At 52.3% G+C, this 115,343-nt stretch carries 91 protein-coding genes (2 of these 91 cut by a window edge); 45 read left to right on the top strand and 46 right to left on the bottom strand.

Annotation, left to right across the window (positions count from 1 at the left end):
• The 9 genes from BUB30_RS11260 to panB all read left to right on the top strand — a co-directional run.
• On the top strand, positions 1-926 hold the 3' portion of the coding sequence (locus BUB30_RS11260) for a glycosyltransferase family 4 protein (protein WP_143164863.1). It extends 181 nt beyond the left edge of the window; only the last 926 of its 1,107 coding nucleotides appear in the window; its start codon lies off the left edge, out of view; the stop codon is at positions 924-926.
• A gap of 37 nt (positions 927-963) precedes the next feature.
• A complete protein-coding gene (locus BUB30_RS11255; protein ID WP_073133681.1) occupies positions 964-1,947 on the top strand; it encodes a class I SAM-dependent methyltransferase in 984 nt (327 codons plus the stop codon).
• Positions 1,948-1,965: 18 nt separating this feature from the next.
• A complete protein-coding gene (locus BUB30_RS11250) occupies positions 1,966-2,853 on the top strand; it encodes a glycosyltransferase family 2 protein (protein ID WP_073133679.1) in 888 nt (295 codons plus the stop codon).
• The gene (locus BUB30_RS11245; RefSeq protein WP_073133677.1) at positions 2,850-3,788 is read left to right on the top strand and encodes an NAD-dependent epimerase/dehydratase family protein; all 939 of its coding nucleotides are present in this window, start codon (positions 2,850-2,852) and stop codon (positions 3,786-3,788) included. Before BUB30_RS11250 ends, BUB30_RS11245 begins: the two co-directional genes overlap by 4 nt.
• Positions 3,789-3,798: 10 nt before the next feature.
• The gene (asnB, locus tag BUB30_RS11240; protein ID WP_073133675.1) at positions 3,799-5,673 is read left to right on the top strand and encodes an asparagine synthase (glutamine-hydrolyzing); all 1,875 of its coding nucleotides are present in this window, start codon (positions 3,799-3,801) and stop codon (positions 5,671-5,673) included.
• The gene (locus BUB30_RS11235; RefSeq protein ID WP_073133673.1) at positions 5,670-6,833 is read left to right on the top strand and encodes a glycosyltransferase; all 1,164 of its coding nucleotides are present in this window, start codon (positions 5,670-5,672) and stop codon (positions 6,831-6,833) included. The genes asnB and BUB30_RS11235 overlap by 4 nt, the downstream gene beginning before the upstream one ends.
• A 198-nt stretch (positions 6,834-7,031) precedes the next feature.
• Positions 7,032-7,508, top strand: a complete 477-nt coding sequence (locus BUB30_RS11230; RefSeq protein ID WP_073133671.1) for an Lrp/AsnC family transcriptional regulator — start codon at positions 7,032-7,034, stop codon at positions 7,506-7,508.
• 32 nt (positions 7,509-7,540) lie between these two features.
• Complete coding sequence (locus tag BUB30_RS11225; RefSeq protein ID WP_178377076.1) at positions 7,541-8,047, top strand: phosphoribosyltransferase family protein; 507 nt, start codon at positions 7,541-7,543, stop codon at positions 8,045-8,047.
• Positions 8,048-8,118: 71 nt separating this feature from the next.
• A complete protein-coding gene (gene panB, locus BUB30_RS11220) occupies positions 8,119-8,937 on the top strand; it encodes a 3-methyl-2-oxobutanoate hydroxymethyltransferase (protein ID WP_073133669.1) in 819 nt (272 codons plus the stop codon).
• Here panB and BUB30_RS35790 read toward each other — a convergent pair.
• From BUB30_RS35790 to BUB30_RS11195, 6 genes are all read right to left on the bottom strand, one after another.
• Entirely contained in the window at positions 8,934-9,065 is a 132-nt protein-coding gene (locus tag BUB30_RS35790; RefSeq protein ID WP_262485792.1) for a hypothetical protein, read from the bottom strand. The two genes, panB and BUB30_RS35790, sit on opposite strands and share 4 nt — an antisense overlap.
• A gap of 273 nt (positions 9,066-9,338) precedes the next feature.
• Entirely contained in the window at positions 9,339-10,676 is a 1,338-nt protein-coding gene (locus tag BUB30_RS11215; RefSeq protein ID WP_073133667.1) for a PhoH family protein, read from the bottom strand.
• A 72-nt stretch (positions 10,677-10,748) separates the two neighbouring features.
• Positions 10,749-11,432: an AlbA family DNA-binding domain-containing protein gene (locus BUB30_RS11210; protein ID WP_073133665.1), complete on the bottom strand. Its 684-nt coding sequence runs from the start codon at positions 11,430-11,432 to the stop codon at positions 10,749-10,751.
• Positions 11,433-11,599: 167 nt separating this feature from the next.
• The gene (locus tag BUB30_RS11205) at positions 11,600-11,830 is read right to left on the bottom strand and encodes a hypothetical protein (RefSeq protein ID WP_073133663.1); all 231 of its coding nucleotides are present in this window, start codon (positions 11,828-11,830) and stop codon (positions 11,600-11,602) included.
• A gap of 81 nt (positions 11,831-11,911) precedes the next feature.
• Positions 11,912-13,426, bottom strand: a complete 1,515-nt coding sequence (locus tag BUB30_RS11200) for a magnesium chelatase (RefSeq protein WP_073133661.1) — start codon at positions 13,424-13,426, stop codon at positions 11,912-11,914.
• 56 nt (positions 13,427-13,482) lie between these two features.
• Positions 13,483-14,580 carry a vWA domain-containing protein gene (locus tag BUB30_RS11195; RefSeq protein WP_073133659.1) on the bottom strand — a complete coding sequence of 366 codons (1,098 nt, stop codon included), beginning with the start codon at positions 14,578-14,580 and terminating at the stop codon, positions 13,483-13,485.
• 170 nt (positions 14,581-14,750) lie between these two features.
• Between BUB30_RS11195 and BUB30_RS35785 the strand changes: the two genes are divergently transcribed.
• On the top strand, positions 14,751-14,879 hold the full coding sequence (locus BUB30_RS35785; RefSeq protein ID WP_262485791.1) for a hypothetical protein: 129 nt from the start codon (positions 14,751-14,753) through the stop codon (positions 14,877-14,879).
• A gap of 85 nt (positions 14,880-14,964) precedes the next feature.
• Here the strand turns inward: BUB30_RS35785 and BUB30_RS11190 are convergent, their stop codons facing one another.
• The 3 genes from BUB30_RS11190 to BUB30_RS11180 all read right to left on the bottom strand — a co-directional run bounded on the left by BUB30_RS11190 (position 14,965) and on the right by BUB30_RS11180 (position 19,890).
• Positions 14,965-15,606 (bottom strand): sterol desaturase family protein, encoded by a 642-nt coding sequence (locus tag BUB30_RS11190; protein ID WP_245804065.1) that lies wholly within the window; start codon positions 15,604-15,606, stop codon positions 14,965-14,967.
• Positions 15,607-15,655: 49 nt separating this feature from the next.
• The gene (bshA, locus tag BUB30_RS11185) at positions 15,656-16,798 is read right to left on the bottom strand and encodes an N-acetyl-alpha-D-glucosaminyl L-malate synthase BshA (protein ID WP_073133656.1); all 1,143 of its coding nucleotides are present in this window, start codon (positions 16,796-16,798) and stop codon (positions 15,656-15,658) included.
• Between the two features lie 140 nt (positions 16,799-16,938).
• Positions 16,939-19,890 carry a serine hydrolase domain-containing protein gene (locus tag BUB30_RS11180; protein ID WP_073133654.1) on the bottom strand — a complete coding sequence of 984 codons (2,952 nt, stop codon included), beginning with the start codon at positions 19,888-19,890 and terminating at the stop codon, positions 16,939-16,941.
• 284 nt (positions 19,891-20,174) lie between these two features.
• On the opposite strand from BUB30_RS11180, the gene mutL reads away from it, so the two are divergent.
• The 3 genes from mutL (at position 20,175) to BUB30_RS11165 (ending at position 23,547) form a co-directional block, all read left to right on the top strand.
• Entirely contained in the window at positions 20,175-21,977 is a 1,803-nt protein-coding gene (gene mutL, locus BUB30_RS11175; RefSeq protein ID WP_073133652.1) for a DNA mismatch repair endonuclease MutL, read from the top strand.
• A gap of 66 nt (positions 21,978-22,043) precedes the next feature.
• Complete coding sequence (locus tag BUB30_RS11170) at positions 22,044-22,637, top strand: rhomboid family intramembrane serine protease (protein ID WP_245804064.1); 594 nt, start codon at positions 22,044-22,046, stop codon at positions 22,635-22,637.
• Positions 22,638-22,656: 19 nt separating this feature from the next.
• The gene (locus BUB30_RS11165; RefSeq protein WP_073133650.1) at positions 22,657-23,547 is read left to right on the top strand and encodes a rhomboid family protein; all 891 of its coding nucleotides are present in this window, start codon (positions 22,657-22,659) and stop codon (positions 23,545-23,547) included.
• 3 nt (positions 23,548-23,550) lie between these two features.
• On the opposite strand, the gene BUB30_RS11160 is transcribed toward BUB30_RS11165, so the two are convergent.
• From BUB30_RS11160 to BUB30_RS11145, 4 genes are read right to left on the bottom strand one after another with little or no spacing between them, the layout of a single operon-like run.
• Positions 23,551-24,417, bottom strand: coding sequence for an alpha/beta fold hydrolase (locus tag BUB30_RS11160; RefSeq protein ID WP_073133648.1), 867 nt, complete (start codon positions 24,415-24,417; stop codon positions 23,551-23,553).
• A 37-nt stretch (positions 24,418-24,454) separates the two neighbouring features.
• Positions 24,455-25,135 (bottom strand): carboxypeptidase-like regulatory domain-containing protein, encoded by a 681-nt coding sequence (locus tag BUB30_RS11155; protein ID WP_073133646.1) that lies wholly within the window; start codon positions 25,133-25,135, stop codon positions 24,455-24,457.
• Between the two features lie 59 nt (positions 25,136-25,194).
• Positions 25,195-26,238: a dual-specificity RNA methyltransferase RlmN gene (gene rlmN, locus BUB30_RS11150; RefSeq protein WP_073133644.1), complete on the bottom strand. Its 1,044-nt coding sequence runs from the start codon at positions 26,236-26,238 to the stop codon at positions 25,195-25,197.
• A 56-nt stretch (positions 26,239-26,294) separates the two neighbouring features.
• The gene (locus BUB30_RS11145) at positions 26,295-26,720 is read right to left on the bottom strand and encodes a hypothetical protein (protein WP_073133642.1); all 426 of its coding nucleotides are present in this window, start codon (positions 26,718-26,720) and stop codon (positions 26,295-26,297) included.
• 131 nt (positions 26,721-26,851) lie between these two features.
• Here BUB30_RS11145 and BUB30_RS11140 point away from each other — a divergent pair, with 131 nt between their 5' ends.
• Both BUB30_RS11140 and BUB30_RS11135 read left to right on the top strand, forming a co-directional pair.
• Positions 26,852-27,925, top strand: coding sequence for an N-acetyltransferase DgcN family protein (locus BUB30_RS11140; RefSeq protein ID WP_073133640.1), 1,074 nt, complete (start codon positions 26,852-26,854; stop codon positions 27,923-27,925).
• 96 nt (positions 27,926-28,021) lie between these two features.
• A complete protein-coding gene (locus BUB30_RS11135) occupies positions 28,022-29,089 on the top strand; it encodes a mandelate racemase/muconate lactonizing enzyme family protein (protein WP_073133638.1) in 1,068 nt (355 codons plus the stop codon).
• Between the two features lie 73 nt (positions 29,090-29,162).
• Here the strand turns inward: BUB30_RS11135 and BUB30_RS11130 are convergent, their stop codons facing one another.
• The 5 genes from BUB30_RS11130 to clpB form a co-directional block, all read right to left on the bottom strand.
• The gene (locus tag BUB30_RS11130) at positions 29,163-31,127 is read right to left on the bottom strand and encodes a M56 family metallopeptidase (protein ID WP_073133637.1); all 1,965 of its coding nucleotides are present in this window, start codon (positions 31,125-31,127) and stop codon (positions 29,163-29,165) included.
• Positions 31,124-31,510, bottom strand: a complete 387-nt coding sequence (locus BUB30_RS11125) for a BlaI/MecI/CopY family transcriptional regulator (RefSeq protein ID WP_073133635.1) — start codon at positions 31,508-31,510, stop codon at positions 31,124-31,126. The genes BUB30_RS11130 and BUB30_RS11125 overlap by 4 nt, the downstream gene beginning before the upstream one ends.
• Positions 31,511-31,678: 168 nt before the next feature.
• Positions 31,679-33,757, bottom strand: coding sequence for an IPT/TIG domain-containing protein (locus BUB30_RS11120; protein WP_178377075.1), 2,079 nt, complete (start codon positions 33,755-33,757; stop codon positions 31,679-31,681).
• 202 nt (positions 33,758-33,959) lie between these two features.
• Positions 33,960-34,871 (bottom strand): hypothetical protein, encoded by a 912-nt coding sequence (locus BUB30_RS11115; RefSeq protein WP_073133631.1) that lies wholly within the window; start codon positions 34,869-34,871, stop codon positions 33,960-33,962.
• A 447-nt stretch (positions 34,872-35,318) separates the two neighbouring features.
• Positions 35,319-37,934 carry an ATP-dependent chaperone ClpB gene (clpB, locus tag BUB30_RS11110; protein ID WP_073133629.1) on the bottom strand — a complete coding sequence of 872 codons (2,616 nt, stop codon included), beginning with the start codon at positions 37,932-37,934 and terminating at the stop codon, positions 35,319-35,321.
• A 124-nt stretch (positions 37,935-38,058) separates the two neighbouring features.
• Between clpB and BUB30_RS11105 the strand changes: the two genes are divergently transcribed.
• Positions 38,059-39,888, top strand: a complete 1,830-nt coding sequence (locus BUB30_RS11105; protein ID WP_073133627.1) for a glycosyltransferase — start codon at positions 38,059-38,061, stop codon at positions 39,886-39,888.
• 21 nt (positions 39,889-39,909) lie between these two features.
• Here BUB30_RS11105 and BUB30_RS11100 read toward each other — a convergent pair whose 3' ends face one another.
• Both BUB30_RS11100 and BUB30_RS11095 read right to left on the bottom strand, forming a co-directional pair.
• On the bottom strand, positions 39,910-40,371 hold the full coding sequence (locus BUB30_RS11100; RefSeq protein WP_084138026.1) for an iron chaperone: 462 nt from the start codon (positions 40,369-40,371) through the stop codon (positions 39,910-39,912).
• A 118-nt stretch (positions 40,372-40,489) separates the two neighbouring features.
• On the bottom strand, positions 40,490-41,476 hold the full coding sequence (locus tag BUB30_RS11095) for a GlxA family transcriptional regulator (protein WP_073135070.1): 987 nt from the start codon (positions 41,474-41,476) through the stop codon (positions 40,490-40,492).
• A 492-nt stretch (positions 41,477-41,968) separates the two neighbouring features.
• Between BUB30_RS11095 and BUB30_RS11090 the strand changes: the two genes are divergently transcribed.
• The 6 genes from BUB30_RS11090 to BUB30_RS11065 all read left to right on the top strand — a co-directional run bounded on the left by BUB30_RS11090 (position 41,969) and on the right by BUB30_RS11065 (position 47,136).
• Positions 41,969-42,379 (top strand): VOC family protein, encoded by a 411-nt coding sequence (locus BUB30_RS11090; protein WP_073133626.1) that lies wholly within the window; start codon positions 41,969-41,971, stop codon positions 42,377-42,379.
• Between the two features lie 248 nt (positions 42,380-42,627).
• Positions 42,628-43,206 carry an O-methyltransferase gene (locus tag BUB30_RS11085; RefSeq protein ID WP_073133624.1) on the top strand — a complete coding sequence of 193 codons (579 nt, stop codon included), beginning with the start codon at positions 42,628-42,630 and terminating at the stop codon, positions 43,204-43,206.
• A gap of 137 nt (positions 43,207-43,343) precedes the next feature.
• A complete protein-coding gene (locus tag BUB30_RS11080; protein WP_073133623.1) occupies positions 43,344-44,249 on the top strand; it encodes a sugar phosphate isomerase/epimerase family protein in 906 nt (301 codons plus the stop codon).
• A gap of 11 nt (positions 44,250-44,260) precedes the next feature.
• Positions 44,261-44,656: a Dabb family protein gene (locus BUB30_RS11075; RefSeq protein ID WP_073133621.1), complete on the top strand. Its 396-nt coding sequence runs from the start codon at positions 44,261-44,263 to the stop codon at positions 44,654-44,656.
• Between the two features lie 222 nt (positions 44,657-44,878).
• Complete coding sequence (locus tag BUB30_RS11070; protein ID WP_073133619.1) at positions 44,879-45,904, top strand: energy transducer TonB; 1,026 nt, start codon at positions 44,879-44,881, stop codon at positions 45,902-45,904.
• Between the two features lie 128 nt (positions 45,905-46,032).
• Positions 46,033-47,136 carry an energy transducer TonB gene (locus BUB30_RS11065; protein ID WP_084138024.1) on the top strand — a complete coding sequence of 368 codons (1,104 nt, stop codon included), beginning with the start codon at positions 46,033-46,035 and terminating at the stop codon, positions 47,134-47,136.
• 40 nt (positions 47,137-47,176) lie between these two features.
• Here BUB30_RS11065 and BUB30_RS11060 read toward each other — a convergent pair whose 3' ends face one another.
• A complete protein-coding gene (locus BUB30_RS11060) occupies positions 47,177-47,812 on the bottom strand; it encodes an alpha/beta hydrolase (RefSeq protein WP_073133615.1) in 636 nt (211 codons plus the stop codon).
• A gap of 9 nt (positions 47,813-47,821) precedes the next feature.
• The gene (locus tag BUB30_RS11055) at positions 47,822-48,445 is read right to left on the bottom strand and encodes an NUDIX hydrolase (protein WP_073133613.1); all 624 of its coding nucleotides are present in this window, start codon (positions 48,443-48,445) and stop codon (positions 47,822-47,824) included.
• Between the two features lie 195 nt (positions 48,446-48,640).
• On the opposite strand from BUB30_RS11055, the gene BUB30_RS11050 reads away from it, so the two are divergent.
• Positions 48,641-51,043, top strand: coding sequence for an ABC transporter permease (locus tag BUB30_RS11050; protein WP_073133611.1), 2,403 nt, complete (start codon positions 48,641-48,643; stop codon positions 51,041-51,043).
• 32 nt (positions 51,044-51,075) lie between these two features.
• Here BUB30_RS11050 and BUB30_RS11045 read toward each other — a convergent pair whose 3' ends face one another.
• A complete protein-coding gene (locus BUB30_RS11045; protein ID WP_084138023.1) occupies positions 51,076-51,492 on the bottom strand; it encodes an energy transducer TonB in 417 nt (138 codons plus the stop codon).
• A 175-nt stretch (positions 51,493-51,667) separates the two neighbouring features.
• Positions 51,668-54,148 (bottom strand): ABC transporter permease, encoded by a 2,481-nt coding sequence (locus tag BUB30_RS11040; RefSeq protein WP_073133607.1) that lies wholly within the window; start codon positions 54,146-54,148, stop codon positions 51,668-51,670.
• A gap of 184 nt (positions 54,149-54,332) precedes the next feature.
• On the opposite strand from BUB30_RS11040, the gene BUB30_RS11035 reads away from it, so the two are divergent.
• Complete coding sequence (locus BUB30_RS11035; RefSeq protein WP_073133605.1) at positions 54,333-56,042, top strand: GMC oxidoreductase; 1,710 nt, start codon at positions 54,333-54,335, stop codon at positions 56,040-56,042.
• An 18-nt stretch (positions 56,043-56,060) separates the two neighbouring features.
• Positions 56,061-56,663 carry a gluconate 2-dehydrogenase subunit 3 family protein gene (locus BUB30_RS11030; protein ID WP_073133603.1) on the top strand — a complete coding sequence of 201 codons (603 nt, stop codon included), beginning with the start codon at positions 56,061-56,063 and terminating at the stop codon, positions 56,661-56,663.
• 576 nt (positions 56,664-57,239) lie between these two features.
• Here BUB30_RS11030 and BUB30_RS11025 read toward each other — a convergent pair.
• From BUB30_RS11025 to BUB30_RS11015, 3 genes are all read right to left on the bottom strand, one after another.
• Entirely contained in the window at positions 57,240-58,904 is a 1,665-nt protein-coding gene (locus BUB30_RS11025) for a metallopeptidase TldD-related protein (protein ID WP_073133601.1), read from the bottom strand.
• A gap of 4 nt (positions 58,905-58,908) precedes the next feature.
• Positions 58,909-60,618 carry a metallopeptidase TldD-related protein gene (locus tag BUB30_RS11020; RefSeq protein ID WP_084138022.1) on the bottom strand — a complete coding sequence of 570 codons (1,710 nt, stop codon included), beginning with the start codon at positions 60,616-60,618 and terminating at the stop codon, positions 58,909-58,911.
• 177 nt (positions 60,619-60,795) lie between these two features.
• Entirely contained in the window at positions 60,796-61,659 is an 864-nt protein-coding gene (locus BUB30_RS11015; protein ID WP_073135066.1) for a bifunctional transcriptional activator/DNA repair enzyme AdaA, read from the bottom strand.
• Positions 61,660-61,795: 136 nt separating this feature from the next.
• Here BUB30_RS11015 and BUB30_RS11010 point away from each other — a divergent pair, with 136 nt between their 5' ends.
• The gene (locus BUB30_RS11010) at positions 61,796-62,701 is read left to right on the top strand and encodes an MBL fold metallo-hydrolase (protein WP_073133599.1); all 906 of its coding nucleotides are present in this window, start codon (positions 61,796-61,798) and stop codon (positions 62,699-62,701) included.
• Positions 62,702-62,803: 102 nt separating this feature from the next.
• Here BUB30_RS11010 and BUB30_RS11005 read toward each other — a convergent pair whose 3' ends face one another.
• The gene (locus tag BUB30_RS11005; RefSeq protein WP_073133597.1) at positions 62,804-63,502 is read right to left on the bottom strand and encodes a 2OG-Fe(II) oxygenase; all 699 of its coding nucleotides are present in this window, start codon (positions 63,500-63,502) and stop codon (positions 62,804-62,806) included.
• A gap of 130 nt (positions 63,503-63,632) precedes the next feature.
• On the opposite strand from BUB30_RS11005, the gene BUB30_RS11000 reads away from it, so the two are divergent.
• The 7 genes from BUB30_RS11000 to BUB30_RS10970 all read left to right on the top strand — a co-directional run bounded on the left by BUB30_RS11000 (position 63,633) and on the right by BUB30_RS10970 (position 70,775).
• Positions 63,633-65,219 carry a hypothetical protein gene (locus BUB30_RS11000; protein ID WP_143164861.1) on the top strand — a complete coding sequence of 529 codons (1,587 nt, stop codon included), beginning with the start codon at positions 63,633-63,635 and terminating at the stop codon, positions 65,217-65,219.
• Between the two features lie 116 nt (positions 65,220-65,335).
• Complete coding sequence (locus BUB30_RS10995; RefSeq protein WP_073133593.1) at positions 65,336-66,235, top strand: 3-keto-disaccharide hydrolase; 900 nt, start codon at positions 65,336-65,338, stop codon at positions 66,233-66,235.
• Positions 66,232-67,113, top strand: coding sequence for a DNA-3-methyladenine glycosylase family protein (locus BUB30_RS10990; protein ID WP_073133591.1), 882 nt, complete (start codon positions 66,232-66,234; stop codon positions 67,111-67,113). Before BUB30_RS10995 ends, BUB30_RS10990 begins: the two co-directional genes overlap by 4 nt.
• Before the next feature lie 33 nt (positions 67,114-67,146).
• Positions 67,147-67,578 carry an acyl-CoA thioesterase gene (locus tag BUB30_RS10985; protein WP_073133589.1) on the top strand — a complete coding sequence of 144 codons (432 nt, stop codon included), beginning with the start codon at positions 67,147-67,149 and terminating at the stop codon, positions 67,576-67,578.
• Between the two features lie 5 nt (positions 67,579-67,583).
• A complete protein-coding gene (locus BUB30_RS10980) occupies positions 67,584-67,910 on the top strand; it encodes a nucleotide pyrophosphohydrolase (protein WP_073133587.1) in 327 nt (108 codons plus the stop codon).
• The gene (locus BUB30_RS10975; RefSeq protein ID WP_143164860.1) at positions 67,907-69,547 is read left to right on the top strand and encodes an amidohydrolase; all 1,641 of its coding nucleotides are present in this window, start codon (positions 67,907-67,909) and stop codon (positions 69,545-69,547) included. Before BUB30_RS10980 ends, BUB30_RS10975 begins: the two co-directional genes overlap by 4 nt.
• A 109-nt stretch (positions 69,548-69,656) precedes the next feature.
• Positions 69,657-70,775: an acyltransferase family protein gene (locus BUB30_RS10970; protein ID WP_073133585.1), complete on the top strand. Its 1,119-nt coding sequence runs from the start codon at positions 69,657-69,659 to the stop codon at positions 70,773-70,775.
• A gap of 5 nt (positions 70,776-70,780) precedes the next feature.
• On the opposite strand, the gene BUB30_RS10965 is transcribed toward BUB30_RS10970, so the two are convergent.
• From BUB30_RS10965 to BUB30_RS10950, 4 genes are all read right to left on the bottom strand, one after another.
• A complete protein-coding gene (locus BUB30_RS10965; RefSeq protein WP_073133583.1) occupies positions 70,781-71,494 on the bottom strand; it encodes a 2-phosphosulfolactate phosphatase in 714 nt (237 codons plus the stop codon).
• A 27-nt stretch (positions 71,495-71,521) separates the two neighbouring features.
• Positions 71,522-72,607, bottom strand: a complete 1,086-nt coding sequence (gene gcvT / locus BUB30_RS10960) for a glycine cleavage system aminomethyltransferase GcvT (protein WP_073133581.1) — start codon at positions 72,605-72,607, stop codon at positions 71,522-71,524.
• Positions 72,608-72,661: 54 nt separating this feature from the next.
• Positions 72,662-75,418 carry a T9SS type B sorting domain-containing protein gene (locus BUB30_RS10955; RefSeq protein WP_073133580.1) on the bottom strand — a complete coding sequence of 919 codons (2,757 nt, stop codon included), beginning with the start codon at positions 75,416-75,418 and terminating at the stop codon, positions 72,662-72,664.
• Positions 75,419-75,561: 143 nt separating this feature from the next.
• On the bottom strand, positions 75,562-76,011 hold the full coding sequence (locus BUB30_RS10950) for a hypothetical protein (protein ID WP_073133578.1): 450 nt from the start codon (positions 76,009-76,011) through the stop codon (positions 75,562-75,564).
• A 467-nt stretch (positions 76,012-76,478) separates the two neighbouring features.
• Between BUB30_RS10950 and BUB30_RS10945 the strand changes: the two genes are divergently transcribed.
• The 7 genes from BUB30_RS10945 (at position 76,479) to BUB30_RS10915 (ending at position 87,913) form a co-directional block, all read left to right on the top strand.
• Positions 76,479-77,321 carry a prephenate dehydratase gene (locus BUB30_RS10945; protein WP_073133576.1) on the top strand — a complete coding sequence of 281 codons (843 nt, stop codon included), beginning with the start codon at positions 76,479-76,481 and terminating at the stop codon, positions 77,319-77,321.
• Positions 77,322-77,336: 15 nt separating this feature from the next.
• On the top strand, positions 77,337-78,536 hold the full coding sequence (locus BUB30_RS10940) for a pyridoxal phosphate-dependent aminotransferase (RefSeq protein ID WP_073133575.1): 1,200 nt from the start codon (positions 77,337-77,339) through the stop codon (positions 78,534-78,536).
• A 15-nt stretch (positions 78,537-78,551) separates the two neighbouring features.
• Positions 78,552-79,433, top strand: coding sequence for a prephenate dehydrogenase (locus BUB30_RS35600; RefSeq protein WP_073133573.1), 882 nt, complete (start codon positions 78,552-78,554; stop codon positions 79,431-79,433).
• 12 nt (positions 79,434-79,445) lie between these two features.
• Positions 79,446-80,549: a chorismate mutase gene (locus BUB30_RS35595; protein WP_073133571.1), complete on the top strand. Its 1,104-nt coding sequence runs from the start codon at positions 79,446-79,448 to the stop codon at positions 80,547-80,549.
• Between the two features lie 127 nt (positions 80,550-80,676).
• Positions 80,677-83,913 carry a toxin-antitoxin system YwqK family antitoxin gene (locus BUB30_RS10925; protein WP_073133569.1) on the top strand — a complete coding sequence of 1,079 codons (3,237 nt, stop codon included), beginning with the start codon at positions 80,677-80,679 and terminating at the stop codon, positions 83,911-83,913.
• Positions 83,906-85,837 carry a transglutaminase-like domain-containing protein gene (locus BUB30_RS10920; protein WP_073133567.1) on the top strand — a complete coding sequence of 644 codons (1,932 nt, stop codon included), beginning with the start codon at positions 83,906-83,908 and terminating at the stop codon, positions 85,835-85,837. Before BUB30_RS10925 ends, BUB30_RS10920 begins: the two co-directional genes overlap by 8 nt.
• A gap of 120 nt (positions 85,838-85,957) precedes the next feature.
• Complete coding sequence (locus tag BUB30_RS10915) at positions 85,958-87,913, top strand: DUF3857 domain-containing protein (protein WP_073133565.1); 1,956 nt, start codon at positions 85,958-85,960, stop codon at positions 87,911-87,913.
• Between the two features lie 25 nt (positions 87,914-87,938).
• On the opposite strand, the gene BUB30_RS10910 is transcribed toward BUB30_RS10915, so the two are convergent.
• Complete coding sequence (locus BUB30_RS10910) at positions 87,939-88,664, bottom strand: L,D-transpeptidase family protein (RefSeq protein ID WP_073133563.1); 726 nt, start codon at positions 88,662-88,664, stop codon at positions 87,939-87,941.
• A complete protein-coding gene (locus BUB30_RS10905; RefSeq protein ID WP_073133561.1) occupies positions 88,661-89,725 on the bottom strand; it encodes a mechanosensitive ion channel family protein in 1,065 nt (354 codons plus the stop codon). The genes BUB30_RS10910 and BUB30_RS10905 overlap by 4 nt, the downstream gene beginning before the upstream one ends.
• A gap of 183 nt (positions 89,726-89,908) precedes the next feature.
• On the opposite strand from BUB30_RS10905, the gene BUB30_RS10900 reads away from it, so the two are divergent.
• Positions 89,909-90,703 carry a sensor histidine kinase gene (locus BUB30_RS10900; RefSeq protein ID WP_073133559.1) on the top strand — a complete coding sequence of 265 codons (795 nt, stop codon included), beginning with the start codon at positions 89,909-89,911 and terminating at the stop codon, positions 90,701-90,703.
• Here the strand turns inward: BUB30_RS10900 and BUB30_RS10895 are convergent.
• Positions 90,670-91,290, bottom strand: a complete 621-nt coding sequence (locus tag BUB30_RS10895; protein ID WP_262485800.1) for a response regulator transcription factor — start codon at positions 91,288-91,290, stop codon at positions 90,670-90,672. The genes BUB30_RS10900 and BUB30_RS10895 overlap by 34 nt on opposite strands.
• A gap of 611 nt (positions 91,291-91,901) precedes the next feature.
• Here BUB30_RS10895 and BUB30_RS10890 point away from each other — a divergent pair.
• The 3 genes from BUB30_RS10890 (at position 91,902) to BUB30_RS10880 (ending at position 101,317) form a co-directional block, all read left to right on the top strand.
• Positions 91,902-97,475 (top strand): alpha-2-macroglobulin family protein, encoded by a 5,574-nt coding sequence (locus tag BUB30_RS10890; RefSeq protein ID WP_073133555.1) that lies wholly within the window; start codon positions 91,902-91,904, stop codon positions 97,473-97,475.
• A 63-nt stretch (positions 97,476-97,538) separates the two neighbouring features.
• A complete protein-coding gene (gene pbpC / locus BUB30_RS10885; RefSeq protein WP_073133553.1) occupies positions 97,539-99,905 on the top strand; it encodes a penicillin-binding protein 1C in 2,367 nt (788 codons plus the stop codon).
• 89 nt (positions 99,906-99,994) lie between these two features.
• Complete coding sequence (locus BUB30_RS10880) at positions 99,995-101,317, top strand: OmpA family protein (RefSeq protein WP_073133551.1); 1,323 nt, start codon at positions 99,995-99,997, stop codon at positions 101,315-101,317.
• On the opposite strand, the gene BUB30_RS10875 is transcribed toward BUB30_RS10880, so the two are convergent.
• The 5 genes from BUB30_RS10875 to BUB30_RS10855 form a co-directional block, all read right to left on the bottom strand.
• Entirely contained in the window at positions 101,318-102,844 is a 1,527-nt protein-coding gene (locus BUB30_RS10875; protein ID WP_073133549.1) for a tetratricopeptide repeat protein, read from the bottom strand.
• A gap of 61 nt (positions 102,845-102,905) precedes the next feature.
• Entirely contained in the window at positions 102,906-104,276 is a 1,371-nt protein-coding gene (locus BUB30_RS10870) for a pyridoxal-phosphate dependent enzyme (protein ID WP_073133547.1), read from the bottom strand.
• A gap of 114 nt (positions 104,277-104,390) precedes the next feature.
• Positions 104,391-105,314, bottom strand: coding sequence for an aspartate carbamoyltransferase catalytic subunit (locus BUB30_RS10865; RefSeq protein ID WP_073133545.1), 924 nt, complete (start codon positions 105,312-105,314; stop codon positions 104,391-104,393).
• A gap of 5 nt (positions 105,315-105,319) precedes the next feature.
• Positions 105,320-105,862, bottom strand: a complete 543-nt coding sequence (pyrR, locus tag BUB30_RS10860; protein WP_178377074.1) for a bifunctional pyr operon transcriptional regulator/uracil phosphoribosyltransferase PyrR — start codon at positions 105,860-105,862, stop codon at positions 105,320-105,322.
• A gap of 76 nt (positions 105,863-105,938) precedes the next feature.
• The gene (locus tag BUB30_RS10855) at positions 105,939-107,042 is read right to left on the bottom strand and encodes a TlpA disulfide reductase family protein (RefSeq protein WP_073133541.1); all 1,104 of its coding nucleotides are present in this window, start codon (positions 107,040-107,042) and stop codon (positions 105,939-105,941) included.
• Positions 107,043-107,278: 236 nt separating this feature from the next.
• Here BUB30_RS10855 and BUB30_RS10850 point away from each other — a divergent pair, with 236 nt between their 5' ends.
• Positions 107,279-107,704: a hypothetical protein gene (locus BUB30_RS10850; protein WP_143164859.1), complete on the top strand. Its 426-nt coding sequence runs from the start codon at positions 107,279-107,281 to the stop codon at positions 107,702-107,704.
• A 17-nt stretch (positions 107,705-107,721) separates the two neighbouring features.
• On the opposite strand, the gene BUB30_RS10845 is transcribed toward BUB30_RS10850, so the two are convergent.
• The 6 genes from BUB30_RS10845 to BUB30_RS10820 all read right to left on the bottom strand — a co-directional run.
• Positions 107,722-109,272: a hypothetical protein gene (locus BUB30_RS10845; protein WP_143164858.1), complete on the bottom strand. Its 1,551-nt coding sequence runs from the start codon at positions 109,270-109,272 to the stop codon at positions 107,722-107,724.
• Positions 109,211-110,821 (bottom strand): hypothetical protein, encoded by a 1,611-nt coding sequence (locus tag BUB30_RS10840; RefSeq protein WP_143164857.1) that lies wholly within the window; start codon positions 110,819-110,821, stop codon positions 109,211-109,213. Before BUB30_RS10840 ends, BUB30_RS10845 begins: the two co-directional genes overlap by 62 nt.
• Before the next feature lie 13 nt (positions 110,822-110,834).
• Complete coding sequence (locus BUB30_RS35890; RefSeq protein WP_317044196.1) at positions 110,835-111,479, bottom strand: EVE domain-containing protein; 645 nt, start codon at positions 111,477-111,479, stop codon at positions 110,835-110,837.
• An 82-nt stretch (positions 111,480-111,561) separates the two neighbouring features.
• On the bottom strand, positions 111,562-113,445 hold the full coding sequence (locus BUB30_RS10830; RefSeq protein ID WP_073135062.1) for an amidophosphoribosyltransferase: 1,884 nt from the start codon (positions 113,443-113,445) through the stop codon (positions 111,562-111,564).
• Between the two features lie 115 nt (positions 113,446-113,560).
• Complete coding sequence (locus tag BUB30_RS10825; protein ID WP_073133533.1) at positions 113,561-115,045, bottom strand: NADH-quinone oxidoreductase subunit N; 1,485 nt, start codon at positions 115,043-115,045, stop codon at positions 113,561-113,563.
• A gap of 3 nt (positions 115,046-115,048) precedes the next feature.
• Positions 115,049-115,343, bottom strand: the final stretch of a protein-coding gene (locus BUB30_RS10820) for a complex I subunit 4 family protein (protein WP_073133531.1). It continues 1,319 nt past the right edge of the window; the window shows 295 of its 1,614 coding nt (coding positions 1,320-1,614); the start codon falls outside the window, past its right edge — the gene reads right to left on this strand; it ends in the stop codon at positions 115,049-115,051.

Raw genomic sequence — 115,343 nt, 5'->3', positions numbered from 1 at the left:
ACGGGGCATCGTTCTTCCGGAAGTGGCTGGCCGTGCTGTCGCTCTTGCGAAGGGAACGACCCCACGTCGTGCATGCGCACCTCTGGCGGGCCCAGCTGATGGGGATGACGGCCGCGTGGTTGCTACGCGTTCCGAAGCGAATATTCACCCGTCACCATGCCGCCTTGCACCATGAAGTATACCCCACCGGGTTGAAATGGGATAAGCTGTGCAATCGATTGGCCACCGGCATCGTGGCGATTTCACAAAATGTTCAAAATATCCTCACGCAATGGGAAGGCGCAGCGCCCGCTAAAATACACCTCATACACCACGGCTTCGACCTCGCGTATTTCGCGCAGCCCGACCCGCAGGCAGTGGCCAGCCTAAGGCAAAGGCACGGGGTTCCTCCGCGTCGACCCGTGATCGGCGTCATTGCCCGCTACCTGGAACTGAAAGGTATTCCCTATGTGGTGGAGGCCTTTAAAACTATCCGAAAAGAATTTCCCGAGGCGTTTCTGATCCTGGCCAACGCCCATGGCGTGTATGCGCCCGTGATCAAAAAAAGCCTTGCCGATGTTCCGGCCGAAGCCTACAAAGAGGTTATCTTTGAAAATGACCTGGCGTCATTGTATGCCGTGATGGATATCTTTGTTCACGTGCCCACAGGCCCTCATGTAGAAGCTTTTGGACAAACCTATGTGGAAGCCCTGGCAGCGGGTGTGCCCGCCGTGTTTACGCTGTCGGGCGTAGCGCCGGAGTTTATCGTGGACCGGAAGAACGCCTGCGTGGTAGCGTTCCGGAATGCCGGCGACATCGCTTCGGCGATAAGCAACATTTGGCAAAACGATGCCTTGCGCGAAAACCTGGTCACCGAAGGAAAGCGATCGGTGCAACCGTTCAGCCTGGAGAACATGCTGCACAAACTGGAAACCTTGTATGCCTGATCGCTATGCGTCCATCCTCAATTGACATCAAAACAGCATGACCCCACCGGATATACGGCTCATCAATCCCTCCAACAAAAAGCCCTTGAAGGTTCAGGATGGACAGTTGATTGACGATGATGGAAATTCGTTCCCCCTAAAAGAAGGCGCCTATCGCTTTGTGCAAGACGATAACTACACGGCCAACTTCGGGTTTCAGTGGAATAAATTTCAGAAAACACAGATCGATCGCTTTCAACGCACGGTAGACCAAAGCCGTGAACGTTTTTTTGCCGTGACGAAGTGGGACAAGATCGACCTGACAAATCAAAACATCCTGGAAGTGGGCTCCGGCGCCGGTCGCTTTTCGCAAATCGTACTCAACCACACCAACGCGAATTTGTATAGCGTTGATTATAGCAACGCCGTGGAGGCCAACTTCCGGAACAACGGTCCACATCCTCGTTTCCATCTTTTCCAGGGCAGTGTGTACGATCTGCCGTTCGCCCCCGCGCAGTTCGACAAGGTTTTTTGTTTTGGCGTTTTACAACACACCCCTGACTTCAAGCGCTCGGTGGGTGCGTTGGTGGAGATGGTGAAACCGGGTGGTGAGTTGATCGTGGATTTTTACCCGGTGAAGGGATGGTACACCAAGCTTCACGCCAAGTACCTGTTGAGGCCCTTCACCCGAAACATGAACCACGAAACATTGTTATCACGCATTGAGGCGAATGCCGGGTGGCTCATTTCGGCTTCACGATTTTTCGACACCATAGGTTTAGGTCGGATCGTGAATCGATTCCTGCCGGTGTGTGATATTCGCACCACCATTCCGCGCGAGCTCGACAAAACGGCTTTGCGCGAATGGGTTATTCTTGACACCTTCGATATGTTTTCGCCGGCCCACGATCATCCGCAGCGTTTGGATGTGGTGGGGCAATGGTTCAAATCGTTCGGTCTCACGGAGGTGGAAAAGCTCACGATCCCCTATGGCGACGGCAACACGGTGACGGCCGTTCGCGGGAAGAAGCCGACCACGTAAACTAACTTGAACGACACTATGCCAGATATATTTTTCTCCATCGTCATTCCCACCTATAATCGCGCGGATTATATCCGCAAGACTGTGGAGTCGTTGCTGCGGCAAGACGCTACCGCCTACGAGATCATTGTAGTGGACGATGGCAGCACCGACAACACTGAAGACGTGCTGGCGCATATCAAAAGCGACAAAGTGTCTTATCACAAAAAAGCCAATGCCGAGCGGGGCGCGGCTCGTAACTACGGCGCCCGGCTGGCCAAAGGCACGTACATCAATTTTTTTGACTCCGACGACGTGGCGTATCCCAACCACTTGAGCGAAGCCCACAAGGCAATAGCCAGTCTCCATCAACCCGAGGTGATCCACCTGGGCTACGATGTGAAGGATCCCGAAGGCAAATTGCTGCGGACCGCCAATACGTTCCCCCCGACCATCAATGATGCGTTGATCGATGGGAATCACCTCAGTTGCAACGCCGTGTTTGTGCGACGTGACATCGCCGCCCAATGGCCATTCAGTGAAAACCGCCTGCTGTCGGCATCCGAAGACTATGCTCTCTGGCTCAAGCTGGCCTCGCGGTATGATATTCGATGCTGGAATGTGGTGACGTCCACGGTGGTGAACCACGAGCTGCGCAGTGTGCTGACGATCAACCTCGAAAAGTTTTTGCAGCGCATGGAGATCTTATGCCAGGAGTTAAAAGCCGACGAAGCCTTTCTGAAAAGGTATGGCAGCCGTTGGAACACCTTCCGGTCGTATCGCGACATCTATATTGCCCTTCACCTGGCCATGGCCCGGTATCCGAAAAGAAAAAGTATTGGCTACCTTTGGCAGGCCGCCCTATTGCGACCCCAGGTGATATTGACCCGGCGGTTTATGGCCGCCTTAAAAAATGTTTTAGTATGACAAGAATATTGGTGACCGGCGGCGCCGGAAATATCGGGGCTTCCCTGGTCGAGCGACTCGTGAGCGACCCGGAGAACTACGTGGTGGTCGTCGACAATCTGAGCACTGGAAAATCGCGCAATCTTTCCGCAGCCTCGAAGCACAACAATCACAAATTTATAAAGTGCGATGTGAACGTGCTCGACGACATCATGCCCGTCATGACGGCCTATCGGTTTGACTATGTCTTTCATTATGCTGCTGTCGTCGGCGTTCAGCGTACGCTGGATCATCCCGTTCAAGTGCTCCGCGATATCGATGGCATCAGGCATATTCTCAGTCTCAGCAAGAACACCGGCGTTCAGCGCGTATTCTATTCTTCTTCGTCGGAGGTGTATGGAGAACCTGTAGAGATCCCGCAACACGAAAAGACCACGCCGTTGAACTCACGGCTGCCCTATGCGATCGTGAAGAACTTAGGGGAGGCCTTCTGTCAGTCCTACTTCCAGGAGTACGGGTTGAACTATACGATCTTTCGCTTTTTCAACACCTACGGCCCGCTTCAGAGCAGCGACTTTGTGCTGACAAAATTCATCAAGGCCGCCCTGGCGAACGAGCCCCTCACCATCTATGGCGACGGAAGCCAATCGAGAACCTTCTGTTATATCGACGACAACATGGAACTCACCGTGCGTGCGTTGAAGGAAGGACACTTTATTAACGATGTGGTGAATGTGGGCAACGATGTTGAGATAAGTATTTTGAGTCTGGCCCAGATGGTCATCAGCACCCTGGGCTCAACGTCGTCCGTGGCGCACCTGCCACCGTTGAAGGAAGGCGACATGACGCGTCGCAAACCTGACATTTCAAAAATGAAGCAGGTGCTCGGCCGGGACCTGACGCCATTGGGCGAGGGCATCCGGCGTGTAGCCGATGCTTTGAAATCGCAGCGTTAACCAAAAAGCTATGTGCGGAATTGCCGGTGTGTTAAACAAAAATTCGGGGCATGCTCATGAAATTGAGTCCATGATTGCGCAGCTTCGCCACCGCGGTCCCGATGCACAGTTAGCCTGGTCGTCCGACGACGCCAAGGTGGCGTTAGGTCACACACGTCTCAGTGTGATCGATCTTTCAGAAACGGCCAACCAACCCATGGTGTCCCAGGATGGGCGATACATCATCGTCTTCAACGGCGAGATCTATAATTTCAAATCGATCCGGAGAGAAATTGAAACGAGACACCCGGGGGTTGAATTCAAAACAACTTCCGATACGGAAGTGATCCTGCACGCCTACGCGCTATGGGGCGAGCAGATGATGTCGCGCCTGGGCGGCATGTTTGCGCTCGCCATCTGGGACACGGAAACAAAAACGATGTTCCTGTGTCGAGACAGGGTGGGCAAGAAACCCTTGTTCTACTATCACGACGACAACCATTTTATTTTTGCGTCCGAAATAAAATCATTGCTAAAACATCCGGTCGTGAACGCCGCAAAGCGTCAGTTGGACACGGGCGCGGTGCATCAATTTTTGCACCTGGGCTACATCCCGGAGCCACGGACGATTTTTTCATCGATCAAGAAATTTCCGGCTGGATTCGCCGGCACCGTGAACGCCGGTCTGGCGATGGACATCAAGGCATATTGGACGGTCGAAGCACAATTGCATCCCAAACCCGCAGCGGACGATGCGACAGTAAAACAAAACCTGACGAACATTCTGACAGAAGCCGTGCAACAGCGCCTGATCAGCGATGTGCCGCTGGGGGCATTTCTGAGTGGTGGAACCGATTCGTCGCTGGTCACCGCCCTGGCGTCAAAAAATTCCACCGGCGCCCTGAAGACGTTCAGCATCGGCTTTGCAGAAAGCAAGTATGATGAAAGCGACTACGCACGACGCGTGGCGTCGCATCTGGGGACCGATCACCACGCCTACACACTTTCTGAGCAGGAGGCCGTCGGCATCCTGGAAACATACCTCAAACATTTTGACGAACCCTTTGCCGACACTTCAGCCATACCGACGATGTTGGTGTCCAAGCTGGCGCGAAAAGAAGTGACGGTGGCCCTTACCGGCGATGGAGGCGATGAGCTATTTCAAGGATATGGTGCCTACAATTGGGCCGGGCGTCTAAACAATCCCCTCATCCGGCTCTTTCAAACCCCGCTGGCCTTTGGCCTGAGAAATTTCGGCGACAGCCGGTTGAAACGCATAGCACACATGCTGGAGAAAGTTGACGAAACGCGGATCCGCAGTCATATTTTTTCGCAGGAGCAATATTTCTTTTCGGATCGCGAATTGAAAGAAAATTTATTGCGCCGGCCGGCGTCCTACACGTCGTTTACCTATCATGACCCCCAGGTCGCGAACGTGAAACTCACGGCCCGCGAACAACAGGCCATCTTTGATTTGAAATTTTATTTGAAAGATGACTTGCTTGTCAAAGTCGATCGCGCATCGATGTTTCATGCCCTGGAGTGTCGCTGTCCGCTGCTGGATCACACGGTTGTTGAATTTGCACTCAACTTGCCACTCTCTTTTAAATTGCGCGGCAACGTTCATAAATGGATCTTGAAGGAGGTCTTGGGTGATTATTTGCCGGCCGAATTGGTTTATCGTCCAAAATGGGGTTTCAGCATTCCGCTCGTGAAATGGCTGAAGAACGAACTCCGCTATTTGATAGACGACTACTTGAACAAAACGACCATTGAAACGGCGGGCCTCGTACACTATGAATACGTAAACGCACTGAAAGAAGCTTTCCTGAATGGGAACGACTATCTCTACAACCGTCTCTGGACATTGATCGTCATTCATAAGTGGCTTCGCGAAAACGAATGAGCAACGCCAACGTACTATATCTTTCCTATGATGGCCTCACCGACCCACTCGGCCAATCGCAGGTGTTGCCCTACCTCTGCGGCCTGGCCGACGAATACACCATCACGGTGGTGACGTTCGACAAGGCGGATCAATACGCGAAAAAGAAAAAAGAAATTGAAGCTATTTGCCGTCAATATCAGATCCGGTGGATCTCGTTAAGATATCGACGTCAACCCCCTGTCCTCTCCACGGTGTGGGCATTGATCAAGCTACGCCGCCTGGCCGACCGCTTGCATCGCGAAAAGAAAATCGACATCGTACATTGCCGCAGCTATCTCACGGCGCTGGTGGGATTGGGATTGAAACGCTCGCAGGGTGTGAAATTTATTTTCGATATGCGCGGGTTTTGGGCCGACGAGCGCGTAGAGGGTGGGTTGTGGAAGTTGAGTAACCCGGTGTTCAAATCGATCTATCGTTTCTTCAAACAAAAAGAAAAAGTATTTCTCACGGAAGCCGACCACACCATTTCGCTCACCGAAAATGCCCGGCAGGAAATTCTCTCCTGGAAACTGAACACGGCGCCCATCACCGTCATCCCCACCTGTGTGGACATGACGTTGTTTGATCCGGCGAAAATCACCGCACCCCAAAAACTCGAAAAGCGATCCGCCCTGGGAATTGCGCCCAGCGACTTTGTGCTGCTTTACCTGGGCTCGTGGGGCACATGGTATATGACAAACGAAATGCTGACCTTTTTTACAGGGTTGAAAGCGCAAAAGCCGAACGCCAAATTTCTCATCATCACTCAGGATACAATCGACCTTCATCAATATTCGCACCGCGAAGACGTGATCATCAGACCAGCAGCACGACAAGAAGTTCCTCTTTACATCGGCTTGTCCGACGCGGCGGTTTTCTTTATCCTTCCGTCTTTTTCGAAGAAAGCCTCGTCGGCCACAAAGATGGGTGAGATCATGGCCATGAACATTCCCGTGATCACCAACCCGGGTTGGGGCGATGCTGAACGGATCATCCACCAGGCAGGAGGGTACCTGGCCGATGGACCGTTTCCATTCGAAAGCCTGGCGCCCGTTCAATCAAGGGCCTATTGTGAACAACACCTCAGCCTAAAGCAAGGCGTGCTCACCTATAAGTCGGTTTATGAAAAGCTCGTGTGAAAAGGCATCTTCATGAAAGAACTGGGATGACCCCTGAATCTGGGGAGATATTTTCAAGTGCCTGGTGATCACCGTTTTGGAATTTGGGCGATCTGGGAAGTTTTTTCCCTTTTTAAATCACTTTTCTCAAAGGAAAAGGTAAATTCTGTTAATTTTGGCCAAATTTTATTTGGAGACGAACCCTCGTAAAGACATACTATGAAACCTGTGAAATTAGACGGTACCGATCGCAAGATCCTGGAGATCCTTCAGGCCAACTCGAACATTACCAACGCCCAACTCGCCAAAGAAATAGGCCTGTCGCCCGCCCCTACCCTGGAACGCGTGAACAAGCTGGAGACCAGTGGCGTCATCAAAAGCTATCATGCCGTTATCGATCCGGGAAGCGTGGGCATCGGTGTCAGCACCTTTGTGATGGCCACCCTGAAAGGTCACAATAAAGAAAACATCGAAAAATTCATCAAAGCCATCAAGGGCATCGACGAAGTGGTGGAGTGCCACCACATCACGGGCGCCGGCGACTTTATTCTCAAGATCGTTTGTGCCGACATCGCAGCCTATCAACAGCTGATGCTGGAAAAAGTATCGAACATTGAGGTGGTGGACAGCCTGCAATCCATGGTGATCCTCTCCACCTTCAAAGACAGCAAGTCCATGCCGCTGCCCAACGCCTAGAGGCTTTCCTTTACCATCATCTTTTTTAAACTATGGTGTCAGAGAAAACATTGATCCTGGATGCGCGCCAGGTGCAGGAAAAGATCAAGCGCATGGCGTTTGAGATCTATGAGCACAACTTCAAGGAAAAAAACGTGGTCATCGCCGGCATCGATGGCCAGGGCTACATCCTGGCCCAACTCCTGCTGAAACACCTGCAGGAAATTTCCCCGCTGGAAGCCAAACTCGTCAAAGTGTCGCTCGACAAACTTTCGCCCCTGCAAAGCGAAGTGACGCTGGACTGTGAGCTGAGAGACCTCAAAAAGAAGTGCATCATTCTCGTAGACGATGTGCTCAACACCGGCCGCACGTTTGCCTATGGCATGAAGCCCTTCCTGAACATCGAAGTAAAAAAGATTGAAACGGCCGTATTGGTAAACCGGAGTCACACCTTATTCCCCATCTATCCGCAATACACCGGCTACGAGCTGGCCACCACCATCAAAGATCACGTGGAGGTGAACCTGGGCAAGGAAACCGCCGTGTACTTACTGGATTAACTTTGGTACCGGTTGGGCGTTAAACACGATTTAACGCTCAACCCAAAACCATCCACCACAACCCCGAGACCATGTCTATCCACAAACCTGATATCAAGCGCATCACCACGCACCAATTGCAGGAAATGAAGAACCGCGGCGAGAAGATCGCCATGCTCACGGCCTACGACTACAGCATGGCCAAGATCATCGACGGCGCGGGCATCGACATCGTGCTGGTGGGCGACTCCGCCTCCAACGTGATGGCGGGCTATGAGACTACATTGCCCATCACGCTGGATCAAATGATCTATCACGCCGCGTCGGTGGTACGTGCCGTGAAACGCGCGCTGGTGATCGTGGATCTTCCTTTCGGAACCTACCAGGGAAGTTCAGTGGAAGCCCTTCGCTCGTCCATCCGCATCATGAAAGAATCCGGCGCCCACGGCGTGAAACTCGAAGGGGGCAGCGAAGTGAAAGACTCCATCGAAAGAATACTGAGCGCCGGCATCCCTGTGATGGGCCACCTTGGCCTCACACCCCAATCCATCTACAAATTCGGCACCTATACTGTACGCGCCAAAGAAGAAGCGGAAGCAAAAAAGCTGTTCGACGATGCAAAGCTTCTGCAAGAATGCGGTTGCTTCGGCGTGGTGTTGGAGAAAATCCCGGCCGCCCTTGCCAAGCAGGTTTCGCAATCGCTCGTTATTCCGACCATCGGCATCGGAGCAGGCCCGGATGCGGATGGGCAGGTGTTGGTGATGCAGGATATGTTGGGTATTACAAAAGAGTTCAAGCCTCGTTTTTTGCGGCGTTATGCTGATTTGCATACGGTGATCACGGATGCCGTGGCGAAGTATATCACGGATATTAAAGCGAAGGATTTCCCGAACGAGGACGAGAAATATTAATCCGCCGCCGCCCCACCGCCCTTGTTGGTGTTCTTCACCAACAAGAAACCGGGGTGATAAACATTAATGATGGGGACATCCACGTAGGAAGGGTGATGATCGTGGGCATCAACAATGTTTGGTGGCATCGAGTTTTGTGGGTGAAGAACACCAACAAAGGCGGGGACATCCATCAGGAAGGATGATGATCCGTGACATTAATTTGAAGTTGGGTGGCTGAAAAAATTTTGTTGGTGGGACCCAACAAATTGGGCGATGGGATGTCAATAATGTTGGTGGTGTATTTGTTGATGATGGACATCAATGCGCGTGATGATCGGGCCATCAACAATGTTGGGTGACAATGAAATTTGTTGGTGAAGAACACCAATAAAGGCGATCGAAATATCAACAAAGCAACCCTACAACAACTCGTTCGCCAAATTGGCCAACTCCGAGCGCTCTCCTTTTTCAAGGGTGATGTGCGCATACAACTCGTGGTCCTGCAAGCGATCAATAAGGGTTGACAAGCCGTTACTTTGCGAGTCCAGGTAAGGTGTATCGATCTGGTAGATGTCGCCTGTGAAAATGATCTTGGTGTTTTCGCCGGCGCGGGTGATGATGGTCTTTACTTCGTGTGGGGTGAGGTTTTGGGCTTCGTCCACGATGAAGCAGATGTTGGAGAGGCTTCGGCCGCGGATGTAGGCCAAGGGGGTGATCATGAGTTTTTCCTGGTTCACCATTTCCGTGATGCGCGAATATTCTTTGTCGGTTTCGCTGTATTGGTTTTGGATGAACTTCAGGTTGTCCCACAGCGGCTCCATGTAGGGATTGACTTTCGATTTTATATCGCCCGGCAAATAGCCGATGTCTTTGTTGCTCAGGGGCACGATCGGGCGAGCGAGGTAGATCTGCTTGTACTCTTTCTTCTGTTCCAGTGCAGCGGCCAGCGCCAGCAACGTTTTGCCCGTTCCAGCCACGCCCTGAATGGACACCAGCTTGATCTCCGGCTTCAACGCCGCATGGATGGCGAAGGTCTGCTCGGCATTGCGGGGCTTCACGCCATAGACAGCACGCTTCTCCACATGCTCCAACATTTCGTTGAAGGGATTGTAGTAGGCAAGTGCCGACTTTTTGCCGCTCTTTAAAATATAGTAGTGATTCTTGACCGGTGCGATTTTGCCCAGCAAGTCGCCGGGAGGGCAATAGCCTTTTTCATAGAGGAGGTTGATCATGTTGGAGTCAACATCTTCCAGGATGGTCTTGCCCGTGTAGAGCGAAGAAATATTTTGAACCTTGCCCGTCGTGTAATCTTCCGATTGGAGGCCCAGGGCTTTGGCTTTGAGGCGCAGGTTCACGTCTTTGGAGACGAGGATGATCTTGCGGTCTTTCGCTTCTTTCTGCAACTGCAACGCCGAGTTGAGGATCCGGTGGTCGGCCTTTTCTTCGTTGAAGACCTTGTTGGCGTCGATGGTGCTCTTGGTGTCCATCAACACCTTGAACACACCTTTGCCTTTGCCGTTGATGGGGTTCCAGTTATGAAGCATCTGGCCTTTGGCCAGTTTGTCTATGAGGCGGATGAATTCGCGGGCCTCGAAGTTCTTGGTGTCGTTGCCCTTTTTGAAGTTGTCGAGTTCTTCCAGTACGGTGATGGGGATGCCCACATCATGTTCGTCGAAATTAAGGATGGAGTTGTGTTCGTAGATTATGACCGAAGTATCAAGTACGAAGATCTTTTTTTCCTTTTTGGTTTTCGCCATGCGACACAAAGAACTTGGTTTACGAAATGTAATGAATGGAAATGAAAAGCGTGTAACTTTTGAGAAAAGTTTTTATGAAACTTTCCCGAATGCAATAGAGTAGACATCGCCCCGTTCATGCGGCGACACCCGCAGCACGTCAGCCAAAACCAAGAGCACTAATTTTTTGGAAGCATAGAACCGCTTCAGTCCCGTGAGCACCATGAACTCTTTGAGGGTGATGCGCTTGTGCTCGTCCAGGTATTTGATCAGGAACTGTTCGTGATCGCCATACCGGAACCCGATGTCCTTTTGACGCTGCCGGCGCCGGATGATCTCCCGCACCTCGCGGCTTGCCTTGATGCTCTTGTCGTCCACCCGCACGAACGATTCCTTCGCCTGGTTGTCGCCAAGGAAGTAGTGGGGCCTGCGCTCGCTTTTGGCAATATCATATTGGATCACGGTGCGTTGATTGCCCAGCGGGATAAGTGTTTCGGTGAGCGATAGGGCGGGGCGCACGCGTTTCAGGATCTCCTTAATAACATGCACATCGTCTTCAGTATATTTCAACCCCGGGATCGTGCCATCGTCGCCAATGCCCACCAGCAGTGTGCCGCCTTCGGTGTTGGCGAAGGCAATCATTTCACGGGCGATCTTTTCGGGATTAGAGGCCTTGCGCTTGAACTCCAGCACAGCACCTTCACCTTTCCGGACAAGCTGTTGCAGAAGCTGAACCTGCCGGGGTTGAAAGGATACGGATTCCTGCGGCTTGTTCATGGCTATCTATGCGTATGGGTCTGGCTTCGTTTTGCTTTGATGGGATAAAACGGAATAGAAGCCACGCCGAAAGGCCGTCGGAGGGTATACGGTCAGAACGCTTCAGGCTCTTTGCCCAGGCATTGTGTTATCGATCCATTCACCAGGAGGTATACGATCACTGGATCTCACAGCCACTTCGCATACAACTTCCTGGCCTGACTGTGAAACTTTACCCTGCCCGCCTTCAACTCTTCCAATCCCTTTTCGATTGCGCTCCTTTCTTCCTTTGTGATCTTATCCCACCAATCTAAATTCTTCTGATTCTTCATGAGCATTTTCACCCGGTCAAGTGCAGCCCCTTCCTCCAGGGAGAGGATCCACTGAATGAGTTTTAATTTTTCACCGTCGATGCTCATAAAGAACAGGCTTTCTTAAAAATACAAAATCTGTTAAGAAAATGCATCACGATGACCGTTCACGCGAAAAAAATTCAGGCCTTAAAACTTTCCGCCCAACGCTTCATCGTCATCGTCGTCTTCTTGTCCGGGACGTGGCAGGGTGAACATACTGCTCAACAGGTCCTTGAATTGAAGGCCTGCGGTTAGATTGTGTTTGCTGATCAGACTGTACTCCGCTAAACCATGCAGGGCAAACTCCATCAAAAATAATTTCGATGCCGCATCCTGGCCCTTGTGAAACTCATTCACCAGGTCTAGCAGGCCTGGGATGGACTTCAGCTTTTGTTCGAACTCGGCCTGGCCGCTGTCGTGAAGCAAGTCCACCGTGTTGCCATCACCAAACCAGTTGGCCACTTTTTTATACGGACTCTTCTCTTTTTGTTTTCGGAATTTATCGGGGTCGGGGAAGTAATTCACAAACTGCGTGCGCAAGGCTTTGCCCACCAGGTTCTGCGCCACAATGCCAGGACCTTCCTGCTCACCTTCGTAGACCAGCTCCACTTTTCCCGTAATGGCCGGGACCACACCAATGAAATCGGAAATGCGGATGTTCACATTCTTCTCGTTGTTGAGGATGCTTCTCCGCTCGGCAGCAGCCACGAGGTTTTCATAGGCCGAGATGGTGAGGCGGGCCGACACGCCGCTCTTGGCGTCTACGTATTCGCTCTTGCGCGCCTCGAAGGCGATCTGCTCCACCAGGTCCTTCGCGATCTCGTTGACCGAAACGGTTTGACGTTGGATGTCTTTCAGGCGGGCCTCTTGTTGGGTAATGCGTTTGCCGATGTCGAGTGTCTTCGGATAGTGCGTGATGATCTGGCTGTCGATGCGGTCTTTCAATGGTGTAACGATGCTACCCCGGTTGGTGTAATCTTCCGGGTTGGCCGTGAACACAAACTGAATATCCAAAGGCATGCGGATTTTGAAGCCACGGATCTGGATATCGCCCTCTTGTAAGATATTGAAAAGCGCCACTTGAATGCGGGCTTGCAAGTCAGGCAACTCATTGATCACAAAAATGCTCCGGTTCGAGCGCGGGATCAATCCGAAGTGGATCACGCGTTCGTCAGAATAAGGAAGCTTGAGTGTAGCGGCCTTGATCGGGTCAACATCGCCGATGAGATCGGCAATGGAAACATCGGGCGTGGCCAGTTTTTCTGAGTAGCGTTCGTCGCGATGCATCCAGGCCACCGGGGTGTTGTCGCCCAGCTCTTTCACTTTGTCTTTGCCATAGCGCGAGAACGGTGCCAACGGGTCGTCGTTCAATTCGGAGCCCTCGATGATGGGGACATACTCGTCCAGCAAGTGGACCATGAGCCGGGCCAGGCGTGTCTTGGCTTGTCCACGCAAGCCCAGCAGGTTGATGTCGTGGCCGGCCAGAATGGCGCGTTCGAGATCGGGGATCACGGTTTCTTCATAGCCCCAGATGCCCGCAAATACCGTTTCTTTTTTTCGAAGCCGCGCGATCAGGTTCTCGCGCAATTCTTCTTTGATCGACCGGGGTTTGTAGCCGGCCAGCCTTAGCTGGCCCAGCGTGTTAATCTTTGAATGATCCATTCGTGTGGTTTGATGTTTTTAAAAAATGAAACCGGAAATCGGGAGAAAGTCGCCGGTTATAAATTCTTCCTTCTGTTTCTCTTGAAATCCTCGAACACCAGGTTGCCCAGGCCCTCCAGGTTGCTATAGTAAGCGTTGCCGTTGTTGGCTTTTGTAAAATCACGCACAAAGGCTTTTAGATACGGATCGGTGGCGATCATAAAAGTAGTGACCGGGACTTTTAATTTGCGCAGTTGCCCGGCAAGGTTCAGGGTCTTGTTCAGGATCTTCTGATCCAATCCAAAAGCGTTCTTATAATATTTGATGCCTTGCTTGATACACGTGGGTTTGCCATCCGTGATCATGAAGATCTGTTTGTTGTTGTTTTTTCTTTTCCGCAGGATGTCCATGGCCAACTCAAGGCCGGCCACGGTGTTGGTGTGATACGGTCCCACTTGCAAATAGGGCAGGTCCTTGATCTCGATCTGCCAGGCGTCGTCGCCAAACACGAGAATGTCGAGGGTGTCCTTTGGATATTTTTTGGTGATCAGCTCAGCCAGTGCCATGGCCACTTTTTTGGCGGGGGTGATGCGGTCTTCGCCGTATAAGATCATGGAGTGCGAGATGTCGATCATCAGCACGGTGGAGGTTTGCGTTTTGAACTCGCTTTCCATCACCTCCAGGTCTTGTTCGGTCATGAAGAAGTTGTCCAGGCCGTGGTTGATCTGGGCGTTGCGCAGCGAATCGGTGGCCGAGATCTGTTCGAGGGTATCGCCAAATTCGTAGTCGCGGTGTTCGGTGGTCTGTTCGTCGCCCAGACCGCTGTGGTGTGTATTATGCTCGCCGGATTTCGTCTTTTTCAGCTTCCCGAAGATCTCCTCCAGGGCGGATTGACGTAGGTTTTGTTCACTTTTTGCCTTTAACTTGAATTCCCCTTTGGGGCCCTCGTCGGTGATATAGCCTTCCCGCTTCAAATCCTCGATAAAATTGCCAATTCCGTACTGGTCGTTGGTGAGGCCGTATTGCCGGTCCACCTCCGTGAGCCATTGCAGGGCTTCGGAAACGTTGCCAGAGGTGATGAGGATCAGCTGCATGAATACTTTCAGCAGTTTCTGGAAATCGCTTTTATCCTTGTCGTCAGGGGGAGTGTAATTCGAAAATCGGTATCCAAGCATGGGTTTTGGGCCTATTATATCACACTAAACCATTAATTTGAGAAATCTGTTTCTCCCTCAAAAGTTAATTTCTAAAAACTTTAAGGTCCCATGTAAGGATTTGCCCAAGAATCGAATAGCGATTTTGTCGACGGACGTTAATTTTGATCGACAAACAAACCAATATTCCTATGAGAAAGTCAATAGTTGTATTAATCTTGGCGGCCTCTGTCATGCTGGCCGCTTGTTCGGAGTATACGTGTCCGACCTACTCTAAAGCTCCAGCCAAGACCAACTCGGCGAAGCAGACGCGCCTCTAAAAAGCACTCATTAACCTGAGCTATAAAAAAGCCACCGCGGGAAACCAAGGTGGCTTTTTGCTTTGGTAAAGATGGACGATGGACCTCAGGCCGAGGTTTTCTTATCCTTCATCGTGCCATAGATATAATCCCACAGCGGCGACGACACCCCGAAAATGATATCGCCATTCTTATAATGGTGCATGCTGTGGTTGATCCAAAGCTTGCGGAAAATATTTTTTGGCGGCGGATAAGCATGCACGACATAGTGTATGGAGAGATACGCCGCATAGCCCACGAGAAAACCCGGCAGAAAAGAAAACACGAGGTCACCCAAAACCAACCGGAAAAGCAACAGCAATATGGTGGAAATGGTAACGCTCAGCAGCGGCGGCATGGCCAGCCGGTCTTTGTCTTTTGGAAATTCGTGGTGAACACCGTGCATCACATATTGAGCCTTTTCACGCAACTTGCTATAGGTGGTCATGTGAAACACATGACGATGCACCGTATACTCCACCCACGAAAACGAAACGATGCCCAACAAAAACATCAGTGTGGTTTGCAAGGCCGACAACGTCGTGTGGGTGATGCTCCAATACAAAAGAGCACTGGCAAATGTGGTGAAGATGAGCAAGGGAACAGAGATGTGCGTGCGGGACAATTTTTCAAGAACAGGGCTCTTGAAGAGCTGTTTGCTCCCTTGATTTTTTGGTTTGATCTCAGGTGGCATTACATCTGCTAACATTGCGTCATGGGGTTTAATGACTGATTTCTTTCCTCAAGGTTTTATACGGCTATAACGCCGCTTTTGATGCAGTTTTCTCCATTACCCGTTGATAATAACCTTCATATAGCGGCAAGATCCGGCTGATATCAAATTCCTTGGCGCGTTTCAAGGCATTGTCCTTGAACGTTTGAAGGTTATTCTTATCCAAAATAAACAGTGCCTTACGGGTCATGTCTTCTACATCACCCACCGGGCTCATAAACCCGGTAACGCCCTGAACATTAAGCTCCGGCAAGCCCCCCGTGTCCGACGAGATCACGGGCACTTCGCATGCCATGGCTTCCAACGCGGCCAACCCAAAGCTTTCTTTCTCAGAAGGCATCAGGAAAAGATCCGCTACCGAGAGCACTTCCTCCACCGCCTCCAACTTGCCCAGGAAGCGAACATCCTGGCTGATCTCCAACTCGCGGCACTGGGCTTCGGCCTTGCTGCGTTCTGGACCATCTCCGATCATTAACAATTTAGCAGGAATTTCGGCGTGAATGTTGGCAAATATATTGATCACATCGCCCACACGCTTCACTTTCCGGAAGTTCGATGTGTGCACCACCAGCACCTCGCCGTTGGGGCAAATGGCTTTTTTGAAGTGATCTTTCTTTTGTTTTTTGAATTTCTCCAGGTCAATAAAATTGGGGATCACCTCGATGTCGTTGGTGATCTTGAACGAATGATACGTTTCCCGCCGCAGGTCTTCCGAAACGGCCGTCACGCCGTCGGACTCGTTGATGCTGAAGGTGACCACCGGTTCGTAGGAGGCATCTTTGCCCACCAGGGTGATGTCGGTGCCGTGCAACGTAGTGACCACTGGAATGACGATGCCGTGGGTCTTCAAAATTTGTTTGGCCATGTAGGCAGCCGAAGCGTGCGGGATGGCATAATGTACGTGCAACAAATCCAGCTTCTCGTTCTTCACCACGCTCACCATCTTGCTGGCCAGGGCCAGTTCGTAAGGGGGAAAATCAAAAAGGGGGTAAGAATGAAAATCAACCTCATGATAGAAGAGATTTTCATTCAGAAAATCCAATCGCGGAGGTTGCGAATATGTAATGAAGTGAACTTTATGACCCTCTTGGGCCAGTGCCTTTCCAAGTTCGGTGGCAACTACACCGCTTCCGCCAAAGGTGGGATAGCAGACAATTCCAATATTCATGTTTAGGTTCGTTGTGTCGTTAAGGTTGGGGGCACCCGGAATAACGGGTCCCTGGCGTGTGGGTGTGTTATTTAATTGTTAAAAGTGTGGACGTGTGCCTTATCCCTTGAGACGAACCCCTGCTTGGTTTATTGCAAACTCTACCGGCGACTGGTCACCAGCGATGTGTCGGTCTCCGTGTCGTCTTCCGGAACATCGCCGCAGTAGCTGAAAATGGATTCGTACACCACGTCTTGAATGCGAGAACGTATATTGGCATTGTTTAGTTTATTGTTCCGGTCTGGATATACCCGGTTAGAAAGAAAAACATAGACCAGGTCGAACTCGGGGTCCACCCACATGCACGTGCCCGTAAACCCGGTATGCCCGAAGGTTTGGGGTGAGGCCTTTAGCGAAGTGGGGCTGTTCCAGTCGCTTTGCACGGGCTTATCCCATCCTAAACCTCGGCGGCTTTTGTCAAATTGCTTAGCGGTAAAAGTTTGAACGGTCGATCGCCGGTAATAGCGGGTGCCGCCATATTCGCCCATCTGTAACAACATTTGTCCCAGCTTGGCCAGGTCGGTGGCGTTGCTGAACAGGCCCGCGTGGCCCGCCACGCCCCCCATCATCGCCGCCCGTTCATCGTGGACGGTGCCGGCTATGCGCGTCTTGCGATAGATCTTGTCGTCTTCGGTGGGCGCAATGGTTTGAAGCGGAAAGCGGCTCAGGGGCAGGTAACCCGTGGTATAGGCGCCCAGCGGTTCATATAAATTCTGGTGGAGAAATTCGTCCAGCGGCTGGTTCAACATCCGCTCGGCCAGGCGTTGCAACATGAGAAAACCCAGGTCACTGTATTTGTAGCCATAAGGCGTACGCGCAGGCCTGTCCACCAGTTTCGATTTTGAGATCCACGACCACACGGAATCGCGGATATTCGGGGCGGCAAATAAATTGGCGGAAACCTGGAGCGGATAGTGCTCGTCTCTTTTCCGGCTATAATATAGAGGGAGAAACGTGGTGTCTTTCACGGTCTCATTCCACATCGGTATAAACGGAGCGAGGCCTGCCTGGTGTGTCAGGATCTCCAGCAGGGTGATGTCTTTCTTATTGGTATTCTTTAGTTCCGGCAGATAATAAGAGATCTTTTTATGAATGTCTATCATGCCCTTCTCGTACATGAACATCACTGCCTGCAACGTGGCCGAGACTTTGGTGAGCGACGCCAGGTCATAGATGGTTTCGCTGGTTACAGGTGAGGTGTTATCGTAGGTGAGCGCACCAAACGACTTGTCATAGATCACCTTGCCGCCGCGGGCCACCAGCACCTGGCATCCGGGAGTGGCGCCCATCTTGATGGCTTCTTTCACAATGCTGTCGATCTTGGGCAGCAACCGACTTTCCATGCCGGCGTCTTCCGGAATGGAGTAGGATAGACGTTTAATGGCGTCAAACGACTGGCCCCTTCCTTCCGGGAGCAAGGGCGTGGCCGCGATGGGCAATGCGCCCTGCGCAGGCAAGGCGCCAAAAATGATTTGCGGAACGGCCCGGAGGGTTTCCGGCGTGTTGGTATAGGCCGTGATCACGGTGGGCAACGTGCTGGCCGATCGCAGGAAACTCTCGTTGCCGAAGTCACAATAAATGATCTCCGCCGTGCTTTGTTTCAATACGGTATTCAGCCGCTCCATCACCGCCGGTGACGTCTGTGGAAATATGCCGACGATGATCACCTCGTGCCCGCGCAGTCCATCGGACAACTCCATGAGGTCGCTCTTTTCATCGAGCGTGAAATAGGAGGTATACACGTATTTGTTCAGCGTGGTCACGAACTCCTTGTTGGGCGTGGCCGCATGGCTGGAGATGAAGGCAAAGTGTTTGTTCTCTAATACTTTTATGGGCAACGTGCGTTGCGCATTGCTCACCACGGTCACGGCTGCTGAATATAATTTCTGAGTCATCAGGCGTGGAGCCGGGCCGTTGAGGCGGGCCACGAGGTTGTCGAGGTTCACGGGTTTGCGTTTCGACAACCCTGCGTCGTATTTGAAACCGAGGATCTTCTTCACGCTGTTGTCGAGTTGGGTCTCATACACATCGCCCGACTTCAGTAATTTTTTTATTCTTCGGATCGCGGGGCCGATCTCTTGCGAGCCGATCAGGATATCGTTGCCGGCCTGGAAGGCAAACATCTCCGCTTCACCACTTCTCACTTTTTCGGTGAGCGTTTTCACCTGGTGGAGATCGACAAACACCAGACCGCTAAAATTCAATTTCCCCTTCAGCCATTCGCCCGTAAAGAACAGCGAGAGTGTGGCGGCATCGAAGGCATTTTTTTTGATCAGGTTTTTACTTTCGTAGAAAAGCGGGAACGTGGAGGCGGCGGGCATCACGCCGGCCAGGTTATTTTCAAAGAGCTTGATGTAGGGATAGGAGCGCACCGAATCAAGGGTGGGCTTGATGCTCGGAAAATCTTTGTGAACGTCTGTCACGGTAAGGCCTTTCACCGTGAAGTGTTTGGCGCAAGCCAGCACGCCATGGTCTTGCATGCCCCGCACAAAAGCCGTGGCTTTGCCGGCGACGTTCACTTTGTTTTCACCAAAAGAACGGTAGCTGATCATCGGGTCCTGGGGGTTGTTGTTGATGTCGGCCGTGGGTCCGAAGTTGAGGTTCACCCCCAGCATCTTCATCTGGTTGGCCACTTCCCTGCCGGCCTGGTACACGAGCGTGTCGTTGCGAATGGCCCCCATGATGAGCGGTCGCGGGAAGCTTAGCGTGCTGTCCACCGACTGTCCTAGTCCCCATTCGGCCTCCTGGCCCACGAATAGGGGCAAGTGCGAGGCGGCCTGAAAGACGTTCGTGGCCCGGGCCTGGTGCACGGGCGTTTCCTGTTGGAAGATGATGCCACCGATGTCGTGGTTACGGATGTTGTCCTCTACCTCGCGCAGTTGGTCCTTCGTGGCGTGGGGTGGCACCGTGGCCATAAACAACTGCCCGATTTTCTCCTCCACGCTCAGCGTGTGGAACACACTGTCGACCCAGTGGTTCTTCTTCGATTGGGCAGACGCCCCCGTGAGCATAGCGCCCAGGATCAGAAAGCTCAGGAAAACTTTTTGTAGCATTCGGTTTGATGTTGAGAGTTTAAAAAATGAAGCCTCCAAAGTGTAAAGTATAAAATTAATGAATTGAAAGGGGATTTAAACATATTGCCCTTTGAAGATAAGCCAACGGAGGTAACTCGCGCTATAGCCCGGCTAACGGATCAACGACCAGCGTCCTTATTTCCTTATTCCGAAGCGTATAAAATAAAAAACAAGGCTATGGAACGGAATGTTCTTCCAGAATTGTCTTTAGAATGCAGATCGAATGACACATTTTTGTGACCTGTTAAGCGTATATTCATTGCATGCCTGATATCATTCAGCTTTTACCGGACTCCATAGCCAACCAGATCGCCGCCGGTGAAGTGGTGCAGCGCCCTGCCTCGGCCGTGAAAGAGCTGATGGAAAATTCTATCGACGCCGATGCCACCCAAATCAAACTGATCCTCAAAGAAGCGGGCAAGACCTTGCTGCAGGTGATCGACAATGGCAAGGGCATGTCGGAGACCGACGCACGCATGAGCCTGGAGCGTCACGCCACCTCCAAGATCCGCTCCGCCGAAGATCTGTTCACCCTCCATACCATGGGCTTCCGCGGCGAAGCCCTGGCCTCGCTGGCCGCCGTGTCGCAAATGGAAATGAAAACGCGTCCCCACGACCAGGAGCTGGGCACGCTTGTCGTGGTGGAGGGATCGGATGTGAAACGCCAGGAACCGGTAGCCTGCGAGGCGGGCACCAGCATCAGCGTGAAAAATCTTTTCTTCAACATCCCGGCGCGACGCAATTTCCTGAAGTCGAACGCCAACGAATACCAACACATCGTCGATGAATTTCAGCGCCTGGCACTGGCCCATCCCGAAGTAGGCTTTCAGTTGATCGAGACCGACACCCTGGAGTATGACCTGCATCCGGCCAAGCTGAGCCAGCGCATCGTCAACATTTTTGGCAAGTCCTACCAGGAGCAACTGGCGGCCTGCCAGGAGGAGACACCGCTGGTGAAGATCACCGGCTACCTGGGCAAACCCCACGGGGCAAAGAAGAAACGCGGCGAACAATTTTTGTTTGTCAACAAACGCTTCATCCGGAGCAACTACCTGAATCACGCCATCATGGGGGCCTACGCAGGCTTGTTGCCTGAAAATACATTTCCCTTCTACGTGCTTTTCATCGAGATCGATCCAAAGCACATCGACGTGAACGTGCACCCCACCAAGACCGAGATCAAGTTCGACGACGAACGGGCCGTCTATGCGGTGGTGCTGTCGGCCGTCCGCCAGGCGTTGGGCGCCCACAACCTGACACCGGCCATCGATTTCGATGCCGACGTAAATATTATTTCCAAACTGTCGCAGGCCTCGAACCAAACTCGCGAAGTCTATTTCGAAGAGCGCTTCAGTGCCGTGCCCCGCAGCAGTCGTGAAAACTGGGAGCGGCTATACGAAGGCGAGGTGCCGCCCGTACGCCTGAATGTGCCGCCGGACACCGCGCCCGTGCAAACCCTGCGTTTCGAGAGCGCCCTAAACCAACAGGCCGACGCGCCGTTGGAACAAAAAACATGTTTCCAACTTCACAACCGTTATATCGTTAAACAGGTGAAATCGGGCATGATGATCGTAGACCAGCAGGCCGCACATGAACGGATCTTATACGAGAAATTTTTGACGCAGGTAAAAAATAAATCGGCCCAAAGCCAGCAAAGCCTTTTCCCCCAGGCTATTACGTTTCCTGCGGCCGACTTTGCGCTGGTGCTGGAAATGCAACAGGAAATTGAGTCGTTGGGCTTCCGGATCGAAGTGTTCGGCAAAAATACCTTGCTGGTAAACGGTGTGCCCGGTAATATTCCGGCCAGCCGGGAGAAGGAATTGTTTGAGGGGCTCATCGAGCAGTTCAAGATCAACCAGGCCGAGCTTTCCCTGCCGTTGCGGGAAAACCTGGCCCGCGCCCTGGCCCGCCGCGCTGCCCTGAAAGCCGGACAGGTGCTGGCGCGCGAGGAAATGCAGGCCCTGATCGACAATTTATTCGTATGCTCCACCCCAAACTATGCTCCCGATGGAAAACCTACGTTTTTTATTTTTGAGTTGAATAAAATAGAAGCTTACTTTCGGTAGACTATACAGACGAAGACCAATCATTTTATTATGCTGAGACTTACTCCGGTTGTACGAAATCTGATCATGATCAACGTCCTCGTTTTTGTAGGATCGTTTCTGGCGGGCAAACTGACTCCACTCGTCGATGTGAGCGGTTGCACCTTTTCGGGCCCTGTCGATGTCATTACGGCCTATCTTTCGCTGTACAACACCCATGCAGGTTGTTTCCGACCCTACCAGCTTTTCACCTATATGTTTATGCATGGCGGTATCAGTCACATTTTTTTCAATATGCTGACCCTTGCGTTTATGGGACCGATACTGGAAAGCTACTGGGGAGTCAAACGATTCACTATTTTTTACCTGATTACCGGGGTCGGTGCCGGCTTATTCAATATTTTTGTAGACCTGGTTTTCCATGTCGGAGGCTTTGGAACTATGGTAGGCGCATCCGGTGCCATCTACGGTTTGCTGACGGCCTTCGGTATGTTGTTTCCAAATATGGAAATACAACTGCTCATCCCACCCATCCCCATCAAAGCGAAATACCTGGTGTTGCTTTTGGGTGGGCTCAGTTTTATGATGGACCCGAGCGGCAACACCGCTCACTTCGCCCACCTGGGTGGAGTGGTCTTTGGATTTTTCATCATCACCGCCTGGCGAAAGCAAGGAAATTAGTAGACGCCGCGTAGAGAATATGTTCGACGATTTTAAACACGCCTTTCAACGCTACAACAACGCACACGTGCAGTTGATCATCATCAACGTGGTGATTTTTTTGACGATGGGCGTACTGTTCCTGATCAGTGATTGGACAGGCACGGAGTGGTTCGCTAGTCTGGTGTATCGCCAGTTCTCCATACCACCCGTATTTGGTGAATTCCTGACGCGCCCCTGGACGCTGGTCACCTACATGTTTGCGCATAGCCAATGGGATATTACGCACATCCTTTACAACATGCTGGCCCTTTATTTTTTCGGCAGTCTTTTCGCCGAATATCTCGGCAGCGATAAACTGGTGTCGATGTATGTGTTGGGTGGACTGGCGGGGGCGCTGGTGTACCTGCTCATGTTCAATACCGTTCCGTTTTACATCGAACGTTCGCTTAGTTTTCCGGGAATGGTGGGTGCATCTGCTGCCGTCTTCTCGATCGTCGTTGCCGCGGCGACGCTGCTGCCGGATCATACGTTCTTTCTGATCCTCATCGGACCGGTTCGGATAAAATACATCGCCGCCTTCTTTGTCATCACTTCTTTCCTCGGCATCTCACAGGGAAACATCGGCGGTAACCTCGCTCACCTGGGTGGGGCGCTGATGGGCTTCGTCTACATCAAACAACTGCAACGCGGCAATAACCTGGGAGGCTGGGTCACCTTTCTCCTGCAGTGGATCAAAAATTTGTTTGCACCCCGCCGCAATGTGAAAGTGACCTATCGCAAAGAGACATCATCCGGTAGAAAACCGAATAAGGCTTCGGCTATCTCGCAAGCCGAGATCGACGCCATTCTCGACAAGATCTCCGACGGTGGCTATGAAAGCCTCACAAAAGAAGAGAAAGAAAAACTCTTCAACGCCAGCAAAAAATAATCGCTAGCGCACCAAAAATTCCCGGATCCCACGCACCATCTCCTGCGGTTTTTCCTCCTGCACAAAATGACCGGCATCGTCGAACTCCACGAACGTGGCGCCCGGTAACTTGGTTTTCCATTGGGCCAGTTCGGCAGGGGGAACAAAGGAATCTTTAAGACCCCAAAAGATGAGGAAACGGTTTGCATCAAACCGGTCCATGTTGTCCCACAACTGTTGCCACCAATCGTGGGCATAACTCATCTCTAACGCGAATGCATACGGCCCTTTACGGTCGCCTTTGGGCAAGGCGTCTTTATAGTGCTGATGCACTTTTTTGGTCAGTTTCTTTTTGTCGCCATACGCCGCCGGCATGATGGTGTTTACCGGCGTGTTCAAGGTATGATAAAGAAATTTGCCAACGATCGAACGGAGCACGCGCGCCGGCCGTGTATAGTGCGGCTCTGCTTTCAACGAGCGCATCCAGGTGTTGAAGAGCACGATCCGGTTCACATTTTCCGGGTGCTGCAAGGCATAGCTCATCGCGATGCTCCCCCCGAAATCATTGGCAACGATGTTGATGTTTTTCAATGCCAATTGTTGGATGAATTTCTCCAACCGCCCGCTGTGCGCTGCGCAGGTATAGAATTCGCCGGGAGGTTTGTCCGACAACCCAAAGCCCAGCAGGTCCACCGCCACGCATCGATAACTGTCCCGTAAGGCCTTGACCAGGTCGCGAAAGCCGAAGGACCATTCCGGTGTGCCATGGACAAAGAGCAGCACTTCGCCCTGGCCTTCATCGATATAGTGGAGTTCGTTCTCCTCCACCTTCAGCCAATGCGAGGTAAAGGGATACAGGGTCCGGTCCACCCAGGCTGGTGCAGTTTTCATGAGCAGGGATTTATAGGTCTATACGACGGGGCTTTCCCTAATGATACGTCCGGGCAAAGAAAGATTTCAAAGATATGATGATTTCCTCGGGATCGGTCGAATACAACACATCGCGGCTTTGCTGGTTGAAGCGAGCCAGGGTGCTGTAGTATTGGGTTTCCGTGATGTCCAGCTCCTCCATGATGGTTTCCCGCAGCGTTTGGTCGTTCACGATCGAGATGTAGGTCTTGATGCGGTCGTTCTCGTTAATGAGCTTCACCACTTTGCGCCGTTCCTTCTGGTCTCTTGAAAAATACTCCCACGGACTGGAGAAGGCATCGTGCACGGTCATTTTCTTAGGCTTGGTATGCTCGGTCCGGATGATGTCGTTCTCGCCGATGCGCGCGCCGGTGATGGTGATCTCTTTGAGGATCTTCACGCGCTCGCTCATGCGGATCAAGATGTCCTCTTCTTCAAAGATCAGGGGCAGTGTGATCGTGCGATAGCCCAGGGAGGTGAGCACCAGGGTGTCCGTGGGCAACGTGTTCACCACAAATACGCCGGAAGCGTCGGTGATGGTCCCCCGTTTGGTTCGCTTGATCATGACCTGTACCCCCGGCATCGCCGACATGGACATCGAGTCCACCACGATGCCCCGCGTTCTTTTCTGCGCCCATCCCGAACCAGCGGTGCCCGCCAGCAGGACCGTGATCAAAACGAGTTTTAGCCAACTCTCCATACGACCATTAAAAGTGCTTGTCCGAAGCATTGTTTGGGTTAGGATGCACGAAAGGCAAATTAAGTTTTATTGGCCAGTTGCCCACACGCGGCATCGATGTCTTTGCCGCGGCTTTTACGGATGCGGGTAGTGATGCCGTTCCGTTCCAACAGGTCCATATACATATTCAGGGCTTCCTCGGAAGCCTGTTGAAATTCACCGTCATCGATGGGGTTATATTCGATGAGGTTTACTTTCGAGGGGATGATCTTGCAGAATTTCAGTAGCGCCCGGGCATGCTCTTCGGTGTCGTTGATGCCTTTCCAGACCACGTACTCATAGGTCACTTTGCGCTTGGTCTTGTCATACCAATAACGCAGGGCGTCGCCCAGCTCTTCCAGGGGGTTGGTGTCGTTGATGGGCATGATCGACGAGCGGGTCTTGTCCAGCGCGGCGTGTAGCGACACGGCGAGGTTGAACTTCACCTTGTCGTCGGCCATTTTGATGATCATTTTGGCGATGCCCACCGTCGACACGGTGATGCGCTTGGAGGCCATGGCCAGTCCTTTTTGGGCGGTGATCTTGTCGATGGCCGTCATCACGTTGGCGTAGTTCAAAAGGGGTTCGCCCATGCCCATGAAGACGATGTTGGTGAGGGGACGGTTGAAGAACAACTCGGCCTGCTCGCGGATGGCCACCACCTGGTCGTAGATCTCGTCGGGGCTGAGGTTGCGCTGGCGTTTCAGGCGAGCCGTAGCGCAAAACTTGCAAGCCAGGCTGCAACCCACCTGGGAGGAAACACAGGCCGTGATGCGCTTTTCGGTGGGAATGAGCACCGATTCCACCACCATGCCATCGAACAGCGTCACGGCGTTCTTGATGGTGCCGTCGGCACTGCGCTGCATGTGGTCAACTTTGATGTGATTGATGGTAAAATGCGTTTTCAGCATGTCGCGCAGCCCTATCGAAAGGTTGCTCATCTGGTCGAAATCCTTGGCCGATTTGTTCCAGAGCCACTCATAGACCTGCTGGGCCCGGAAGGGCTTTTCCCCATGCTGCACAAAGAATTCCTTCAGCTCATCGAGCTTTAGCTTCCGGATATCGCGCTTTGCCGTCTCTACCATGGGGCAAAGGTAGGGAAAGAAGCGAACTTTTCAGGCTGGAAAAAGGGGGCCGGGGGTCATTTGAGCTTCACAAACACCTTCGTTTCGCACACCCGGGAACTGTTCGTGATGATCAGGGAGTCGCCATCGATCTTTTCCACGGAAAAACCTTCGATGATGGTATGCGATTTTTTGTCGAGGATGTAGAGGCTTTCGCCACTGTATTTATAAAGAAAAGACTTGGAGTTGTAGGCCTTTTTGTGGCTCACGATCTTGGAGCTTTCCTGGCCGGTGTTGTTGTCTTTGAATTCGATCACCTGGGGTATGGAGCCGGCCATGCCTTTCATGTCTTCCACCAGGGCTGCGGTTTCAGCGTCCTGGGGCGGCAAATCCTCTTCCACGCAGTTGCTTTGCTTGACCAACTGCCATTTGCCCACAATGGACTGGCTGTTGGCTTGGCAGTACAGGAGGGTGAAAACAACCAGGGATAGAATGGTTTTCATGGCCGTTGAGGTTTAACCAAATTTACTCAAAAATCGGGCCTCATGCTGTTGATCAGGCATTATTTTGAGCGTCGCCTTCTTTTGAAAACTCACTTTATTAGTCGAAATTTTCGACCTTCAAAATAGAACGCATGGAGAAAAGCAACGCAATCGTCATCACCGGGGGATACCTCGCCAGCAGCAATGCCAAAACCGCACACGGCTTGATCCGCGGCACCGACCGCTTCAACATTGTGGGTTTTATCGACTCAAAAAGCGCTGGCAAAGACGCCGGTGAGGTGCTCGATGGCAAGAAGCGAAACATTCCCATTTATGCGACCCTGGAAGACTTTTTGAAATCAGGACAAAAGGCGGCCTATTGCATCGTGGGCGTTGCCACCAAAGGCGGCGTGATCCCCGAATCGCTTCGGGCCGAATTGAAAGACGCTTTACAGCATGGCTTTCACCTGGTGAACGGCCTCCATGAATATGTGTCTGACATCCCCGAACTGGCCGCCTTGGCCCAGCAAAAAGGGTTGGAGATCATCGACGTACGCAAACCGAAAAAATTTAAAGATCTGCACTTCTGGTCGGGCAAGATCAAGGAGGTGAAATGTCCCAAGATCGCCGTGTTGGGAACGGATTGTGCCTTGGGCAAACGCACCACCACGCGGTTCCTGGTGGAAGCCATGCGCAAGGCAGGCTTCAAAGCCGAGATGATCTACACCGGTCAAACCGGCTGGATGCAAGGCGCCAAATATGGATTTGTGTTCGACTCGACCCTCAACGATTTCATTTCCGGTGAAATGGAGCACGCCGTCGTGACGTGCTACCACGAAGCGAAACCCGATATTATTTTTATCGAAGGACAATCGGCCCTGCGCAACCCCAGCGGCCCCGCCGGCGCGGAATGGATCGTTTCGGCCGATGCCGATGCGGTCGTGCTGCAGCACAATCCAGCGCGCAAACAATACAAAGACATGGAATATTACCCGGCCTATTTGCCTACCGTGAAAGATGAAGTGGCGCTCATAAAAATTTATGGGGCTCCCACCGTGGCCATCACGCTCAACACGGCGAAGATGACCGAACAAGACGCCCGTTCCGCTGCTGCGCAATATCAAACCGAACTGGGCATATCTGCGGTGTTGCCTTTGGAGGATGGGCTGGATAGCCTCGTTCCCATTTTTGAAGCGATGATCAAAAAGAGCGTGGCGCACGCGTAAGTTCGTTCAGTATTCAAGTGATCGACGACACCGATCCGGCATAGCAAAGACTCATTAACCAACCTAAACCGAAGCTGTTAAGCAGAGAACCTCAAAATGAAAATAAAGGACATTAAAGTATGGAGCGTCGACCTGGGCAACACCAAGCCCTATACCATCGCGTTCAAGACCGTAGATGAAGTAAAGAACGCCTTTGTAGAAATCACGCTCGACAATGGCCTCACCGGCATCGGCGCCGGCAACCCCAGCGAATACGTGGTGGGCGAAACCCTCGACCAATGCCTGGATGCCCTGCAGGAAAACAACATCGAATTCCTCATCGGCCGCGACATCCGCGAATTCAACCAACTGACCTTCGATGTGTGGAAGCGCTTTCCCGAAAATCCATCGGCGCGCGCGGCGTTGGATATTGCCCTGTATGACGTGTTCACAAAATTCCTGGACGTTCCCCTGGTTAAATTTTTAGGGCAAAAGATCAAGAAACTTCCTACATCGAATACCATCGGCATTAAGAACGTGGAGGAGACGTTGAAGGAAGCGGAAGATTATATCAAACGCGGATTCAGAGTATTGAAAGTAAAGTTGGGCCGCGATCTTATGGAAGACGTGGAGCGCATCATGAAGCTGCGCGAAAAATTCGGCCCCAACATTGTTATCCGCATCGATGCCAACCAGGGCTACACGGTGGAACAAACCATTCAGTTTTATGGACGTACCTACGACCTGGATGTGGAATTGATCGAGCAACCGCTCCCCGCAAAAGCCATCTCCGAAATGAAAAGCCTCCCCCCGGAAGTGCGCGAAAAAGTTGCCGCCGACGAGTCCCTGATCACCCCCGTCGATGCCATCGAACTGCTGAAGCCACCGAAGGCTGCCAAAATATTCAACATCAAACTGATGAAGTGCGGCGGCGTGAGCCAGGCACTCAAGATTGCCGACATCGCCCTGCACGAAGACGTTGACCTCTTCTGGGGCTGCAACGACGAAAGCATCGTGAGCATCACGGCTGCTTTGCACACGGCCTTTGCCTGCACCAACACCAAATACATCGACCTCGACGGCAGCCTCGACCTGGCCCGCGATGTGGTGAAAGGAGGATTCATTTTGAAAGACGGCTACATGTCGTGCTCGGACAAACCGGGACTGGGTGTGGAACGCATCTGAAAATCGAAAAAAAAAAGAGGCTGCCTGAGAAAATCAGGTAGCCTCTTTTTAATTTATAAATAAAACGCAGTTTTTAATTGTCCTTCCCCAGCATTTCTGCGGTTTCTTTTTTTCTGTCGATATGACCAATGCTGTGCTTTGTAAAAATGGCTTTATATTTTTCGCGATCGGAGGCCTTGATCTCTTTCCCATTGAATAGGAAACGATCATCGTCGGTAATTTGAATGCTGGTCAGCTTTTCGCCTTCTGCGAGGTAGCCATCTTTAACTAGCTGGCTTTTCAGTTCTTTGTCAAGACCATGCATTTTTTTCTCCATGGCCTTCGCCTGGTCCTCCATCGCTTTCATTTTTGGAGCGTTCACAGCTTCCCATTCTGTCATGTCGCTTTCGAACTTCTTCATCTTTTCTTCGAAGCCTTTCCAGCTTTGTTCATGGGCACGGGCCTTGTCTCCTTGGAAAGCGGCTATTTGGGCGCTTCTCTCCGCCATTTCCCTCGCTCTTTCGGCATGACGCTCGGCTTGTGCCTGAGCCATTTCAGCGTGGCGCTCAGCCATCTCCGCTTGCCGTTCGGCGAAGGCTTCTATTTGCTGAGAAAAGGCTGCGTTTTCCTGAATATTTGTTGAGATGCCGTCGAATTTGAACTGAATGTCCAGGTCAGGGATATGGATCTCTACTGGACCAACAGGTTCGACGGGTTCAACGGGCTCGACATTGAAATCAAAAGCTGGAATGGGAGGGATCGGTGGTATCTCGAAATCAAAATCGGGCATGTCAATGTCCACGTCGAAGTCATGATCGAAGTCCATGTCCATGTCGCGGTGCATGATCTCGCGCATGTCTTCGTCGCCGTCGTAGGTTTCGATCACCTTCACTTCACCCGGCTTGCCGTCTTCGTTCGTGGTGGTGATCTTTCGCATTTCGTATTTCGCCGACTTGTTCTTTTTCGTGGTGTCGGCGGCCACGGGTTTTTCCTGGTTATCCGGGTTGGCCTGGGATGCAGGATTTGTATTTCGCGATTGCACGGTGAGCCACGATGCACACATCAGTCCCACGACCAGCAGCAACACGGGGATGATGCGCTCGCGGGGCGAATAATTTTTTACAGACTTTTCCATAAGGCGTTTGATTCGGTTCAACAATTGATTTTTATTTTCCGCCAGCGAAAGTGCCACACCGGCTTTGCTGAGCCGCACTTCTTCCAGGGTGGCCAGCGCATGCGCATACGCTAAAGCATTTCCTTGGTGAAGCACGACCGCGTCGTCGCAGCAATGTTCGCGTTCCTGGCGCAGGATGCCCGAGATCATCCATACAAAAGGATTGAAAAAGAACAAAGCTTCCACGACCGACTGCAACAGGTTGACGAGGTAATCGTGACGGCGGATGTGAATGAGTTCGTGTATGAGAATACTTTCCAACTGCGTTGTGGAAAGACCGGCGCACATGCCGACGGGCAACAAGATGATGGGTTTGAGATAGCCGATCACCACCGGCGCCTGCACCATCGCCGATTCGGCAAGCCGAACGGCGCGATCGATATTGAACTGGCGGAGCAGCGTTTCCATGCGTTCCGTCCAGGGCGTATCCAACAACACGGCCTGTTGTTTTAGTTTGGTGGTGTACCACCAGCCGCCGAAAAGGCGAAGTATAAAAAGGGCGGTGCCCAGCGACCAGGCCAACACAACAAAGGGAACAATGCCATGAAGAAAATCGTAGGCCCGCGTCAGCAGTTGGCGAAGCGAGAGCGCTTCGGGAGAGGTCGATGAAAGGTCCATCCCACCAGTGAAGGAGATGGCGGCATCCTTGATCTGCGATCCGCCCGAAGGCAACAACCACAGAAAGGTGGAGGCCGAAGCCAAAAAGATCAGCAACAATCCCGCGCCGGCAAGGGCATAGCGCAGACCAGACCGTCGCGAGGGTACGCAACGCAAGACGCCCACCACCAGCATGCCGATCAGCAAAGCCTGCCACAGCGAGTGGATCACTGTGAAACCCAGGGCTTGCGCCCAGGCGCCGTCGAAGAAATGTAAAAGCGTGTTCATGATGCGCCTCCTTCCAGTTTTTCCAGGTATTTTTTGATCTCTTGCAGCTCTTCTTTGGATGATTTATTGGAGCCCAGGGCGCTCAATACCAACTGAGCAGCCGAACCCTGGAATACCGTACTGATCATCTTGTCGAGCATTTGCTGGCGCGTGTTTTCCAAAGAAGGCACGGCGGTATAAAGATGAAGCTTGCCGCTTTTTTGGCGTGTCACCAGCCCTTTTTCGTGCATGATCTGCATCAGTTTCAGGATGGTGGTGTAGCCGTTTGCCACGTCGCCACCCAGGGCTTCGTGAACATCTTTTACGGAAACAGCCTCCTTTTCCCACACGATTTGCAGGATTTCAAGCTCTTTTTCCGTTGGTTTTGGGGTGAGTGCACTCATAAATACGAATATGTTCGTAATACAATCTTAGCGATCTGTCAGATGATCTCAAAGTGTTTTACGAATTTTTTCGTATGTGGTTTAAAAAATGCCGGAAGGAGTAGAAAAAATAAGGAGGTATCGGGCCAACCGATACCTCCTTATTTTAAGGACAAACCGGTTGCTCCCCTAGTTGAAGGTGATTTTTCGGATGAGATTATTATGTTCATCGCCGACGTACAAATTGCCATCGGAATCCATAGCCAGTCCAAAGGGGAAATTAAATTGAGCCGTGGAGGCGCCACCATCGTGGTAGCCGGCCGTGCCGGTGCCGGCGATGGTCGTGACCGTTCCGGAGGAATCGACCTTATAAATTTTGTGCTTCGTGTAGTCGGTGGCGTAAAGACTTCCTTTTCCATCCCAAACCAGTCCGTAGATCTGTCCCAGATTTTTTGCCAGGGTTGTCACGTTGCCGGCGGCATCTATTTTCCGGATCGAGCCATTGACGCAGTCGCCTATATAGACATTGTCGTTTTCATCGATGGTGATGCCTCCGGGGTTGAAGAACCTGGCGTCCTTGCCCTTTCCATCGTCGGAGCCGGAATTGAGCGCCAACCCGGCGAAGGTGGTGACGTTTGCCGAAGCATCCATTTTGCGGATGATGTGTGACCAATAGTCGGTGATAAACCAGGTGGCGCTGTTTTTTGATTTTACGATGCCCGTGGGGTAAAAGAATCCCGCTCCCACACCGAAAGGTCCGGCGCCATGACCATCGCTGATATCGCCTTGTCCGTTCGTGTTTCCGGCCCAGGTCTGCACCATCAGGACCGGGCCACCGGCGGCTATTTTTCGGATCACGTTGTTTTGAGTGTCGGCCACATACACGTCGCCCGTATTTTCGTCGACGGAAATACCTGAGGGCGAATTGAATTGTGCGGTAGCAAACGGTCCGTCTACCGGCCCGGTCAGAGAGCGCGAGCCACTTCCTGCAAAAACCAAAAGTCCCGACGGGGTGAGTTTCATGATCCTGTTGTTGGCCTGGTCAGCCACAAGCAGGTTGCCGCTCACGTCGATCGCAAGGCCTCTCGGCAAATTCAGCGTAGCCGAACCCAACGGCACAGTGGACACGGTGACCGTGAGTGTCGAAAGCGGCGTGACGGTGAACACAGGTCCCTCGGCAACATCAGCACCGATACCCACCGTTATGGGTCCGGTAGTGGCCCCGTTAGGCACCGTCACTTTGAGGGTTGTCGCCGTAGCTTCCGTGACTTGCGCGGCGACGCCATTAAATTTTACAACATTGACCGACGGGTTGCTATCGAATCCTGAACCGGTGATGATAACCGGGGTGCCCGCATTTCCAGAGGCAGGATCGTAGGAGATGACTGTTAAGGTTGCCGTGACATCAAAGTGAATACCGGCGGGAGTCTTTCCATTTACCGTCACGGTGACATCGCCGCTGGTTGCGCCGGGAGGAACGGTCACCGTCAGTGAAGTAGCCGCAGCACTAGTGACGGTGGCTGTTGTGCCATTGAACTTGACGATGTTTTGTGAGGACGTTGCGCTGAAGCCGGTACCGGATAGGGTGACAGTTGCCCCAACTTTTCCAGAGGTGGGTGCGACACTGCTAAGCGTGGGGGCCGTGGGGGACAGCACGGTGAACATCGATCCGGTTACGGTTTTGTCGGCAACCTGAACACTTACCGTTCCCGTTGTGGCGTTGGCGGGGACCATGACAACTAGCTGCGTAGCAGTCGCACTCTTTACGACGGCGGTGGCACCATTGAACTTCACCTTATTCTGCGCGGCGGTTGTGCTGAATCCTGTGCCGGTGAGTGTAACATCAATGCCTGTCGGGCCCGATGCAGGGTTGATGCCCGTGACAGTGAGCGACGAAGGCTGCGTGACCGTGAATACGGGACCGCTAACCTCTTTTCCTCCCGTGGAAATTTTTACCACGCCTGTGGTTGCTGAAGCCGGGACGGTGGCGATCAATTGATTCCCGGTAGCTAGTGTGATCGTAGCGGGCACGCCGTTGAACGTAACGGTGTTGGCCGTCGTGGTGGTGCTGAAACCGATCCCGGTGATCGTGACCATGGTTCCTGCCGGTCCTTGTGCGGGCGATAGCGAGGCGATGCTGAGCGGGGCGATTTCCTCATGGTCTTTAGAACATTGATTCCATAGAGCAAGCATAACCAGGGTACAAAAGGGAAGCCATAGTTTAGCTTTTGTTTGCCGGTAGGCAAGCCGTGATGTTGCAGGTTTCATAAGTTTTGGGATAAGACACAACGATAAAGTGCCCCACTGCAATAACATTGCAGTGGGGCACTTTCGACGCCAGATGCATGGCGAATGGGGATGAAAGATCGCTAGGAGCTGTTGAACAGTAAGCTTTTTGCGAAAGGAACGCTAGGACATTTTACTGTCCATCAATTTACATTCGATATCGATTTGGCGATTCGGGGGATGATTAATGATGTGCGCTATTAACTTTCTCCACAGGGGCTTCTTTGAGCTTCTCGTTTTCTTCTTGTAAAGCCTTGATCTCTTTTTTCATTTCGATCATGTAAAGGGTCATTTCTTCCATTTTTTTCAGCAGGAGAAGATTCATATCGCCCACGTTGAGGCCATTTTGTTTCATTTGTTCTGCGGAGGGGACCTCGGCCAGGTGTTTGTTGGCCGTGATGTAGGCCTCCACTTCACCTAGTGACGGCAAGGCATAATTTTCTTCGAACACGTAGTCCGGTCCTGGGGAATTCAAATTGACCCTAACTTCTTTTGCATGGACGTCTCCATTCACGGTGAGCTTTGCGTCAAGGGTTTCGGTGCCAATGCCTACTGAACCGCCGGTCAGGTTCAACACGACGTTGTTTCCCAATTCGTTGATTCGTAGGGGCCTTCCGACGTGACTTTGCAAAAAGGCATACTCAGTATTGAGGCCAATCTGCAGATAGGTGTTGGAGTTGGTGCTGGCTATCTTAACAATGCCGTCGCCGATCGAGCTTGTCTGACCTCTGAATTCTGTGCTGCTGGTGGTGGGATTAACACTTATGAATGGACCGGTCCAGCCTGTTCCACCATAATAGTAGAGCCGGAGGAAGTGATTGTCTGAGGATGGACGCTTGGACCACTGCCAGATGCGACGGATGCCACCATAGAAACTGGCGAGATTGAGATTAGCGTAGTTATCGCTTTGTGCTTCTGCACCGATGGTGGCTTGACCTGTTGCGGGATAGTGAAGGATGCCATAGTCACCGTTGCCGCTGTCACCACTGCCACCGGGAGAGGGTAGGGCACTTCTGTAGGGTTGAGCCTGGAGATTTGAGGCCCAAAGAAACGAGCACAAAAAGGTCAATTTTACAATGCTGAAATTAATTTTCATAAAAGGATATTGTATTGTGGACAAAATAAACTGATTGGTAACAAACTGAAATTGAACCTAGGTTTGGCAACGCCGATTAAAATTTTATCCTAATGCCTATCGCGGCGGCGAATTGCCAACGATCAAAAAAACGAATTCTTTTTGTGATTTGAAATCTTAATAAGGAATTCCTAATAAAAAATCTGATCTATTTCTGGCATTTGATCCGCTCGACGGCGATTACAACGATTGAATCCGTTGTTGTCTGTCAGAAGATAATGTAATTTTTCGGCGGGTGGTTAGGGAAGAATAGAGTGAGAACGCATGTATCCAGTCAGTCACGGAAGACGTTGTTGGGAAAAAAGAAAAAACCCCGGGAACCACCCCGGGGCTTCAAACCAAACCCCTCAACCAACACATCCGCATCCCGACCGAAGCCGGGAAGGGAATCACCAATCCTTAAACCAATTACTTAACAACTTCGGCGGCCTCAAGGTTCTCAAAAACGAAATCTGTTTCGTTTTTCAGGTCAATAAAAATGACCGAGTCTTTCTGAACCTTGCCCGCCAGGATTTGTTTGGACAGTTCATTCAGGATTTCACGCTGCATCACCCGTTTTAGCGGCCGTGCCCCAAATTGCGGGTCGTAGCCCAACTTGGCCATCCGGTCGCGGGCGCTGTCTGAAATCTCTATTTTCACGCCGGCTTCTTCCAGGCGTTTAACGATCAATCCCACCTGGATGTCGACGATCTTGCGAATATCTTTCTGACTGAGTGGCCGGAACATGATGATCTCGTCGATCCGGTTCACGAACTCGGGGCGCACAGACTTCCGCAATAACGCCAGCACTTCGTCTTTTGTATCTTCGAGCACGTCGAAATAATTTTCGGGCGTAATCTTTTCAAAGTTTTCCTGGATCAGCTGCGAGCCGATGTTTGTAGTCATGATGATGATCGTGTTTTTGAAGTTGGCCACGCGACCTTTGTTGTCGGTTAACCGTCCTTCATCCAAAACCTGCAGCAGGATGTTGAACACATCGGGATGTGCTTTTTCAATTTCGTCCAGCAAGATCACCGAATACGGCTTTCTGCGAACGGCCTCTGTCAGTTGTCCACCTTCATCATAGCCCACGTAGCCGGGAGGCGCGCCAATGAGACGGCTCACGCTGTGGCGTTCCTGGTATTCGCTCATGTCGATGCGCACCATGGCGCTGTCGTCGTTGAACAAATAGTCGGCCAGCGCTTTCGACAATTCGGTTTTGCCTACACCGGTGGTTCCCATGAAGATGAACGAACCGATGGGGCGCTTGGGATCTTGCAAACCGGCGCGGCTTCTGCGCACGGCGTCGCTGAGGGCCGTAATGGCTTCTTCCTGACCGGCCACCCGTTTGCTCAACTCGTCTTCGAGGTGCAGCAATTTTTCGCGCTCGCTTTGCAGCATTTTCGAGACGGGGATGCCCGTCCATTTTGCCACCACCTCGGCAATGTCTTCGCTGTCGACTTCTTCTTTCAGCAGGTTTTTTTCACCCTGCATGGCCTTCATCTTTTCTTCGGCTTCGACCAGGCGCTTTTCGGCTTCCGTGATCTTGCCATAGCGAATCTCGGCCACCTTGCCATAGTCGCCGGCTTTCTCGGCATGTTCGGCCTCGAATTTCAGCTTGTCTATACTTTCTTTTTCCTTTTGGATGCCGTGTACCACTTGCTTTTCGCTTTCCCACCGGGCTTTTAGCGAATTGCGTTGTTCCGACAGCTCGGCAATTTCCTTGCTCAGCAAGTGTTCCTTTTCCTTATCTCTTTCACGGCGGATGGCCTCACGCTCGATTTCCAATTGCATGATCTTGCGATTGAGTTCGTCGAGTTCTTCCGGAAGGGAATCCATTTCCAGGCGTAGCTTCGATGCGGCTTCGTCCATCAAGTCGATGGCCTTGTCGGGAAGGAAGCGGTCGCTGATGTAGCGGCTGGACAGTTCCACCGCGGCGATGACGGCGTCGTCTTTGATGCGCACGCCGTGGTGAAGCTCGTATTTATCCTTGATGCCGCGCAGGATGGAGATAGAGTCTTCCACGGAGGGCTCGTCTACCATCACCGATTGGAAGCGGCGTTCCAGCGCCTTATCTTTTTCGATATATTTTTGATACTCTTTTAACGTCGTGGCGCCGATCGCATGGAGTTCGCCGCGGGCCAATGCGGGTTTGAGCAGGTTGGCCGCATCCATGGCGCCTTCGCCACCGCCCGCACCGATGAGGGTGTGGATCTCGTCGATGAACAAAATGATCTGGCCGTTGGCATCGGTCACTTCCTTGATCACGGCCTTGAGGCGTTCTTCAAACTCGCCTTTGTATTTTGCACCCGCCACCAGCAAGCCCATGTCGAGCGACACGAGGATCTTGTCTTTCAGGTTTTCGGGGACGTCACCGTCTACAATGCGTTGGGCCATGCCTTCCACGATGGCGGTTTTGCCCACGCCGGGTTCGCCCAGCAGGATGGGGTTGTTCTTTGTGCGCCGGGAAAGGATCTGCAACACACGGCGGATCTCTTCGTCGCGGCCAATCACCGGGTCGATCTTGCCTCGTTTGGCCAGGTCGTTCAGGTTTTTGGAGTAGCGTTCCAGCGATTTGTATTTTGCTTCCGCATTTTGGTCGGTCACACTGGCGCCACCGCGCAGTTCTTTGATGGCCTTGATCAACGACGACCGTTCCAATCCGGCATCTTTCAGCACGGACGAAACTTTGTCCTTAGACCCCAGCAAAGCGAGCAACAGGTGCTCCACGGCGATAAATTCATCCTTGAACTCGCGCAGCTCCTTTTCGGCATTTTGCAACACCGTGTTGCTGGCCGAAGACAAATAGGGTTGCTGCCCCTGAACATGGGGGTATGAATTCAACAGGTCCTCCAGTTTGTTGTGCAGGATGGTTTCGCTAACGTTTAGTTTTTTAAAGAGATAATTGGAAACGTTTTCGTCCGTTTCCAGGATAGCTTTCAGAATGTGCCCAGGTTCGATGGCCTGTTGCTGTTTGGCCATGGCGATCTCTGCCGACTTTTGCAGGGCCTCCTGGGACTTTATGGTAAATTTTTCGAAGTTCATAATCGTAGGTCTCCGCGTTTGCTTATCAAAATGCTAACCATATAAATGATACTGCTATTTTCGGAAATTTTGACATTTAATTAATAGCTTTAATCGCGGCAAATCGGCCATACTGACCTTAAAAATGTCAAAACGTTCTACAACATTAGCCAACCATTTTCCCGCTGCCTGTATCGCAGAAGTGTCGTGGGAGGTCTGCAACCAGGTGGGAGGGATCTACACCGTTATCCGCTCGAAGGCGCCCGCCATGGTGAAGCATGCCAACGGCCCGTATTGTATGGTCGGTCCTTATGTAAACAAAAATATTCAGGCAGAGTTAGAGCCACTCGACGATTCACAGGATGTATTTGGACAGGCCGCGGCCATTCTGCGAAAAAAAGGATTCGACGTGCTCTATGCCGAATGGCTCGTGACGGGTAAGCCCCGGGTGGTGTTGCTCAATCCCAATGCCGTGCAGGATAAATCGCTCAACGTGGTGAAATACCTGCTTTGGAAAAACCACGGCATCAGCACGCCACCCGACAACGCGTTGATCAACCAGGTGATCTTGTTCGGCTACCTGGTGAAGCTCTTTTTTGATGAGTTGGTGAAACTTGTCGATCCCGAGCACCCCATCATCGCGCACTTTCACGAATGGATGGCGGGTCTGCCCATCCTCGACATCAAGAAGGAGCGCATGCCCATCAAGACGATCTTCACCACGCACGCCACACAGTTGGGCCGGCACCTGGCCATTAACTCGCCCTTGTTCTATGCGCACTTGCCATTTTTTAAATGGGAGGAAGAAGCGAAACGCTTTGGCATCGAAACGGAGGCCAAGATCGAAGTGAGCTGCGCGCAACAAGCCGATGTGCTCAGCACGGTGAGCGAAGTAACGGCCCGCGAATGCCGGCACCTGTTGCACCGGAAACCGGAGGTGGTGGTGCCCAACGGCCTCAACATCGAGCGTTTCGAAGCGTTGCATGAATTTCAAAACCAGCACGTCATGAACAAGGAGGAGATCCATCGTTTTGTGATGGCCCACTTCTTCCAATCCTATTCCTTCGACCTCGACAAAACGCTCTACTTTTTTACATCGGGCCGGTATGAGTACAAGAACAAAGGGTTCGATCTCACCATCGAGGCCTTGCAACGTTTGAATGCCCGTCTGAAAAAAGAGAAGTCAGACATTACGGTGGTCATGTTCTTTGTCACGCGTCGTGACTTCAGCAACATCCGTCCCGAGGTGCTGCAATCAAAAGCCATGATGCAGGAAATTTTCCAGACCACGGCGGCCATCCAGCAACAAGTAGGCAAGCGGTTGTTCTATCAAAGCACCGTACAAGAGGACAACCATCTTCCCGACCTGAATACGTTTGTGGATGAATATTGGAAGCTCCGCTACCGGCGTACGCTGCAGGCCTGGAAAACAAAAAAGAATCCGCTGGTGGTCACCCACCGGCTGATCAATGAAGACCAGGATGAAGTGCTGCAAGCGCTTCAGGCAAAAAAACTCTTGAACAACGCCGACGACCCGGTGAAGGTCGTCTATCATCCCGATTTCATCAACGTGAGCAGCCCGCTCTTTGGAATGGACTACAACCAGTTCGTCCGGGGATGTCACCTTGGAATTTTCCCAAGCTACTATGAACCTTGGGGCTACACGCCCCTGGAATGCATGGCCAGCGGAATACCTTCGGTGACCAGCGACCTTTCCGGTTTTGGCGATTATATTCTACACCACATTGAAGAACCAGAGAAATACGGATTGTTTGTGATCGAACGCGGCAAGCGAACCTTCGATTGGTCGGCCGGTCAACTGACCGATGTGATGTACGGCTTCCTGATGCAATCCATGCGCGAACGGATCATGCAGCGCAACAACGTAGAAAACAATTCCTCGATCTTTGACTGGACCAACCTGATCAAACACTACAAAGAAGCCTACGTGCTGGCCATGAAAAACCAATCTTAATTGGAGGCCCCTTAACCGTTTTTATCTCTGTGTCTTTGCTCCATTCCTGCTCGCTGAAAGACCATTTTTTTTCGCTGCCAGTTTTTTCGCACTAGCCTTTGCCTCCTTCAAAGCCCTTGTCGCCTCATTCTCCTCCATCCGGGCCTTCACAATGCTTTTCACCAACGCCGCAGGAAGCACTTTGTCCAACGGAAAACGTATGGTCCCCGTCGCCGTCTCGTATCCTGCTATTTCCTTTTCAAAGCGCTTCAAAACAGAATTACTCATCACATAAAACCCACAATGATTCTTAAACGCCCCAAACCCAACGAGCCAATCCACTTGCCGATACACCACAATCCCATACCGAATGATCTCCTCCGCCTTCGGCGCCGCCGCCCGAATCGACCGCCGAAGCTTCTCCAACGTCACCTGAACATTCTCCGGCAACCCATCCAAATACTCATCGGCGGTCTTAATCCCAGTTTTCATCGTCCTGCTCATGATGCCTGAATTTTAATTGACAATAAAAAGCTAACTAACTGCTGAACCCAAGCCCCCATCTCCTGATTTCTAACTCCTGAAAGATTCTGGCTCCTGGCTCCTGGATTCTGGCTCCTGACTACGTCCTCGGCAACACTACCTCTCTATTAAATTTATTCCGATAATCCACCGGCGACAGCCCCGCTACTTTCTTAAACACATCGCGAAACGCTTTCGAGTCCGTATACCCCACATCATACATGACCTCGTTCACCGTTTTCCTTCCCGACTCCAATTGTTTTTTTGAAGCTTCGATCTTCACCCGCTGGATGTATTCCACCACGGTGTTGCTGGTGGCTTTTTTGAAACGTCGCTCCAACGTCCGGCGGCCGATGCCAAATTCTTCGGAGAGCTGGTCGATGGAGATCTTGTCGGGTACGTGGCCTTCGATGAATTCCTGCACTTTGACGATTTCGGGGTCGTCGTGGATCTTTTGACCTTTGAAGATGCTGAAGGGCGATTGGCTGTCGCGGCTGATGTCGAGCACGAAGAATTTGGAGGCGAGGATGGCCATTTCGCGGTTAGTGTATTTTTCGACGAGGTAGAGGAGGAGGTTCCAATAGGAGTTGGCGCCGCCGCTGGAATAGAGACCGTTTTGTTCGGTGATGATCTTGTTATCGACCAAGGTTACTTCGGGGAACATCCCGCGGAACTCGTTGACGTATAGCCAATGGGTTGAGCAGGTCTTGCCATCGAGGAGCCCGGTGGAGGCGAGGAGGAAGGCGCCCAGACAGAGGCTGGCCACTTCGGCACCGTTTTTATATTGTTGTGTGATCCACGGCAGAAATTCCTGGTTCAGTTTAATGGCGTTGGCCAGGTTTCCGCTGATGGCGGGCACGATGATGAGGTCGGCTTGCTTGGCGGTCTTGAGTGTGGCGTCGGTGTGGATGGAGATGAGGCCATCGCTGAGCTTCACTTCTTTGGTGAGGCCCACCAGTTGCACGTTGAAGAGCGGTGGTTGGCCGGAGCTTTTGATGAACTCGTTCACGGCCGTGAACATGTAACGCGGGTCTACGATGGCGGCCGAAACGGCGGTTTCGGGAACCAGGATCCATACATTTTTCATGGGGTTGTCATTTAATGTTTTTGGGGGATAATCCTTCATCCTTAAACCAAAGGTAAAATGTCATCTTGTCGCAATCAACCCTTTAGATTGTCGTATTTACACTATTTGGAGTCATTTTTTGACAAAAAGTGGGCTGGGAGCTGAGATTGGCAAAAAAAATTGGAGAGCAGAAGTTTAGCCAGGTCGCCTTTTGGATGGTGAGTGGCAGAGGCTTGTCATTTTTTTCTCTTTAGAAATCTTGAGTCCACGTGAGCGATGCTGGCAAACATTTTTTTTGGAAGATCTGTGAATAAATCTCCATCCCAATCCTGCTGTCGTAATAGACCCTTCAGATTGTCGCTTTCACACTAAGCAGGGAAGATTTCCGGGCGGTAGGTTTGTATTGTTGAAGAGAGATTTAAAAGCGAAAATTTCTTTTCGACCGTGATGGACAAACGCGATGCTCTTGTCTGAAAAAAATGAAAGCGCTACAAAAGAAATAAACCTATTACGATGAAAACACAGATCAATGCCTATCTCAACTTCAACGGCCGGTGCCGTGAAGCGATGACGTTTTATCATGATTGCCTCGGTGGCGACCTCCTCTTGCAGAAGGTCTCCGAATCGCCCATGGCGGCGCAAATGCCTTCGGAGGAAGGGGCCAAGATATTACACGGAATGCTCACGCACGACAGTATTGTGTTGATGGGCTCCGACATGATGGGAGCCGGGTTGGTGAATGGCAACGTGGTGACGCTGTGTTTGAATTGTGGGAGTGATGATGAGATCAATGCTTTTTTTGACAAGCTAAGCAACGGGGGTAAGGTGAGGACGCCGTTGCATCAATCGTTTTGGGGGAGTTTGTATGGGGAGCTGACGGATAAGTTTGGGATGAATTGGATGTTTAATTATTCGAAGAATTGAGTTTTGTTTGGATTTGTATATATCCATGCCGTTGGCCGGTGAGATGTTTATCGATGAGGATACCGACGAGGGAGGTCGAATTAAAAGGGGGATACCTTATCGTTGATCCCCCGCGACGCTTGTTGGTGAAGAACACCAACAAGGGCGGTTGTTGTGGGGAAATTTTTTGGGTGGTCTTGGAAATCGTTGGGAGAAACAGCACCTTCACTTGCAGACATTCCTTATCGTCAAACTAAACGTACGTTCGTGTGAATACATCTTTTTCGCAACCTCTTCCGAAGGCTTATTCGCAGATTGAAGAAGCCACCAAGGCATCGGGATTTACGATGGCTTCCGATTTGCTTACGGGCTCGCTTTTGGGGACACTGGCGGCGTCGAAGCCCGGTGGGAAATTTTTGGAGATGGGTACGGGCACGGGACTCTCTACTTCGTGGCTGTTGAACGGCATGGATCGGGACGCCACCCTGATCTCGGTGGACTATGATCCGAAGTATATTGCTATTGCTGAAAAATTCCTCGGCGACGACAAGCGCCTTTCGCTGGTGACGGCTGATGGAGGCGAATGGATTGATGCCAACAGCCGTCTGCGGTTTGATTTCATTTTTGCCGATACGTGGCATGGCAAGTACCTGATGCTGGACGAGACCCTGGCCATGTTGAACAAGGGTGGTTTTTACATCATCGACGATATGTTGCGACAGCCGAATTGGCCGGAGGGGCATCACGAAAAAGTGACCAAGCTGATTGCTTCGCTGGAGGCACTGCAGGATCTTTTCCTGACGAAACAGGTTTGGTCCACGGGGATTATTATTGCGGTGAAAAAATAGCGCTTTATTCCTTCCCGGCCAGCGACCTTTCTTGCGGCGATGTTATGTCTTAACTTTTGTGGCCACTCATCCTATTTTCTCCATTCGTAAGAAGAAAAAACTTATCTTTCACAACGATCAAAACCCAAAATATTACTATGCAAACCTCACGCAGAGATTTTCTTAAAAAAGGAGCGCTGGCCCTTGCCGGCACCTCGCTGCTCTCGCAGACCCTGTTGGCCAAGGCCAAAGTGGAGATGACGGGCGTTCAACTCTATTCTATACGCGACCAGATGAAGGCCGACCCGCTGGGCACATTGAAACAACTGGCTTCCTATGGATACAAGTATGTGGAACACGCCAACTACGTGGAGCGCAAATTCTACGGACATTCGGCAAAGGACTTCAAGAAAGTGCTCGACGACCTGGGTCTTAAAATGCCCAGCGGCCACACCGTGATGGGTAAAAAACACTGGGACGATGCGAAAAAAGATTTCACGGATGCGTGGAAGTACACCGTGGAAGATGCCGCCACCGTGGGACAAAAATATGTGATCAGCCCCTCGCTGGAAGAAGGCCTTCGCCAATCGGCAGAGGATCTGAAGCATTTTATGGATGTGTTCAACAAATCGGGTGAGCTTTGTCAGAAGTCGGGCATGAAGTTCGGTTATCACAACCACGACTTTGAGTTTAGTGTGAAGATGGACGGCAAGACCATGTATGACGTCATTCTCCAAAGTACGGATCCCAAGCTGGTGATGCAACAGCTGGACATTGGCAACCTGTACAACGGCGGTGCGAAGGCGATCGACATTGTGCGCCAGTATCCCGGCCGTTTCGAATCCATGCACGTGAAGGATGAAATTCTGGCCTCTGGCGGTCATGAAAAATATGAGAGCACCATTTTGGGCGCGGGCATTGTGAACACCAAGGAAGTGATCGACCTGGGACGGAAGTCGGGCGGTACGACGCTGTTTATTATTGAACAGGAATCCTACCAGGGCAAGACACCCCTCGACTCGGTGAAGGAAGATCTGGCGATCATGAAGAAGTGGGGCTATTGATACGAACGACGATGAAGAAAATAACGCTTATGTTTTTCGCCGCCGCCTTGCTCGCCACGTTGGCCGGCACACAGGCATCAGCCCAAGTCAAACCTACCGCACCGGTATTGCGTCATGTCGTGATGTTTAAGTTCAAGGATGATGCTGCGCCGGGCGATGTAAAAAAAGTGGAGGATGCCTTTCGTGCGCTCGCCGGCAAGATCAAACTCATCAAGGACTTTGAATGGGGCAAGAACTCCAGCCCCGAGGGGCTCAACCAGGGCTTGACGCATGTCTTCCTGGTGACCTTTGCCAGCGACAAGGATCGCGATGCCTACCTGGTGCATCCCGATCACCAGGCGTTCGTGGAAGTCTTAAAACCACATCTCGACAAAGTGACCGTGCTGGACTACTGGGCCGGTAAATAATGTCAGAACTATTTTTTTAGCGTCTTTGCGGCCAGTGACAGGGCTGCAAAGACGCTAAATATTGGGGTACCCGTTGATTTGACAGCAAAGTGTATTAACTTTCTGTATAGACCTAACCCTCACGTTGCTATGCATGGCTGCCTTTTTTCTGCCGTCGTCCGCAGAAATGTTTTACTCCTTTTTCTCCTGATCTATTTTTCTCCGTTACATGCTCAGCGAAGCATGATCACTTTTTATGACAGCGCCTGGCTACTGACCACGCGGAAGCATGCGGTATACTACCGCACGGGCATCGTAGATACAGTGGCGTACAAGTTCCACGGCCCGGTGAATGAATTTTATAGAAGCGGAAAGCCGCTGATGAAGGGTACGTTTCGTGCCAACATCAAGCAGGATACATTTTATTTTTACTATCCCAGCGGCAAACTCGAAACCAAGGGATTGTATCGTGATGACATCCGCAAAGGAACGTGGACAAACTATTATGCGTCGGGAGCTGTAAAAGAAAAAGTGATTTTTGACAAGGCATTTGTAAGGACCTTGGATTCCTTTGACGGGAACGGCGAGCCGAATGTTGTGAACGGAACGGGGTTGTGGCGGACCGATTACCTGGTCACGCCAACCCTTTCGCAGGTTGTGGAAGGCGCATTTAAAAACGGTCAACGACAGGGTACGTGGACCTATTGGCTGGTGGACGTGACAAAAGGTGACACTACGCTGGAGTGCACCGAAACCTATAAGGACGGCAAATTTGTGACTGGAAAAGTATATACAGCGAACCGGTCTCCCGAAAAAATATCGCAACCCCGGAAGATTGTCTTTCCTGAATTTGCCAGGTTTGCGCAGTGGGGAATGTGGAAGCGGTCTGCTTATCCTACGCAGCAAGACTATCCGTATCTTAAATTCCTGGCCAAGGATAGCACCGAAGTGGTGATGGTGACCGTAGAAAAGCCAGCCGAATTTAAAGGTGGCCTTAGTGCAATGGCCGCTTTCGTCAATAAGAATCTTCATTATCCGAAAGGCGCACCCAGGGATGGTATGAAAAAAAAGGTGGACGTTTCTTTCGTCATTGATAGGGATGGAACCATCAATCAGGAGTCGGTCACGGTTGTGCGGTCGGATCACCCTTCGCTGGATGAGGAAGCTATTCGATTGGTCAAAAGTTTTCCACCCTGGAACCCGGGCACCCAAAACGGAAAGGCCGTACGGTGTCGATTTGTGTTACCGGTGATGTTCAGGCCTTATTGAGCGCTCTTTTTTTTGCCAACGCATGTCCTGATGATATCGTCGACTTTTGCCGAAAGATACGCAAGAGTGGGTTATTGGATGTGTGATTAAAGTACAGTAGTTTCCCGTCGAATTAAAACCTGTTGCTCATGAAATTTTGTGGCCGTTCTGTGATGTCAATAAAGTATGTGCTGCTCTTTCTTTTCGTTGTCAGCATTTCTTATCAAGCCCATTCTCAGAAGAGAGCGGTTACGTTTTATGACAGCGCCTGGGCGCTTACGTCTAAAGAACGTGGGGTTTATTATCGGGTGGGCATTATTGATACGCTGCGCTATCAATACTATGGCGAGGTGGCTGAATTCTACAAAAACGGTAAGCGCCTGATGCGGGGTAATTTTAAGGCGAGCATAAAACAGGATACGTTCTATTTTTATTATCCCAGCGGCCAGTTGGAGACCAAGGGCGTCTATCAAAACAATGTTCGAAAGGGGATCTGGACGAACTATTACGAATCCGGAAGCGTCAGGGAAAGGCTGGAGTTTGATAACGTATTTGTGACCGTTAAAGACTATTACGATAAGAATGGTACTCACAAAGTTATCGATGGGAATGGTAAGTGGAAGACCGCGTACGATGTGGAACCTGCAAAAATGCTCGCGATAAAAGGCGCTTTAGTCGATGGGCGTCGTAGCGGCGTGTGGACCTATCAATTGATCGATAAGGCTCACGGCGACTCAACACTTTACTGCACGGAGACTTTTGAGAATGGAAAGTTTACGTCTGGAAAAATGTATGCAGAAAACAAACGTGGCCAACGGATGGATGCCCCTCATATGTTTGTTTACCCGGAATTGACGAGAATGAAGAACTGGGGTAAATGGGAGGTCACGCCCTATGCCTCACGGAAGGAGTATCCCTATCTTCCATTTCTCGTCGAGGATGTTGATGAGATGCCAGCCTCATTCAAAGGGGGACTCCCGGCGATGAGCGCTTTCGTTGGAAGAAATCTTCACTATCCGCCAGATGCACGCAACAAGGGTAAGCAAGGCACTGTAATCGTTACTTTTATTGTTAAAGCCGATGGCGCGATTGATCAGGGGTCGGTTACGGTTATCCAGTCCGTATACCCGTCCCTGGATGCGGAGGCTGTTCGCGTCGTGAAAAAGCTTCCGGCCTGGAACCCGGCTATGAAAGCGGGCAAGCCCGTTCAGTCGGAAAGCGTATTGCCGGTAAAATTCAAGTTGTCACTTTGACGTTGGATGACCGTCTTTTCAACGCTCCCGCTTCCAATGCTTAGCAGCAAACTTTTATTATTTGATCAATTTCCTGCGCCCGGTTAATGATCATCAAGTGCCCACCACCCTCAATCTTATAGTCTGCCGTCGTGAACGGGATCAATCTGTCGTTGGTGCCGTGAATATGGATGGCGTTGTCCAACACCGTTTCGTTTGGCCAGGTCACGATCCGGTCGATGGCCCACCGGAAGAAGGCGATGTTCGTGTCGCGCATGATGGCACGGAGCAAGTCCTTTTCCCATTTCTTTTCAACTCCGAAAAACCAGAACACGATCCGGTTGGGATTTTTTACGAGGCGCGTGGGAATGAACCGGTGCAACTGGAGTTTGCGCATGAAATCGAACCGCGGGGCGGGAATGTCCTTCCGTGATTTTGCAGAGGAAATGAGGATGATCTTTTCAACGGGAATGAGCTTGGCAATTTCAACGGCGACCATGCCACCAAACGAGACCCCCACGAGAATAGGATTGTTCTTTCCAATTTTTCCTGAAAGCCGCCCGGCATATTCTTCGATGGATTCGTTCGGCAACGGATCGATCCAATCCACGTGGTTGACTTTATAGGCGCTCAAGTCCAGGTATTCGTACACGCGCTTGTCGGCACCCAGGCCGCTGAATAAAAAAAGTTCTTTCATAGTAAAGGCCTAATCGAAATACGGGAAGCTGTTCAAGGTTACGGCTTTTTTATAGAGAATAGCAACCTGGGATGGCAGGATCCGGTCGCCCGAAAGTTCGGGCAGTTCATGGATGTCGAAGTATTGTACATCGAGCACATCAAATCCCTTCTTCAATTCGCTTGACAGTGCACGGCAAAGGAACGCGATCTTGTAGACATAGAACGGTTGTGAAGGATGGGGGTGCATTTTTTTATCGAACACGGCCAGCAGTTTTTCTGCGGCCACATCGAGGCCGGTCTCTTCTTTGAATTCTTTTACGATCACTTCCGAGGGACTATACCCGATGTCGGCCCAGCCACCGGGCAGCGACCATTTTTGATCAGCACTCTCTTTGACGAGCAGCACTTTGCCCTCGGGCGACAGCAGCAATCCGCGGATGTCGACTTTGGCGGTGGGATAATCCTTGGCGGGGGTGTAGAGCTGTTTGATGGTTTCCAGGTCGGTGCCGGAAAGAAGGTGGTGGAAACTGTGCGTGATGTCTTGCAGCTCGTGGTAGCGCTCGCGGTCGTAGTCGTCTTTGGCGTAGAGCAGGCCGACGTCGGCGATGGATTTTATGCGTTGGATGAGGGTGAGGATTTCGTTCGAAGCCATGGGCGATGGATTGGGATGGTAAGGTAGGAAACAATGTGGAGTCGCGAAAAAAATATCTCACCCGCGGCGGGGTAGGAGGATGGTGTAGCTTTTTTGGTCACCCCGGTTTTATACCTTTCTCATAAAAACACGTTTCAAATCATTATCTTCCGTAGCATTTTACTTCTCTGAACTAACCGACCAAAACCAACTGCCATGTTCCGCAACTATATCAAGATCGGCTTTCGCAACCTTGTAAAAAACAGGGTCTACACCCTCATCAACATTTCGGGTTTAGCCATTGGGTTGGCGTGCTTTATCCTGATCGCGTTGTACATCCACCACGAGACCGGGTTTGATACGATCTACGACAACGCCGACAATATCTACCGCATCAACACGCACGTAGACGTGAACGGCGCCTCTAACGTGTACCCCTCCGCCCACTACCCGGCGGTGTTCGACATGGTGCAGGATTATCCGGAAGCGGTGAATGCCACAACGATGTACCGCATGTTCTTTCTCAGCAACGCCGTCCCCAAGGTCCGCTATGGCGATGCCGAGTTTGAAGAAACAAAATTCTACCTGGTGGACTCCAGCTTCTTTACCGTGTTCAATTTTGAATTTCAATATGGCAACGCTGCCAAGGCCTTGGAGAACACCAATTCGGTGGTGTTGACAGACGCCATGGCAAAAAAATATTTTGGCGACACCAATCCCATGGGCAAGCTGCTACAGCTGCAGGATACCGTGGCCTTGAAAGTGACGGGCGTGCTAAAGCCGATAAAAGGAAAAACGCATCTTGAATTTGATTTCCTGGCAAACGCCAAACCTTATCTCAACCAGTTCATTGGCTTTCGCGTAGATCACGCCTATGTGGGCCTGTGGTATTATTGCTATGTCGTGCTGCAACCGGGCAGTTCGCCAGCGGCATTGGAATCGAAACTTCCGGCCTTTGTAAAAAAATATTATCCTCCGCGCTATACAGACAACAATGCCCGCCTCACGCTTCAAAACATCAAAGACATTCACTTGTATTCTGACTTCACCGGTGGAGAAATGTCGGTGGGTGGTAATATTCAATACATCTACACCCTTGGGTCCATCGCCGTGCTGGTGTTGTTGATTGCCTGTATCAATTTTATGAACCTGTCCATAGCGCGCTTCTCTAACCGGGGCAAAGAAGTGGGGATGCGCAAGGTGATGGGGGCGGAGAAACAAAACCTGGTCTTCCAATTTTTGGGAGAATCGGTGCTCATCGCCTTGATGGCCGGTGTCGTGTCGCTGGTGCTGGTGCGCTTGTCGATGCCGGTTTTTAATGCGCTGGCCAATGTGCAGTTGGATGCGATGGAAATGGTGAAGCCGTTCAATCTCCTGGTGATCCTTGCCATCATTTTGTTTACGGGTTTGCTGGCGGGCATTTATCCGGCGGTGGTCATGGCGGCCTTTCAGCCGGTGAAAGTATTAAAGGGCCTGCACAAAGCGGGACATCAGAAGATCAATCTGCGCAAGGTGTTGGTGATCGGTCAGTTCACCGTGTCGCTCATCCTGCTGATTGGGACGTTGGTGATCTCCAACCAACTGGACTTCATGCGCAGCAAAGATCTTGGATTTAGCAAGGACCAGATCATGATGATCCCGACGAGCAGCCAGGCGCTGGCGCGAGACTTTGCCACCTTCAAAAATAAGCTCAAACAACAGGAATCGATAGCCGCCGTCACCCACATCTCGCACAACCTGGGACAGGAAACGTTGCCCTATCTGCCCCTGTTTGTAGAGGGCAAAGAAGAAGAACAAATGCTGCCGACGATGACCGTGGGATATGATTTCCTGGAGACGTTCGATATTGAAATGCTGAATGGAAGATTTTTCGATGTGGAGCATAACACGGACAGCACGCAGGCTTTTGTGATCAATGAATCGGCCGCCAAGGCATTGAACTGGTCTGATCCCATCGGGCGGAAGATGTCGTTTGGCGTAGGTGGAAATCCGAACAGCGTGGTGATCGGCGTGGTAAAGGATTTTAACTTCGATCCCCTGCGCAACAAGGTGGGACCGTTGGTGATGAATTTTTCACCCGTGCAAGGCAACGTGGCCGTGAAAATAAAACCGGGCGATTATCAACGCACGGTGGCTGCCGTGGAGAAGGCCTGGGGTGAGATCGAAACGGAGAAACCTTTTGCTTTTTATTTTCTCGACGAAGGGTTGGCCAAAACCTATGTGGCGGAAGAGAACCTTGCGCTGGTGTTCAAATATTTTTGTGGCCTCGCCATTTTTGTAGCGTCCCTGGGTTTGTTTGCACTCGCCAGCTTCAGTGCCGAGCGCCGGTTGAAAGAGATCGGTGTGCGCAAAGTGTTGGGGGCTTCCGAGATCGGGCTGGTGGCTTTGTTGTACAAAGAATTTCTTGTCCTTATCCTGATCTCCTTCGTTGTGGCCAGCCCGCTGGCGTACTACTTTTTTAATCGATGGCTTAACGAGTTTGCCTACCGCATCGACATTGGGGTGATGCCTTACCTGATCGCCGTGGTGTTCATCACCCTCATCGCGCTGATCACCGTGGGATACCAATCCATTTCGGCGGCGCGGAGCAACCCGGTGAAAATCCTGCGAACCGAGTAGGGCAGGGGTGGACGGTCTCTGGAGATTGCCGGTTAAAGCGTAAAAGGTATAGGAACCAATTGTCTTGCCTTGATGGGCTTGCCCAAATGCGTGGCCGGCTTCCAATCGGGCATGATCTTGACCAGGCGCAAAGCTTCCTTGTCGCACGACGTGCACAAGCCCCGTTCGATATGCTCGTCCACAATTTTTCCGTTGGTGTCCACCCAGAACTCTACGAAGACTTTGCCCACGACGATGTTGTGGGGTTGTTTCCATTTAAAATTCTTGCGAAAGAACTTGGTCATGCCGCTGGGGCCGCCGGGAAATTCGGCAGGGGTGTCGGCAGCCATGTAGATGATCTTGGTCACCGTGTCGACCCGGACAACGGTTTTTTGTTTGACGGTGTCGGTGGCCTGCCCATAGGCGGCAGCGGCCAGGATCAATAAGAGGAGCGTAGGGAGTGCTTTCATGCGTGGGCGCGATTCGGTTTGGGTTGAGCGCCGTTTGTTTGGGCGATCAACCTTGCTCTACAAACCTACTAAAAAACGGGGAAGCATCAACCCGGCGGAAAGATCTGCCCAGGTAAGCACGACTCACGCGTTTGCATCCGTATCCAGGCGCGACTTTTTTGACTTCGGATGGGCTTTATTCGCTGCGCAACGCGTTCACGGGATTGGTTCGCGCAGCTTTCCAGGTCTCGTAGCTGATGGTGATCAGCGTGACCAATAAAAGTCCCAGCAAGCTCACCCCGAAGATCAGCGGACTGATCGACGATCGGTATGTAAATCCCTCGAGCCAATACCGCGCAATGAAATACGCCGCCGGCACGGCAATGACCGCGGATACGAGAAAGATCTTCACAAACACCCACAAGAACATACCCACCACTTGCTTCACCACGGCGCCCAACACTTTGCGGATGCCCACCTCTTTGGTCTTTTGCTCGGCGGTGTAGGAGGCCAGTCCAAAGACGCCGAGCACGGTGATGAGAATGGCCAGCACGGCAAAACTTTTCGCCAGCGACGACACCCGCCCTTCCTCGAGGTACATCCGGTTGAATTCGTCGCTCACAAACCAGTAATCGAAACCCACGCCGGGCATGATCTCTCTCCATTTCTTTTCGATGGAAGCGATCTTCTCCTGGAATTTTCCAGGCGGGAGTTTGATATAGGCGATGCGATCGATGAAGTGGACGTGCGGGTTGAGCATGAGGGGCTCGATGGCCTGGTGCATGGAGCGGAACGGAAAATCTTTTACAATGCCGATCACTCTGAACGAGGAAAAGGTGCCGTCGCCGCGATTGCTTCTGAGGGTGACCGAGGAACCCATCACTTTCTCGATCGGTTGATTCAAAGCTTTCACCGCCGCTTCGTTCAGGATCACCGACGATGAGTCGTTGATATTGGCGGCGTCAAAATCGCGACCGGCGATAAATTCGAGGTCGTATGTTTTGGGGAAATCGAAATCCACATTCAGTTGGTTCCACTGCATTTCTTCTTCGTGCAATCCGGGGAACCGCACGGTGGCGCCGATGAAGCCAAAGTAGTTGAGGCGTGGCAGGTGGTTGGCCATGGTCACGTGCTCGATATCCTTGTCTTGCAACACGGCCTGCTTGAAGGCGAGAAATTTATCCTGCGGCGCATTGCCACCATAGCGGATGGAAAGCAGCTGGCTGCCCTGCTCGTTCAGTTTTGTGTTTTGCATGAAGCTCATCTGCCTGACGATCGTGAACGTGGAGATGATGAGGACGAGTGCCACGGCATACTGCGCGGTGACAAGACTTTTGCGAAACAATTCAGCGCCACGTCCTTTCACCACTTGGCCCTTCAATACTTCGGAGGGTCTGAAGCCGGAGAGATAGATGGCGGGATAGCTTCCGGAGATAAAGGCCATGAAAAGGACGATGAGCAACACGATGGCGATCATGTAGGGATTGAGCAACGAGGCCACCGTAAAGGTTTTGTGCGCCAGCTGGTTGAAGGGCTGCAGGAAGGCGATCACCAGCAATACGGCCAGGACCAGCGCCGCCACGGTCATCAATGCTGACTCGAAAAAGAATTGTTTGGCGATCTCGCGGCGTTTGCTGCCCAGCGATTTGCGCAAGCCCACTTCCTTGGCACGCCGCGCCGAGCGGGCCGTGGCCAGGTTCATGTAGTTGATACACGCGATGAGCAGGATGAGGATGGCCACGGTGCTGAAAATGGCGAGGTAGCTTTTGTTGCCTTGCGTGTTGTCTTCCTCCCACAAGATCTTCTCGTCAAAATGCATGTCTTCCATTTTTACGATGAAGGGTGTCAGTTTAAAACCGTTGGCCACGAAGTTGGAGTCGGCCTGGGTGAGTTGGTCCGACATGCGTTGCAGTTCGGCTTCGATGGGTTTCATGTCGGCGCCGGGCTTCATCACCAGGTAGTTTTCGAAGAACTCGATGTTGTCGCGGAAACGCAGGCCCTCCATGTAGTTGTTGAAGCCGTCGCCCATAATGGTGCGGAAGGCGTTGACGTTGATGATGTATTTGGGCTTGAAATGTGAATTGGCAGGATAGTCTTTGAATACGCCGGTCACCACCACGTCGATCTCGCGTCCTTGCGTGGCGAAGTTGTGTTTTAAGGTGATCGTTTCGCCGATCGGATCCTGGTCGCCGAACAGGCGTCGGGCACCCGTTTCACTCAACACCATCGTGTTGTGGTCGTCGAACATCTTCTCCTGGTTGCCTTGCACCAGTTTGAAATCGAGGATCTGGTCGAAATGGGGTTCTGCCCATTTGATTTCTTCGGTGAGGATGATCTTGTCTTTGGCTTTGTGATGAAGCGATGTGGGATAACCAATATAGTCGATGCGTGTGCCGCTGATCACTTCGCTGCGCGTTTCTTTGAGTTGCTTCAACCAGAACCCGGGGGAGGTGGTGTTGTCGAACACCCGGCCTTCGCGGTTGGTGAAGCGGCAGCCGATGCGGTAGGTGTTGTGGAAATAGGGATGCATTGTGTCGTACTGCAGTTCGTCGCTCACATAGAGAAAGATGAGAATGGCGCTGGCCAATCCCAAGGCAAGGCCAGACATGTTGAGGAGGGCAAACATTTTTTGCCGTTGGAAATTCCGGAGGGTGATCAGCCAGTAATTGCGCAGCATGGTGTATAGGGTTGGTTCCTCTAAGAACGCATTTTGTCGGCTGCCGGGTTATCCCCCGATACACCCTATTTTTCGCCGGGAGAAATGCCGCTTCGATCGATTGAAGTGACAAGAAAAAACGGTTCTCCCTTGGAAATGGACCAGGCCCTGGCTAAGTTAAACACCCGAAATTTACCCGGAAGGCATGAACCTCAATATCGACGCACAAAAACAACAAACCTACGACGCCATCGTCGTGGGCACCGGCATCAGCGGTGGATGGGCCGCCAAGGAGCTTACCCAAAAAGGACTGAAAACCCTCGTACTGGAGCGCGGCCGCGATGTGAAACACGTTGTGGACTATCCCACCATGACCAAAGACCCGTGGCAGCTCCCCCACGGCAACAAGCTGACGGAAGAAGAACTGAAATTTTACCCCGTGCAATCGCGCACCAACTGGGTGAGCCAGGCCAACAAGCACTGGTGGGTGAAAGACACCGAAAATCCCTATACCGAAGTAAAACCCTTCGACTGGATCCGAGGCTATCACACTGGCGGTCGCTCCATCATGTGGGGCAAGCAAACCTACCGCCTGTCGGACCTGGATTTCACAGCCAATGCCAAAGATGGTGTGGGCGTGGATTGGCCCATTCGCTATGCCGACCTGGCGCCGTGGTATGATTATGTAGAAACCTTTATCGGTGTGAGCGGTCGCGCAGAAGGCATACCACACCTGCCCGACGGAAAATTCCTGCCTCCCATGGAGTTGAATTGCGTGGAAGAAACATTTCGCGATAAAGTGGCCGAAAAATTCAACGGCCGCAAGATCACCATCGGGCGCGTGGCGCATCTCACGGCGCCGTTGCCGCACGATCCGAGTCGCGGCGTATGTCAGTCGCGGAACATGTGCGACAGAGGTTGCCCCTATGGAGCCTATTTCAGCAGCAACGCTTCTACTTTGCCTGCAGCAGCCAAAACCGGCAACATGACGCTGAAGCCAAACGCCATCGTTCATTCTATTATATATGACGAAAAGAAAGGCAAGGCGATCGGTGTGAAAGTGCTGGATGCGGAGACTAAACAAGAGGTGGACTATTTCGCAAAAATTATTTTCCTGAATGCTTCCACCCTGGGCAGTACATTTATTTTGATGAACTCCATCTCCAACCGTTTCCCCAACGGACTGGGTAATGGCAGTGGCGAGTTGGGCCACAACATCATGGATCACCAATATCGCGCGGGTGCAACGGCCCTTGTGGAAGGCTATGAAGACAAGTACTACGTCGGCCGCCGCCCCAACGGTATCTATATCCCCCGCTTCCGCAACGTAGGCGACGACAAGCGCACCGACTATCTCCGCGGCTTTGGCTATCAAGGCGCCGCCAGCCGCACGGAGTGGCAGCGTGGTGTGAGGGAAATGTCTTTTGGAGAGGATTTAAAGAATTCACTCATGGAACCCGGCGGATGGAGTATCGGCATCACCGGCTTTGGCGAATGCCTCCCCAGTCACAGCAACCACGTGACCCTGAATAAGGACAAGACCGACATCTATGGCTTGCCCACCCTGAGCTTCGACGCCGAATGGGGACCCAACGAAAAGGCTATGCGCAAAGATATGAAAGACAGCGCCGCCGAAATGCTGGAGGCCGCCGGCTTCAAAAACGTGACCACGTATGACAACCCCGACAACATCGGCCTTGGCATCCACGAAATGGGAACCGCCCGCATGGGCAAAGACCCCAAGACCTCGGTGCTGAACAAGTGGAATGCCGTACACGAAGCTCCTAATGTATTTGTTACCGACGGTGCAGCCATGACGTCATCGGCCTGTCAAAACCCGTCGCTGACCTACATGGCGCTCACCGCCCGCGCCGCCGAATACGCCGTGAACGAATTGAAAAAAGGAAATCTGTAACAATTGAATTACCCTACAATGAACAGAAGAGAAGCCATTCAACGCACCGCCCTCGCCTTGGGCTATGCCATATCCGCACCTGCTATGATGGGTGTGCTCAATGGGTGCAAACCCTCGCCGGAGCTTGCATTCAAGCCTGTGTTTTTCACAGAACCACAGGCTCAGACCATCGCGGAACTTTCTGAGATCATTCTTCCGAAAACAACTACTCCCGGCGCGAAGGACGCGGGCGTACCAGGGTTTATCGATAGCATGCTGAAAGAAGTCTACGGCAAAGAAGCCCAGGAGAAATTCATCGAAGGGCTTAACGCTTTTGAAGAAGATGCTAAAAAAACTTTAGGAGACGGCTTCATGGATTTGAAACCTGAGCAGCGTGTTGCTCATTTCAAGAAGCATCATGACGAAGCGCTAAGCGCGGCCGGCAAAGGAGGTCCTACCGGTTGGTGGAATGCTGGGAAGGATGGGGACAAGCCTTTTGTGCTGAAAGTAAAGGAGCTTACGTTGTTAGGATTTTTTACGAGTCAGCCGGGAGCTACTGAAGTGTTGCAATACAAGCAGGTTCCGGGGCCGTATCATGGATGTGTGCCACTGGCAGAGGTGGGGAAGGCTTGGGCGACGTAAAAGACTTTTGAAAGGGCGCGGCCCGAACGTCATGTCGCAGGCACACGCTAGCTAAAGAACTCCGCCAGAAATTCAAGACATCCCGAATTTCGAGAGTACGGAACTTGGATATACTTCGCACCGGGTGAAACGAAACCCGGTGAACACCGAGGGCGTCCCCTCACATTCAAAATGCATCACCACACGGATCGAATGCGGTGTCCACGGGATTCCTTGAAAACGTGCGAAGCCAGATGACGTGCGTGCCTGCGGAATGACGCACGCTGTCGGAAGGCTTTGTGGGTTCGCACGTCATGTCGCAGGCACAAGGGAGTTAAGGAACTACGCCAGAAGTTCAAGACATCCCGAATTTCGAGAGCACGGAACTTGGATATACTTCGCATGGAGTGAAACGAAATCAGGTGAACACGGTGCGCGCACCCACCGTATTCAAAATGCATCACCACACGGATCGAATGCGGTGTCCACGGGATTCCTTGAAAACGCGCGAAGCCAGATGACGTGCGTGCCTGCGGAATGACGTGCGCTGTCGGAAGGCTTTGAGGTGCTTCAATAGGCGCAAGCACGAGCTCCCCCCTAGTTCTTCAACGGGCTCGAAATGTAAATCTTATTCTCCTCCTGATAAGGAATTCTCAGCGGTGCCGCATCCATATTGTCCAGCAACAACGCGTCGGGAACAATGAACGATACAAGATTACCCCCTGAAGTGGGAAGGTTCACGACTTGTTTTTCTTTGCCCACCGCAGGCACGCGCTTCAAATTTTTCAAACCACCCGAACCCATCCTGGCCGAGCGAAGCAATTCCTCTTTCCCCGTCTCAAGATTCACTTTATAGATCTCCGGAACGCCGTCGCCGCCTGAAGAAATTTTGCGGGCAATGAGGGCGAATTCGAGACCGTCTTTCTTGGCGGCATCGATGAGGGCCTGCTTCAAGGCTTGCGTTGATTGGCCGTTGCTGGTGGAAATTTCGAGAACGCCAGGGCCGCTCGCATGGCCGTTGGCAACCTGGCCTGTTTTGGTGAGGGAGCGATCGTTCAGTTGATTTTTCAGAATGCCTTTTTCGATCAGCACAAGATTTTCTTGCGGCACCACGCCTTCGTCATCAATGTCATAGCTACCGAGGAGTGAAATGTTGTTGAATTTCTGCAGCGATGTGCGGGCAGTGACAGTGAAGGTGTTGTCGATGAAAAGCTTTCCAACCTTGGCGTCCATGCCGCTGCTGCCTTCGCTGCGGTCCATTGTGCTGGCGAGTGTATTGGAGGCGACGAGGTTGTCGCGATAAGAGAAAAAGGCGTTGGAGAAAACTTCGGCGACCGCGGGACCGAGAAACAGCACGGGGCCATTATACTCTTCTTCCAGGGCCACGTTGTCTTTGGCAGTGATGAGCTTGCGGGCCATCTTTTCCACTTCGGCTTTCATGTCGGCGAGGCTGGGGAGTTCTTCCGGTGTGCGGGCGTAGCGAACCAGGTTGTCGAAGAATGGCTCGCCCTTTTCGGTTTCCATGTAGGCACCGCACTGCAGGTAGACCGTGGTGAAGGGTTTCACGATCGTGGTGCCTTCGCTGTTCACAAAATATTCGTCGCCATACGTAATGGTGAGCGCTGCGGCGGAGCCTTCGATGTCGGGAAACGATTTGAAGACGGCGGACAGTTCTTTTACATAGTTGTTCCAGCGTTCCTGGCCCAGGTTGAGCGGTTTCGCAAAATCGATTTTTGTGACCACGGGCACGGTGGCAAATTCACGGTGGGGAAGGTCTTCCAGTTTTTTATTTTCTTCTTTCAGCGTGAGCTGGTGTTTTTTGTATTTCTGCGCTGCGCCCTTGTAGACCACGTCGGTCGAAGCCCACAGTGCGCGCCGGATACCGTAATAATCGTCGTCGAGGGGAACGGACAGGTCGTTGGCGTTGGGTGGACTGGTCAGGTTGTTGTCGAGGCTTTCGTCGTTGAAGGTATAGTTGCCCACCAGGAGCCGCACAGACTTGTTCCGGCTTTGAAACATATCGGATCGGACAAGGGCGCCAAGCGTGGCGTGGGCCGAGAACACGTGACGGTCGTTGATGCCATAGCTGATGTAGAACGGTTTGTCGTGGCCTTCATATTTGGCGTCGGTCATCGTTCGCTTCATTTCGTCCTTCATAGCTTTCAGGATGACGGACTCCCGTTCTTGTGCGCACAGCGGCTGGGCGATGGCGATCCATCCGGCAAAGAGAACAACGGGTCGTATAACACGGAGTATGCGCATAGCCTTATGGTTGAGGTTGTGATCCCGGGCGGCTCAACAGGGTGGCCTCCTGGTGTTGACGGGGTTTCTTTTGGGTTTCGATTCTTCGCACAAACAAAGACGGCGAAGCGGCGCTCACGGGTACGTAGCCCGACTCGGCGCCACAAAATCCGATGAATGTATCACGGTCGTTGCCCGTGGCTTGTATTTCGGCAAACATCGCCAGCGGCGTGCCGATCAGGTCTACACCGCGCACCAGTTCATCGGCACGGCCATCAACATAAATGCGATAGACCATCGTGGGGAAAATGTTGAAGGCGTTGGGATTGTAGCGATCCGTCACCGTAAATCCACCGACAACATCACGGAACAGGTAGCCGTAGGGCTTGCCCTGCCGCTTACATTCCTTCAACAACATTTTTCGCAAATCTTCCATGGGTACCCCCTTGGTTGTTTCCACGATCAAATTTGACTGACGCGAAACAGGCTCCATGCCGATCGACGCCCGGCCGTGGCCATTGGAGCGTGCGAGATTCTCCAGCGGTGTGCGCGACATGAGGAAAGTTTTCAGCATGCCCTTGTCCACCACCGTCACCCGTTCGCCTTTGATGCCTTCGTCGTCGTATTTGTAGCCGCCGTTGATGGGTTTGCCATCGATGGCCGTCAGGGTGGGGTCGAAATATACTTGAAGGGTCTTGGGCAACACATATTCGCCGATCTTGGCTTTGAAGGTGTGGCCGTCGTATTCTTTTTTCATGCGATGGCCTTCCACACGATGACCAAAAATTTCGTGGAAGAAAACACCGGCGGCGGGTGCCAGCAAAATAGCCGGGCCACTATACGGTTCTGCCAGTGGCGCAGTTTTTAACTTCTCCAGCGACGCGATCATCTTTTCAATATCGCCCATGATTTTTTCATCCGCGGGAAATCCATCCGGGGTCACGGCATAGTAGGAGAGGTGGAGCGGGATCACGTCGCCGTCGCTGGCGCGGATGCTACCGTTCACGTGGATGTAGGCCGAGGTGTTGTTTTGAACGACCTGGGTTTGTTCGGTGGTGATGAAATATTTTCGTTCCTGGGAAAATTGAAGCGACACATCCCCTTCTACGAGATCGCCATTTTTCAGAAAAAGGGCGGAGTATTTTTTGAGTTTTTCTTTCCAGACACCGCCGTTGAAAGCCGTGATCAGGTCGGCCTGGGGTGGTTCATAATAGCGGGTTGGGGTCTCCTTCGAGAAATCGTTGGTCGGTGCGGTGGTCACGGGTGTGGTGGTCCGCTCGCGTGCCTGGCGGGCGGCTTTGAATCCGCGCAGGGCTTGTTTGTATTCATTTTGCGTGGTCATCCAGATGCCCATGCGAAGCGCGATCTTCTCATTTTCATAGGGAAGTTCCGTGGGGTCGGATCCCTCGTGCATCTCGAAATCGTCGGGTCCCTGTGGATGGGTGTTGTCAAATTCATAGCTGCCCACTTTCACCCGCGACACCAGCACGCGGCTTTTGTCGCTGCCCGCACGCACAAGACTGCCAAAGGAAGTATTCAGGTGAAGGTTCGCTACATCGTCGACGCGATAGTCGATGTAGTAGGCGGGGACAGTTGCTTTTTTTAGCTCGGTAAAACTCCGGGCCAGTTCTGCCTCGAGGACCGTGATCAACGAATCCTGCGCCCGTACCGCAAAGGCGGGCAGCATAAACAATAGGAAGACCCCCAGGCGTCTTTTGATGTAACCCAATAACATTTTCACAGCTTTCGAAAGTTAGGACCTTGGCAGCATGGAGCAGCTCCAAAATGTAACGGTAAAGTATCTCAAAAAACGTGGAAGACAAAAAATTATGTCCTGTTCTTTGTCAAGGTCCTGACTTCCTACAGCGCCGGTGTCAACGTTTTTGTTGATCGCGAAGCCGGCTGGCAGGGCTCATTTCGTTTCTGTTTTGGCCATTTCCCAGCCGATGATGCTCTTCTTTCGGGCCGGGCTCCAGCGGTACTCACCCAGGATGCCGTCTTTGCGGATCACGCGATGGCAGGGGATGAGATAGGCGATGTGGTTGGCGCCTACCGCCGATCCCACGGCCTGCAGGGCGTTTGGATTTTGGATGTTGGCGGCAATGCCCTGGTAGGTGGTCACGTTGCCCATGGGGATCTTTAACAGGGCTTCCCACACCTTGAGCTGGAAGTTTGTGCCCTTCACAAACACATGGAGCCGTCCCGTCGCGGGCGTCGCGCCCGGATGAAAGATCCGTTCAGCAAAGGACGCGGTGAGCGCCTGGTCCTGGTGGAAGAGTGAATTGTGCCAATGTTCTTTCATGGCCTCGATGTGGCCCTTGGGATCCTCGTCGGTGGCCAGGAACGACAGCCAGCAGATGCCGCGGTCGGTCACGGCCAGCAGGCAAGCGCCGAACGGTGTTTCATGGATGCCATAGTGAATGCGCAGCCCCGAGCCGTGCAGTTTGTACTCCTGGGGCGTCACACCCTCCAGCGTTGTGAACAGATCATACACCCGCGATTGGCTGGAGAGCCCGGCCGATTCGGCGGCTTCCACCAGGTTGCGCGACTGTTCCAGTTTCTCTTTCAGGAAATCGACCGTCAGGAACTGCAGGAACCGCTTGGGACTGATGCCCGCCCATTCCGTGAAGATGCGCTGAAAGTGAAAGGGTGAAAGATGAACTTTTTCGGCCACCTCGTCGAGTTCGGGTTGGCGTTGGAAATTTTTTTCCAGGTAAAGAATAGCTTCTTCGATACGCTGGTAATTGATATGGGTTTCGTTTGTCATCAACAACATAAAACTATGATTTTTTGTTGACTCAAAATTGCCACCGTGGGGGGGATTACTCAACCTGTTTCTTGCTGACTTCATTTTTGATGAGGGGTTGACGTATTCTTTGAGCTTTTCCTTATTTTTAACAAAACCCACAATCATGAAAAGATCTCTACTGTCCTTCTTTTTTATTATGGCCGCTCTGGCAGTTGCCGTGGCGCAACAACCCAACTACGACACGGTGAGGATCCGCCCCGTGCTGGTGAGTAACAACCTGTATTTCTTAAAAGGTTCCGGTGGCAACATCGGGGTGCTCATCGGAAACGACGGTACGCTGATGATCGACGACCAGTTTGCTCCCCTCTCCAACAAGATCAATGGCGCTATCAAGACCCTCAGCCCGGGCGAGATAAAGTTCCTCATCAACACCCACATCCATGGCGACCACACCGGCGGCAACGATAACTTCAAAAAGATGGGCATCACCATCCTGGCCCAGGACCAGGTGCGCGAGCGCATGACCAAGGAAACCGTGAATCGTCAGAATGAAAAAGTGCCACCGCGTGCCAAAGACGCCTTGCCCGACATCACTTTTGCCGACAAGCTGAACGTGCACATCAACGACGAAGACATCGAATTGATCCACTTCGATCCCGGCCACACCGACGGTGACGTGATCGTTCATTTTAAGAAAGCGAATGTGTATCACATGGGCGATATGTTTGTCACGTATGGCTATCCGTTTATAGACGTTTCCAGCGGTGGTTCTGTGAATGGCATGATCGCTGCCCTGGATAAGATCCTTGCGTTGATGGATGACCAAGCCAAAGTGATTCCCGGTCACGGCGAATTGAGCACAAAGGCCGATGTGAAAGTGTTTCGCGATCGGTTGGCGGATATTCGCGATCAGGTGGCTGCGGCGTTGAAGAAGGGAAAGAAGAAAGAAGATTTACCGAATCTGGGCATCACGGATAAATATGATGCCGAGTGGGGGAAAGGATTTTTGAAAGGAAAGGATTTTGTGATGTTGGTGGCGGATAATATTGCGATCGCTCCGAAGAAATAACTTGAACCGCAGAGACGCAAAGAGCGCAAAGGAAATGCAAAGTATTCTCTGTATTCCTTTGCGCTCTTTGCGTCTCTGCGGTTCAACATGATTTCCGCAGCTTCAAGCCGCATCATGAAAAATAATCCCCAACGAATACCGCACCCCTGATTTCACTTCACTCACCCCGTGCTTCATCGTAGCCCGGTAATATCCCCGCGAACCTTTCACCGGCCGGAAGTTGGTAGTGAAGATGAGCGCATCCCCCTGATTCGGCTGCAACACTTCCGCCTTGGATTGCGCGCGCGGCACCTGCTCCGTGAGCACGAACTCGCCACCCTCGTGATCCTTCCCCGCCTGGCTCAACACAAACACCACCTGAAAGGGAAAATACACCGCCCCATAAAGATCCTGGTGAAGCGTATTGAATCCCCCCGCCTCATACCGCAGGATCAACGGCGTTGGCCTGGGTTGGTCGTGATCATGACAGTGCGCGACCAGGGCTTTGTGATCGCCGGGATACGTAATGTCCATCCCCAACTTTTGCATCCACGCATTGGCGAGCTTGGCCAACGGCGTGTACAGCATTTCCCGCAGGACTTGGATGGTCGGTGGCAAGGGGTAATTGAAATATTTGTACTCCCCTTTGCCAAAGCGGTAACGCTGCATGTTGATCGTGTTCCGGTAAAGATCCGGGTCGGCATACAATCCGGAAAGGTGCCGGCACTCGTCGGCCGAGAGCACCTGCGGCAGCAGGGCATACCCTTTTTCATTGAGTGCTGTATAGATCGATTCCCAAGGCATAGCGACAATATCCTCCATATTTTTTTTCTGTAAAGATCGGGGAACTACAGGCCCGGCTCAACCCGAAACTTGCGGAATGACCACCGGGTGGATTTTCGTTGATCATCGCCATAAAAAGGACTACCTTTCTATACTCAAATCCGAACACATGAAAAGGCTCTTCCTCTCCGCGTTGTTTCTCTGCGCCACGGTGCTCTCCTGCAAACAACCAACGAAGTCCAACTACACGCTCGGTACCGTCACGTTCGAGGTGGCGGGCACGGATGCCGCCCAGCAGGCTTTTCTGAAAGGCCATTTGCTGATGCACAGCTTTGAGTTCATGGACGCTGCGGAAGCCTTCCGCGAAGCGCAAACGCTGGACCCTACTTGTGCGATGGCCTTCTGGGGAGAAGCGATGACCTACAATCATGCCATCTGGCAGGAACAGGATTATGAAAAAGCCGTAGCCACATTAAAGCGGCTCGCAGCGACGCCGGAAGCGCGGGTGGCAAAAGGTGCAACACCTTTGGAGAAAGATTTTTTGCAGGCCGTGAATGTGCTCTACGGAACGGGAACAAAAACGGAACGCGATCGGGCGTACGCCAAATTTATGGGCGAGCTTTACAACAAATATCCCGGCAATCATGAGGTGGCTTCCCTGTATGCATTGGCGCTGCTCGGCGAAGAGCCGGTGGGGCGCAGCGAAGAGCTGTACCGGGAGAGTGCGCGCATCTCGGCGCAGATCTTGAAAGAGAATCCCAATCACCCCGGAGCCTTGCATTATTTTATTCACGCCAACGACGACCCGGGTCATGCGCGTGATGCGCTCCACGCGGCCGATGAATATTCCGTCGTGGCCCACGATGCCACGCATGCCCTGCACATGCCTACGCACATCTATCTTGCCCTCGGCATGTGGGACCGTGTGGTGAGTTCCAACGAAGTGTCGTGGCAAGCCAGTGTGAACCGGAAACAAAAAAGAAATTTGCCCAACGATGCGCTGGGGTATCACTCTTTTCACTGGCTGGAGTATGGCTATCTCCAACAAGGCCGCGTCCAGGACGCTCAAAAACTTTTGCAAGACATGATGACCTATTGCGCGGCACTGCCTTCCATCAAAGCCCGCACCCATGAGATCTTTTTGAAATCGTCCTACGCCGTGGAAACCAATGACTGGAAATCGTCCTTTGCTGCGCACGAGACCGACGCCAAAGGATTGAACGTCGCCACCCAGGGCTTGGAAAGTTTTGTTAAAGGCATGCGGGCCTATGCGATGGCCGACATCCCGACGATGGAAAAAGTTATCGCCACGATGGAGCAGGACCGCCTGCGCGAGACCGCGAAGATCGATGGCGACGGCATCGCGCTGTGTGGCAGTGGTGCGAGTCGTGAAAACACAACGAAAACCGATGTCGATCTCCTGCACCTGATGGAGATGGAACTTCAGGGCATGAAAGCCTGGCAACAGAAAGACCTGACCGCGGCCGACCGTTGGCTGAAAGAAGCCGCTTCGTTCGAGGATCGCATTGCCTTTGGTTATGGTCCCCCGGTGGCGAAGCCGTCATCCGAACTCTACGGCGAGTTTCTGCTCAGCCAAAACCAGCCCCGCGAAGCCATGCAATATTTCGACACCTCCCTGAAACGCGCACCACGTCGCGTGCTGTCGCTCAAAGGAAAGATGGAGGCGGCGAAAATGTTAAAGCAGGACGACGTGGCAGCGGCTATCGCGAAGGAGCTCCAAAGCATTAAAGTATAATCGGAAAAATTTCAAGCTCGATAATCCGCCGTTATCGGCAGGGGTATGCTACGATTTTGAAGACCGTCAGCGGAAAACCCGCAGAAATTACCAGACCGATTCCGTACTTTCGCTGCATGAAGCATTTCAATTTCCTGTTTTCCCTGGCCCTGTTATTTTTGATAAGTGCCTGCGCTACAAAAAGCAACCCCGATGCCACCCGCGAGGAATGGATAGACCTGTTCAACAACAAGGACCTTACGGGGTGGGACATCAAGATCGCCAAACACGATCTGAACGATAACTTCAACAACACCTTTTATGTAAAAGACAGCATCCTGGAGATCGACTACAGTCGTTACGACAAGTTTGACGGCGAGTTTGGGCACCTTTATTACAACCAACCCTTTTCCTATTACAGAATTCGGCTGGAGTATCGCTTCAGGGGAAAACAGTTGCGCGGGGGGCCTGACTACGCTTACCTGAACAGCGGTGTTATGCTGCATTCGCAGGCAGCCTCTACGTTGACCAAGAATCAGACATTTCCTGTATCCCTTGAAATGCAGTTCCTGGCCAGCAACGATTCGGTGAAACGAACCACTGGCAATCTGTGCACCCCCGGCACCGAAGTTTTTCAAAAAGGAAGCCTCTTTCCTGGCCATTGCATCGACTCGAATTCGAGGAACTACGACGAGAACGAATGGGTCACCATCGAGGCCGTGGTGTTGGGCGACTCGATCGTTCATCACATTTTGGGAAAAGATACCGTGCTTACCTATGAACATCCCCGTGTTGGAGGTGGTTTTGTGGGCGGCAACATGAACTGGACGCGCGGTGGTTTTGCCGACTCGCTCCAATGGATGGACAGGCAGGGCACACCGTTGAAGGAAGGTTATATCGCGTTGCAAGCCGAAAGTCATCCACTGGAATTCCGTAAAGTGCAACTGATGAACCTGAAAGGCTGCACCGACCCGAAGGCGCTGAATTATAAATCGTATTTCATAAAATCCGACAACACCCAGTGCCGCTATAAATGATCACCCTCACGGTTCCCGTTCCCAAAGAATTCAGTTTCGACCAGGCCTTGTCTTTCCTGAAGCGCTCGCCCCGCGAGTTGCTGCACCAGGTGGACGGCGGAACCGTGCACAAAGCCTTGCGCGTCGACGATGACGTGGTTGCCATCGCCGTATCGTTCGAAAAAAAGAAAGTCCGGATCGACGTTTTGGCGGAGAGCCTCACCCCAACCCAGCAAGAAGAAGTGATCGCCTACGTGCGCGAATGGTTTGACCTCGACACCGACCTCAAGCCGTTCTACGCGATGGCGGAAAAAGATAAGTTGCTGAAAGACCTCGTCCAGCAATATTACGGCTACCGCATCGTGGGCCAGCCCGATCTCTACGAGGCCGTCACGTGGGCCATGCTGGGCCAGCAGATCAATGTGGCGTTTGCGTATACGTTGAAACAAAGATTTGTGGAACACTTTGGTGCATCGTTGCAGATGATGGACAAGAAATACTATTTGTTTCCTGTCCCCGAAGCTGTGGCAGTGTTGTCGCCCGACGTGTTGATGCCCCTGCAGTACTCGCGCCAGAAGGCGGCCTACACCATCACGATCGCCGAGGCCTTTGCCAGTGGAACCGTTTCCAAAGAAAGCCTGAAAGGTCTGCCGTTGCAGGAAGCCAAAGAACGCCTCATGAAAATAAAAGGCGTCGGCAACTGGACGGCCAACTACGCCCTCATGAAAACCTTTCGCTACCCCGACGCTTTTCCTCTGGAGGATGCGGGTTTATACAACGTGGTAAAAAAATACAAGAAGCTCGACCGCAAGCCCACGCCCGATGAAATGAAAAAGGTATTCAAAAAGTACAAAGGCTGGGAAGCTTATGCTACCTTGTACTTGTGGAAGAGCTTGTGATCCACGCCGGATCTCCGTAATTTCCTGAAGCCTATGTCCCGCATACAAATACAATTACCAGAGAAATTTATTTACGAGACCACCCTGACGGTTCGCGCGTCGGATCTGAACTACGGGGCGCATGTGGGACATGATCGGATACTGACCCTGATGCAGGATGTGCGGGTAGAGTTCTATCGCACGCGGGGCATAGAAAACGAATTGCATTTGGATGGAACCATCGGGCAGGTGATCGCCGATGTGGGCGTTGTGTATAAGTCGGAGGCTTTTCTTGGTGACGAGCTTTTCTTTCAGTTAGGCGTTTCTGATTTTCATCGCGTGGGGTTTGATATGTTGTATCGCGTCACGCAAAAAGCATCGGGCAAGGAAGTGGCGTTGGCGAAGCTGGCGATCATCACATTCGATTATGCGGTCAGAAAGATCGCTCCGTTGCCTCCTGCATTTTTGTCAAAACTTCAATCCTGAATCGCATGACTCTTGAACAAGCCCAACAACAAGTGGATGAGTGGATAAAGACACACGGTGTACGCTACTTCAATGAACTGACCAACATGGCCATGCTCACCGAAGAGGTGGGCGAGGTTGCGCGCATCATGGCGCGACGATATGGAGAGCAGTCGGAAAAGGAATCCGACAAACACAAAGACCTTGGCGATGAGATGGCGGATGTGTTGTGGGTACTGATTTGCCTGGCCAATCAAACGGGTGTGAACCTTACGGAAGCGTTTGCCCGCAACCTGGAAAAGAAAAGCCAACGCGATAAAGACCGTCATCATCAAAATCCAAAGTTGAAATGAAAAGAATTTTCGGCACCGCGATGGCAGCATGCTTGCTGGTCGCCTGCAGCCAGCATCCCGCAGCGGATAAAATTATCCTCGGCCGCATCTGGACCGGCAACCCGTCACAACCCTGGGCCGAGGGTGTTGCCGTGAGCGGCGATACCGTTGCCGCGGTTGGCGACGCCGGCGAGATAAAGAAATGGCAAGGGGAAAAAACCGAGGTGATCACCCTAAACCAAGGGGAGTTGTTAACCCCCGGCTTCATCGATTGCCATACACACTTCATCGAAGGTGGTTTCGCACTTTCATCCGTGCAGTTGCGCGACGCAAAAACACCAGATGAATTTATTTCACGCATAAAAGCCTACGCGCTAACGCTCCCGAAAGGCGTGTGGATCACCGAGGGCGATTGGGACCATGAGAACTGGGGCGGCGAGTTGCCCACGCGCGCATGGATCGACTCGGTTACAGCAGGCCACCCGCTATGGATCAACCGACTCGACGGTCACATGTGCCTGGCCAACACGGCCGCACTGAAAGCTGCCGGCATTACGGACCAGGTGAAAGACGTTGCCGGCGGTTCTATCGTGCGCGACAAAGCGGGCAAACTCACCGGCATCTTTAAAGACAATGCCATGGGCATGATCTCCAAGGCCGTGCCCCCGCCCACCCCAGACCAGGAGGACAAGGCCCTGGAAGCGGCCATGGCTTATGTGGCCGCGCGCGGCGTAACCTCCACGCACAATATGATGGGCTACCAGGACGTATTTGAGCGGGCGCACGACCGCCACGCCCTCACCACACGCATCTATTCCGGTATGATGTTGAGGGATTGGAAGGCACTTGCCGATAAAATACAACAAAAAGGACGCGGCGATGTCTGGCTGCGCAGGGGCGTGCTGAAAGAATTCGTAGACGGATCGCTCGGATCACACACCGCTGCCTTCTTCAAGCCTTTCGACGACACGCCGAAAGATTCAGGCTTCTTTGTGATCCGCGAGCAAGAACTCCACCGCCTCATCAAATCCGCCGATAGCGCCGGGCTCCAGGTGACGGTGCACGCCATCGGCGACAAAGCCATTCATACCTTGCTGAATACCTTCGAACAAGTGGCCGCCGAGAATGGCAACCGCGACCGCCGCTTTCGCATTGAACACGCCCAACACATTGCCCCGGACGACATCAAGCGCTTCGCCGCCCAGATGATCATCCCCAGCATGCAGCCCTACCACGCCATCGACGACGGCCGCTGGGCCGAGAGAGTGATCGGTCACGAACGCTCGAAGACGACTTACGCTTTTCGCTCGCTGCTGGACGCCCACGCCAAGCTAGCCTTTGGCAGCGACTGGTTCGTAGCGCCACCCACACCGTTAGAAGGCATCTACGCTGCCGTGACGCGCCGCACACTGGACGGTAAAAATGATAACGGATGGATCCCGGAACAGAAGATCACCGTGGAAGAAGCTTTGCAAGCCTACACGGCAAATGCCGCCTACGCATCGTTTGAAGAAAACATCAAAGGCATGCTGGCACCCGGCATGCTGGCCGATATGGTGCGGCTGGAGAAGGACATCACGGTCATTCCGCCTCCCGAGATCAGAGACGTGAAGGTGTTGACAACCTGGGTAGGAGGGAAAGTAGTCTATCAAAAGTAGGACGCGTCGAAATTTTTTTTTCAGTGTGCGCGGTGTGTCTTCGATTTCGTGTACTTCCCCTTGCACGGCTGGAAAAAATCCTGGAGCTTTCGTTAAATCCTGAACACCTATGTCCGAGAATCAGCGCTACCTCTCCCTTGATGTATTCCGGGGGATGACCGTTTGTTTTATGATCATTGTCAACACCGGCGGTGGTCCCATCAACTACGCGCCCCTGCTGCATGCCTCGTGGCATGGCTTTACACCCACCGACCTTGTGTTTCCTTCCTTTCTTTTTGCCGTGGGCAATGCCATGGCGTTCTCACTCCATAAATACGAGTTGCAAGGCGAGGGTGTTTTCTGGCGGAAGACGTTGAAGCGGACGGCCATCATTTTCCTGTTGGGATTTTTAATGTACTGGTTCCCGTTTTACCGGCCCGATGAGCACGGTGACTGGGCGTTCAAGTCGATCACGACCACCCGGATCCTGGGCGTGCTGCAACGCATCGCGTTGTGTTATTTCTTTGCGTCGATCATCCTACACTATGGTTCAAAGCGCTTTGCGGTTTGGTTTAGTGCGTTTGCCTTACTGCTGTATTGGATCGTGAGCTATGCGTATGGCGATGCCAATGATCCCTATAGCCTGGCGGGAAATGCAGGATCAAAGATCGATCTGTGGCTGTTTGGTGAGCAACACCTGTATCATGGAGAAGGCGTGCCATTCGAACCCGAAGGATTGTTGAGCACCTTGCCGTCGATTGTGAATGTGATCTTTGGATACCTCGCCGGCGATTTTATCCGGCGGTATGGAAATAAATACGAAACCATCGCCAAGCTCATGTTAGCCGGTGCGTTGCTGGTCTTTGTGGCCCTCACGTGGGATATGGTTTTCCCGATCAACAAAAAGTTGTGGACCAGCTCCTTCGTGCTGCTCACGGTGGGCATCGACCTCATGGTGTTGTCGTTGCTGATCTATGTGCTGGAAATCCTCCACCGCACAAAGTGGACACCCTTCTTTTTGGTGTTTGGAAAAAATCCATTGTTCATCTACCTGCTTTCGGAGTTGTTGATCATTATCATGTACATGATCCCGACAAAATCCGAGAATCTGCAACATTCGGTTTATTTGGGATTTGAAAAGATCTTCAGCCCTATCAACGCCTCGTTCCTGTTTGCATTTTTCTTTATGCTAACGTGCTGGGCTGTGGGCTATGTGCTGGACAAGCGAAAGATCTATATCAGGGTGTAGCAAACCTACGAGACGACGTGGGGCACCAGCACATTTTCCTTTAACACCGGGATCACGTTAAACTGATCCGGCGTGAGGCAAAACGTGATGTCCTTGAATACATTGAGCCTGGCCAGTCGCTTCACGTGACTCGCATTTTTGAGAAATCCTTCCAGGTCATTTTTTGCCTGGTTGTACAGATGCTGTGCAGCAATCGGCGCATCACAATCCGGTTCGATGTGATCCTTTAAGAGTTCAACCAATGCGCCTGCAAAAAGCGTATCCTCTAAATTCACTTTTCCTTTCCATCCTGCACACACCACCAACACGTTGTTGTCGCCATGGCGCAAATACTTCGCGACGGCCGAAAGGTTGAGGAAGGAGCCGATGATAATTTCTTTCGCCCCTGCCGATTTGGCAATGGCCTGTGTGCCATTGGTCGTGGTGAATGCGATCTTCGCGCCCTTGAGCGATCCGGCCATGTATTCGAAGGGGGAATTTCCGAGGTCGAAGCCGTCCACTTTTTTTCCGTCGCGCTCTCCTGCGGTGAAGTAGCCTTTTGCTTTCATGGCCCGGCAATCATCCAGCGAGGCAAATGGTGTGATGCTTTCGATGCCGTGGGCCAGCGCGGTGGTCATGCATGAAGTGGCCCGGAAGATGTCGACCACCACGACGGTGCGGTCGTGCACTTTGTACAAGTGCATCAGGTCGGGACTGAGGCAAACGTCGATAGTCTTCATAAATGCGATGGAGAAAGAGACGATGGACTAGCCAATCAGTGGGGTCTTGCTCACTTGCGCTTTCAAGGCCTTGCCGCGAACATCGATGAAGATCTCGGAACCTACCGCGGAGTTTGCGTTGGTCACATAGCCCAACCCAATGCCGATGCCCAGCAAAGGAGACATCGTGCCGGAAGTAACTTTTCCAATCACCTCGCCGGCAGCATTCTTAATAACATAGTCGTGACGGGAAATGCCCTTGTCTACCATTTTAAAGCCCACCAGTTTGCGGGTGACGCCTTCTTCTTTTTGCTTTTTGAGGGCCGCGGAGTTGGTGAAATCTTTTTTGAATTTGGTGATCCATCCCAATCCTCCTTCGAGCGGCGACGTGGTGTCGTCGATGTCGTTGCCGTAGAGACAGAAACCCATTTCCAGGCGCAGCGTGTCGCGGGCGCCCAGGCCGATCGGTTTGATGTCGAATTCTTTGCCGGCTTCAAAGATGGCTTTCCAGATCTTTTCGGCGTAGGCTTTGTCCACATAGATCTCAAAACCGCCCGCACCGGTATAGCCCGTGTTGGACATGATCACGTTCTTTACGCCAGCAAATTCGCCGACCGTAAAGTGGTAGTATTTAACGGCGCTAAGGTCTGTGGTGGTCAGTTTCTGCAGGGTGGCGACGGCCTTTGGGCCTTGCACGGCGAACAGGCACGTGTCGTCCGAAACATTTTTCATGTCCACGCCCTTGGTATTGAACTGGCTGATCCAATTCCAGTCCTTGTCGATGTTGGAGGCGTTCACCACCAGCATGTAGCCTTCGTCTTCTATTTTATAGACGATGAGATCGTCCACGATGCCGCCGGTTTGGTTGGGCAGACAGGAATATTGCGCCTGGCCATCCACGAGGGTGGCGGCGTCGTTGCTGGTCACCCGTTGGATGAGGTCGAGCGCGTTGGGGCCCTTCAAAAGAAATTCGCCCATGTGCGATACGTCGAAAACGCCCACGCCGTTCCGCACGGTCATGTGCTCTTCGATATCCGATGAATAGCGGACGGGCATATTGTACCCCGCAAAGGGAACGATCTTTCCACCCAATGAAACGTGAAGCTGATGCAAGGGAATGTTCTTTATCTCCATGGTGCAATTTTAGGTGCACAAAGGTAAGAGATTTCCCAAAAGCAGAAACCCTGGTCAATCAATAACCTGCACCCAACCTTTCACCACCCGGTGCTCTGCTTTGGGGTCGCGCATATCGAAATGTACGTCGGCTGAGTAAAAATACACGCCACTACTCACCTTCTTGCCGGCCGGGTCCAGCCCATTCCAGAAAACATAATTATTTCCTTCGCCCGGCGGGGCATCCCATGTAAAAACTTCCTTTCCCCAGCGGTCGTAGATCCTCAGGGCAATGGACTTTACAAAACGGAGGCACGAAGCCTCATCGGTCACATCGGTAAAGGCCTCAAAATAATCATTTCGTCCATCGGCGTTATAGGGAGTGATCACGTTTGCAAAGGCCACAAAGCCGCAGTTGTCGTTGCAAACGGGCTGGCTTGGGGGGCTCATATTGCCGGCGCGGTCGATGGCTGCCACGGTGTAGCATTTCGCCATTGTCGGAAGCCCGCCGTGCAGAAAGGAATTCCCCTTCACGCGGCCCAACGGTGTATAGGTCACCTCATCGTCCGACACAAAGACTTGGTAGCTTTCAATCTCCTCGGAGCACGATGCGGGCATGCTCCAGGTAATTTTGTTGGCATAGTTATTCCCCCGGCACGAAAAAGAACGGCAGTCCATGGTCTCCATCATGGCCACGGGAGCGCATGGCGGTATCGTATCGGGTTTTGCGGCGCGCAAGACTTGCGAGTAATTTTCCAGGGGTTGCGGGAGGTCGGGGTTCCCATACGAACCTCGTGTGAGCACTTTATAATAATAGACGATGTCCGGTTGCGCCTTCGGGTCGATATACATAAATCCATTCTCATTTACGTCCACGCTATCCAACAGCGTGAAGGCGCCGTCGGGGCCGGTTTCATTTCTGTAAATAAGATGATACGGATATGCCTGCGTGAAATTATACCACGGTGTTTCCGCATCCCAGGTCAGGGATAGTTCTTTCGTGTTGGACGGCTGGGCGAGATATACTGACGAAGCCGCATCCGATGTGTCCACCGGTGCCGCGGTGAGGGCTGGCACGTACAGTTCGATCCGGTAGCGATGCGCAAGATCTTGTGTGTTCAACGTATCGGTGAAAACCGTGTCCTGCAAAGGCCCCCGCACAAAAACAAAATCAGGATCCGTCAGCCCGTCGCTGCGATAGACTTTATACGAGTAGGGTGGAGGATACTGGTTTTTATCCAGGGCAAAGGGCGACGTCCATCGCACCAACGTGTGGCCGTTGATGGCATTGGTTTTTGTTACGCTCACGGTGGTGATCACCGGCGCTTCAGGCGGTTTTGGAATAAGACAAGTATCCAAAGAGATCCGGCTGGGAACCTTGGCATCGCCCACGAGCGACACGATCCGGTAACAATATTGTGCGCCAACGGCTATTGCGGCATCGGTGTAGCTGACAGCATCCCCGGGCAGCTCCGCCAGCAACCGGTAGCGCAACGCCTTCGGCATTCCAGTGGCACATTCGGGGACATCGTATGCATAACGAGCCACCCGCCGCCACACCTGCACAGCTTTGGTGTTTGCGCACGCGGGCGATTTCCATTGCAAGGTGAGAACCTTGTTCACGGGGTTAACGGTCACGCGCTCGTACGCAGGCGCCGAAGCCATCACCTTCACAAACAGCGTCTGAAATCGAACCAACGGTGCCCCTGAGCGCGGGCGGTCTGTGATCTTAAAAACAATGGAATAGGACTGCTCCCGTACGTGGGTACAGGCCGGTTTCCACGAGAAAGAAAGCGAGGCGGTGTCGTATGGCGGCGATGTCGATTGCAGTTCGCCGTCGTTTTGAACAATGGCCGGGTTTTCGTCCAGTGAAAACACATCCGAGAAGGCCTCCATGATCACGGGATCCCCATCGGGATCCGAACCCTTCAGGTGTACGTTCACCGGCGTGCCGGCAATTACGCACACGTCTTGCGGGACGCTTATCTCTGGCCGGCGGTTCATACAATCCTCCACAATGATCTGCATGTCGCGCAGCACATAGCCCGTGAGATACCAAACGCTGTCATTCGGCGAACGTCTCCATTCATAGATCTTGATAGAAACCGTGTACTCACCAATGGCATTGGGAGCATCCCAGGTCAGCAAGCCGGTTACCGGGTCGATGGAGAAAGTCGGCGGGCCACTGTGCGCCTCTGTGGCATGGTTGTAGTCGACGCCGGTGTAAAAGGCGATATCATTTGGATGCTTATAGTTAGAGACGGGCGTGTTGGATGTCGACAGCGGCACGGACAAGCCATAGGATAAGCTGTCGCCATCCCGATCGACGGCGCCGATCGCGTGATAGAATGCCAATCCCGGGCATGCACGATCAATGGGCGGGACGGTGAGCTCCGGCAAGGAATTGCAGTGGCCGGGTTGTACCCGTAGCGAGATCTCCGTGTAAAAGACGGTGGCCCCCGAGCCCGTAAAATTCAACACGCCCTCATTTCGGTTGGCTTCTGTGTAAGAGATCGTATAAGCGCCCGGCATGAAGGTGGCGGCGGTCTCGAATCGCACGCGGCCAACCTTTAACACGGCATCGATGGTGTCGATCTCCACCAGTTCCGGCAACACGAGGGTGGTGCCGTTCCCAAAATTCAGCAGGCTTCCGTCGCCGCCGAAGGCAACGGCCGTGCCGTAATTGATGTAGCCGATGATCACGATCGTATAGGTGGGTGAACTGCAATTTTGCTGCAACGCCTGAATTTCCACGGAGCGGATATGGCTGGCATGCAAACGGGTTCCTGTCAACAGCAACAGGAAACAGAAACCGGCGGTAAACGATTTCATGGGAGGGTGTTTTAGGTACGGATACAACGGTGGCCTGCCGGCCTTTAGTATCCGTACCCCGCATTCAATGGCCAACAGCCTTTAACACACGGAGTCTACACGTCCCCAAGGTCGTTCTTATCCGTAGCCCGCAGGTTTGGGGATTACTGTGCCTTTGCCTTCTCGATGGATTCGAGAATGTCGGTTTTCACCTTTTGGACTTTTTCCATTTGTCCTTCCAGGTACTCCCGTGCCTTTTCTTCACCCAGGCTGTCGGGCGGGGCGTTGAAGGCGCGCATCCACACCATCATGTTCTCGCTGGCCGAGTCGAGTTGAACAATGGTCTGTTCGATCTCTTTTTTCTTGGCTTCGGCCATCGAGGGGGTGTTGGCTATTTTATCTTTCAGCGCCTCTTTCAGGGTATAGATATCGTTGAGCTTGGGCATGACTTCGTCGTGCACTTTCATCACTTTCTCGTAGAGCAGTTGGTTGCCGGTGGCTTCGGTGGCATCCGGTGCCGTCGCTTCATCGTGTCCTTCATGTTCGTGTGCTTTATGGCCACAGGCCAGTGCAAAAAAGACGGGGATAAGAAAGGATAGGGAAGTTTTTTTCATGGGTTGCTAGGGTTGAGCGCCAAAGGTAATGCGCAGCCTGCAATGAACCATAGGCCCGGGAACCCATTTCGACAAGCGGTGCGGAGAGGACATTCGGGTGCTGTGGGTGACCGGCCGGTATGAGACAGATTTTCTGACCCGTTGACTAGAATATAGGATGGACAATACCACGCAGGTGGTTCAAGCAAACGGGTTCGGCAGCATTTTCTTCGCTAACAACCATTAGTTACCATAAAATATTTTGCGAAAGGTGGCATGCAAACTTGCAACACTAAAAAAAAACATTTTATCTTTGAACCACTTCAACAAGAAGATATGACCATCAACCGCACAAGCTTTTACTTTTACTACTTTTTTAGTACCCCAACGGGACTTTAAGAGCAGTGTGTTGTTGACTAAACGATAACGAAAAACTCAGAAAAGTCCCGGAACCCCGGGACTTTTTGTTTTATGGACATAGTGTAAAAATGGCAAAGAAGAAAAAACTCAGCATTGCAATTCAAGGGATAGCCACCAGCTTTCACGAAGTGGCCGCGCTCACCTATTTCAACGAGCCCATCGACACCATCGAGTGCCTGTCCTTTCATCGTCTTTGCGAAAGCCTGAAGAACGGCGAGGCCGACTATGCCGTGATGGCCATCGAGAATTCCATTGCCGGAAGCATTTTGCCGAACTACTTTCTTTTACAGGAATATCATTTCAGCATCATTGGCGAGCTCTACCTCCCCATCCACATGCACCTGCTCACGTTGCCGGGGGTGAAGTTGAGCGAGATCACCACCATCGAGTCGCATCCCATGGCCATCCGCCAGTGCGCCGAATACCTCCACGCCCTGAAAAACGTCGAGATCCGCGAAAGCGACGACACGGCCCTTTCGGCCAAGCGCGTAAAGGAAATGAAGCTGAAGACCACCGCGGCCATCGCCAATGAGCATGCCGCCAAAAAATATGGCTTGCAGATCCTGGAGAAACGCATCGAGACCCATAAGAAGAACTTCACCCGCTTCCTGGTGCTCACCAAGCGCAGCCACGACAAAAAGGAAAGCAACAAAGCCTCCCTCAGTTTCGAGGTGGCCAACGAAGTGGGCAGCCTGGCCGACGCGCTCATGACCTTCAAGAACAACAGCATCAACCTGACCAAGATCCAATCGATACCGATCATTGGAAAGCCCAGCGAATACTCCATTCACATCGACGTGGAATGGAAACGCCGCAAGCAATACGACGATGCCATGCACCAGGTGTTGCTGCAGGTAAAAAATCTCAACGTGTTGGGAGAGTATAAAAAAGGAAAGATCGAATACAAATAATAAAAGACGCGAGCGATGATCACAACAGCCAACCGAATTGCCCAGGTAGAAGAATACTACTTCAGCCGCAAGCTGGCCGAAGTACGCGGGCTCGACACCCCCGAATTGCGGGTGATCAACCTGGGCATCGGCAGCCCCGACCAGGCGCCATCGGCTTCTACCATAGAAGCGCTGACGGTCTCTGCAAAAAATCCTGCCAACCACGGCTACCAGAACTACAAAGGCATTCCCCAACTGCGCAATGCCATTGCCGACTTTTATAAAAATACATACCAGGTTTCGCTGAATCCCGAAACGCAGATCCTTCCCCTCATGGGCTCTAAAGAAGGTATCATGCACATCGCGATGGCTTTTGTGAACGAAGGCGATGAAGTGCTCATCCCCAACCCGGGATATCCCACTTATTCGTCGGTGGCCAACCTGGTGGGAGCAAAGCTTAGTCCTTACGCGTTGCGTGAAGATTCCAATTGGGGCATCGATATGGAGGCGCTGAAGAAACGCGATCTTTCGAAAGTGAAGATCATGTGGGTGAACTTTCCCCACATGCCCACCGGCCGAACCGCGTCGCGCGAAGAATTGAAGGAGCTGGTGGACCTGGCCCGCAAAAATCAATTCCTGATCGTGAACGACAATCCCTACAGCCTCATCCTGAACGATGAACCCATGAGCATTCTTTCCATCGAAGGAGCTGATGAAGTGGCGCTGGAGTTGAATTCCCTCAGCAAGTCACACAACATGGCCGGGTGGCGCATCGGGTGGGTGGCCGGCCGCAAAGAATATATAGAAGCCGTATTGAAAGTGAAGAGCAACATGGACTCCGGCATGTTCCTTGGTTTGCAACACGCCGCCGTGGAAGCTTTGAAAAATGGAGCAGAATGGTTCACGTCGCTCAACGCGGTGTACGCCGACCGCAAGCGCGTAGCCATGCAGTTGCTCGACCTGCTCGGTTGCAGCTATTCGGCCAAGCAATCCGGCTTGTTCGTTTGGGCGAAAGCGCCCGACCAAATCCAGGATGTGGAGAAATGGATCGACGAGATCCTCTACGGCACAAAAGTGTTCATCACACCCGGTTTCATTTTTGGAGAAGCCGGAAGAAGATATATCCGCATTTCCCTCTGCTGCACCACAACGATGCTCACAGAGGCCGTGCAACGCATTCAAAAGTTTTTAGGCGATAAGGCCGCGGTTTCGTCAAAGGCCTCGGTAAACGCATAAGTTTAAAAAAAGAAAATGAAGACAACGGTTATCGGTCTGGGGTTGATTGGAGGTTCCATCGCGTTGGATCTGAAAAAAGCAGGTCTCGCGTCGGAGGTGATCGGGCTGGAACAAAATGCCGCCCACGCGGCCCGGGCCGTGGAGTTGGGATTGGTCGATCGCATCGGAGAAAAAGAAGAAGCCCTGACAACGTCCGATCTGATCATCCTGGCCATCCCGGTAAACGCCTTGGGCAAATTGCTGCCTTCGGTGTTGGACAAAGTGCACAAAGATGCCGTGGTGATGGATGCCGGTTCGACCAAAAGTTTGATCTGCCGCGCCATCGCCCACCACCCGAAACGCAACCAATTTGTAGCTGCGCACCCCATTGCCGGTACGGAAAACTCAGGACCCGAAGCCGCCTTCGAAGGACTGTTCCGCAACAAGACCAACATCATCTGCGAACGCGACAAGTCCTCTGCACACGCATTGGATGTGGTGGGCCAGGTGTTCGACGCCCTGGGCATGAACACCATCTTCATGGAACCCGAAGAACACGACAAACACGTGGCCTACGTGTCGCACCTCTCGCACGTGAGCTCCTTTTTGCTGGGGCAAACGGTGTTGGACATCGAACGGGATGAGAAGAATATTTTCGCGCTGGCCGGTAGCGGTTTTGCTTCCACGGTGCGCCTGGCGAAAAGCTCGCCCGACATGTGGGCGCCCATCTTCGAGCAAAACGCCGAATACCTGAGCCAGGCCCTGCTGGAATACATCATGCACCTGCAAAAGTTTCAGTATTACCTCATGAAACGCGATGCCAAAGAACTTCATCGCATCATGGCCGACGCCAACCGCATCAGAGAAATTTTAAACGGAATAGAACACAAACAAACAAAACAACAGATCGCAAAATAAAAACACACGCATATGAAGCATACATTGCAACTGGAATCAATTTCGAAATGGCTCCCCACCGCCAGTAAGCCCATCATCATTAGCGGACCTTGCAGCGCGGAAACCGAAGAACAGACCATCGCCACCGCCAAACAACTGGCCGCCACCGGCAAAGTGCACGCTCTGCGCGCCGGCATCTGGAAACCCCGCACACGCCCCGGCCAATATGAAGGCGCTGGCGAAGAAGGATTGAAATGGCTCATCGCCGCTAAAAAAGAAACTGGCTTGCCCGTTACCACCGAAGTGGCCAACGCCGCCCACGTGGAAGCCTGTCTCAAGGCCGGTGTCGACATCCTTTGGGTAGGTGCCCGCACCACGGTGAACCCCTTCTCCGTGCAGGAGGTGGCCGACTCGCTGAAAGGCGTAGACATCCCCGTGATGGTGAAGAACCCCATCAACCCCGACCTGGAGTTGTGGATCGGCGCCCTCGAGCGTCTCAACAAAGCCGGTCTCACCAAGCTGGCCGCCATTCACCGCGGATTCTCCTCCTTCGAAAAAGGACCTTTCCGCAATGCGCCCATGTGGGACATGGCCATCGAGCTGAAGACCCGCATCCCCGAACTGGACATCATCTGCGATCCCAGCCACATCTCGGGTAACCGCGAGCTTATTTCGTTCATCTCCCAGAAAGCACTCGACCTCGACATGGCCGGTCTCATGATCGAAAGCCACATCAACCCCGATGCTGCCTGGAGCGATGCCAAACAACAAGTGACTCCCGCAAACCTCGGCAAGATCATCGACGGCCTGGTGGTGCGCACGGTGTCGTCCGACAACAAGACCTTCAAGGATACCCTCAGCATTTTGCGCGAACAGATCGACCAGTTGGACGACGAGATCATGTCCAAAATGGCGGCCCGTATGAAAATATCCGAGAAGATCGGTCAATACAAAAAAGAAAACGGCGTCACCATCCTGCAAGTGGCACGGTGGGAAGAGATCATCCAAACCCGCATCACGCTGGGCAAGGCCATGGGCCTCAATGCCGACTTCACCAGCGACCTGCTGAAGCTCATTCACCAGGAGTCCATCCAGATCCAGACCAAGGTGATGAACAAGGTGGAAGAACGCGTGTAGACTTCTTTTGCGATATGCTTTTTAAACAAAAACCCCTCTTTTCTTACAGAGGGGTTTTATTTTTTATTCTCTATCGAAAAGCGTAACGCGTTTTTTTTTACTTTATGAATTGAATGGTAAAAGTTATATGATTCGTCTTCTGTTGGCTGCCTGCCTGCTGATTAGTCTCACCAGCTATTCACAAACCCTCCCCCCTCCGTATGTTCCCGTAGCCGACGTGCTTAGCCAGGCAAAGGAATTGTATGACTCCGGGAAATATGACAAGGCTATTGAAAAATACCAGGTCATCTCCAAACGCGACACCGCCTACACCCTGGCCCTGGCCGAGATGGCACAAGCCTATGTGGCCAACAAGGAATACGACAAGGCCATTGCCGCGAGCGAAGAGGGTCTGCAAAAGCCATCTATCTACCAGCCGGAATTCATGCGGCTGCGGGGGGTGGCCTACGAACGCAAAGGAGATTTCGACAAGGCGGTCTCATATTTTGAGAAAGCCCTCGAATCCTATCCGTTCAACTATGCGATCATGTTCAACCTGGGGCTTGCCTACTACAATCACAAGGACTACGACAAAGCCACCACACAGTTTTTCAAGATCCTGGCCATCGACCCCTTTCACCCCGGGAGCCATTTGAACCTGGGCCGGATGGCGGCAGGCCAGGGCAAAAGAACGCATGCCCTGTTGTCGCTGGGCATGTACATGGGGGTGAACAACAAAGACCACGACCGCCTGGTGCTGTTGGAAAAAGTGATGTCCAATCAATTCGCCGACGACGGATCCCTTCCCTTTGCGGGCGAGAATGCGTTTGACAAAACGGATCAGATCCTAAAGGCCGGCATCGCGATGGATAAAAACTACAAACTGAAGATCCCGGTCGACGCCGCCATCGTGCGACAGTACCAGATGTTCTTCGAGCAACTCTCCAAAGTCGAGAACAAACCGAACGATCCCTGGTATGCATTTTATATGCCTATCTATCAGATGTTAAAAGACCGTGATCTGACCGAACCCTTCGTGTATCACATCCTCGGTTCGATCGACAACGACCAGGTGCACAAGTGGACAAAGAAAAATGACGACCGACTGAAGGTATTTTATTCTGCCACCAATACAGAGTTGACCAGGAAGCGCGTGCTGGTAACGGCACCCCAACTGGGATTTTCCGAGCCCGTACAAGCCTGGTACAACGACAACAATGGACTGGAGGCGCTGGGTAAAAAAGATGAAGCGAAAGGAAAGCAGGGACACTGGGTGTACTTCACCAACTCCGTGCGCATAGCCGAAGGCAGCTATTCGGATGCCGGGAAAAAAATTGGCGTCTGGAAATATTATGGCGACGACGGTGTTCTCTCCAGCACCGAGAACTATGAGTCCGGTGAAACGAGGCTCTATAAACACGGCGTTCAAGTCGAATATTTCTTCCTGAAAAATGACGAGATCGAGGGCCCCGTGGAGTTGTACAATGCCTGCGGCGCGCTGCGGGAAAAACTGGGCTACGCCAACGGCAAACGACACGGCAAGGGTGCCTCTTACTTTAGCAGCGGAAAAGTGATGCAGGAATACAACTACGATACCGACCAGCTTTCCGGCACGTTCACAAACTATTATGAGACCGGCACCGTCCGGAACAAGGTCGCGTATGCGCAAGGCAAAGCGGAAGGTGTCTATGTGGAATATTATGCCAACGGAAAAGTGAGTAGCACGGGCAGCTACAAAAACGGTGAAGTGAACGGCATCTGGAAATATTATCACGCCAACGGGAGGCTGAACCGTACCGGCAATTTCACCAACGGCACGGCCACCGGCGAGTGGACCTTCTACGATGTCCGGGGAAATCTGTATGGGAAAAGAACCCTGAATGAAAAGGGTAACATCACCGGTGAAGATAATACCTATCACGATGGCAAGCTCTACTACACCGAAACGTATAAAAACGACCTGCTGATAAAAGTGACTTACTATGATCCAAGCGGCAAGGTGGTTGGCAGTTTCGGAAAGAACGACGGAACATTTCCGGTAAAATTCTATTACCCCACCGGCCAACGCTTCGCGGAGGGCGCCTATAAAAAAGGTCGTCGCGACGGCCACTGGAAATACTATTACCCGGAAGGGACCGTGGAAAGCGAGCTGACCTACAACGATGGCCAGACGCAGGGAGAATCTATCGAGTATTTTCACACGGGCCAGAAAATGTATGTTTCGCATTATGTGGATGATGAACGGGAAGGCGTGTTCGAGGAGTTTTTTGTGCACGGCCAATTGAAACAACGCGGCTACTACGCGGCCGGCCAACGCGAACAACACTGGTACACCTATCATCCCGACGGCAAGCTGGCGTCCGATTACTACTACATTCATGGCGACCTCTCGGGTGCCGCCACGGAATATGCCGTCAATGGCAAAGTGGCCGAGGTGTCTACCTACGAAGGCGACCGGATGACGGACATCGTTGACATGGGTCCCGACGAAAAACCTTTGACCAAACGCGTGGAGAAAGACAAGACCGGCCACGTAACCTTCGAGTCACGATATAAGAACGGCACGCCCCAGATTGTTTTTGAAACGAATTGTGGTGAATATACTTACATCGGTAAAATGTTTCCCGATGGAAAAACGTTTTACGATTGGTCTTCGCTCAGTGGCAAGCGTGAAGGCCTGTTCAGACAATACGCCATGAACGGACAACAGACAAGGGAAGGGTACTACCGCGACGGGAAAGCAGAGGGCCTGTGGAAAGGCTTCGAGACCGATGGTTCCGCCGATTATTCTGGCCTCTACCTCCAGGATGAACACGACAGCACCTGGACGTTCAACTACTTCAACGGGAATGTATACTACACCCGCGAATACAAGAACGATGAAGCGAATGGCATCGTGCGCATCTTTGCGCCCGACGGCACACCACTGGTAGAAAAGCTCTACTACAACAACAAGCTCGTAGCATTCCGCAAAATTGCCCCACACGAAAAACAAGAGGATTGGACGGCCTTCACCGGAAACCAAACTATTACGGCAACCTATGCCAACGGAAAGACGGCGTATGAGGAGAAACTTGCGAACGGAATGATCGACGGTGCTCGAAAAATATATTTCAGCAATGGCCAGCTCCACTTTGAGTACCATTTCGCGCTGGGCGATTACCAGGGGCCGTACACGGTTTATTTCCCCGATGGCAAGGTAGAAGAGCGGGGGAACTATAAATTTGATGAGTTGGACGGTGTCTATGAGAAATTCTATCCGAATGGCACGCCGTTTGTCCGCGAGACCTATCAAATGGGAGTGCTCAACGGGGATGCCACATACTATAGCAAAGACGGGAAATCGAAAACATATCACTTTTACGAAGGGTTACCACATGACTAGAATTTCTTTTGCAAGCCTGATCATCGCAGTTTGCGGCTTCACGGGGGCAAGCGCGCAAAGTGATCTATATAAAACACTGAAGCAGAAATTCCCGGACGACCCTGCTGTATTTGTGGAGCGTTCGGAAGTGCTCACCATCCAGCTCAAGGACGACTCATTGCAGGTGTTCACCGATGTGTCGGAAGATATATTGCATTTGAAAGAACAAAGCGAAGCCTACGCTTCGGGTCGTGTGTACGGCTCGCATTTCAACCAGGTGAAAGACATCAAGGCAAAAACGTTGATCTGGGATAAGAGCCGCTACAAGGAAATGAGTGTCTCCGATTTCAAGAAGAACAGCGACCGCGATGCCGGCATTTTCTACGACGACTCTTACTATTATTCCTTCAACTACCCGTCGGTCTCCAATGGCAACCGCACCCAACTGGAGTATCGTTCCTTTCAAAAGGATGTGAAGTTCATCCCCGGCTTCATCTTCTCCACCTACTTGCCGCAAGGAAAAACATCCTATACGATCAAGACCAGCCCGCAAGTGGATTTGTTCTATGAAGTGCTGAACGATGCCACGGGCCTCATAAAATTCCGGAAGTTCGAAAAAGGAGGCTTCAAATATTATGAGTGGACCGCCACCAACCTGCCCTCCCGCCGGAGCGAAGACAGCAGCCCATCCATTCGCTATTACGTTCCGCACGTGATCACCTACGTGAAATCGTATGAGACAAAAAAGGGAAAGGTGAACGTGCTGAGCAACCTCGACGATCTCTATCACTGGTACTACAGCTTCGTGGACGGTCTCGACAAGGACGCACCTTCGCCTGAGCTCAAGGGCGTAGTGGAAAAAATAAAAAGCCAAAGCAAGAATGAAACGGAAATCGTCCGGAACGTTTTCTATTGGGTGCAGGAGAATATTCAATACATCGCTTTCGAAGAGGGCATGCGCGGGCTCATCCCGCACAACGGCACCTATGTTTGTGAGAAGCGCTATGGCGATTGCAAAGACATGGCCAGCCTTATTGTGAGCATGCTCAATATCGCCGGCGTAAAATCCTACCGCACGTGGATCGGCACGCGCGACCTGCCTTACAAATATTCGCAGGTGCCCACCCCGTTGGTCGACAATCACATGATCGCCACCTACATCGCTGCCGATGGCCAGTATTATTATCTGGATGCCACCAGCGATCACACGCCGTTCGGCCTGCCATCGTCGATGATCCAGGGCAAGGAGGCATTGATCGGGTTGGACAAGGATCACTATGTGGTGAAGACCGTTCCCGAGATCCCGAAAGAGCGGAACCTGATGACGGATTCGATCGCGATCAAACTGGATGGCAACCAGATCGTGGGCAAAGGCGCGAGCGCGTTGACCGGCTATGCAAAAGTATTCGGTGGCTATGAACTGGATCGCGCCGAAAAGGACGACGTGAAACGCTATGTCACCCGGCTCATCGGCAAAGGCAGCAATAAATTTTACCTCGACGACTTCAAGGTGGCCAACGAAAATGACCGCGACAAACCCACCCGGATCAACTACACGTTCCGCATCGGCGATTATTTTCAAAAGATTGGCGACGAGCTCTACATCAACCTGAACCTCAACAAAGACTATTACAACGCCTTCATCAACACCGCCCTCCGGCAAACGCCAAAAGAGAACGACTACCGGTATGAGTCGTTGGAATATAGCGAGCTCACCATCCCTGACGGGTACGTGGTCGAATACCTGCCCCCCGGCGCCAAACAGGATGGCGACTTGCTGGGTTTCGAAACACGCTATGAGAAAAAGGACGGCAAGATCGTATTCTCGAAAAAATTATACATCAACTACCTGCTCATGCAGACCAACCAGTTCGATAAATGGAATGAGGCCGTGAAATCGTTGAGCGAAGCCTACAAAGAATCCCTTATTCTAAAGAAAAAATAGGCCCCGGAAAAATAATACGACCGCATCGCCGCAACAAAGCCCCTTTTTTGTATGTTCCTATGAAGGAAATTGACGGGAGACTGTCGTAAATTCGGCCTGTGATTTGTTAACTCTGAAAACATGAAATTGATCCGCACCTGTATCCTCACGGTTCTTACCCTGGTAAGCCTCGGCGCCCGGGCAAACGATTATAAACCCTACGAATGGGAGAAGGACCGCGCCCGCTATGTGTTGCCGGAAAAAGATGCAGCGCTTTCGGAGCTTATCCTCAAACAACACGCGCAATACGACTATGTGTTGAAGGACAATGAATTCGTATTGTATTCCACGGTTCACCGCATTGTGTATGTGAACAACAACGAGGCCGTGCAGAAACACAACCGCATCGTCATCTCCATGAACAACACCCTGGAGCTGCTGGACGTGAAGGCCCGCGCCATCAACAAGGCCGGCAAGGCGGTGTATTTTGATAAGACCAACCTGAAAGAGTTAAAGGACGAGAACAGCGGCAATGCCTACAAGATCTTTGCCATCGAAGGGATTGAAATGGGAAGTGAGATCGAATACTACTACACCCGAAAAATGACGGCAACCCTTTTCGACCGCGCCTTCATGCAATTTGATGCGCCCGTAAAAAACAATTCCTTTTTGCTCACCAGCCCCGGGCACCTGCGATTCGATTTCAAATCCTACAACGGTTTCCCGGATGTAAAAAAGGATGAGAAGGAAAATCAAAATACATACAGCACAGAAGCCAAGGACGTGCCCGCATTGAAGAAGGAGCCCTTCTCTTATTTTTCACCCAACCGCAAACGCATTGAATTCAAACTGGCCTACAACGTGGGTCGCTCACCGGCACGCCTCTACACCTGGGACGAAGCCGCAAAGACTTTCTACAAACTGCTCGTCACCCTTTCGAAGGAAGACGACAAGGCCATTGACAAATTCGTGAAGACCATCGGCGACAAACCCACCGCCAGCTTGGACGAACGCATCCGTAACGTTGAAACCAAGATCAAAACTTCTATCCAGGTGAACAAAGAAGGCGACAACGAATCGCTGAACCAGGTGGAGAGTATCCTGAAATATAAGCTGGCCTCGCACCAGGGCATGACCCGCCTCTTCGTAGCCGTGTTCGACAGGCTGAAAATAAATTGCCAACCCGTCATCACCTGCAGCCGCGAGAATATCAAGTTCGATGGTTCGTTCGATTCCTGGTCTTTCCTGGACGACTACGTGTTGTTCTTCCCGGACACCCGCAAGTTCCTGGAGCCCTACACCTTCGAATTCCGCTACCCGCTCATCCAACCCGACTTCACGGCCACCCAAGGCCTGTTCCTGGAGCCGTTCGTGACGGGCGATGTGAAATCGGCGCTGTCATCGATTGGTGAAATTCCCCCGACAGACTACGCCATCAACCAGGATAACCTCGACATCGATGTCACGTTCACGGATGATCTCGGTGCCAACCAAATCCGTCAGAAGCGCGACTTTGGAGGCTACAACGCAGCACTTTTCACGCCTTATTATGAATTGATCCCGGCGGCCGATCGCATTAAGATGATCGAAGAACTCACCAAGCAAACCGCGCCCGATGCTTCCATAAAGACCTGGACCGCCACCCCGGTGCCCGGCGAAAATGCAGGCAACTTCCTGGTTGACGTCGATTTTCTCTCCAATCACTTCGTGGAAAAAGCCGGTCCCCGCATTTTGTTCAAAGTGGGCGAACTGATCGGTCCCCAAGTCGAGATGTACCGCGACGACGAACGCACCACCGTGGTGGAGAATGAATACAATCGCAAATACGATCGCAAGATCCGCGTCCACATCCCGAAAGGCTATCAGGTGAAAAACCTCGACGACCTGAAAGTTGACATCGCCTACCATGACCGCGACTATGTGCCCTACATGTTCAAGTCCGAATACACGGTGAAGGACGATGTGGTGGAGGTCACCATTGTCGAATACTACAAAGAGATCTACGCGCCCCTGTCGCGCTATGAAGATTTCCGGAAAGTGGTGAACGCGGCGGCGGATTTTAACAAGATCACGCTGGTGTTGGAGAAACGATCGTAGTCTCCCCGAACCCGATCATGCAAACTTAAAACGAGTACCGGCCGGCAGCGGTGACGTGTACCGTTTTAAGTTTTTTTGTTTTCTCGAAATCGTCGTACATCATTTTTAGATTGCCCCAGAACGACTGCGTGGTGGCGTTGTCGAATTCTTGTTTCAAGCCTTGCAACGAGGCGTCCGAAAGTTTGGTGGGAAAGATGTGTACCGGAATTTTGTCCTGGCCCGAATGGCGCGCTTCTACAGCCAACACATACAACTCTTTTATTTTATCGTCCGTCAACGGGATACAGCCCACGGTGACGCAGTTTCCATGAAGGTAGATCTCCCCACCCGGATGCTTCCGGTCGCCAAGAATTTTGTCGGATGTATTGGGATAATCAATCCCCAGGGATAAATGAAAGTTGCTGGAAGGATTAAAATGTTCGATGACGTATAGACCCTCCGGAATTTGCAGGTCGCCTTCTTTGCGCTTGGGCCCTAATGTGCCCGAGCTGGCACAAAACGGATAGGTGTGCAGCAACGTGAAGGTGGTCTTTCCTTTTTCCTTCACCCAAACTTCTACGGTTTGTTCGCGCTTGAAGGCGCGGATGAACAATTGAAAACCGGGGAACGAGATTTTCTTATCCGCGAAATACTTTTTGACCACGCTTTCCTTCTCATCATACGCCGCCCGCACCCTCGGGAATTGAAGTTGGGTTTCTTTGAAAGATACCGGGAGCAGTGCGGCCATGAACAGGAGCAAGGATAATTTCATGATACGGAAGGAACGTCTTTTGCCATAAAGATCGTCTGCGATGGATATGCAAATTGGATGCCTTTCGCGAGGAAAGCATCGTAGATCTGGAGATTGATTTCCTGTTGAATATCCGCGTATCGGTTATAGTCGCTATTCTCCACAAAATAAACGATCTCATACTTCAGACTGTATTCGCCATACGTAAGAAAATGAACGCGATCCAGCGTCGTTTCTTTTTGTGCCTCCACGATTTTTTTAATGATCCCCGGGATCTCGCGCAACAACGAAGGCGACGTTTCATACACCACGCCCAGCACAAAAGCAATCCGCCGCCGTTCCATGCGTTTGAAATTGTGGATCCGCGACTTCGACAGGTCGCTGTTGGAGAACACCAGTTGTTCGCCGGTTAAACTTTTTAGCCGGGTGGTCTTGATGCCAATATGCTCTACGTTGCCTTTCTTGTCGTCGATCACGATGTAGTCGCCGATCTCGAAGGGGCGGTCGAAGAAGATCACGAAATAGTTGAAAAGGTCGCCGAGAATATTTTGGGCGGCCAGGGCGATGGCAATACCCCCAATGCCCAGACCGGCAATGATGGTGGTGACGTTATAGCCCAGGTTGTCGAACAGCACCAGGATCCCCAACGCCCAGATCACGATGTTGAGGATGAGCATGATGCCGCCAAGCTGCTTCACTTTTTCCTCGCCTTGTTCCTGTTTTCGCACCCGCGTCTGCAGCGTCAGCAGCACGGTGGTGGAGATGAGGCGCAATACGAAAAAAGTGATCACTACGGCAATGGCGATTTCCAGCACACGCGATGCCTTGGGAGAAAAGGTCAGGTAGTTTAGCCCCGCATAGATGACAATGAAATTGAAGATCGGCAACCCGAATTTTTCGAGCCCCGCCACGGCGTAGTTGTCGAGGGTGGTCTCGGTCTTCTCCGACCATTTTTTGAGCCGGCCCAAAATGATCTTTTTAAAGACGGCCATGAGCGACATCCCCAACAGGATGACACCGGCGGCAATGAGATAATCCTTTACGGTGTTGCCGAAATAGTTCTGGTTAAGCAGGTCTTCCATACAGGCGGGGTGAATTTTCCGATGCCGTAAAAGTAAAGATTTTATCAGCCCGAGTCACCCTAAACCAGCGTTAGACAAAAAAGTTTCCGCCAACACACCCCAGCGAAAAAATTTTGTAATTATACTTTTTTGAAGAGTCGGCCGATAACGCCTACCTTCCGGTATCAAAACGTTGGCGAAGAAATGGGATACAATATTTTCATGATGATCTCGCTCATCGCCCTGCTGGTGGTGCTGGTGTCGATGTATTTCCTGCATTCCGCAAGAAAACAAGTGCGTGAAGAATTGCTGGCAAAGGAAAACGAGCAACTGCGACAGACCCTGAAAGATCAACAGGAGTCGCTGGAAGAAGAACGCAAACGCATTGGTCACGATCTCCACGACGACCTGGCCCAACTGTTGGCGGGCACGCGCCTGGCGCTGGAGAACCTGCGCCTGGAGCCCACGCTTTCGGGACGTAACAAAAGCCTGTTGCTGCGCATCGACCACGATTTGAACGACCTGCTCAACCGCGTGCAAAATATTATCTGGAACCTGGCGCCCGAATCCCTTCGCGAAAAGGGATTGTCGTATGTGCTCTGGAAAATGTGCGACCACCTCAAAGAGCTGCGCTCCTTTCACATCGAGTTCTTCGAGACCGGCAACGTCACGCGCATGCCCGACGAGGTGGAGGTGACGCTCTTCCGCATCGTACAGGAGATCGTGAACAACGCCATGCGGCATTCGCTGGCCTGGAATATCAACATGAAAATGCGCTGGTCCGATACATCCCTTCGCATCGAAGTGAAAGACGATGGCATCGGCAAAGACCGCGCGGTGGGCGAACGACGGGCCGCCGCCCGTGGACGGGGCCTGCCCGGCATGAAACGAAGAGCCGAACTCATCGGCGCCACCGTGGTCACCGAGCCCATCGAAAAAGGAACACTGTTCGTCGTGACCTACCCCTACAAAGTGACAATACCGTTGCTCAACGCGTAGTGGATCAACTCGTAGGTGTTCTTGGTGTTCGTCTTTTTGATGATCTCCTTCCGGTAATCCTCGATGGTGTACTCACTCAGGAAAAGCTTCTCGGCGATATCTTTCGTGCCGTTGCCATGGCAGAGCAAAACGATGATCTCGAATTCGCGGGCCGTCAGTTTGATTCGGGGTGGATGGTGAATGCCGTCGGGCTTGGAGTGCAGCACGATGCTGACTTTCTCGTTATAGAAATGCTTGCCCTCCAACACCGTGATGATGGCGGTATAGATCTCCTGCATGTGGGTGGTCTTCTTGAAAAGAATGCCCGAAATGCCCATCCGCATCAGGTTCAGGATCATGGCCTCTTCATCAAAGGCCGTCAGCGCGATGATGCGCGTCGACAGTTTTAGCTTGTGCACATATTCGATCACCTCAAATCCATCGACAACGGGCATGCGGATGTCCAACAAGGCCACGTCGACAGCGTTCTCGGCCATCAATTCCATGGCCTTTTGGCCGTTTTCGGCTTCGTAGATCTTTTTTACAAACGCGGTCTTTTCCAGCATGGCCCGGAGGCTTTCACGCATAAATAACTGATCATCAGCCACAAGTACGGAGATACTACTCTTCACAATTTGCAGTATTAGAAAGTACAAACTTATTAGACAACTTCAAAGATACCGACCCTTTGCAAGCCATCAACCCCTACTTCCGGGGGTTTTTCAATGCGTTTTTACCGCTGTTTCGGCCCTTTTTATGGAGAACAGCCGCTGTAAAATTTTGGTTTGACCTCCACCAATAACCCCCCTGCTTCCGGGGGTTTTTTTGAACGCTATTGCCTTGTACATAAGGGTTCGACTATCTTTAAAAAGTTAAGAATGGATTCATCGCGAGCTTTGCTTTTTCGGGGTGGATACCTTGGGCTCCAAATAAGGTTTACTTTCCTTCGATACATTCATTATATCTTATGAATGATCATTTCGAAGCGTTCATCAGTAGAAGGAAAACTTGAGCGGAATCCATTTTTGAAATATCGTTGGCATAATTCTGGAAAAGCCTCTTATCTTTTATAGGAGGCTTTATTTTTTTGGTCAGCCGCATACAAGCCGCCTGCTGCAGGCCGTTCTTTCCATCCCGCTTCCTGTTTTTTTATTTTTTCGTACCACCGATTTCGGTAGCGGTTTTTTTTCGATCTTTTCAACAAATCTCCCCAATCCATATGCAAAACATCCCCTGGAAGAAAGTTGCCATCGGCATCGTCACCGTTGTGGTCCTGGCCGTAGGTATATTTTATGCGACCACCAGCAAAGGTACCAAGCCTGCACAAGCCTTCGTCAATCCCGCCTTCGGCGAGTACATCTCTTCCTACACCGCGGGTGTGGTTGGCTCCGGTTCAACCTTCCGGATCATCCTGGCCGCCGACGCCGTGGACTCCCTGGCCGTTGGTCAGGAAACTTCCGTCAACCTTTTCTCCTTTAGCCCCTCGGTAAAGGGAAAGACCACTTGGCTTGACCGCCGTACGGTAGAGTTCAAACCCGAAGCCCGTCTCACCTCCGGCCAAACCTATGAAGTGAGCTTCGCGCTGTCGCGACTCCTGGAGGTGCCGCAGGAGCTGAAGACCTTTGTATATTCCTTCCAGGTCATTCCTCAAAACTTCGAAGTCTCCATCGAGAATGTAAAACCTTATGTAAAAACGGAACTCAAACGCCAACGCGTCGAGGGCACCCTGGTAACCGCCGACGTGGCCGACGCGGCTGCGGTGGAAAAGATCATGGCAGCCTCCCAGGAAGGCAAAGCCCTGAAGGTGACGTGGACCCACACCGCCGAAGGCAAACAACACCCCTTTGTGATCGAAGACGTGGCCCGCAAAGAGACCTCCAGCATTGTGAAACTCGCCCTGGACGGCCAGCCCCTGGGCATCAGCCAGGGCGATACCCGCGAAGTGGAGATCCCCGCCTTGGGCGACTTTAAAGTGATGAACGTGCGCGTGGACCAAAGCTCCAGCCAGCATGTCATCATCCAATTCTCCGATCCCCTCAATGAAAAACAAAACCTCGACGGCCTGGTCACCCTCAACGACGTAGGCACACTCGACTTTGATATTAAAGACAACGAGATCCGCGTCTATCCGCCCGTTCGCCAGGCCGGTTCCAAAACCCTGAAGCTCGAAGCCGGTATACGCAACGTGCTGGATTATAAGATGAAGGAAGACACCACCGTGGATGTCGTCTTTGAGCAACTGAATCCTGCCGTGCGCTTCACCGGCAAAGGCTCTATTCTTCCCGGCACCGATGGACTGATCATGCCCTTCGAAGCCGTGAACCTGAAGTCGGTGGACGTCGAGATCGTGAAGATCTATGAAAAGAACGTTCTTCAATTCTTCCAGGTCAACGACTACGAAGGTAGCCAGGAACTGCAACGTGTGGGTCGGCCCATGTTACGCAAAACGATCTCGCTGGAAAACGCTGGCGTGACCGACCTGGGCAAATGGAACCGCTTCACGCTCGACCTTTCCAAAATGATCAACACCGAACCCGGCGCCATCTACCAGGTGCGCATCGGCTTCAAGCGCTCCTACCTGGCCTATGTGTGTGAGGGCGGCGAAGAGACCGCTTCCGCCAACGACCTGCAAGGCGTGGGCGGCGAAGATTGGGAAGCGCAATCTGGAGATGAGAATAGCTACTGGGATTCCTACGAAGAATACTATTACGAGGAAGACTACGATTGGAACCAACGCGACAATCCGTGCAACAGCTCCTATTACACCGGCGACAAAACCATCCGCCGCAATGTGCTGGCATCCGATCTAGGCTTGCTGGCCAAACGTGGCAGCGACGGCAACACCACCATTCTCGTCAGCGACCTGAAAACGACGCAGCCGCTTTCGGGCGTGATCCTCGAACTATACGACTATCAACAAATGTCCATCGGCACGGCCACGTCGGGTTCGGATGGCAAGGCGGTGATCAAATCAAAGGAGACGCCTTTTGTGTTGCTGGCCAGAAACGGCGCGCAACGCGGCTACCTGAAAATGCAGGATGGCGAATCGCTATCCATCAGCAACTTCGATGTGGGTGGCGAACGCGTGAGCAAGGGATTGAAAGGCTTGCTTTATGGCGAGCGCGGCGTATGGCGCCCGGGTGATTCGCTCTACCTGACCTTCATCCTCGAAGATAAAATGAAGCTGCTGCCCGCCACCCATCCCGTGGTGTTGGAACTCCAAAATCCGCAGGGACAGGTCACCAACCGGCTGGTGCGTTCCACGGGCGAGAACGGATTCTATTCTTTTGCCACCAACACCGCGGCCGATGCGCCCACCGGCAATTGGACGGCACGTGTGAAAGTGGGAGGCGCGGAATTTTCGCAGCCCATAAAGATCGAGACCGTGAAGCCCAACCGTCTGAAAATTAACCTGGACTTTGGCGTAGAAAAGATCACGGCCGGCAACAGCAATGTATCGGGCAAGCTCAATGTGAAATGGTTGCACGGCGCCCCGGGCCGCAACCTGCGCGCGGAGTTTGAAGTGCTGCTCACCAAAGCGGAAACAAAATTCCAACGCTACCCGGACTATACATTTGAAGACCCATCGCGCGCGTTTTCCAGTGAGGCGAAACCCATCTTTGAAGGCAACACCGACGACGAGGGCAATGCTGTGGTGAACACCACGCTGGAGCCCTCCGAAAATGCTCCCGGTATGCTCAACGCCGTGTTCCGTGGCAAAGTGTACGAGGAAAGCGGCAACTTCAGCATCGATCGCTTCTCTATTCCTTATTATCCTTACAGTTCGTTCACCGGCATCCGGCTACCCCTCGGTGACAAAGCGCGCGGCATGCTATTGACCGACACGACCCACCGCGTAGACGTGGTCACCGTTGATGCCGACGGCAAGCCCGTGTCACACGACGGCATTCAAATGTCAATCCACAAACTGGATTGGCGTTGGTGGTGGAGCTCGGAAGGCTCGAACGCCGATTTTATGTCGTCCACAACAAACCAGGAGATGGCTACGGGCACGATCCGTACGGTAAATGGAAAAGGGGCGTGGACCTTCAAGATCAAATATCCTGAATGGGGACGGTTCTATGTGAAGGCATATGATCCCGTATCGGGTCACACTACCGGTAAAGTCGTGTACATCGATTGGCCGGGCTGGGCTGGCAGATCGCGTGGCGGCAATGAAGGCGCCACCATGCTTTCGTTCTCGTCCGACAAACCATCCTACTCCATCGGAGAGAAGGCAACGCTGACCATCCCGGGCAGCGACCAGGCGAGGGCGTTGGTCAGCATCGAGAACGGCAGCAGTGTGTTGCAAACCTATTGGGTGGAAACCAAGAAAGGCGACACACCTTTCACTTTCGAGATCACCAAAGAAATGACCCCCAACATTTTTGCGCATGTCACGCTGGTCCAGCCTCATGCACAAACCACCAACGACCTGCCCATGCGCTTGTATGGCGTCATACCGATCGGCGTGGAAGATGCCCAAACGCACCTGGACCCCATCCTGGCCATGCCCGACGTGCTGGAGCCTGGCAAAGAAGTGACGATCAAAGTATCGGAAAAGACAAACCGCAAAATGACGTATACCCTGGCCGTTGTAGACGAAGGCTTGTTGGATCTTACGCGCTTTAAAACACCGGATGCCTGGAGCCGCTTCTATGCCCGCGAGGCACTGGGCGTTAAAACATGGGACGTCTACGACGATGTGATGGGCGCCTTTGGATCGCGCGTCGAAAGACTGCTGGCCATCGGCGGCGACATGGAGGGCGGCAAGGAAGACGACGCCAAAGCCAACCGCTTCAAACCCGTGGTCAAATTCATGGGACCGTTCACGATGAGTGGCGGCAGCCAGGAGCATAAATTTATCATGCCTCAATACATCGGTTCGGTGAAGACCATGCTGGTGGCTGGCTATGAAGGCGCGTATGGAAAAGCAGAGAAGGCCACACCGGTGCGCAAGCCCCTCATGGTGTTGGCCACGTTGCCGCGCGTGCTGGGCCCGGAAGAAAAGCTCAAGCTGCCCATCACGCTATTCACCATGGAGAAAAGTATCCGTGACATAAAGATCACCGTGAAAGCCTCCAGCCCGCTGCAAGTGGCCAACCCAACACAAAGCGTGACAATGGCTGGCGCCGACATGACGGTGGATTTTGATCTGACCGTGAAGAGTGCCACCGGTGTGGGCAAGGTAGAAGTAACGGCTTCGTCCGGAAAATATTCCGCCACCGATGTTATCGAGATCGACGTGCGCAACGCCAACCCGCCCATCTCCAAAGCAACGGAAGCGCTGGTGGAGGCCGGAAAGACCTGGAACGGCACGGTCGACGCGATCGGCATGACGGGCACCAACTCGGCCACACTGGAATTGTCGTCGTTGCCGCCGATCAACCTGGGCCAGCGTTTGAAATACCTCCTCCAATATCCTTATGGTTGTATCGAGCAAACCACGTCTTCGGTTTTCCCTCAACTATACCTCGACCAGGTAAAAACACTCAACAACGGCGAGAAGACGGCAATCCAAACCAACGTGAAGGCCGGCATCGAACGGCTGAAGTCGTTTGTGACGCGCGACGGCGGTTTTGGCTACTGGCCCGGCGACGATGACTCACAGAGTTGGGCGTCGACCTATGCCGGCCACTTCCTCCTGGAAGCGGAGGCAAAAGGCTATTTTGTTCCGGCGGATATGTTGAAGCGTTGGAAAAAATACCAACGCAATAAAGCGCAAGGCTGGCGCAAGAACCAGGACCTCTACAGCAGTGAATTGATCCAGGCCTATCGCTTGTATTCGCTGGCCCTGGCGGGCGATCCTGAAATGGGAGCCATGAACCGCCTGCGCGAACTGCCGTCGCTGCCGGCAACCGCCAAGTGGATGCTGGCCGCCTCCTATGCGAAAGCAGGACAACCCGAAGCTGCGAAAAAGCTGATCGCGAACCTGCCCACCAAGGTGAAGCCCTACCAGGAAATGGCCTACTCCTATGGTTCTGACCTGCGCGACGAAGCGATCATCCTGGAGACGCTGCTGCTGTTGAACGATCGGGTGAAAGGCTTCGAGCTGGTAAAAGATATCTCCGCCTCGTTGAGCAACGGATCGTATTGGATGAGCACACAAACCGTGGCGTGGTGTCTCAAGTCGGTGGGAACCTTTGCCGGTTCTGAAAAGAAAGGTCCGATCAAGTTTACGTACACCTACAACGGCAAGACCTTGGAAGCGCAGACCGATCTCACCGTTGCCCAAGTGCAGTTGCCGGTGGATGGGGTTAAGTCACGGGCCGTAAGTGTCGTGAGCTCCAGCAAGGGGACCTTGTTCCTCCGGCTGATCACCGATGGAACCCCGGCGCGTGGAACCGAAGAGGAAGCGGAAAATAATCTCTCCGTCAACGTAGCCTACACCGATACCGATGGAGGCACTATCGATCCGGCACATCTCGAGCAAGGCACGGAATTCATCGCGACCGTGACCGTGACCAATCCCGGTATGCGCGGCCCATACGAAAACCTGGCCCTCAACCAGATCTTCCCCTCGGGCTGGGAGATCAACAACCTGCGCCTCGACGAAGCCGAAGACCGCCTCAAGAGCGACAAGCCAACGTATCAGGACATCCGCGACGACCGCGTTTACACATACTTCGATCTCAAAGCAGGCCAACACAAAACCTTCCGGGTATTGCTCACCGCCAGCTATGGTGGAACGTATTATTTGCCGGCCGTGTCCTGCGAGGCCATGTATGATCACAGTATCTACTCCCGCAAGAAAGGTATGGAGGTAGAGGTGACAAAACGCGTAACGCAATAACATTCCGGTCCGCAGGTTTGCTGTTTCCCACGGCCGGCCTGCGGACCTTTTTTATCAAAAGAAATGAAACGCCTGCAGAAGTATAGGGTTTGGGTTGTGGCGACAGTGCTTCTTCTCGTTGTCTACTATTTTATTCTCCCCCACCGCCTGTTCGACGATCCGTATTGTACCGTGCTGGAAGATGCACAGGGCGAACTGTTGGGGGCCTCCATTGCCGCCGACGGACAATGGCGTTTCCCGGAACTCAAAACGGTGCCGGAAAAGTTTTCAACCGCTTTGCTGGTGTACGAAGACAAGCGCTTTCGCAGCCACCCGGGAGTCGATCTGCTTTCAATGGGGCGTGCCATAAAACAAAATATCAAGGCGGGGAGTGTGGTGAGTGGTGGTAGCACCATCACCATGCAAGTGATCCGGTTGTCGCGACGGGGAAAGGCGCGCACGGTTTTTCAGAAAGGGATCGAGATGATCCTGGCCACGCGGTTGGAGTGGCGCCACTCCAAAGAAGAGATCTTGTCGCTGTATGCTTCGCATGCGCCCTTCGGCGGAAATGTGGTAGGGCTGGAAGCTGCATGTTGGCGGTATTTTGGTCGCGACCCGCAGGAGCTTTCCTGGGGCGAAGCGGCTTTGCTGGCGGTGTTGCCCAATGCACCGTCGCTGATGCACCCGGGGAAAAACAGGGAGCGGTTGAAGGCCAAGCGCGACAGGCTCCTGGAGGCCTTGAAAGCGCAGGGCGTCATCGATGCGTTTGCCTGTTCGCTGGCCCAGGATGAGCCTATACCCGAAGCGCCCCAACCGTTGCCACGCCTGGCGCGCCACTTGTTGGCACGGGTGGCAAAGGAAGGCCGGGAAGGTTATAAAGTGAAAACGACATTGCGCGCTGCCCTGCAACTGCGGATTGAGCAACTGGTGAACGAGCATCATCAACGGCTCGCCAGCAATCAGATCTTTAATGCCGCAGCCGTGGTAGCCGATGTGCGCACCGGCAACGTGTTGGCCTATGTCGGAAACACCGAAACGAAAGCCCCGGGAAATTATGGCGACGCGGTGGATGTGGTGATGGCACCCCGCAGCACCGGCAGCATTCTCAAACCCTTCCTCTATGCCGCGATGTTGGATGAGGGAAAAATATTGCCGCATACGTTGGTGCCCGATGTGCCGACGTTTATCAACGGATTCTCTCCCAAAAACTTTTCGCATAGCTACGACGGCGTCGTGGCAGCAGACAAAGCCTTGATCCGGTCGCTGAATATTCCGGCGGTCCACCTCTTAAAAAGCTACCGGCATGAAAAATTTCATTCACTACTCAGCAACATCGGCTTCTCTACGCTGACAAAACCTCCCGATCACTACGGTTTGTCCCTCATCCTCGGTGGCGCCGAAGGCACGCTGTGGGATATAACCGGCATGTACGCCTCCATGGCGCGCACGCTGACGAACTATTTTGAACACCCCGGATCAAACCGCTACGATCGAAATGATTTTCATGCCCTGCAGTACACGCCGGGCGACACCACCACGCAAGAAACACCCACGCTTGACGCAACGTCATGGATAAGCGCTGGAGCCATCTACCAAACCTTCGACGCGTTGAAAGAACTCTACCGCCCCGGCGAAGAAACCGGTTGGCGCTATTTTAACAGCTCCAAAAAGATCGCCTGGAAAACCGGCACCAGCTTTGGCTTTCGCGATGGCTGGGCCGTTGGCGTAACACCCGATTTTGTGGTGGGCGTGTGGGTGGGCAATGCCGATGGCGAAGGACGCCCGGGTCTCACCGGGACAGACGCTGCCTCACCGCTCCTGTTCGACATCTTTGCCCAACTGGACGGCCAGCGGTGGTTCGAACTTCCACGCATGGAAATGGAGCAGATCACCGTGTGCGCCGAAAGTGGTCACCGCAATACACCACAGTGCAACGCAGTGGATACTGCCTGGATCGTGAAGCAGGGTCTGCAAAGCGCTGCATGCCCGTATCATAAAACAGTGTACCTCACCAAAGACAAAAAATTCAGGGTTCACAACTCTTGTGAACCTGCGGCGCGCATGGTGGAAGCCCGGTGGTTTGTGTTGCCTCCTGCGCAGGAATATTATTTCAAGGCTCATGCGCTATCGTATCGTTCGCTGCCTCCTTTCCGGAAAGATTGTGAGGCCGCATCGGGTTTGGCCATGATGGACCTGATCTATCCCAAGCCCGGCGCAAAAATTTTTATTCCCCGTGATCTAGACGGTACGTTGGGGAGCACGGTGTTCGAGTTGGCGCATCGCAATTCCACGGTGATGGTCTATTGGCACCTCGATGGTGAATACATCGGCAGCACCCAGCGGACCCACAAGTTTCCGCTGCGGCTGGGGGAGGGGCGGCACACCCTTACCTTGGTGGACGAGAATGGCGAATCTGTGGAACAATCCTTCGAAGTTCTGTCAAAAATGTAAGCCCCTGACAGGTAGAATCTTAATTGTATTTTGTTGATTCTTTGCTATATTCGTGGAACTTTTTGTGCTTGCACAATAAACCCAGTGTTATGAAGACCTACAGATTTTTTGCACTGGTAGGGATTTTAGCCATTATTCTTTTTGATCAACCTACCGTAGCGGCGCGCATGGAGCAAGCGCCAATGGAGGAGACTCCGAATTATGTCGTTATCGGCGCCTTCTCGGTGCACCGGAACGCCCTGCGATTCACGGCCCGGGCCCACTCGGAGCTGAAAGTGAACGCCCGGTTCGAAATGAACGCAAACCGACGCCTGTACTATGTCTATGTGCTGAGCACGGACGACCACTCCCTGGCCATCCGCGAAGCGCTACGCCTGCGACAGGAGTCCGAATTCACAGACACCTGGGTCTATCACGGCCCGCTCGGCAAGCAAAGCGACGGAGCCATAGCCGATGCCAGTGGCACCGACATCAATCCCGAGACCCGGCAGAGCATGGCCGATGTGAAGCGCCGTGATCCCGCGTCGTCAACGGGATCCAAATCAACATCGTCAGCCGCTAGCCCAACCGAAACAACACCAGAACAGAGCCGTTCGCTGTCGCCTTCCGGGACAGCCGCCGTTGCCGCTGCAAATGAAACAGCAACAACCCCTTCAACCGCCGCACCTGCCCCCGCCACGGTGAAGACGGAGCCGGATAATGGCGTGGAGGGAAAACGCTTCTTTTTCAAACTCATTCGCGCGATGGATCAAACCCAGGTAGAAGGGGAAGTAGATGCCATCGACACGGAGCGCGCCCGAAAAATGGGTACCTATAAAGGAAACGCGCCGGTAAAGGTCTCGACACCCGCCAACAAGTCGGGCCAGATCTCATTGGTCTCCGAAGTGTTCGGCTACCGCAAAGTGCAACACGACATCAACTATAACGCCCCCGAAGGCGAGGGCATCGCTGCCGACGACCAGGGCGATATCGTGGTCCCTTTCGACCTCGTGCGTCTGCAGCGAGGGGATGTAGCCGTCATGTATAACGTCTTCTTCTTTAAGGATGCGGCCATCATGCGGCCCGAGTCGCGCTATGAGGTGACCAGTTTGCTGGATATGTTGAATGAAAATCCGAAGTATAAAATAAAGCTTCACGGCCACACCAACGGTAGCGCGGCCGGCAAGATCATTTCCATGGCCAAAGACAGCAAGAACTACTTCTCACTCACCGACACCAAAGAAGGCTTTGGCTCGGCCAAACAATTGTCGGAAGCGCGCGCGGAGATCATTCGCGACTTCCTGATCAACAACGGCATCGACCCCAAACGCATAGAGATCAAGGCATGGGGCGGCAAGCGGCCGCTGCAGGATAAGAACAGTACGCGGGCGCAAGAGAACGTGCGCGTGGAAGTAGAAATACTAGAGAACTGATCAGTCCTTTTTCTCGGGGTGGATAGAGGTCTCCAGGTTCTGGCTGATCTCGCGGATGATGCGGTCCAGTTGATCCCCGCAGGTTTTCAGATGGTTCAAAATGATTTCGTGCTCATGAGGATCGGCCTGTTGGATCAGGCTGATCAGCCCCAGCATGCTGGCTACCGGCGCCCGTAATTTGTGTGCATTCACAAACGTATATTCTGCAAGCTTTTGGTTTTGAACCACCAACTGGCGTGAGCGTTCGTCGATACGGGTCTCCAGCGAACGGTTCAGATCTTGCAAGGTCTCGTTCAGTTTCAGCAACGAGGCGGCCTGGAGTTCAATGGAATTTTTCTGGGAATGGATCTCCTCGTTTTTCTCTTTCAGACCGGCGTTGGCCACAAGGATCTTCCGGCGTTGACGAAACAAGATGATCGCGAATACGGCCGTAATAACCAGTAGAATGGACACCGCAGCGATCAGGTTCTCCCGTTCCACCAATTGCGCATCCTTCAATTCTTTTTCGATGCGCAGCTCCCGGTTCTCGCGCTCTCGCATTTCGGTTTCATAGATGGCCTGCACCCTTTCCACCTGCTCTGACTTCAGCAACGAATACACACTATCCTTCAACGCATTGTGACGCGTCAGAAAATAGAGGGCCCGGTCGTAATGTCCCAGGGTGCTGTCGATGCGGAAATATTCCAGGAAGGCGGTGATGCGCAGGTCGGGTACCTGGAGTGTTTTCGATAGGTCGGAGGCCTTGTTGAGATACAGGAGCGCATCGTTGAGGTTGCCTTGCAGGCGCCGCGCGCGGGCCATATCCTGGTAGGTTTGAACGAGTGACCGCGTTTCCCCCAGCGAGATCCAGGCATCCTGAGCCAACTGAAATTCCTGGAAGGCCTTGGTGAAATCTTTTCGATCCACGTTGATGCGGGCAAAACACCAGTGACAGTAGGCGATGACGCGCTCGTCTTTGCTCACTTGCGCCAAGGTGAGGGCATGGTTCAGGTAGTCTTCTGCCTTCCCGTATTGGTGCATGGTAACATAAAGCTCGCCGATGTTGTAGAGTGTCAGCGCACGGGTGGAGTCGCCGCGTTTCAGATCCAGGGAACGCTGCAGGTATTCCAGTGCGCGTTCATTTTCACCCAGCCGCTTGTTCACCTCGCCGATGTTGTTGTACACCCCCGACAGGCCAAAGCTGTCGTGAATGCCCAGGTATTGACGGGCCGCCAGCAAGTAATAGTTTTGAGCGAACTCGTAGATGCCTTCATGCCAATAAGAGTTTCCCATCAGCGTGAGCGCCCGCGCATAGCCTCGGGTATATTTGATTTGCGTCGAAAGGTTGATCACATAAGAGCTGACGTGCCGCGAGGCGGCTGGATTGGTCTTCAGATACGAAGAAGCCAGCGCGTTCAATTTGATCACATAGTTGCTGTCGAGCGCCATGCCCATGAACTTCTGCTGGATACTGTCGGGCAACGTGAATTGCGCCAGCGAGGGGCTGACGGATATCAGGAGAATGAGTATGATGGAAGGAAACTTCAAATCCGCGAAGATTGATTCTTGATACGCCGAAAGGGAGAGGCAGTAACCTCTGGCAGAATGATTAACTCGTCATGGCCTTCAAGACATCGTGTTGGGTAATGATGTGCACCTTCTCTTGTGCATCTCTCACCAAAACGGCTTTGTTGTCTTTATTCAAAAGCGATGAAAGTACATCCAGGGTGCTGTCGGGCGCCACGAACTGCATGGGCTTGTCCATGATGTCGCCTACTTGCTTGGTTTGCAGCTGCGGGTCCTGGATGATCTTCTCCAGCAAACTGCTGGAGCTCACGCTGCCCACGAAGTTTTCATTCTCCGTTACCGGGATCTGGTCGATGCCTTCACGGTTCATCACCAGGATGGCATCGCCGACTTTTGAGTTCTTGCTGACGGTGTACAGACTGTTCTTGCCATTGCGACTGGCAATGATCTCGCGGGCCGAGCCGAACGAACGGGTTTCCAGGAAACCGTGGTCCTTCATCCATTGGTCGTTATAGACCTTGGCCAGGTAGCGTGTGCCGTGATCCGGAAGGAGGATCACCATCATATCGTCCTTCTTCAAATGCTCGCGCGCATATTCCAGTGCGCCGTGAATGGCCGAACCGCTGGACCATCCCACAAACAATCCTTCTTCACGCGACAGCCGGCGTGCACCAATGGCGCCATCCTTGTCTGTCACCTTAATGAAATGATCGATCACGTCGAAGTTGACGTTCTTGGGCAGAATGTCTTCGCCAAAGCCCTCGGTGAGATACGGATAGATCTCATTCTCATCGAAGATGCCCGTCTCTTTATATTTTTTGAATACCGAACCGTAGGTGTCGATGCCCACCGTGACCAGCTTGGGATTTTGTTCTTTCAGATACTTGGCAGTGCCACACATGGAGCCACCGGTTCCTACCGTCGCCACATAGTGTGTGATCTTGCCTTCGGTTTGCTTCCAGATCTCCGGCCCTGTGGTTTCGTAGTGAGCGGCCGTGTTGCTCAGGTTGTCGTATTGATTGGGATAAAAAGAGTTGGCGATTTCCTTGTTGAGTTTGCGCGCGATAGAATAGTAGGAGCGCGGATCGTCAGGGGCCACGTTGGTGGGGCACACGATCACTTCTGCGCCAACCGATTTCAGGATGTTGATCTTTTCCTGCGACTGTTTATCGGCCATCGTAAAGATGCAGCGATAGCCTTTGGCGGCCGCCGCCAGCGCCAGTCCCATGCCGGTGTTGCCGGACGTACCTTCAATGATCGTTCCGCCGGGTTTGAGGAGGCCTGCTTTCTCGGCGTCTTCTACCATTTTGAGCGCCATGCGATCCTTGGTGGAGTTCCCGGGATTGAAGTATTCCACTTTGGCCAGGATGGTCCCGGCAATGCCTTTCGTCATTTTGTTCAGCTTCACCATGGGGGTGTTCCCGATGGTTTCAATAATGGAATTGTAGATCATGCTCCCTTTTTTTGTAGGGGACAAAATTACGGAAAATTATAGAGCGATTTCAGGAAAAGGAATGGGAGTACATCGACGGAAAACCCGTTTTCAAGGCTTTTTTCGGGGACTTTGTTACTTGGCTCCGGCCAGCAGGTAGAGCACGGCCATGCGCACGGCAACCCCATTTTCGACCTGGTCCAGGATGATGGAATGCGGCGAATCGGCCGCATCGCTGGTCAGTTCGACTCCGCGGTTGATGGGACCGGGGTGCATGATGATGATCTGCTTTTTGAGGCCGTCCAACATCCGCTTGTTAATGCCATAATACAGAGAATATTCCCGCAGGGAAGGGAAGTATTTGATCTGCTGGCGCTCCAGCTGAATGCGCAGCACGTTGGCCACATCGCACCACTGCAGGGCCTTTTTGACATCCAGCTCCACCTCCACGCCCAGTTGGGCAATGAACTTGGGCAACAACGTCGGAGGCCCGCACACCATCACCTTGGCGCCCAGTTTTTTCAGGGCGAAGATATTGGAAAGCGCCACCCGCGAATGCAGGATGTCGCCGATGATGGCGATCTTTTTACCCGCCAGGTCGCCCAGCTTTTCACGGATGGAAAAGGCATCGAGCAGGGCTTGGGTGGGGTGTTCGTGGGTACCGTCGCCGGCGTTCACGATGTTGGCCGAGATGTGTTTGGCCAGGTAGTGCGGGGCCCCGGGACTGGCGTGGCGCATCACGATCATGTCCACCTTCATCGCCAGGATATTGTTGACGGTGTCGAGCAGCGTTTCACCCTTTTTTACGGAGCTGTTGGAAGCCGAAAAATTGATGACGTCGGCCGACAGGCGTTTTTGGGCGAGTTCGAACGAAAGGCGGGTGCGTGTGGAGTTCTCAAAAAATACGTTGGCGATGGTCACATCCCGCAAAGAGGGCACTTTCTTGATGGGGCGGTTGATGACCTCTTTGAAATTGTCGGCGGTCTCAAAAATAAGCTCGATGTCTTCCGGGGTGATGTCTTTGATACCAAGCAGGTGTTTTTGACTGAGTTTAGACATAGACCTTAATCCTTGTTGATCAACCAGATTTTATTTTGTTTGTGACCTTGGGCTTCCAGCTCCACCAGCACGCGCTGGGAGGTTAGGGTGTTCACCACTTTGCCGATATAGTCGGCAGCAATGGGCAGTTCGCGGTTGTATTTGCGATCGATCAGCACCAGCAGTTCCACGGTGGCCGGCCGGCCAAAGGCGATCATGGCATCCATGGCCGCGCGGATGGAACGGCCGGTGAATAGCACGTCGTCGACCAGCACCACTTTTTTGCCTTCGATGATAAAGGGAACGCGGGTCTCATTGGCTTTGACGGGAGTCTCGCGACGTCTGAAATCGTCGCGGTAGAACGTGGCATCGAGGTAGCCCAGCAAAATGGTCTTGCCCGTGTCCTGCTCTAACTTTTTGTGGATGATTTCGGCCAGAAAAATGCCTCTCGGTTGCATCCCGATGATGACGGTGTCAGCGAAATCGTTGTGATTTTCAATTAATTGCTGGCAAAGACGCCTTATGGTAATGTCCAGGAGATCGGTGTCGAGGATGAGTTTTTTCTGCATAATGGCCAGGCAAATATAATAATTACCGAAAGATAAATCCCCGGGCGCTGCAGGTAATAAAAAAAGGGTTACCGCCCTACTTCAACATTTCCGCCAATCGCTTTCTCAAATCTTCGCCGCGAAGCGATTTGGCCACGATAATGCCTTTGTCGTCGATCAGAAAGTTCATAGGGATGCCATTGACGTCATAGATCATGGCGGCTTCGTTGTGGGGTCCCCTCAGGTCGCTCACCTGGGGCCACGGCAAGCTGTCATTTTTAATGGCGGCCAGCCAGTGGGCGCGCTTGTTGTCCAGTGAAACACCCAAGATCTCGAATCCTCTTTTGCGGAACTCGGCATACGTCTTCACCAGTGTTGGATTCTCCTGGCGGCAAGGTCCGCACCAGGCGGCCCAGAATTCGAGCAGGACGAGTTTGCCGGGCACGGCCGATAGTTTGAGTCGCTTGCCGTCGGGTGTCGGCTGTTCGAAGTCGGCATAGTGATCGCCGATCTTCAGGTTGCGACTCAGTGCGAGATACTGGTGAATGTCTTTGCCGAAGGAGGTCTGTTTGTTGGCGTCGGTAAAATGATCGTACAGTTCCTGGGTTGTCTTCCTACCATACGTCGAGCCCATGATGCTGAGGATGTTTGCGCTGATGATGGATTCGGGGTGATCGTGCAGGAACGTTATCGAGCGATCTTGCAAAGCGCTTTCGGCGGCCCGCAGCTGAGCCATCAACATCGTTGTGTCGGCCTGGGCTGGTGATGCGGGGGAGTAAATAAGTCTTCTCAAGCTGTCTACTTTCTCCTGGCCGGGCGCGAGGAATTCATCATACTGATCACTCATGCGTTGTGTAGCGGATCCTGATATCAGTGTGCTCCTGAATTTTCCCTTTTCTCCCGTGAGCGTGAGCGCCGTGGGCTCTACCCAGAAGAATTTATAATCGGTGTAGTTCTTGGTATGCAGGATCATTTGTGCCGCCGGCAGAGAGTCGGGGAACGGACCTGTGAGTTGAAACTGATCTTTCATTACCTGTGCTGAATCCAGTACGTGATCATTATACTCCAGGAAAAACCACGTGCTGTCAGCAAACCCTTTCACGTTGCCTTGAATGGAAAATGTTGACAAGGCATCGCTTTTTTTCTGTTGGCAAGCGAAGGCTGTCCATGCGATAGCGACGAAGAGTACTTTTTTTAACATGAGATAATGTATTAAAAGATGAAATGTATTTTTGGATGCTTATGAAGGATGCGCGAACATAGAAAAAAGTTTTCCACTACCGAAGTTAATGACGAGCGCCTATACCCGTTTTCAAAGAACCACGCAAGCATGGTTTTCTGCCGATTTTATGAACTGCAAAAAACTTTCAGAAGATCAGGTCACATTTGAAGCGTTTAACGAATGGAAGCGATATGACGAACACAAACCTATTTTTTGTGACCAAACTACCGAACACGGGCGGGCTAGACACCATTCACATTCTCGGACCTTCCTATTTTGACCGCATCGACAGAAAGCAACTGGACAACATCACGGACAACCTACACGACAGCACCCTGACCTTTTCCTTTATCAAAGGTTCGATGCCCTTGCGGAACTATCTGTTCCTGACCCACACGCCTCACCTGCTAAAACCCGTCCGTCCCGATGCGCTGGCTTGCCTGGTGAATCGCTACTATTGGCTGAAGAAATTCAGTGCTCACTACGAGAAACGCGATAATCAATTCAAACTTCTGGAAACACAGCTGGTGTCCATCATCGAGACCATTGAACAAAACTTTCCGAATTTCGATTGGGACATCATTCAGACGATCCAGCATCATATCCGCAAAAACGACAACCGGCTGGAAAGGGATGAGTGATGATAACAAAGCAGTGTCTATTGATACGCGATCTTATTGATGTAGAACACCCTGCGCTTTCCTGAAGGGCCGGTGATCTCCTGCACACCGTAGGCATAAAAATAGCCGTTGTACCAATACTCCAGTTTGTTGATGTCGCTTTGATCGCGCTTCACGATCTCATTGGCCACGTGGGTGCGAATCGGCTCAAAGGTCTTGCCTTCCAGCACTTCGTTGTTCTGGATGATCTTGGTGCGCAACTCGTTCTCGAAAAGATAGAGCAACACAATTTTGTCTTTCTTCACTTCCAGCTTCACAAATTGTTCCAGCGTGTAGGTGCGCACGTCGTTGATCTCAAAACTGTTGTCCCACAACAACCTGCCCTGGTGGTCGAAGCCCATCACCACGGCGTGCGTATATTGATAACCATCGAAGATCCGGCCATCGCGGATCATGGAACTATTGAAGTACGGATTGCCAAACGTGCCATAGCCCGACGAGATGGTGGTGTAGTGCGGATAGAATGCTTCGCCGAGCAATATATATTGATTATTGTAGGGCACGATCTCGTGCACCAGGAAGCGGTAGTTGAACTTTATTTTTTTGCCCTTGATCTTGCGTCGCTGGATGCGTTCCCTGACCCGTGCTTCGCGTTTGGCCTTCATGTATTTGAAGAAGTTTTCCAGGTCGCCGTAGCCGTAGTAGCGCACCTTCTCGTCTCCTTTCTCGTCGATGGCGGCCAGGAACAGTCCGCGCGAATACTCGGAGTTTCGTGCGCCATAGACACCGGCGATCAATTGGGTGTTGTCGGTGGTCTTCATGGAGCGGGCAAAGATGAGGTGCTTGCCGGCCTCCGGCCGAAGGGCAATGTTGTTTTGAAGATTGCCATCGGCGTCATAGTTCTTTAGCCATACAGTCTTTTGCCCTTCGAAGTTTCTCGCACAGATCACGACATCGAACGTGGCGTCGGGATAGAGTTTGATCTGGGTGAGCTCGCCCGTTTCGTTGGCCAACCCGGGAAGTATTTTGGATTTATGCGTGGCGAAGGAATAGTACATGACCACCGGCACGTGATTGTAGTAGCCGCCGATGAGCACGCCGTTTTTTGTTACCTGGAATTCCGAGGGGGCAAAGGGAATAAAATTGCGGATAATGTGGACCAGGAATTTTCCGCTGCTGTGGTCGAGCGCCACCACCTGGAAGTCGTTGCGCGTATAGTCATAGTAACGGAAAAGCAAATAGAGATAATCATTGTCGGTTTTCTTCCCCATCAACAAGAGCCGGCGATCGATCGGCAGATAACCCTTCCAGTCTTCGTGAAAGACGGTATCCAGTTTGATCAGCTCCAATTGGTCGTTGGGATGGGATGCGAGGCGGCGGTAGAGATAAACGCCGTGGTCTTGTGCCGGGATGATCTCGAAGAAGCGTTCGTCGCGCGACAGGGGATGTTCATAGCGATTACTTTGCTGCAACTGCTGGGCAAAGCCCGGTTGCAGGTAGCAGGTCAGTAAAAGCCAAAGGAAAACCCTAGTGGACTTCCACTTTAATGATGTAAAACACATCGCGTACCCTATCCTCTTTCGTGACATTGCGCACGGTTTGATAGCCCCATACATAAAAACTGTTGCCGGTCCAATACCGCACGCTGCCTTCCCCTTCTTTTTCAGACCGTATTTCGTCTACCGGGTCATTGACCAGCATCTTCGCCGAAGATTCGGAAGCTGTGTCTTTCGATAGAACAATGGATTTTAATTTCAGTTCCGATTCCTTCCGGTACAACAGAAAAAGCTTGTTCCCGTCCAGGTGAAAGTCAGAAACCTGCTCGATACCCGACATCTTCACATCGGCAATTTTAAAACTGTGATCCCACTGCACTTTACCCGTGGGATCGAACGAGACCACCACGCTTTCCGTAGCCTTGATCTCGTCCACATTTTTGGTGTTGTTGCCGTAGGCATAAGGCCGGTACATACGACCCATGCCCGGGTAATAATAGCCGGGGTAGTACGAATTCATCCCGTATGGACTATAATACGGATTGTAGTAGTACGGGTTGGAGTAATAGGGGTTCATGTTCGATACCGGGTTGAACACCTCCGCCAGCAACAGGTAGCCATGTTCATACTCCATCACTTTATACGGCTGCACATAGCTGGTGAAGTTGGGGATTTTGCCATCGGCCAGGTCCTCTTTGGAGCTTTCCTTGATCCGGGCGGCACGCTTTGGGCTGAGGTAGTCGAGGTAGTGCGAAAGCTGGCCGACGTCCAGGAATTTTATCTTCTGCTCATTGAACGGATCGATGGTCACAAAATAGAAACCGATAGACTGTTTGGAGTTCCGTTCCCCCCACGTGCCCATGATGCTGAGGTCTTCGCGCGCCAGGGCGCTGGTGATGCCGGCCTGCAGCGCTTTGTTTTCGTCGATGGGCACCAGGTCTTCCAGGAGTTGCTTGCCGGTGTCGTCGAAGGTGCGGAACACGAGCTTGCGGTTTTCCTTCGAGCCCCGGTCGATGAGCACCGTGTTGAAGGTCTGGTTTAGGTTGGTCCGCAGGTCCACCAACTCGGTGTCCTTTTGAAAGAAGCCGGGCAAGACACGGACGTGACTGTTTGCTAGCTCGAACAGCAATACGGCGGGTTCGTTGTTCACGTAGCCCCCGAAGATGAAGTTATCGCCGGCTTTGATAAAGTGTGTCAGCTTGAAATCCAGATCAGGTTTGAAATGGTGTTTGACGTTCTCCCAGGTTTTGAGATTGATCTCGATGATCTCGAAATCATTTTTGTTGGTCTCACCCGTGCGGTAGAGCAAGAACAGGGTCCCCAACGTCACTTCATAGCCGATCATCTTGTTGCGGGTGTTCACTTCCAGCTCCAGGGTCTTTTTTTCCTGAAGGGCGGTGTCGAGCAAAATGAGCTCCCACACCTTGTTGTTGTTCTGATATTTGTCGCGTTCGCGGAAAAGCGCCAGCCCGTCGTCCACCAGCGGAATAACATTATAGTAGTCGTCCGACATTTTCTGATGCCGTTCAAAGCGGTGTGTCTGCACCATTTGGGCAACGGAAGCCTGGGCGGTGCAGAGGAGCGCCATCAGCAAAAGCATGCCGGTCGTGAAATACGATGTGTTCCGGGGGAAGAGGCGCATCGGGGTCGTTTTTTTAGTTTACTTTTTTCTCGCTGAGGGCAACGATCATATCGAATTCGGCGGCGGTTACCGGCTGCACCGACAGGCGTGAGGATTTCACCAGCACCATGTCGGCAAAACGCTTGTCGGCTTTCACCTCCGCCAGCGTGACGGGCCGCTTTAGTTTTTTTTCGGGGGATATCTCTACCGCCACCCAATCTTTGTCCTTGGGGTCGGGATAGTTTTCTTTCGTGATCTTGGCAATGCCCACCACGGCCTTGTCGTCCATGCTGTGATAGATAAAGGCCAGGTCACCTTTTTTCATTGCCTTCAAATTGTTACGCGCCTGGAAATTCCTCACGCCATCCCAACCCGTCTTTTTGTCGCGCACCAGGTCGTCCCATGAAAAGGTGCTGGGTTCGGTTTTCATCAGCCAATAGTTCATATACGTTTCGTCGGTTAAGTCATACAAAATAGTAAATAGTCTTTGGATTTTCTTGTTACAGAATCCAAAATGAAAACGTGAACCTTCGCGGACAAGATGCTGGGTCCACTGCTTTTCCACACCGCCTTTGATATTTAAAAATGAAACCGGAAGAAACACAACCTCCCGGGTGCCGGCATGGGTTGGATGCTGGCGGTCGGGGTGGCGGGCCGGCAACGCTATCCACCAAAGCATGAATGAGTTAGGGGTGAACAAAAAAAAAGGGTCATGCCGCGTATCCTGGCATGACCCTCTATAATTTTCCGGATGCGTTCGCTCAGTACGCCCGCACCAGTTTGCCTTCCATGTAATTCACATACGAACGGTTCACCACCTTCATACCACCGGGTGTGGGATAGTTGCCCGTGAAATACCAGTCGCCCGTGTGATGCGGGATGGCTTTGTGCAGGTTGTCCACCGTCTGGAAGATCACCTCCAGGTCGGCTTTCATATCGGCGGGGCGAACGATCTCGGAGATCTTTGCAGAGATCTCATCGTCAGTGAAGGGTTCGTACAATTGCTTCACATAGTTGAGCTGGCTCTGGTGGCCGCGGGCGCGAATGCTTTTCTCATAAGCCTCGCCCAACAAGTAATCTTTGCCGTGATCCTTCAACAAGGAGATCATGGCGCGGAAGGCCACGAACTCGCCCATCTTGCTCATGTCGATGCCATAGCAATCGGGGAAGCGGATCTGGGGTGCGGACGAAACCACCACGATCTTTTTCGGCTCCAGCCGGTCCAGCATTTTCAAAATGCTTTTCTCCAACGTGGTGCCCCTGACAATGGAGTCGTCAATGACCACCAGCGTGTCGATGCCTTTGCGGATCACCTCGTAGGTGGTGTCGTATACGTGGGCCACCATCTCGTCGCGGTGTTCGTCGTCGGTGATGAACGTGCGCAGCTTGACATCTTTCAATACCAGCTTTTCTACACGGGGACGGAAGGAGAGAATGTCTTCCAACGAATCCACCGAGGGCTTCTGGTCGATGATAATATCTTTTTGCTTGTTGATGAGATAGTCTTCAATGCCCGCCATCAAACCGTAGAAAGCGGTCTCGGCCGTGTTGGGAATATAAGAGAAGACGGTGTTCTTGATATCGAAGTTGATGGCGCGCAACACTTGCGGCACCAGCAGGCGTCCGAGTTGTTTCCGTTCTTTGTAGATGTCGGGGTCGTTGCCGCGGGAGAAGTAAATGCGCTCGAAGCTGCAGGATTTTTTATCGCCGGACTTCACAATAGAATACTGCCCGTATTCGCCGCTCTTGTCGATGACGAGGGCGTGGCCGGGCTTGATCTCTTCAATTTGATTGTAGTCGACATTGAAAGCCGTTTTGATGGCCGGCTTTTCGGAAGCCACGACCACCACTTCGTCGTTTGCATAAAAATAGGCAGGGCGGATACCATTGGGGTCGCGCACCACGAACGAAGAACCCGAACCGGTCATGCCGGCCATGGTATAGCCGCCGTCGAAATCCTTGCAGGCGCGGCGCAGCATGCGGGGAATGTCGAGCTCGTTCTCGATGATGTCGGAGATCTCGCGGTTCGAGAATTTGTCTTTATATTTTTCGAAAAGGCCTTGCACTTCTTCGTCGAGGAAGTGGCCGATCTTTTCCATCACCGTGACGGTGTCTACTTTTTCTTTGGGGTGTTGTCCGAGGTCCACCAACAGGTCGAACAACTCGTCCACGTTGGTCATGTTAAAGTTGCCGGCCATCACTAGGTTGCGGCTGCGCCAGTTATTCTGGCGGAGAAAGGGATGCACGTTTTCGATGCTGTTCTGGCCGTGTGTGCCGTAGCGCAAGTGGCCCAACCAGATCTCGCCCGAGAAGGCGACGTTTTCCTTTAACCAACGTTCATTTTTGAATTTATCTTTTCCTTCTTTTTGGGCTTTCTTGAACTTCTTGCCGATTTTCTTGAAGAGGTGGGCGACGGGCTGGGCTTTGATGGAACGATAGCGGCTAATGTAACGGTGTCCGGATTCTACGTCGATCTTGATGTTGGCGACGCCTGCTCCATCCTGACCGCGGTTATGCTGTTTTTCCATCAGGATGTACATCTTATTCATGGCATACAGGGGGCCATATTTTTCGATGTAATACGAAAGAGGCTTTCGCAGGCGGATCATCGCTATTCCGCATTCATGAAGAATCTGGTCGCTCATGGGCTTGTGAATCGTTACATCGCCATCCGAAACCGGCGGCATGCCCCACGAACAAACCTGTACTCCAAATACAGGAAGCATGGAGGGCGCTGCGACTGGTTAACGGCTAACGAAATTAGAGTACAAAGTTAATTTTATTAATCCATCCCATCAACAATCCGGGATTGAAGAAAAGATAGAGTACCCCTAGAACCAATATCAGGCCCAAAAGATTTTCGAACGTAAGATAATTTGGTTTTGCGTTGATTTCGCCGCTTCGAACAAAGGCATAGAACGGGATGCGCAGGTAATAAAACAAGGAAACCACCGTATTTAGCAAACCAAATACCATCAGCCACAGCAAAACGCCCTTCCCGGAAAGCTGATAAGCATCCCAAAGCGACGAAAAAATGAAAAGCTTGCCCGTAAATCCGCCCGTCGGTGGCAACCCGGTGAGCGCCACAAATCCGACCAACAAAAAAACAGCAGGCCAGACCAGTATTTTCCCCGATCCCGCAAACGATTCCAGCGTCGTGCACCCAAGCGATTCAAAATATTGCAGGTAAAGAAATACTAGAAAATTCATCACCACGTAGGCGCTTGCATAAAAAAGCATGTAGTGAATGCCTTGCGGAACAAACGCGGCCACCCCCACCAACAAAAAGCCCGACTGCGCAATGGAAGAATAGCCCATCAGCCGCTTGGCATTTTTTTGCCACAACGCCGAAAAATTTCCCACCGTAAGCGACAACATCGCTACCAGGCTGAGCACAAATTGCCAGTCGAACGACGATTGCCCATAGGCATACAATGCCAACGTGAAGCGGGTGAGCACACCCAGCCCGGCCAGTTTCGGCACCACGGCAAAGAAAGCAATGACCGGCATCGGCGCGGCCTCATAGACATCGGGCGCCCAGGGGTGCAGAGGCGCGGCCGCCATCTTGTAGAGAAATCCGGCCAGCCCCAGGAAGGCGGCAATGAAAAACAATGGACTGGGATGATCAATGAGCGGCCGGGTGAATTCACCCAAGGAAAAGTCCAACGTGCCGGTCAGTCCATACAGCAACGAAAACCCATAGAGCATGGCGGCAGACGACACCGAGCCGAATAAAAAATACTTCATGCTTCCCTCCGTGCCTTTGCGCGAAAAAGCAAAGCCGGCCAGCACATAGGAACTGAGCGACACCATCTCCAGGGAGAGAAATACCATCAACAGGTTCACGCTCATCACCAGCAAGTGCGCGCCCAGCGTGATCGTGATCAGCAGGGCATAATATTCGGAAAGCGCACGTTGCAACTGTTGCCGGCGCCAGGTCATCGCCACCGTAAGCAGGCCGCTGATGTCGATCAGCAAACCGAGGTAGGACGAAAAACTATCCCGACGCAACATGCCTCCAAAAAGCGCAGCCGATTCCTGGGCCATCGAGCGGCTTAGTGCGAGCGAGACCGCGATGGCCACCACAAAAGTTAGTGCGCTCATTGCCGTGAGCGTTGTCTTTTGTATTTTTTTGATCAGCCCCAATATCACCAACACCACGATGCCGGTGGAAAGCACCAGTTCGGGACCCAGCAGGATAAAGCTTGCTTTGATCGATGACAGTTGTTCGGCGAGGTGTTCCACGCGCTAAGGGGTTAGCGTTAAATTCTTCCCAGTCTCCAACACGAAGGCTGCAAAATGCTGCGCATAGGGATCGATGACCGACATGAGCGGCTGTGGGAAAATGCCAAAGAACAAAATGGCCAAGGCCAGCGGAAGCAGGATAAAATATTCACGCCGGTTTAGGTCGGAGAGTTGATCCACGGAAAAATCACCTTTTACGTTGAGCGGGCCAAAGAACATACGCTGCAGCGTCCACAAGTAATAGGCAGCGCCGATCACCAGGCCAAGCGTTGCAACGATGGCCAGGCTTTCATGCAGC

The sequence above is a fragment of the Chryseolinea serpens genome (genome assembly GCF_900129725.1).
Classification (GTDB): Bacteria; Bacteroidota; Bacteroidia; order Cytophagales; family Cyclobacteriaceae; genus Chryseolinea; species Chryseolinea serpens.
The sequence above is the reverse complement of the archived record's forward strand: the minus strand, read 5'-3'. Positions and strand labels throughout refer to the sequence as shown.

Bases quoted from the DNA above. Each gene is read 5' to 3' on its own strand.
- BUB30_RS11075 (WP_073133621.1), top strand. From the start codon at position 44,261: ATGAAGAAAATAACGCTTATGTTTTTCGCCGCCGCCTTGCTCGCCACG.
- BUB30_RS10955 (WP_073133580.1), bottom strand. From the start codon at position 75,418: ATGAAATCGTTTACCGCCGGTTTCTGTTTCCTGTTGCTGTTGACAGGA.
- mutL (WP_073133652.1), top strand. From the start codon at position 20,175: ATGCCTGATATCATTCAGCTTTTACCGGACTCCATAGCCAACCAGATC.
- BUB30_RS11095 (WP_073135070.1), bottom strand. From the start codon at position 41,476: ATGAAAAATGTATGGATCCTGGTTCCCGAAACCGCCGTTTCGGCCGCC.
- BUB30_RS10905 (WP_073133561.1), bottom strand. From the start codon at position 89,725: ATGGAAGACCTGCTTAACCAGAACTATTTCGGCAACACCGTAAAGGAT.
- BUB30_RS10900 (WP_073133559.1), top strand. From the start codon at position 89,909: ATGGGATACAATATTTTCATGATGATCTCGCTCATCGCCCTGCTGGTG.
- BUB30_RS10925 (WP_073133569.1), top strand. From the start codon at position 80,677: ATGATTCGTCTTCTGTTGGCTGCCTGCCTGCTGATTAGTCTCACCAGC.
- BUB30_RS11040 (WP_073133607.1), bottom strand. From the start codon at position 54,148: ATGCTGCGCAATTACTGGCTGATCACCCTCCGGAATTTCCAACGGCAA.
- BUB30_RS11245 (WP_073133677.1), top strand. From the start codon at position 2,850: ATGACAAGAATATTGGTGACCGGCGGCGCCGGAAATATCGGGGCTTCC.
- BUB30_RS10980 (WP_073133587.1), top strand. From the start codon at position 67,584: ATGACTCTTGAACAAGCCCAACAACAAGTGGATGAGTGGATAAAGACA.
- panB (WP_073133669.1), top strand. From the start codon at position 8,119: ATGTCTATCCACAAACCTGATATCAAGCGCATCACCACGCACCAATTG.
- BUB30_RS11080 (WP_073133623.1), top strand. From the start codon at position 43,344: ATGCAAACCTCACGCAGAGATTTTCTTAAAAAAGGAGCGCTGGCCCTT.
- BUB30_RS11140 (WP_073133640.1), top strand. From the start codon at position 26,852: ATGGAGAAAAGCAACGCAATCGTCATCACCGGGGGATACCTCGCCAGC.
- BUB30_RS11160 (WP_073133648.1), bottom strand. From the start codon at position 24,417: ATGAAAACTGCACCAGCCTGGGTGGACCGGACCCTGTATCCCTTTACC.
- BUB30_RS10915 (WP_073133565.1), top strand. From the start codon at position 85,958: ATGAAATTGATCCGCACCTGTATCCTCACGGTTCTTACCCTGGTAAGC.
- BUB30_RS10995 (WP_073133593.1), top strand. From the start codon at position 65,336: ATGAAGCATTTCAATTTCCTGTTTTCCCTGGCCCTGTTATTTTTGATA.
- BUB30_RS10855 (WP_073133541.1), bottom strand. From the start codon at position 107,042: ATGTTAAAAAAAGTACTCTTCGTCGCTATCGCATGGACAGCCTTCGCT.
- BUB30_RS11030 (WP_073133603.1), top strand. From the start codon at position 56,061: ATGAACAGAAGAGAAGCCATTCAACGCACCGCCCTCGCCTTGGGCTAT.
- BUB30_RS11015 (WP_073135066.1), bottom strand. From the start codon at position 61,659: ATGTTGTTGATGACAAACGAAACCCATATCAATTACCAGCGTATCGAA.
- BUB30_RS10870 (WP_073133547.1), bottom strand. From the start codon at position 104,276: ATGATCTACAATTCCATTATTGAAACCATCGGGAACACCCCCATGGTG.
- BUB30_RS11055 (WP_073133613.1), bottom strand. From the start codon at position 48,445: ATGGCTTCGAACGAAATCCTCACCCTCATCCAACGCATAAAATCCATC.
- pbpC (WP_073133553.1), top strand. From the start codon at position 97,539: ATGAAACGCCTGCAGAAGTATAGGGTTTGGGTTGTGGCGACAGTGCTT.
- BUB30_RS10890 (WP_073133555.1), top strand. From the start codon at position 91,902: ATGCAAAACATCCCCTGGAAGAAAGTTGCCATCGGCATCGTCACCGTT.
- BUB30_RS11190 (WP_245804065.1), bottom strand. From the start codon at position 15,606: ATGTTAGCAGATGTAATGCCACCTGAGATCAAACCAAAAAATCAAGGG.
- BUB30_RS11255 (WP_073133681.1), top strand. From the start codon at position 964: ATGACCCCACCGGATATACGGCTCATCAATCCCTCCAACAAAAAGCCC.
- BUB30_RS11205 (WP_073133663.1), bottom strand. From the start codon at position 11,830: ATGAGCATCGACGGTGAAAAATTAAAACTCATTCAGTGGATCCTCTCC.
- BUB30_RS11025 (WP_073133601.1), bottom strand. From the start codon at position 58,904: ATGCGCATACTCCGTGTTATACGACCCGTTGTTCTCTTTGCCGGATGG.
- BUB30_RS11020 (WP_084138022.1), bottom strand. From the start codon at position 60,618: ATGTTATTGGGTTACATCAAAAGACGCCTGGGGGTCTTCCTATTGTTT.
- BUB30_RS11145 (WP_073133642.1), bottom strand. From the start codon at position 26,720: ATGAAAACCATTCTATCCCTGGTTGTTTTCACCCTCCTGTACTGCCAA.
- BUB30_RS10975 (WP_143164860.1), top strand. From the start codon at position 67,907: ATGAAAAGAATTTTCGGCACCGCGATGGCAGCATGCTTGCTGGTCGCC.
- BUB30_RS10945 (WP_073133576.1), top strand. From the start codon at position 76,479: ATGGCAAAGAAGAAAAAACTCAGCATTGCAATTCAAGGGATAGCCACC.
- BUB30_RS11090 (WP_073133626.1), top strand. From the start codon at position 41,969: ATGAAAACACAGATCAATGCCTATCTCAACTTCAACGGCCGGTGCCGT.
- BUB30_RS11105 (WP_073133627.1), top strand. From the start codon at position 38,059: ATGTCAAAACGTTCTACAACATTAGCCAACCATTTTCCCGCTGCCTGT.
- BUB30_RS11000 (WP_143164861.1), top strand. From the start codon at position 63,633: ATGAAAAGGCTCTTCCTCTCCGCGTTGTTTCTCTGCGCCACGGTGCTC.
- BUB30_RS11010 (WP_073133599.1), top strand. From the start codon at position 61,796: ATGAAAAGATCTCTACTGTCCTTCTTTTTTATTATGGCCGCTCTGGCA.
- BUB30_RS11155 (WP_073133646.1), bottom strand. From the start codon at position 25,135: ATGGAGAGTTGGCTAAAACTCGTTTTGATCACGGTCCTGCTGGCGGGC.
- BUB30_RS10840 (WP_143164857.1), bottom strand. From the start codon at position 110,821: ATGCGCCTCTTCCCCCGGAACACATCGTATTTCACGACCGGCATGCTT.
- BUB30_RS11215 (WP_073133667.1), bottom strand. From the start codon at position 10,676: ATGGCGAAAACCAAAAAGGAAAAAAAGATCTTCGTACTTGATACTTCG.
- BUB30_RS11100 (WP_084138026.1), bottom strand. From the start codon at position 40,371: ATGAGCAGGACGATGAAAACTGGGATTAAGACCGCCGATGAGTATTTG.
- BUB30_RS10830 (WP_073135062.1), bottom strand. From the start codon at position 113,445: ATGAGCGACCAGATTCTTCATGAATGCGGAATAGCGATGATCCGCCTG.
- BUB30_RS10990 (WP_073133591.1), top strand. From the start codon at position 66,232: ATGATCACCCTCACGGTTCCCGTTCCCAAAGAATTCAGTTTCGACCAG.
- BUB30_RS11135 (WP_073133638.1), top strand. From the start codon at position 28,022: ATGAAAATAAAGGACATTAAAGTATGGAGCGTCGACCTGGGCAACACC.
- BUB30_RS10920 (WP_073133567.1), top strand. From the start codon at position 83,906: ATGACTAGAATTTCTTTTGCAAGCCTGATCATCGCAGTTTGCGGCTTC.
- gcvT (WP_073133581.1), bottom strand. From the start codon at position 72,607: ATGGAGATAAAGAACATTCCCTTGCATCAGCTTCACGTTTCATTGGGT.
- bshA (WP_073133656.1), bottom strand. From the start codon at position 16,798: ATGAATATTGGAATTGTCTGCTATCCCACCTTTGGCGGAAGCGGTGTA.
- BUB30_RS11170 (WP_245804064.1), top strand. From the start codon at position 22,044: ATGATCAACGTCCTCGTTTTTGTAGGATCGTTTCTGGCGGGCAAACTG.
- BUB30_RS35600 (WP_073133573.1), top strand. From the start codon at position 78,552: ATGAAGACAACGGTTATCGGTCTGGGGTTGATTGGAGGTTCCATCGCG.
- BUB30_RS11235 (WP_073133673.1), top strand. From the start codon at position 5,670: ATGAGCAACGCCAACGTACTATATCTTTCCTATGATGGCCTCACCGAC.
- BUB30_RS11005 (WP_073133597.1), bottom strand. From the start codon at position 63,502: ATGGAGGATATTGTCGCTATGCCTTGGGAATCGATCTATACAGCACTC.
- BUB30_RS10940 (WP_073133575.1), top strand. From the start codon at position 77,337: ATGATCACAACAGCCAACCGAATTGCCCAGGTAGAAGAATACTACTTC.
- BUB30_RS11050 (WP_073133611.1), top strand. From the start codon at position 48,641: ATGTTCCGCAACTATATCAAGATCGGCTTTCGCAACCTTGTAAAAAAC.
- asnB (WP_073133675.1), top strand. From the start codon at position 3,799: ATGTGCGGAATTGCCGGTGTGTTAAACAAAAATTCGGGGCATGCTCAT.
- BUB30_RS35595 (WP_073133571.1), top strand. From the start codon at position 79,446: ATGAAGCATACATTGCAACTGGAATCAATTTCGAAATGGCTCCCCACC.
- pyrR (WP_178377074.1), bottom strand. From the start codon at position 105,862: ATGCAGAAAAAACTCATCCTCGACACCGATCTCCTGGACATTACCATA.
- BUB30_RS11180 (WP_073133654.1), bottom strand. From the start codon at position 19,890: ATGCTACAAAAAGTTTTCCTGAGCTTTCTGATCCTGGGCGCTATGCTC.
- BUB30_RS11125 (WP_073133635.1), bottom strand. From the start codon at position 31,510: ATGAGTGCACTCACCCCAAAACCAACGGAAAAAGAGCTTGAAATCCTG.
- BUB30_RS11210 (WP_073133665.1), bottom strand. From the start codon at position 11,432: ATGAACAAGCCGCAGGAATCCGTATCCTTTCAACCCCGGCAGGTTCAG.
- BUB30_RS11115 (WP_073133631.1), bottom strand. From the start codon at position 34,871: ATGAAAATTAATTTCAGCATTGTAAAATTGACCTTTTTGTGCTCGTTT.
- BUB30_RS11200 (WP_073133661.1), bottom strand. From the start codon at position 13,426: ATGGATCATTCAAAGATTAACACGCTGGGCCAGCTAAGGCTGGCCGGC.
- BUB30_RS11035 (WP_073133605.1), top strand. From the start codon at position 54,333: ATGAACCTCAATATCGACGCACAAAAACAACAAACCTACGACGCCATC.
- BUB30_RS10865 (WP_073133545.1), bottom strand. From the start codon at position 105,314: ATGTCTAAACTCAGTCAAAAACACCTGCTTGGTATCAAAGACATCACC.
- BUB30_RS11165 (WP_073133650.1), top strand. From the start codon at position 22,657: ATGTTCGACGATTTTAAACACGCCTTTCAACGCTACAACAACGCACAC.
- BUB30_RS10970 (WP_073133585.1), top strand. From the start codon at position 69,657: ATGTCCGAGAATCAGCGCTACCTCTCCCTTGATGTATTCCGGGGGATG.
- BUB30_RS11070 (WP_073133619.1), top strand. From the start codon at position 44,879: ATGATCACTTTTTATGACAGCGCCTGGCTACTGACCACGCGGAAGCAT.
- BUB30_RS11250 (WP_073133679.1), top strand. From the start codon at position 1,966: ATGCCAGATATATTTTTCTCCATCGTCATTCCCACCTATAATCGCGCG.
- BUB30_RS10985 (WP_073133589.1), top strand. From the start codon at position 67,147: ATGTCCCGCATACAAATACAATTACCAGAGAAATTTATTTACGAGACC.
- BUB30_RS11065 (WP_084138024.1), top strand. From the start codon at position 46,033: ATGAAATTTTGTGGCCGTTCTGTGATGTCAATAAAGTATGTGCTGCTC.
- BUB30_RS11060 (WP_073133615.1), bottom strand. From the start codon at position 47,812: ATGAAAGAACTTTTTTTATTCAGCGGCCTGGGTGCCGACAAGCGCGTG.
- clpB (WP_073133629.1), bottom strand. From the start codon at position 37,934: ATGAACTTCGAAAAATTTACCATAAAGTCCCAGGAGGCCCTGCAAAAG.
- BUB30_RS11045 (WP_084138023.1), bottom strand. From the start codon at position 51,492: ATGAAAGCACTCCCTACGCTCCTCTTATTGATCCTGGCCGCTGCCGCC.
- BUB30_RS11195 (WP_073133659.1), bottom strand. From the start codon at position 14,580: ATGCTTGGATACCGATTTTCGAATTACACTCCCCCTGACGACAAGGAT.
- BUB30_RS10950 (WP_073133578.1), bottom strand. From the start codon at position 76,011: ATGAAAAAAACTTCCCTATCCTTTCTTATCCCCGTCTTTTTTGCACTG.
- BUB30_RS10845 (WP_143164858.1), bottom strand. From the start codon at position 109,272: ATGTCACGAAAGAGGATAGGGTACGCGATGTGTTTTACATCATTAAAG.
- BUB30_RS35790 (WP_262485792.1), bottom strand. From the start codon at position 9,065: ATGCCACCAAACATTGTTGATGCCCACGATCATCACCCTTCCTACGTG.
- BUB30_RS11230 (WP_073133671.1), top strand. From the start codon at position 7,032: ATGAAACCTGTGAAATTAGACGGTACCGATCGCAAGATCCTGGAGATC.
- rlmN (WP_073133644.1), bottom strand. From the start codon at position 26,238: ATGGTAGAGACGGCAAAGCGCGATATCCGGAAGCTAAAGCTCGATGAG.
- BUB30_RS10880 (WP_073133551.1), top strand. From the start codon at position 99,995: ATGAAGACCTACAGATTTTTTGCACTGGTAGGGATTTTAGCCATTATT.
- BUB30_RS35785 (WP_262485791.1), top strand. From the start codon at position 14,751: ATGAGAAAGTCAATAGTTGTATTAATCTTGGCGGCCTCTGTCATGCTG.
- BUB30_RS11130 (WP_073133637.1), bottom strand. From the start codon at position 31,127: ATGAACACGCTTTTACATTTCTTCGACGGCGCCTGGGCGCAAGCCCTG.
- BUB30_RS10965 (WP_073133583.1), bottom strand. From the start codon at position 71,494: ATGAAGACTATCGACGTTTGCCTCAGTCCCGACCTGATGCACTTGTAC.
- BUB30_RS35890 (WP_317044196.1), bottom strand. From the start codon at position 111,479: ATGCTTTGGTGGATAGCGTTGCCGGCCCGCCACCCCGACCGCCAGCAT.
- BUB30_RS10910 (WP_073133563.1), bottom strand. From the start codon at position 88,664: ATGAAATTATCCTTGCTCCTGTTCATGGCCGCACTGCTCCCGGTATCT.
- BUB30_RS11120 (WP_178377075.1), bottom strand. From the start codon at position 33,757: ATGAAACCTGCAACATCACGGCTTGCCTACCGGCAAACAAAAGCTAAA.
- BUB30_RS11225 (WP_178377076.1), top strand. From the start codon at position 7,541: ATGGTGTCAGAGAAAACATTGATCCTGGATGCGCGCCAGGTGCAGGAA.